We start from the raw sequence: 115,343 nt of genomic DNA on the forward strand, positions 1-115,343 counted from the left end.
GGCCGAATTCTTCTAAGTGCCACACTTCCATTGACTTAAGTCCTTGTGATAACCCCCCTTGGTTTCGCCGATGCGAAACACGTAGGGAAAGACTCGCAATTAAATTGTCAAAGATCAAAAAGGTGGCTCATTTATACAACATCATCTTGATGAAATCAAGCCCCTGAAGAGATGGACTAAGATGATGGGTGATCAGTAGGCCGAGTAATAGACAGGAGGCGGGTGGCCAGCTCGGCCAGTTCAGTGTCTGTTGTTAATCAGTAGGTGGACAAAAGTTCTGGGAGATTTTGGGGGACGGGACGTTTTGGCGTGCGGTGACGTGTCACCGCTTTCTGGCCAAAGCTGCGACACGTCGCAGCACTCCAAAAACGCCACGAACTTTTGTCACGTTACTATTGTTGGGCGCGAACGCTCCTGGGCAAGCGCTGAAGCCCGATGTAGGGCGGGTATCGGGTTGCAGCGTTACCAGCATGAAGGCCGAACGGCCTTGGTCCGCCTCTATCCGGTGAGCACAGAGCAGCGGTGAGCACGGCCTCACGCGCACGTCTGCCGTGCCTCGATTGGGACGAAGTCTCGTTTGGAATGACCGAGGTAAATCTGCCGAGGTCGGGCGATCTTTTGATCGCTATCCCTGAGCATTTCGTCCCATTGAGCAAGCCAACCCGCCGTGCGCGGGATAGCGAAGAGCACGGGGAACATGGTAGTTGGGAACCCCATTGCCTGATAGATGATGCCGGAATAGAAGTCAACGTTCGGATAGAGTTTGCGCGAGACGAAGTAGTCGTCTTCGAGCGCGATTCTTTCCAGTTCCAGCGCAATATCGAGCAGTGGGTTGCTGCCGGTGACATCAAGGACTTCGGTGGCAATTTGCTTGATGATGCGGGCACGTGGGTCGTAGTTTTTGTAGACGCGGTGACCGAATCCCATCAATCGGCCTTCGCCGGCCTTGACGCGTTTGATGAATTCGGGGACGTGCTCGCGCGATCCGATCTGTTGGAGCATCCGCAGGACGGCCTCATTGGCGCCGCCGTGCAAGGGGCCATAGAGCGCCGCTGCGGCTGCTGCTACGGCGCAGAATGGATCGGCATGTGAACTGCCGACGCTGCGCATGGTATTGGTGCTGCAATTCTGTTCATGATCAGCGTGCAGGATGAAGAGCACATCGAGCGCGCGCTCCAGCGTGGCATTGGGCGTGTATTTGAGTTCGGTGGCTTTGAAGAGCATGTTGAGGAAATTGCCTGTGTAGCTCAGGTCGTTATCCGGATAGGCATAAGGCAATCCTCGGCTGTGGCGGTAGGCGAAGGCAGCAATGGTAGGCATTTTGGCGACGAGGCGATAGGTCTGCAACTTTCGTGATTCTGGATCATGGATATTTTTTGAGTCGGCGTAAAACGTGGAGAGCGCCGCCACAGTGCTGATCAAGATAGCCATTGGATGGGCATCGTAGTGGAAGCCATCAATGAACTTCTTGGTGTTTTCGTGGAGCATAGTGTGATGCGTGATATTCCATGTCCAGTCAGCCAACTGCTCTTTGGTTGGCAGTTCGCCGTAGAGGATCAGATAAGCTGTCTCTAGGAATGTGCTTTTTTCGGCCAGTTGCTCAATCGGGTAGCCGCGATACCAGAGGATGCCGCGCTCGCCATCAATGAACGTGATCTGGCTCTTGCACGAGGCGGTGTTGGTGAATCCCGGGTCGTAGGTCATCAAACCAAAATCATCGGGCGAGGTTTTGATTTGACGTAGGTCCATGGCTCGAATCGTGCCATGTTGGATAGGAATTTCGTAGCTTTTGCCGGTTCGGTTATCAATCAAGGTTAGTGTCTCTTTTGTCATAAAATCCTCCTTTTGCACCCGAGGGTGCCGAAGAAAAGTGTTCGGTGCAGTGTTGGCCCAAGCCAATTCATTGAGGCAGTTCTTGGGTCACCTCCACCTTGGGCAGTTCGCCCGTCAGCGCTTCGAGGAACGCCGCCATGTATTTAATCTCTTCGTCGCTGAATCGTTTGGAAAGTTCGTAAACCACTTCGCCGCGTTTTTTCAGTTGCTCTCTGCTTTGGCCGTGAACGCGGAAGAAGGCCGCTTCAACCAGATTCGGCTCTGAACCATTATGAAAGTATGGGGCGGTGAGCGCCACGTTGCGCAGCGATGGTACACGGAACTTGCCGTAGTCGTACTGTTGCTTGGTCCAATTGTAGCGTCCCATGTCTGGCTGGACGTAAATTCCCGAAGGTGTGAATTCCTGATTGGTAAAGAGCTTTCCCTGGTGACAGGTGAAGCATTCGGCGCGAGTCAGAAACAGATTGAGGCCTTCTTTTTGTTCGCCTGTCATCGCGTTGAGATCGCCTTTGATGAATTTGTCGAAGGGCGATGGTCCTGTCACCAGCGTACGTTCAAAGCTGGCGATTGCCTGGGCAATGCGTTCGGCTGTGACCTGTGGATCGCCGAAGGCCGCTTGAAAGAGCGGTTTGTAGCCGTCAATGGCGCTGATGGTTTTGACGGCTGCTGCGGGAGAGCTTGCCATCTCATCGGGGTTCGCCAGGGCTTTGAGCACTTGGTCTTCCAGACTGGAGGCGCGGCCGTCCCAATACAATGTTTGATAATAGGCGACGTTCAGCAATGTTGGCGTATTGCGCATGGCTCGGCGATTTCCTACGCCGACAGCCCGTGCTCGCCCGTCAGCCCACGCTTTGTCCGGTTGATGGCAGGAAGCGCAACTGGTTTTCTTATCGCCGCCGAGTCGTGGGTCAAAGAATAAGGTTTTGCCCAGGGCGACTTTTTGTTCGGTCAGCGGGTTGTCAGGCGGGACGGGCACAGGGTCTAGCGAGCCGAGGCGGGCTTTGAGGAAACTGGTTCGTGCTGTTGGTCGGAGTTGTTCGAGCGGGGCTGGATCGCGGCGGGTTTCAGTCACCGGCTTTTGCGATTGACACCCCAGCAGAGCGACCAACCACACGCTGAGCATCGTCGCGATCATGAGGTTGTGACGAACGTGGGTTATCATAAACCGTCTCCTTTGACTTCCAGTTTTTTGTATGGTCGTCCTCCGAAGTTTTATGTAACCACCAAGTCAGAAGAGCAAACGGTGTGCCTTACCTGCGTCGGCTGGTGTCGCTTGCATGAGCGCGTTTATAGCCTACTGGTTTCAATCGAAAACGCTTGGACGTGCGTTTGAGCCATAGAGGCAGACGCTTCCGGATTGGGTGATTTGACCAGGGGTGGGGCAAAAGTGGACATCAGGGCATGCCGTCGGCAGGCGCCACTGGCCGTCGTTGCGGTGAGCAAGGCCGGTTGACACACGCGCAAAGGACGTCTGGCCAGCCGACGTTTCTGTTATGACCAAAAGACGAAAACTTGCCGGTTGACACACGCGCAAAGGACGTCTGGGCAGCCGTCGCGGGTCTTGCACGTCCAGCTCACTCGATGTATTCAAACCGCGCGGTGAAATGGCGCAGAAACGGCGCTTGATAGACGATGCGCATGCCGCGCAATGTTTCTCGGCGACGATAAACGTTAATGATCGCTTCAGCGACGTAATCTATGTGACTTTGCGTGTAAACGCGTCGCGGGATGGCCAGTCGCACCAGTTCCATCGGCGCGGGTATTTCCTGGCCGGTTTCCGGGTCTTGGCGAGCGAACATCACCGAGCCGACTTCCACACTGCGGATGCCGGCTTCCAGATAGAGCTCGGCAACGAGCGATTGTCCTGGATAATGAAGCGGCGGAATGTGCGGCAACATGGCCTTGGCATCAATATAGACAGCGTGTCCGCCCGGCGGCTCGATAATCGGCACGCCTTCAAAGGCGATTTGGTGGCCCAGATACTTGACCGAGGCGATGCGGTATTGCAGATAGTCCTCGTGCAGGACTTCTTCCAAGCCAATGGCAATGGCCTCCAAATCGCGCCCGGCCAGGCCCCCGTATGTCGGAAAGCCTTCGGTCAATATCAATAGATCGCGTTCTTGTTCAGCGAGCTTGTCGTCGTTGGTGCAGAGGAAGCCGCCGATGTTGGCCAAGCCATCTTTTTTCGCCGACATGGTGCAGCCATCGGCGTAAGAGAACATCTCGCGGGCAATCTCTAAGAGCGACCGCTCGGCGTAGCCTTCTTCGCGTTGCTTGATGAAATAGGCATTTTCGGCAAACCGACAAGCGTCCAGGTAAAGCGGGATGTTGTAGGGCGTGAGAATCTGTTTAACCTCACGGATGTTGCTCATCGAGACGGGCTGGCCGCCGCCGGAATTGTTAGTCACGGTGAGCATGACCAACGGAATGCGCTCAGGCCCGACCCGTTTGATCAATTGCTCAAGCGCGTGCGTGTCCATGTTCCCTTTGAATGGATGATGCACGGATGGGTGTAACGCTTCCGGGATAGGCAGATCAACAGCCTCCGCGCCGGCGAATTGGATATTGGCGCGAGTCGTATCAAAGTGCGTGTTGTTGGGCACAATATGGCCTTTGCGGCACATGATCGAAAACAGGATGCGTTCGGCGGCTCGACCTTGATGCGTTGGGATCACGTGCTTGAAGCCGAAAATGCTTTTGACCGTGTCGCGGAAGCGATAATAGCTTTGGCTACAGGCATACGCCTCGTCGCCACGCATCATGCCGGCCCATTGTTCGGCGCTCATGGCTGACGTGCCGCTGTCGGTCAGCAAGTCAATCAGCACGTTTTCGGCGCGAATCATGAAGGGATTGTAACCGGCTTCTTGCAGCCACTGGGCGCGTTGCTGGCGTGTGCTCATGCGGATCGGTTCAACCACTTTGATTTTGAACGGTTCGATGATGGTTTTCATAAAGTGTCCTCCACATTGTCAGCGAGGCAAATGTCATGCCAACCATGTTGGCGGACTTGACTGTGGTTTTCCACTTGATGGCGCTCTGGCGCGGCACGCGAGCGAGCTGAGCGCAGGGCAGGAAGGAGGACCGGCGTTCGCTCGCTGCTTCAGCGATCAGCTTACGTGCGCTTTCTTGACTTTGAAGCGTCGGCGCTCTCTGAGGAGTGATGGAGCCGGTTCTGGCTGAGTGTGGGACAGAAATCGAGCCACGATGTTGAGGAAGTCATGCTCCGTCACAATGCCGACCAGTCGCTCATCTTTGACGACGGGCAGGGAATCAACCCGTTCCCGCCGCATCAGCGCGATTGCGTCCACCATTGATGTTTCTGGCGTGACCGTGATTGGATTAGGTTGCATGATGGTGCTCACAGCGATCGGTTCATTGCCCACTCGATCCGGTTGCTGACGAAGGTATCGCATGATTTCAAAACACGAGACGAGTCCGACGAGCCGTCCTTGCTCATCTTCGACAGGCACGTGCCGGATGTGTCGCCAATCCATCAGATGGGCGACCAGCTCGATGGGTTCGTGTGGTTCGACGGTGAACAGATCAGTGGTCATAAATTCTTCGACGCGTAAATCGCTGGGTTTCATGGCTCGTCCTTCCTCCAACTGGGCCAGCGGCCATTGGTGAACAGCCGCTCCCTGCCATTGACGATTGACGGTGGCCGCCGTCAGAGCGGTGAGTACTTCATCGCGGGTCCCTTCTTTTTTCAGTTTGCAGAATGAATTGAGCAGCCACTGTGAGCCAGTCTGTCCTGAGATAATTCGCTCATGCAGAATGCCCAGATACCGGTCAATATCCGACGCGGCAATGCCGGCGGCGGCCAGGCCTTCGCGGGCTTGCGGGATCAATTGCTGCGCGATCAGTGTTTGCGCCGGAATCGTTCGGCCGCCGAGCCACGTCATGTGCGCATCAAGTCCCATTTCCGCGGCGGCCAGAAAATTCGCTTCGGCATGATGAAACTCAATGACCTTGGTGATGTCGGGGACTTCGTGATGCAGCGCGTTCAAGAGGCCATAAAAGAATGCTGCGTTCGCCACTTCGTCGGCCACCGTCGGCCCAGCCGGCAGCGCACGCATTTCGATACGCAGATGTGCTTTGCCATTGACGATTCCGTAGCAAGGCCGATTCCAGCGATAGACCGTGCCGTTGAATACACGAAAGGCTTTCAACTCCGGCGGCAGTCCTTGCTGTAGCACAGCAAACGGATCTTCGGCAATGTATGCCCCCAAAATCACTTTGAAGCGGGCAATGTCTTCGCGGAAAAATTCCAGCACCGACTGATCCATCCAGCGTTGACCGAAGCTGACGCGCGAGCATCGCTCCCGCAGATGATAACTGGCGCTGCGCGTATCAACGGCCTGCTGGAATAAAGGGATGCGCGTCTCACGCCATAGTTGACGACCAAAGAGCAGCGGCGAATTGGCTGCCGCGGCCAGCACAGGCGCGCTGATGACTTGAGCCACATTGTACAGACGGGCGAAATGCTCGGCATCGGTTTGGAAATGCGCCTGGAAACTGGTACAACAAGCCTCCAACATCATCGAGTCGTGCTTGACGATCAGCTCATCCGTTCCTTTGAGTCGAAATTCATAAGCTCCGCCTCGCAGCTTGCTCAGCGCGTGATTTAACGCCAGGTAGCGCGGCTTGGGCGTGAGGTTTCGTATGTCAAGGTCGGATTTGCGGATCGTGGGCAAAATACCAGTCAGCACAATCTCCGCGCCGAGTTTCTGCGCAACCGTTCTGACGCGGTTGAGCCGATCGGTCAGTTCTTGTTCCATGCGCGAGAAACAATCACCGGCGAATGCCAATGGATCAAGATTGATCTCCAGGTTGAACAGGCCGATTTCTGTCGTGTAGTGTGGGTCTGTCAGTGCTTCCAGTATCTCGAGCGCCAGCGGCGCCGGGCGCCATGCCTGATCCACGATGAACAGTTCCTGCTCTGCGCCAATCCGGCGCACATCTGATTCGATCATCCCATTGGCGATCATGTGCTCGAGCGCTTCCAGTTCGCGCAACAGAGACTTCATAAACGAACGAAGCTGCTCCGGCTCCAAATGACGATCAATATTATGTTCGCCCATCGCCTGTGCGCCTCCCCGCCTATGCTATGGCACGGCGTTCCGCTATGTGAAACCACCGTGCTCGAAACACTGGTGGTGCAAAGTAATGAGCATGCCAGCACGGCTGCCACCACGCAGTGATAAGAAATTGCCATCGCGCACAGCGGACCATCTTGGCCAGCCGATGAACCGGACGGGAGCCGCTGCCGTGAGGTTGTTAGTAGATGACGGGTTCAGATTCCGTTGGCTTCTCAGGCTGGCTGGCTTGCTCGCTTTTGAGTCGCTCAATGGTTTTGCGCAGCCAGTCTGCTACCACTGCTTCCAGCTTGTCACGCCGCCCTGCAGCCTCCAACGAGTGGACCGTGTCGCCCCGCTCATTCAATGGAATGAAATGACACGGCATCGCCTCGTTCTTGGCTGAATCGGGCACAAAATTCATGAGCACGCAATCTTGATGACACTCCGGCTCGTGATCGGGCACATTCCAGTGTTGGATACAAGCAATCGAGTTTTTGAACATCGGTCGTTCTTTCCACGGCTCATCATGCACCGACCGGCCGTAGCCGCCACCCTCGATGACATCTAGTTCGGCCTCTAATAACCTGATCAAGTCTGTTCGATCTACCATGTGACTTCCTCCCCACGCGATTGTGGTGAAGCGTGCATCCTCATCGGGAGCTGCATCGCTTCATCAACCAATGGAGCAAGTTCAATGCCACAGGCCTGAGCTGGCCGCGCTCTGGTTAACCATGTGATGAGCAAAAACCTAAATCAAGGCGAGAGCCGTCGGCTCACCGGCGCGGATCGTTGATTTGACACAGTTGCGGGTGTTTTCGCGCAGACCGAGTTTGCTTTTTTTGCGCCGGTGGACTTGAGTTCGTGACCCGATTTCGCATAATATACCTGCGACAAATTCAGTGGTTGTAAGCGACTGAATCAATAAGAACACGCGAGGTAAGCTCCACAGGAAGGGCTTCGTGGCGGACGGGCGCATGTCGCATGGGGCGGCATGCAAATTGCAACAACTTTCTTGAGAGACCGAAGTGAGGAGGCGATCATGAAGAATGTGAACCAACGAATCAAATGGCTTGTGGTTGGCATCGGTGTGATGTATGCCATGCAATCAGCAGTGCTGCTGGTCCTGCATTACGTCGCGCCGGCTTGGGCTCCTGAGGGGTTTCATAACATCTTGGCCACGGTTGGCACCATGCTCGCCGCCTTTCTCGTCGGCGGGTTTGTGATCGGATTGATGGCTGAGCGAATTCTGCTGATCGAACCAACGCTGGCTGCGCTCGGCGCGCTGCTCATTGACATGTTGTTGACCAAAACCGGCGTGCTGAAAGAAATCTTTCTGACGAGCATCGCGATGGAAGCCGGCCAGTATGGGACGGTGGCCAGTCTTGCCGCGATTGCCATTGTCGCTGCCATTGCAGGCAGTCTGGTCGGGGAACGGATGGTGACGCCGCAAGAGCAATGGATCAGTCAGGCAGTCGTTGTGGTCGGACTCGCCGGTTTATTGTTAGGCCCGTTTCTGGTGTTGAGCCGGTATCTGCCCATCACCTTCAGTGTGATTGTGGGGCTAGCTCTGCTGGGCGGCATTGCGCTTGCAGCTTATCGGTTCGAACATCCGCGGCATGAGCTGGAGGAAGTGTCAATCAATCCCGACCGCTATGTGGACAGCAAACAGGCGTCCTCACACTAGGCCGATGATTCTTTGACACGGCTCTGCAAGGCTCACGTTCCCCTGACGAGACGAGCGCCGAGCCAGCTTCGCAGAGCAGCGGGCGCGTGAGCGCCTCTGCCGAGCTGGTTGGCGGTAGGAGGTGACCTATGGTTGCGTCAGATCGGATTGGTCATGCTCTCACGGGACTGACGCTCACAGGCGTCGAAGAGGCCGTGCGGGCATTGAACGAGCGCCGTGTACAACGCCTGGTCGTATGCGGCAAACTGCACCCTCCTATCGGCTGGCAATGTCAGGGTTGCTTGGCTGTCTATTTCACCCGTCAGAAACAGTGTCAGTATTGTCGGTCCACCAATATCCGCCAGGGCGATTTGAAATCTGTCATCATTGCCCGCGCCTATCGCCTGGGCTGCGCCATCGAGATCAAGAGTCGCTGTCCTGAATTGGAACAGCTTGGTGGAGTTGGCGTGCTGCTTGATGAACGCTGCGCCAACCACGCATGAGGCTGAAGCGATGCTCATTGAGAATCGTTCGTGTGCTCCCTGAAAGCCCGTGGGGGGATAAGCATATTGGAGGCGGATGAGGCCAATTCGGGCGAGCAGCAGCGGATGCTCCATGAGCGCATCCGCGTTGTTCTCTCGAATTGGCATCATCCGCATTCTTGTTTCGGAGGAATCACCCACGTGTTTTGAGCACACCACGAGGGGAGTCAGGAGCCAGGAGTCAGGGGGCAGCAATCAGAAGGGACTCGCTCCCATCCAACGGCACGCCACGAATGATGAAAATGGTTATTTGCAGAGGAGCATGCGTTTTGGAGTGCGGCGGCAAGCCCGCAGGGCGCGACGCCGCTTTGGCGTGGTACGGAGTGTCAGGACAGAAAGCGCCGTCGCGCTTCGCTCTGCCGGCGCACTCCAAGATAAAGTCAGGAATCGGCCATGAGCTCCGCGCCTTCCACGAAGGATGAAAATGGTTGTTTTCAGAGTAGGGAGGGGTCAGCCACAGGTTGCACCGATTGTCACCGAGAGAACCATCGGTGTGAAGCTGTGAAATCTGTGGCTATTTTCAGAGGAGTTGTTCATGTCGTGCGGGACGACGCCCAGAAACGATGAAAAACGCCACAGGTGTGGACGCCTGTGCCACTTTTTCAGAGGAGTTGTTCATGTCGTCCGGGACGACGCGCAGAAACGATGAAAAACACAGGCGGGAACGCCTGTGCTTTTCAAGAGGAGTCAAACATGATTACACGACGAGCAAGCCACGAACGGGGACATACGCAGTTATCTTGGCTGGACAGCCGCCACACGTTTTCTTTTGATCGCTACTGGGACCCGCGCTACATGGGCTTTCGCGCGCTGCGGGTTCTCAACGAAGACTGGATACAACCCGGCCAGGGCTTTGGCATGCATCCGCACAGCGATATGGAGATCATTACCTATGTGCTCGATGGCGCATTGGAACATCGAGATAGTTTAGGCACCGGCTCGGTCATCTATCCGGGCGACGGGCAGCGAATGACGGCAGGCGCGGGGATTCGGCATAGTGAATACAACCACTCGCAGACGGAGCCAGTGCATCTGCTGCAGATTTGGATTCTGCCGCAACAACGAGGGCTGGAACCCGGTTATGAGCAAAAGCAATTTCCTATGGAGAGCAAGCGCCAGCGTTGGTGTTTGATGGCCTCCGAAGACGGCCGTGATGGCTCGGTGACTGTCCATCAGGATGTCCGTCTCTTTGTTACGATCCTGGAGCCGGGGCAGCAGTTGGATTACTCGCTCGATTCCAATCGGCACGCCTGGTTGCAAGTGGCGCGCGGCGCCGTGACGCTCAATGGCATGGCGCTCGATCAAGGTGATGGCGCCGCCATCAGCGACGAACGCTGGCTTGAACTGAAGGCAACCCAGCCAGCCGAGTTATTGTTGTTTGATTTGGCGTAAAGGCTGGCCGTGTTTGCTTCAACCATCCTGCCGATGCCTCTGTTCTAGCTTCTCTCTGTGCTGAGACCATTAGTATTTACACATCCTCTGACCGCCTTGCCAAAAGGTAAGCACAGATTCACTGAGGAACAGATTTTCAATTGGTCGGTGAATCTGTGCTTGTTTTTCATCGTGTCTCCCGCGTCGTCCCGGGCACCATAGTAACGTGATAAAAGTTCGTGTCGTTTTTGGAGTGCTGCGACGTTTCGCAGCTTTGGCCGGAAAGCGGTGACATGTCACCGCACTCCGAAACGTCCCGTACCACCAAAATGTCCCAGAGCTTTTGTCCACTGGCTATGAACAACTCCGCGCAATTGTTATTACTTGGACGGTAGCATGGGCGTGTTGTAAAATGCAGGCTCTGTGATTTGCCTTGTCCTTGAGGATTTGCTTTCGATGTTGTGCTTAACGTCAATCGGAGGTAGTGATGGTGGAACGTTGGTCAGATGGGGAGTTGCCTGGCAATAGACGGCGGGCACACCTGCCTTCACTACCGATCTCTACTTTGCGGAGGGAGGAATCATGATGACATCACGACGGAGAATAATGGTATTGACGCTCATGCTGGCGTTGATCGCGGGACTGCTCAATATCGTGACAACGGTGGACGCCAGGCGACAAAGGCCGGAATTGCAATTGAGTCGTCAAACCGTGCGCCAGGTTCAACAAGCATTGAAAGATCGAGGCTATTACGACGGCGCCGTTGACGGCATCATGGGAGTGCGGACGCGGCGCGCAATTCAAGCTTTTCAGCAGGAAAAAGGTCTGTCAGCGACCGGACGCATTGATGAGCAGACGTTGAAAAAGTTAGGTATCCCCCTGAAAGAAGAAACGACACGTTCAGGAGCAGGTGCCAGCATCGGCGGCGGTATCAAGAAAGGGGCTGTTACCGCGGCGACGTCCACCGCCAAAGCCTCTACCAAGGCCGCCAAGGCATCGGCTGACGCTGGAACTGTCGCCGCCACAACGACGGCTGATGCAGCAACGACAGCCGGACGAGCCACCGCAGAAGGCGGCAAAAAGGCCGGCATGGCAGTGAAACGCTTTTTCACCGGCGGCGACGGGAACAACAAGAAGAAACGAGCGTCCCGCAACTGATCTCATGACCTGCGTAAGAAGTTGCTTTGACCACGAATCACGATAGTGGCGTCCCTTTCCCTTGTTTGCAGATGATGAGCTTTTTGCGAGGCAGCAGCAGGTCGTTTGGCAATACCTTTGCCTTGTGTGTAGATGATGAGGTGTTGTGCGAGGCATCCCTTGTGGCTGATTGCGTGCGAGAATGGAGCACAAGCAGGAATGGCTGTGCCACCATTTCACAGGAATCGCTCCTATGCAACAGCACGCCACGAAGAATCAGAATAGACCACAGGCAGGAATGCCTGTGCCATATTCTCAAGGGAGCGGAGAGAGCCAGATTCACCAACGGATGATCGCCGTTGATCCACTGAGTCCGTGTCATTGGCGTCTCATTCGTAATTTCTGAAAAAGGAGTGTCCGATGTGTCGGTTCGTCGTGTATAAAGGTCCGCGCTTACTGATGGCCGATTTACTGACACGGCCCAATCACTCGCTGATTAAACAGAGCTATCAGGCTGTTGAGCGAACAGAGCCGCTCAATGGAGACGGCTTTGGAGTTGGCTGGTATTCGCCGGAGATTGATCCGATTCCCTGTGTGTGGACCAGCACAACGCCAGCATGGAACAATCGCAATCTGCGGCGTCTGGCTGAGAAAATCATGTCGCCGTGCATGTTCGCTCATGTGCGCGCGGCTTCGCCGGGCATGCTCGTGAGCGAGGTGAACTGCCATCCGTTCCAGCACGACCGGTTCCTGTGGATGCACAACGGCATGATCCCTGATTTCATCAAGATCAAACGTCGTCTCCGGCAGTCGTTGCGCGACGAGTTTTATCATTTGATTCAGGGGACGACCGACTCGGAGCATGCCTTTGCTGTGTTTCTCAATCAATTGGCCGATCGTCGCGCTGATGGAGGGCCTCAGCATTTACAGCAGGCCATGCTGGCAACGATTGAGCAATTGAATCTCTGGACACGCGAGGCCGGCATCCATCAACCCGCGTATTACAACTTCGCCGTGACTGATGGCGAGACGGTCATCGCGACGCGCTACGTGAGCGACCCTGCCGAGGAGCCGGCCTCGCTCTATTATTCGCACGGCGCTAAATTCATCTGCCACGATGGGTATTGCCACATGGTGGCGGCTGAGTCCCATGAGCATGCCGTCATCATTGCTTCGGAGCCGCTGACCAACGTGGGAGATGATTGGAAGCGAATTCCTAAAAATCATCTGATTATGGTGAAGCCTGACTTGGAAATTGAGCTCATCGCGATCTGACGCGCGCGCTGAGCAGCAAGACGCTCCTCTGAGCGATATGCTGAAAGATGATCCCGATGACGCCGTCAATCTTCTCATGATTGTTCAATCAGCCTCGGTGAGCTGACTAAACGCACGACGCGTGAGCACGGCGCTGTGACGGTCGAATGCTCGACCGCACGGCGACCCGTGAAGCGAATTCTTTTGCCAGGTGCTCTGTGTCTTGACCAATGCAACCGCATGCGGGAGAATCACGCTTACTCGATCAAGCACTCATCACGCTAAGGAGACGATATGCGATTTACAACCAAACAAATTCACGCTGGCGTCGAACCCGATCCGGTGACCGGAGCCATCCTCACGCCGATCTATCAATCAACAACCTTTGTGCAAGATTCGGTGGATGCATACATGGCGAAGGGGTATTCGTACTCACGCGCGGGTAATCCGACGGTGCGAGCGCTTGAAAAAAAGCTGGCTGCCTTAGAGGGCGGCGCCGATGCTGTCTGTTATGCCTCAGGCATGGCGGCCATTCAAGCTGTATTGCAGGCATTCGTTAACGCTGGCGATCATGTGATTGTATCCGACGTGGCGTATGGCGGCACCTATCGGTTATGCACGAGAATCTTTTCGCGCTTTGGCGTGGCGTTCACGTTTGCTGATACGTCGAATCCCGATGATGTGCGACGCAGTTTGCGCGACACGACGCGACTCATTCTGACGGAAACGCCTGCCAATCCGACGTTGAAGTTGACCGATATTGTAGCTATCTCGGACATCGCACAAGCGCGGGGCATTCTTCATGCGGTGGACAATACGTTTCTCACTCCCTACTACCAACGACCTATTGAGTTGGGCGCTGATTTGGTCATTCATAGCACGACCAAGTATCTCGATGGTCACAACGCAACTATCGGCGGGGCCGTCGTCGCTCGCACAGTTGAGCAGGCTGAGCAGTTGCGGTTCATCCAGAAAGCGACCGGCGTAATCATGTCGCCGCAGGTGGCGTGGTTGACCTTGCAAGGGTGCAAGACGCTCTCGGTGCGCATGGATCAACAGTCGGAAAATGCGATGAGGATCGCTGAGTTCCTGGAGTCGCATCCGAGCGTGCAACGGGTTTGCTATCCTGGTTTGGAGTCGTTTCCACAATACGAATTGGCGAAACGCCAGGCAGCCGGCTTCGGCGCGATGATCTGGTTTGAAGTGCATGGTGGCGTGGCCGCCGGAAAGAAACTGATGGATTCAGTCAGACTCTGGAGTTTGGCCGAGAACCTCGGTTCTGTCGAATCGTTGGTCACGCACCCCGTCACGATGACGCACGCCGACGTGGATGAAGCCGAACGAAAACGTGTGGGAATTACCGATGGGCTTGTGCGACTTTCTGTTGGCCTGGAAGATGTCCAGGACTTGATCGAAGACTTACGGCAAGCGTTGGAGCGTCTGTGATGACAAACCTGAACCCGCAACTTGATCCAAGACTTACGACCGAGCGCTAGAACATTTGTGATGACAAGCTAACCGCGCGAAGGACTCAAGCGATGGCACACTGGCGTGTCGCTATGCCCTCTCTGTCATCCATGACTTAGATCGGTGTGTGAATGAGTTTACCCTGGGAGCACACGCTCAGCGTGCATGAGCCCGCAAGATGTAGGGCCCCAGCTAAGAGCAACTCAAAATCGCTCTAATAATCCTCGTTGTGTGATGTGGCCGGTCCCTCTGCTGGCAGTTGAAAGCCGGGGCGTGTTTCTGGGTGTTGGATTTGCCCACCCAGATGAGCTGTCCAGGCCATCATTCCGCCGCCAATGAGCGAGAGAACCAGTGAGGCCATAACCACCCAACTCGGCACTATTGCGCCGCCGCGCGCGCGAATGACGCCGAACAACGCTACAACCCCGAGGATGGCCACCACAATTGCTGCCGGCAGGGCAGCCTCTTCGTGTCTTTCAATCAGGTCGTGGGAGATGCCGGGGAGCCGTTCGATAATTTCTTCTGCCGGCTCGCCAGTCAGATACGTGGGGATCATGATCAAGGCTACAATCACAAACAACATGAGACTGAGTTTTTTGATCTCTTCGCTCTTTTTGAGCAAGCCAATCGCCAGCACGATCACACTCAGCCAAAGCCCGATGACAGGAATGTGATTGAGAATCAGATGTGCATGCGCTGAATTCACGATGACCTCCTTACGCTGAGATATATCAGAACATCAGTCAAAACGCAGGTCACGACCTTTGGCCGTGTCCTAGTGAAAACACGCTCTCGCATGAGCGGAATGTCCAAACTCCAATCCGACTGCTTCAACCTCGATGATCGTCTCCAGCTCAGAACCGACTCGACTCATTTCAGCGACGAAATAAACCCGGTCCACTCGTGACTGAGCAGCGTTGGATATTGATCCGACCGGCATGAGCCACAAAACGACCAAAGCCGAAAAGAGTCGAACTGAAACACATCGAACCTCTTCGTAGTCGGGCTGCTGCTGCCGAGCCGGAGCGGTATTATGCCGTTCTGCGTAGAGCCGTTCAAGGGGTTCGGTGATTTTGGATAAAACAAGACAGGCATCTTCCTGATCGGTGGCGTGTGGAATTGGCCAGAAATGCGGTTGCATCTCAGGGCCAGTTTTTGTAAAGTACCCACCGCCGTTTCGCTCGGTAGAAAACCAAAACAGCATTCTCATGCCAAGGAGAAGAGAAATGAGGTGGAAAATACCTTTATCACGACATTGGTCTTTTCGATGGCTCGCCGTCGCGCTCGTGTGTGGGAACGCCTTGTATGTTCCATTGCTCGGCGTCTCTTCAGACGGGCCACTGGTATATGCCATCAAAGACGCGCGGATCGTCACTGTGACCGGCGGTACGTTAGCCAAGGGCACGGTTCTGATCCGCGATGGTCTCATCGAATCGGTTGGCGAGCGCGTGCAGATTCCCCCGGATGCGCGTGTACTTGAGGGTGCAGGCTTAACCGTCTATCCGGGATTGATTGATGCTCACGCTGAGATCGCTCTGGAACAGCCGCAGCAAGCGGGACAACGACAAACACGCCCCGGCAGCGGCCAGCCTTCACCGCCTCCTTCACTCGAAAACAAGATGAGCCCCGATAAACTGGCAGCCGACCAACTCAAAGTTGATGAGGCAACGTTTGAAAAGTATCGCAATGCCGGTATCACCACGGCCTTAACAATTCCGCGTCGCGGCATTTTCATTGGCCAAAGCGCGCTGATCAATCTGGCCGGAGAGAAAGCGGCGCAGCTGGTTGTGCAATCGCCGGTGGCATTGCACATTGGCTTAGAAAGCACCGGCGGATTCCGTGAGTACCCCAGTTCATTGATGGGCGTGATTTCATATATTCGTCAGACGCTCTACGATGCACAGCATTACCAGCTCGAGCGCCAACGCTATCAAGCCACCAGACGCGGCATGCGGCGCCCTGAAATGAACAATGCCCTCGAAGCGTTGCAACCGGTGATTGCCGGACGTCTGCCTGTTGTCATGGTGGCTCAGGAGGCGAAAGAGATTCACCGAGCCATTGAGTTGGCGGAGGAATTCAAGCTCAAATGCATCATCTCCGGCGCAACGGAGAGCGCGCAGGTGGCCGAATTGTTACGTGCCAAGCAAATTCCTGTGCTCCTGAGCTTGAACTTTCCGACTGAGCCGAGAGACGCTGACCCCGAAGCTGACACGCCGGTGCGCGTGCTCAGGCAACGGGCCGAAGCGCCGAAAGCCGCCGCTATGCTCCAACGCGCCGGCGTCAAATTTGCCTTCACTTCGGGGTTTATGAGTGATCCAAAAGATTTCATCAAGAATGCCGCCAAAGCGGTCAAAGCAGGATTGGCTGAAGCCGATGCACTGAAGGCGCTCACCATCAATGCGGCAGAAATTTTCGGCGTGGCCGAGCAACTGGGTAGCATTGAAGCCGGCAAAATTGCCAACCTGCTGGTGACCGACGGCGACCTGTTCAATGAGAAGGCAACCATCAAATACGTCTTCATTGACGGTCGTCAATTTGAGATCAAGAAAGAGCCGTCCAGAGCGACGCCTGCGGGCGAGCAGCCGCCGGTGGACGCCACTGGTATGTGGAACCTCACGGTTGAAACGCCACAGGGAGCCGTGCAAGTCACGGCCAACGTGCAGCAGTCCGGGACGACCCTTGGCGGCACGATTTCCAGCCTCTTTGGCGAAGCGAGCATTTCCAGTGGTTCGATCCGCGGCCGGACAGTTCAGTTCGCTGCTTCTATCAACATCGGTGGACAGCCCACCAAAGTCGAATTTGATGGCACCATTCAAGGTGATTCCATCAACGGGACGGTATCCGTATCAGGACAGGGATCGTTTCCTTTCTCAGGAACGCGACCCAAATAAGGAAGGTGACTATGAAGCAGATTCATCGTGTCGCATCAGTCTTTCTCATTCTGGTCATGACCACGTTGACGTCAGCTCAGCAAAGCAGCTCCAGCGATGTTGTGCTGATCCAAAATGCAACCGTGATGACCGTCACGAATGGCACGATTCAAAACGGTTCGATTCTGATTCGCGACGGGAAGATCGCGGCTGTGGGGAAAAATCTCCGAGCGCCGGCTCAAGCTCGCGTCATTGACGCCACCGGCAAATTTGTCACACCCGGGTTGATTGATTGCCACTCGCATATCGCCATAGATGGCGGCGTCAATGAAGGCACATTGTCGGTGACCTCGATGGTGCGTATCCAAGATGTGTTGGACCCGACCGACATCAATATCTATCGCGACTTGGCGGGTGGCGTGACGACAGCGAACATCCTGCACGGTAGCGCCAACGCCATCGGGGGACATAATGCTGTTATCAAGTTGCGCTGGGGGAAGTCGGCCAAGGAAATGATCTTCGAGGGCGCTCCGCCGGGCATCAAGTTCGCCCTGGGCGAGAATCCGAAGCGGTCCAACTTCAATCCAGCGCCCGGCACCTCGCCACGGTTCCCGGCCACCCGCATGGGCGTTGAATTCACCATTCGAGAAGCGTTGACCGAGGCGCGTGAGTACATGCGCCAGTGGGATGAGTATCGGCGGCAGATCGCTCAGAATCCCAAGAGCGATGTTCTACCGCCCAAGCGCGACCTGAAATTAGATGCCCTGGCCGAAGTGCTGCGAGGTGAGCGGCTCGTGCACGCACATTGCTATCGCGCTGACGAAATCCTCATGCTCATTCGACTGGCTGAGGAATTTGGATTCAAGATCGCCACGTTTCAGCACGTCCTGGAAGGGTACAAAGTGGCGAAGGAAATCGCCGCGCACGGCGCCGGCGCATCGTCGTTTTCCGATTGGTGGGCCTTCAAAATCGAGGCCTACGATGCCATTCCCTACAACGGCGCGCTCATGGCACGCAAGGGAGTGCTCGTCTCATTTAACTCGGATAGCGCCGAACTGGCGCGTCGAATGAACCTGGAAGCCGCCAAGGCCGTCAAATATGGCGGACTGAGCGACGATGAGGCACTCGCATTGGTGACAATCAATCCAGCTAAGCAACTTCGTATTGATAAACGTGTCGGTTCGATCGAAGTCGGCAAGGATGCTGATCTGGTCATCTTCAGTGGTCATCCGCTGAGCGTCTACTCGATTGTTGAGAAGGTGTTCATAGATGGACAGCTCTATTTCGACCGGCAAGCTGATATTGCGCGTCGCGCTGAGCTGGAGAAAGAAAAACAGACACTCAAACAACAACTGAAGCAGGAGCGACCCGGTCAGCGAGAAGGCCGCCCCGAGCCGGATAGGAGAGACGTGCCACCACCGCCAACTCCCACACCACAACCTGGAGGTGAACAATGAGAAGGTCGCAAACCTTGCTACTGATGGCTCTGTTGGTGTCATTTGGTTTGACTACAATGCGGTTCTCGTCGGCAGCGCAAGGGCCTGTCTACGCGATTAAAAATGCCCAGATTGTGACCATGGCCGGGCCTCCCATCGAGCGGGGAACCGTGGTCATCCGTAATGGCCGCATCGCCGCCGTTGGCGCCAATGTCAGCATTCCCGGCAATGCACAAGTGATCGAGGCAGCCGGACTGGCCGTGTACCCCGGCATGATAGACTCACATACCAGCATCGGTCTGACGGAAATCGGTCAGGTACGCGCCACCGTAGATACGACGGAATTGGGTGAGTTCAATCCGCACATGCGAGCGATCGTGGCTGTTCACCCGGCCAGTGAATTGATTCCGGTGACTCGCCTCAACGGTATCACGTCAGTCATCACGCGGCCGGCGGGCGGTACACTCTCCGGTCAAGCGGCGCTGATCAACCTGGATGGGTGGACGTGGGAAGAGATGGCGTTGAAACCATCTGTGGGCATCGTCTTCAACTATCCGAGCCTGCGCAGCGGACGCTTCTTCGATTTCAACACCTTCGAGTTTCAAGAGCGCAGCTTCGAGCGGGCCAAAAGAGAACGCGATGAGAAACTGGACAAAATTCGCAAACTGCTGGACGATACCCGCGCCTACATCAAAGCTAAAGAAGCTCGATCACGCAGCTTCAACCCGGATCACGTGCTGGAGGCGCTCATACCGGTCGTCAAGGGCGACATGCCATTGATTGTATCCGCTGAGCGTCAACGCGACATCACCAGCGCGATTGAGTTCACCTCTGAGCAAAAGGTCAAAATGATCCTCAGCGGTGGCGATGAAGCATGGAAAGTGGCCTCGTTGCTCAAGGAAAAGAATATCCCCGTCTTGCTCGGACCGATCCTGAGCCTGCCAAATGACGAGGATGAACCATACGATCAACCCTTCACCACCGCTAAGAAATTGCTAGACGCCGGCGTTAAATTCGCTTTTCAAACCGGCGACAGCTCGAATGCTAGGAATTTGCCATATCATGCTGCCATGTGTGTGGCCTTTGGACTGCCCCGCGAAGAAGCGCTGAAGGCACTGACGATCTATCCGGCGCAAATCTGGGGTGTCGCCGATCAAATCGGGAGCATCGAAGTCGGCAAGCTGGCTAATTTGGCTGTGTGGGATGGTGATCCATTGGAGATTCGCTCGCAGGTGAAGCATCTGTTCATTAAGGGCCGATCCATTCCGCTGAAGAGCAAACACACAGAGCTGTACGAGCGCTATCGCAACCGGCCTTAACCTATCCGACCATTTGCTTCACCGTGCAAGCAGTGAGCGTTGTGATGTCCCTGATACGCTAAGTAACGTGACAAAAGTTCGGGGCGTTGTTGGAGTGCTGCGACGTGTCGCAGCCTTGGCCGGAAAGCGGTGAGACGTCACTGCACCCCAAAACGTCCCGTCCCTCCAACCCGTCCCCAAAATGTCCCCGAACTTTTGTCCACCTACTTAGGCGCGCTTCAACGGTCGCTTTGCCAGCTTCAGTGTGTGCGTCATCGGTGGCGTAGGATCAGTCGCCAGTATTGTTGGCTTGCATCGCTTCAAACTGCAAGGCCAGTTCCTCCCATCGCTGATTGAGCTGCTCAATGGTAGCTTCAATCAGCGAAAACTGGCGAGTCAATTCGGCAACGTTAGCTCCATTTTTGTACGTGTCAGGCGACTGAAGTAAGTTGGAAAGTTCCTCGTGCCTGTGTTGCATCTTGGCAAGCTGTTGTTCGACCTCGGCCAGTTCGTCGCGGAGCTGCTTCTGACGCCGATACTGCTCGTTGCGCTGTTGGGCCTCGCGACGCTTTTGCTCTTGGCGAGCATGGCGGTTGGTCGCCGACTCGGCGGGTTCGGCTACTGTTGCTTGCGGGGACGATGTTTCCTGTGAGCGTCGCCATTGATAATAGTCGTAGTCCCCAGGATACACGGTCAGGCGACCCTGCTCCACGCGAATGATCTTTTCAGCAACGTGGCGAATGAAGAAAACGTCGTGACTGATCATGACGAGCGTGCCGGTGAATTGATTCAGCGCTTCGATCAATGCGTCAATTGAATCAAGATCGAGATGAATCGTCGGCTCATCCATCAGCAGCAAGTTAGGCGGGTCCAGCAAAATTTTCACCAGAGCAAGCCGGCTCTTTTCACCGCCACTCAATACGCTGACCGGTTTGAACACGTCATCGCCATGAAACAAAAATGCGCCCAGTACCGTGCGCACGTAAACCTCTGGGTGGTTGCGCGTCGTGGACATGGCCTCTTCCAGCACTGTCTTATTCAAATCCAGCATCTCATGCCGAAACTGTGTGTAATAGGCGCAGCGTACATCCCGTCCCAATCGTCGCTCACCCCGTTCAAATGGAACCACCCCGGCCATGAGTTTCAGCAGCGTTGATTTTCCTGCTCCGTTTGGCCCGACAAGCGCGATCTTCTCGCCGCGCTCCAATTGAAGTGTCAGGTCTTCGTAGACCCGCTTCGCCCCATACGATTTGTGCACATTCACTAACTCAACGACGATCTTGCCAGACTTTTCCGGCTGCGGAAAATGAAAATGAACGGTTGGTTCCAAATCAGGTAGCTCGATACGTTCGATCTTCTGCAGCATTTTGATGCGACTTTGCACCTGACGCGCCTTGGTGGCTTTGGCGCGGAACCGTTCAATGAATCGTTCAACTTGGGCGATCTTGCGTTGCTGGTTCTTCTGAGCAGACTCCAAAAGCTCCAGACGGGCGTCACGTTGGCGGACGTAGTCTTCGTAATTACCGGCATAGCGAGTCAGTTGACCATGCCGCAGCTCAACAATCGAGGTGACTGTCGAATTGAGGAACTCACGGTCGTGCGAAACAACCAGTAAACCCCCAGCATAGGACCGCAGATAATCCTGAAACCAACCGAGCGCCTCCAGATCGAGATGATTTGTCGGTTCATCAAGCAACAAGAAATCTGGACGAGAAACGAGCAGACGAGCTAAGACAGCCCGCATGACCCAACCACCACTGAATTGACTGAGCGGACGATCAAAATCGTTGGTGTGAAATCCCAAACCTGCAAGGATGGCCTTGGCTCGTGGTTCGAGGTCATCGGATGCAATCAAATCAAGCCGGTGCTGGATGTCGCCATATTGACGTAAAAGCTGCTTCTGTGCACGCTCGTCCGACCTGCTGAGGTCAGCCAGTTGCCCTTCGATGCGCCTGCGCTCAGCCAGCAGGTGATCGCGCTCAGCCGATACGAGCAAGGCTTCCTGTAGAACAGTTCGTTGCTCGACAGGGATCACTTCTTGAGGAAGATAACCGAAGGTGACGCCTTTGGCCACGTGCACCTGACCGCTATCAGCCACTTCCCGGCCCATTATCAACGCCAGCAACGTAGATTTGCCTGCTCCATTGGCGCCAACCAGACCAATGCGGTCGTTCTTGTCAATCATCAGTGTGGCATTTTTGAGGAGGACTCGCTCCCCAAAACTCTTGCCGACATTTTGAAGCCAGATCATGCCGCTTTGCAAAAAGAATCCAAATGCTACGGCAGCGGTTGTGATGTGTCAAACGCCGCGTGCCATGCCAAACTCGGCAGGTCAGTGGGATCGTGGGATGATCAACGGCGTGAATTGAGATATTCAGCCTTGAACCATTCGATGGTTTTCGCAAGCCCTTCTTCAAACCCAATGCGCGGACTCCAGCCCAGCTCTTGACGCGCGCGCGTGCAGTCGAACACCGCTTTGTTACTCAGGATATACACAGCGTAGCGCGAGATCGTCGGCGGCTCTTTTTGCTGGAGCAAACGGGCTGAAAATTCGCTGAGCCGCGCAATGTTAAGGGCAACAGTGAGCGGAATACTTCGGGTCACCGGCTTCAACCCAAGTCCTTGAGCCAGCGCGTTCAGGTATTGACGTTGTGTGACCTGGCAATCAGTGCTGATGTTGAAGATGCGACCAAGAGCGTTAGGCTTGCTCGCTGCCAGAAGACAAGCATCAGCCAGATTCTGCGCGTAAATGAGGGCCACAGGATTCTCGCCAGAGCCAATACAACATGCCATCCGTCCTTTCAAGAATTGAACAAGTCGCGGGAGACTGGCACGATCACGCGGCCCGTAAATCCAGCCCGGTCGAATCACGCAGGCTTCAACCCAATTCTTGTCGTGGTAGCTTAAGACCAGCTTTTCTGCGGCAATTTTTGCCGGCGCATAATGCTCCCACGCGAGGAAGTGGGATGCATACGGTGCCGATTCGTTCCAGATGCCCCCGCGATGAGCAACATACCCATAGACAGCCACCGAGCTCATGTAAACGATGCGGCGCACTCCACACGCCCGCATCGCTTCCAGAACGTGCCGAGTGCCGTCAATGATGTCGCGTTGAAATTCTGCCCATGAGCCCCAATCCGTAACTTTGGCTGCGACATGGAAGACAACATCGGCGCCCTTCATGCCTCGTTCAATAGAAGGCTGATCGTTCAAGTCTCCAATCGCCAGTTGTGCGCCGAGTTTCCTTAACAGACCTGTGTCACTGGTCGGGCGCACCAGAGCAACCACGTCATGCCCCAGTTCAACTAAGCGCTCGGCCAAGTGGCTGCCGGCAAGCCCTGTGGCTCCGGTCACAAACGCCTTCATGGCTAAAATGGCGCTGGGCGGGCGCTGTGCATGATCGCGCCGTCTCGACACTCATGCCCACCTGATGAGCGGCAGGATCGAGTCAGGAATCATGGACAACGCGCCACGTAGGATTACGCCTGTGCTTGTACTGGCTTCCTTGCCTGGGTCAGTTTGTTCACACGAGCCGACAGCTCGGCAACCCGCTTGCTGAGCTTCTCAACGTCGGCCTTCGAGGGAATATCAAGAGTGTTGAGCACCCTCCGAACCCCGGATTCAATTCGACTTTCCAATGTCGTCTCCACCTGCTTGACCCGACGTTCCATCTTCAGGAGTGACCGAATCTTCTGAACAACGTCCTTTTCGGAAGTTTCACCTTTCTTGATCGCCTTCTCAATGAACGTCTCGATGCCTTCTTTGGCAAGCATGGTAGCGCCGAGCCCAAAATAGAAAGTTTGACTGAGGGTTTCACTCACTTGTTCGATGACGCTCTCAATCCCCTTCTCAACTTCTTTCATGCCGCTTTCGATTCTGGGGACGAGCTTCAGTTCGACTGCTCTTTTTTGTGGTTTGACTGCCATATTATGCCTCCTTTGGCAGCGGGATCATCCATTGGGATAACCCGCTGAAAAATAGCGCCAGTTATTTTTTCCTGGCCTTGCTAATGGTCTTTTTAGGATGTCTGGCTGGCCCAGTTGATTTCTGTTTTTTCGACTTGTTCGCTGACTGACGGACCAGCCGCTCAACCTGCTGACTCAACACATTGATACTGGTTTCCAGCCGTTCCAGCTCCCGGCGCGATGGAATATCCATCGAAGCCAACAGGCCGGATAGGCTGTTTGAAACAGTCTCTTCGACTGCTTTCTGCACACGTGCCGTGACATCCTTCGCCATGAACTGGATAGATTCGATGATGGCGGCCACGGTGTCAGCTTGTTCACGCCCTTTTTCAAGCGCACCTTTGATTCGCTTTTCAACCTCTTTCTGTACGATCTCGGCTGCCTCAACGCCGGCGGCTACTGATTTTTTGAGTGTTTCCATGACGGCTTCACCTCGCTTTTGAATAAGTCCGATTAGCATTGTGTCTGGCACTACAGCCTCTTCTTTTTTGGCGCTTTCCAAGATAATGCTCGATAACACGACATTGGTGATGTCCTGCCCGTTGGTGTTATCAATGACCTGAATCGTTTCGCCTTGCTGTACCAATTGGGCGACATCCTCGAGCGTCATGTACTTCTTCGCCGTTGGATCGTACAACTTGCGGTTGGCATATTTCTTAATAATTCGAGTCATATCGGGCATCTTCCTCACATTGCGAGGCAGCAGTATAACGCACTGCGTCATAAATGTCAAGTCGTGCCGAACCTCGTCGCTGGCCGATGCATATTGGCCGGCATGCCTTGGGCGCTACTGATTTACAGCGGGTTTCGCATGCGTGTTCATCCCTGGCCGTCATCCTGCCCACTACGGACGGGCCTTTGATTCTGAACATGCGTCTGAAAACCGCTGTAAAGGCGCCCGGTTCGCGCCTGTCACCAAGTCCTATGGGGATGTTGCTCAACCACACCGAATCATTTAGAATCTCGGCGCGTTTATCTCTTATTCAGGAGGTAAGATAATGATTTACACGGGGGCGGTGGCTCTGTACGCGGCGCTACTGATCGTAGTAAGCATTACACGAAGTCGGCGGGTGAAGAACCAGGACGATTTTATGGTAGCCGGGCGCCAGGTCTCTACAGTCTTCTTGGTTGGCACACTGGTCTGCACCTGGATTGGATCGGGAAGTTTATTTGGCGGGGCCGGTCGGGCATTTCGTGAAGGATTTTCCGCCCTCTGGATGAGCGCTGGGGCGTGGGCTGGACTGATCGTCGTCTACTTCCTCGCGCCGCGTGTGCGGAGAATTGCTGAGTACACCGTATCGGATATTTTGGAACGGCGCTATAACCAGTGGGCGCGACTGTTCGGTTCCGTTGCCATTGTGATCGCCTATCTGACCATTGCCAGTTACCAGTTTAATGGAGGAGGTCGGTTGCTCAATCTGTTAACCGGCATGGATGTGTTGCACGGCAAGCTGATTACCTGCGCACTGGCGGTTGTGTTCACAATGACCGCCGGCATGATTTCAATTGTTGCGCTCGATATTCTCAACGGCACCTTCATCACGCTGGGCATCCTTGTCGCCCTTCCGTTGATCTACCATGAGGCCGGCGGATGGCAGCAAATTACTGCTCATCTGTCGCCGGAGCATTTTACGGTTTTTGGGCGACCTGGCGTGCTTCCCGCGATTGGGCTGTTTATGCCGACCTTCTTCTTGTTACTAGGCGAGAGCAGCATGTACCAGAAGTTTTTTTCGGCAAAGGATGAAAAAGCGGCACGCCGAGCCGTTGTCGGGATGGTCATCGGAGTGATCATTATCGAAGTCGCTTTGGCTACGGTTGCCATTTTTGGAGGGAGCCTTCATACCCAAGACCCGGCCTTTGTCCGGCCTGATGGGACGTTTATCAAAGCTGCTACAGAAACCATTATCCTTCAAGTCGCCAGAACTCATCTGCCCGTCGTTGCAGGGTTGATTCTTCTATGTGCTGCTGCGGCTATTATCTTCTCAACGGCTAATACGTTCTTGATGGTTCCTTCGACCAACATCGCCCGGGATATTTATCAGCGTTTCATTAACCCCAACGTGAGCCAAAAGCGAATTGTGACATTTCAGCGAGTGCTCATCCCAATCCTGGCCGCTGTCGCCTTTGTCGTATCTTCGTTCTTCCAGAGCATATTGGATATGGCGTTGTATGCTTACACCATGGTTGGTGCGGCTGTGACGCCGGCGTTATTGGCCGCGTTCCTTTGGAAGCGGGTAACGGTCGTAGGTGGGGTGACTTCGGTAGTGGCCGGTATGGTTACCACGATGATCTTTGGGGCGTTGAATTCGCTGGGCGTCATTAGTTGGGATTATGATTACATTATTTATCCCGCTGGGGGGGCTTCAATTCTGGCGCTAGTCTTGGTTAGCCTCCTTAGTGCTCCGTCTCCCGAAGAAAAGTGGCGGCCATTCTGGACCTCGACAGAACAAGAACGGGTTGGCATTCATGCCTCTGGTTAGTAAATCCCTGGGGCATGGTGTGCTTCAGTCGTTCTGATGACCTAGGATTGTCCTTAAATTCGGCGGCACTGGTCGAACCGGCAGCCGGGCCACTCATGGTTGGTAGAGTGAGAGAAAATAGGGTCCGGTTGATTGATGAGTTTGTACGGGTTCTGGAGTCAATCGTCAGTGTGGCAGGCCACGATAAAGAAAAACCGGGTGGGCCGTTTTGCCCACCCGTAAAACTAAGGAGGTATTCGTGGTGGTACGTGGTCACCCTCTTAGACTCAATTTGGAGGTAGTAAGTTGCCTAAATTTTTTTATGGCTCGGGGTATGATGGAGATTTGCAACCCACCTGAAAAAAGAAAAAAGCGGGTGAGCCGTTTTTCGAGCCCACCCGAAAGCTAAGGAGGTATTCGTGGTGGTACGTGGTCACTCTCTTAGACACGGAATGCCAGTTTCGGGTTGCCCAAAAGCTATGTGATTGTGTAGGTGTCGGAGGGATTCCTATTGCGCGTGATTTATTGGCTATCCAGAGCAGTAAACACCTCTGAGGTTCGTGTTAACTGGTTGACATCGTGACAGATTAGGCGGATAATAAAGCTGCATGCAACGAAAATTGGTTAGGTGACATTCAAAGCAAGTGCTAGACCATGTAGCGATGGCTCTAGTCAAGTCAACTGTCAATGGGTTAACGTATGGACGCAGCTGCTTAGCGAGTGCGAGATAGAAGGAGGTGGAACCTATGAAGGAACCGACTTTTGTTATGTTTGCTCCGCTTGAGGAGGAATCGCTCTTGACTCGTCTGGGTCATGAGTTGCGCGATAGTTCCCGTGACTTTCTGGCCGACCCTCGTGGGTATATCAGGAGCACGTTCTCTCAAGACGCCTATGGTAAAAGAAGAGCGAGAGTGATCTTCCTGGGTAGTGTTCTCACCCTGTTTCTCTTAGTGTTGAGTGTCGGCATTGGTGCTTTGCTTCGGTTCTTACATACGCCGGAAATTGTGAGTGTTTTGGAAACACAAGCGCAAAAGATTAGTTATGTGGAGCCGCCCCCGCTGACTCCTTTGCCCGCGGCCCCCAAGCAGAGCCAGAGAGCTGGTGGTGGCGGCGGCGGCGGCAATAATGAACCAAATCCTCCTTCGTTTGGGCGCCTGCCTCGAGCAGAGTTAACGGTTCCACTGATAAGTCCAACCGTTCATCAGCCGAAGATTAAGAACCCATCGTTGCCTGTTGAGCCGACGATTATGGCTCAACCGGAATTAATCCCCAAGATGGATCCTAATTTGCCATTAGGTGACCCCAGTAGTCGCTCATTGATTCCTTCTGACGGACCCGGTTCCGGTGGCGGTATTGGTACGGGTAAGGGAGGTGGTGTTGGTTCAGGGGATGGTCTAGGCGTCGGTCCAGGTAAAGGATTTAACATCGGTGGCGGTAATCCTTCAATAGGAGGAGGAGACAGGGATAGGGACCGTATTGTTCAGTCCCGACCGCAAATCCTCAATCGTCCCAAACCTGATTGGACTGAAGAAGCTCATCGCAATCGCATCCAGGGAGAAGTGGTTTTGAGCGCCACATTCGCTGCGGATGGAACCGTCCGCGATATTCGCGTCATTCGCGGGCTAGGCTATGGATTGGACGAAAAGGCGATTGAAGCTGCTAAGCTGATCAAGTTTATTCCAGCGCGTGATCAATATGGCCGGCCGATTGATGTTCGCCAGCGTATCACGGTTGACTTCCGGTTGTTGTAGCTGGCTCGGCTGTGCCGACACTGTCGCCGCACACTTGTCCAGATAAGGCTATGTGCGTGGACTCATGAAGCTGGCTCGGCTGTGATGATGTTCTCACTCCACGCCTTGGCTAACTCAGCCGCCACGTGAGCATTATTGAGCAGCAGGGCTACATTAGCATCCAAGCTGCGGCCTGCCGTCGCGTGTTCAATCTCCGATAACAAGAACGGGGTCAAGCGTGCGCCCATGATGTGGGCCTGCTTGGCCTTTTTTAACGCCTGAGTGAGAGCCTCTTCAATTTCTCTGAAGGGGATTTCAGACTCCGAGGGGATTGGAACAGCAACTACGATCGCACTACGATTCCCCATGCTCCAGTGAGCTCGGCTGAGCTGAATAACCTCTTGCGTCGTTGATACGTGCAGATCAAGGACGATGCCACTGGATCGGGAGAAGAATGCTGGCAACTCCTCCGTGCGGAAACCAATGATAGGCACGCCGGCAGTCTCCAAATATTCAACGGTTTTGGGCAAGTCGAGGATAGACTTTGCTCCTGAGCAAACAATGATCATCGGAGTCTCTGCCAAGATTGGTAGGTCTGCTGAAATGTCAAAAGAGGCCTGAACATCTCGATGCACGCCACCAATGCCGCCTGTTGCCAGTATTTTGATACCGACGCGGTCGGCTAATCTCACCGTTGCCGAGACGGTCGTTGCTCCCCACGCTTGGCGGGTGATGACCCAAGCAAGATTACTGATGCTGGTTTTCAGCACGCCTGTTCGATTAGCAAAGGCGTGAATTTCTTGTTCTGTTAATCCGATTTTAGGGCGTCCTGCCACAATGCCGATCGTTGCTGCGTAAGCGCCGGCCTGATGAATGACCTCTTGGCATTGCATTGCTACGCGGAAATTGGTTGGGTAGGGCAGCCCATGAGCGATCAGAGAGGTCTCCAAGGCAACGACCGGTTGGCCGGTTTGTAAGGCATGGGCGATGTTGGACGCAATTTCAATCAACGCGGTCTCCCAGTTGGTCTTCTTGTTGAATAAGTTTTCAGGTCAATTCCCAAACGAAGGGCCAGGCGGTACACGAGTCGTAAAGGAAGACCAACGACATTGAGATAGTCGCCTTCAATGCGCTCAATCAGCAGGCTCCCCAGTCCTTGAATCGCATAGGCGCCGGCCTTATCCAGAGGTTCTTCGCTGGACAGATACCAATCTAATTCATCGGGTTGCAATCGGGCAAATTTGACTCTTGTGGTTTGACAGCCCGACAGTTGTTGGTTGGTGTCTCGGCGAATGAGGCAGACTCCGGTGAGCACCTCATGCCATCGCCCGCTGAGCGTTGTTAGCATCTGCCGGGCAGCCTCAATGCTAGGGGGTTTTCCCATGATTTGCCCGTCAATGACCACAACAGTGTCAGCGCCGATGATCAGCCCATGATCGAATCGGTGTGTGAGTGCCTCGGCTTTCATCCGCGCCAACATCTTTACGTAGTTGGTTGCTGAGTCACCGTAACATTGTGGTTCTTCTATGCCGCTGGGCGCGACATGGGGAGAGATTTGTATGATATTGAGAATCTGCTCACGACGCGGCGATGCAGATGCCAGTATGATAGGACCTTGGTACATAGCTTGACAGTGTATCATGATGATGGACGCTCGCGGTACGGGTCTAACGCCGAGACGAAATTATGTTAGAATATCGCGCCTATGAAAGGGCCGATTTCGCTGCCGGTTTTGCCGACCGCCGGGTTGCCTGCCCAGGTTGACATTTGTGCCAATCAATGTCAGGCGCGATGTTGTAAGTACATCATCGTCAAAATTCCTGCTCCACGTACGCGGATGGATCATGAAGAGATTCGCTGGTGGGTTGCTCATGAAGGTGTCAGTGTACACATCGCTCAGCGAAAGTGGTATCTACAGGTGTTCACCCGATGTACTCACCTGACGCCCAATAATCTTTGCAGTGCCTACGACAAACGGCCTGATGTTTGCCGCGATTATGAGCCAGACAATTGTGAGTTCACCGCCGAGTTAGACATTCAACGCGAGTTCCGAACGATGCAGGAATACGATCAGTATTTGGAGGAAAAACGGCTTAAGCGACGCGGCATAAACGCGCAGCGTGGTCGCTTACAGACAAGCAATGGGCGTCGTCTTAACCGGTGAGCAACTACGGTGGTTATTTGGGTTCACACTGATAACACACTCTGCCGCAGCGCGGGCGGGAGTTTTTTGGTTGCTTCGCGGATGATGCTTCGGTGAGCTCTTGGTTTCCACCGTTTGAGGAAATCAGCCAATTGATCGGGCGCATGGGAGGCAAGGTCTCGGAGTGTGAATCCCAGTGCCTTTCTCACGATCCATTCAGTGTCTTGCATCAGGTATTGACAGACGCGAAACACAATATCAGCGTGACCCTGATTGTGATGACGAAGTCGCCGCAACGAGACGAGCGAGGCCCGTCGTCGCCACAGGTTGTCTGACTGTGCCCACTCAATCAGGTGTTCAACTTTAGATAGATCAGCCGCCACCATAGGTCCCACGACGCAGACGCACAAGGTGTCGCACAGCGACCAGTCATCAATTTGGTTGAGCCATGAGTTGGCCAGCTCCCAGATATGATCATCAAACTGTCTTTCAAATCGTCGCAGGATCAGCAGGCTCAGCAGCCGCGATTCAAGATGACCATCTTCCCAGAGTCGTTGGACGGTGGGCATGACTGAAGACAAACTGAGCGGTCGGCCCTGTGATTTTATGAATTCGCTGGCGACTTCTTTAATGTGAGCGACGGGCACGCCGAGCACGGGAAGGTGCGTTTTCAACACGGCGCGATGGTGCTGCGTGTGAGCCGGGTCAGCTTGTTGTTTGAGCCGTTCGATCAGAACCCTGGCCGGATCATCTGGCGGTGGCTCGGCTGTGTGTTTGGAGTGGGGCGCTGAAGATTTTGCTGATTTGATTAGACGTCTTTTTCGTTTTGGCATGATTGCGAAGGGAAAAGATACTTTGATTCCAAGCAGTGGGCAAGCCCTGCTCCTGTTCTAATCTGCGTAACTGTAGCAATCTGACTTTAGCCGTTGGTGTGGGCAATCGCTGGTCCAGATGAATCTTGTAACTGGGCCAAAGCTCCGCTAGCGCTGTGTCTGTCATGTTGAAGAGCTCGGAGCGATAATCGAGTATGAGCCAGATGCGCGGCAGCGAGCGGTGAACAGTCAGGTAGTTGGTGGCTGTATCTGCCGCATCGGTATTGATGACAGCGCGCCATATTGACTCGTCCTGCCGAAAATAGTATTGGAGCGTCCGATCCATGTAGGCCGGGTCAACCACAATGAGATCGCCCGTTTTGTATTCCCGTCGAATGAGATCAGCAATTGGGCGATAGTCGCCTTCGCGCGTCGGGTTTTGATAATAGGTGATCAGTGAAAGACTCATGGCGACGAACAACGCAGCAGTAATCAGCGCCTTGAGCCATCGGTTTCTCAGCGTGACGATGCCAGCAGCAGTCATCATGAAAAAGTAAGGGGAGATCATCATCAAATAGCGCGATAAGACCATCTCCCGTTGCCAGGTGAGCATCACCAGCATGACCAGCAGAAGCGGAATCCCGAACAATCCGAGCAGCTCACGACCGTTTCGTCGAATCTGCCAGAGTCCTTTCAAGGTCACGGCTATCATCAATGACATGCCCAAGCCGGCCGTCATGAGCCGGTGTTGAAAATAGCAGCGTGCTTCGGCGGAGTCTGGGTATTGGCGGTAATTGGCCAGTGCATGGGCTAGTTCGTGTGGATAGATTGCATATCCCATGGTCATCTGGAATAACAGGTTCCACACTTGACGCAATCCATCTTCGATGGTCGTTGCCACCCGCCAGTCACTGCTGACGCGGCCAGTCGGTGGATAAGAAATGATGAATGCCAGCCACGGCAGGCAAGCCAGTGCAATGATAGCGTTGAGGCGTAACCAACGACGAAGCGTCGTCGCCGGCTCGTCGGCGCGTTGCTTGGCTCTCAGGTAATGACGCAGGAAGTCTATGTTCACAGCCGCCAAGATGAAGCTGGTGAAATAGTGGGTGTATAAAGCAGCGATGAAAAAAAGGCAGAAGCCAGTTTGGGAGACGCAGCTTGCCGAAGCCTGCTGTCGAAGTCGGAGGTAGCAGAGAACAGCTCCAAGCGTCAGTGCTGTCGCCATCGTGTACATGCGCACTTCTTGAGCAAAGTAGACCTGATATGGTGAGAGGGCTAACAACATGGCCGTCAGCAGGGCTGTTCCTGCGGAGAACCAGCGACGGGCGAGCGCAAATGAACCGAGAATGATCAACAGGCTAAATAGCACGAAGGGTAACCGCAGAACAAACGGGCTTGATCCAAACACGCTCGTCCACGCCTTGAGTAAGAGAAAACTGCCAGGAGGATGCACGTTGAGCGCGGCGCGGCGCAGCAGCCAATAGGTTGGCAGTTGCGAGTCAGACCAAGTGAGCGTTTCATCTAGCCAGAGATTTTGATAGTCGAGGTGGTACAAACGCAGGCACAGCGCCAAGCCAAGGATCGTCGCCAACAACCATGTAGCGCGTCCCGGATGACGCACGGCAGGGAATATGCTCAACTGCTTGATGGATGTTGCCAATGCAGCCCGATGCTCCAAGCATGTGACGTTAATGCTTGGAGCCAATAAGTAGCACGTCGAGCGCGGCCATGTCAATTAAGACCGGGTCGCTGCCACACTTGCCACGTGATGAGGGACGATGAGGAGCCTCCGGTTCTCGGCCACCATGCAGGCTGGCGATCTACCTTATTTTGAGAGTTGTTCGAGTTTCAGTTGACGCGCGTCAAACGCGCGAGGCCCACTGTAGGTGAGAATCCAGCTAATGCCGTATCGTCGCGCTTCATCCGTGTTCACGTCATCGCGTGTGATGCGCGCTTGCTCCAGCTCGCGGCGGTGCATGTAAACTTTTCTTGGGTAGAGATAGCTGTTGAAGAAGGCCGCATAACTGATCGTGCCGGGTTGTTCAAGGATCAAGAGAACAGAAGCGTCTTCGGGAATCTGCTGTCGAAGCTGTTGCAGTTGTGGCATGAGGTCGTGATGCCAGGGCACGAGCTTGATTTCTTCCTGCCACTGAGCTTCGGTGGCGCTGATCCAGTAAACACCATAAAATACCCAGAACGCGATTGTTGGAATAAAGAGCGCAAAATGCAATTGCAGCAGCCTTCGCGTCCACTTCGATGCGGAGTTAAAATGCGGTAGAAAGCAGCCCAACCATTTATGTTGAATGAACCACAGACCGCAGAGGACGCCGGCCAAGATCGTCGCATAGAGGCGAAACTGAGGCAGCGTCGCCGGCAAGCGTTCGGCGGGTAAAGCCATTCCAAGAGCGGATAGCCATGTGAGGTAGGTCGCATCGGGAACAAATCTCAGGAGAAGCATGCATCCTGCAAGCATGAGCAGGATGTGAGCAAAGCAAAATCGTATCAACCGGCGTGGTCTGGTTGTGGTCATGGTTGTTGCGTTATTCCTCCAGGAGCTGGGCATAGATGGTGGCTAGCTGCGCGGCGGCTTTTTCCCAGCTAAAGAGTCGGGCCCGCGCGAGGCCTTTCTCGATGAGCGACTGGCGGAGGCGGCTGTCGGTCAAAACGCGCGACATCTGGCGATGAATGTCGTCAACGTCTTCAGGATTGCAATAAAGCGCGGCGTCACCGGCCACTTCAGGCAGCGAATAGACGTTGGAAGTAATCACCGGGCAGCCAGAGGCGAAAGCTTCCACGACCGGTAGGCCGAATCCTTCGTGCAGTGAAGGGAAGACTAGCATCGTCGCGCCGGCATAGAATTTTGGTATTTCGTCAGCAGGCACAAATCCTGTTTGGATGACATACGGCTGCAACCGCTGTTCGCGGATGATTTCATCAACGGCGCTATATCCAGGTGGCTGGTGACCAACGAGCACAAGCTGATGTGGCCATCCCTCTTGCTTGAGTCGCGCAAATGCCCGGAGTGTGGCCGTGACGTTCTTCTTCGGTTTAATCGTGGAGACGCTGAGAATATATGGGCCGGTCACCCCGTAAGTGGCCAGCGTTGATTGCCAGTCTACACTGGGGTGGAATTGTTTTCCCACGCCATTGTAGACCACGTGAACCTTTTCCGGCGGTACGTCATAGTGAGCAATGATGTCACGCTTTGACGCGTGTGAAACGGTGATGATGGCATCGAACGCTTGGAGCGCCTGACGGTGACGCAGCAGTTTTAGTGGATTGAACCGATTGACCACCTGCTTGTTCATGCTAGCGCGAGATGTTCCATGTATTGTTACCACACGTTTGATGTTGACTCCCCACCAGTCGTAGGGTGTAAACAGGAACGGATAATGCACCAGATGGGCGCCCTGCCGTTTCAGGTAGAGTGCGATCGTCGTTGAGTACACGTAATGGTTCTGCATCCACCTTGGCAAGAGCAACTCATGAGCTGTGGCTGCTGTAATCAGGTCGGCGCGTTGCGGATGGCGAAGGAGTGTGAGGTTCTTGACGTGTTGGCTGAGATGTTCAATCAGGGACGTCAGTAGCAGGCCAAAGGTGTGGGTTCGTCCATTGAGCCGATCCAGGGCTAGTACAACCAATTTATCGGCGAGGTTACTCAAGGTATCCCAGTTCTTTCAATCGCTCTCGGATGAGTTTTTCTTCTTCATCGGTATTCCAACCGTATGGTTGGCCACTCATCGCAGGCGCACGCGCCGACTGGATGTGGACCCGATAGGCTTGAAGATAGTCCGGGTCAATGGCCTGCTCGATAACATGACCATCCATGTCCTCCAGGAGAGGAACGCCGGCCAGATAGAGAATGGTAGCGGTCACGTCTTCAAGCTTAGGCAGAGGGCCTGATAAGCCATTCGGCGAGATTTGAGCGCCAGGTCGAATAGCGTTTCCATTCATGATGAGGATGCCTTCGGCGCGGTGTGTTCCTTGATTCTTCTGTCGTGTTTGGCAAATCAGCTCAGCCGATTTTGTGTCCGTGTCAATTCCGTACTGGTCGTCGAGGTTGAAAATGATGTCTGGCGCGTTTGCTGCATGATGGCCACGGTAGACGCCTTCGCGCACCATGATTTCGGAAATCAGCCGTCGGCCTGAATGGGGGTCACGCATGGCTGTCAGTTTCTCAATCAGCTCAGCGCGAAACGCATCGTAGGCTGTGCCCGGTTCAATCACGCCGGTGTGATGATCAGCGGTATTGATCCAGATGCCGCCGATGTAGTCATGCAACTTGACCAGCTTGGCCTTGATGGTGCGTCGTGCCGCATCGCGCAGGCGTGCTTCAGTGCGTTCCAGCAAGCCTGCCGGTGTGATCGGACCGAGGTATTTGTAGATTCGACGTTTGGTCGGCAACAGCCTTTGCAGAGCGCGTACCATTGCGCTGTTGAGGCCATTAGAGGCTATTTGGAGTTGAAGCTCTCGGGCCAGTGCTGAGAAATTGAGTCGTTGCTGCGCAGCGGGACCGAACCCATGATCCGACAAGATGATGATGTCGTAATCGGCGCCGGCGAGCCTCACGAACTCGTTCAGGTAATGATCCAGTTCCTGATAGATGGTAATCAGCCGGTGCTGCAGCTCTGGAGCGTGATCGCTTTGGCAGGAAGGGTCCAGATGATGCCAGTAGCGATGTTGAAGTCGGTCGGTCTCAGTGAAAACGACGATGAAACAATCCCACGGCTCACGCTGAAACAGCTCCAGCGCGGTGCGCGCGCGTTTGCGCAAAATATCTTGCATGCGTTGCAGGAAGTGATCATCAGGCGAAGAGAAGTCTTTTTCCTGCGGGTGCAGATCAATTTCGTAATGGGTTAGTTCCGCTGCCAATTCCGGTGGGTGAGTGAAGTGGCGGGAACCGGGCGGCGTCAGCATGCCGGTGATCATCACTCCATTGATTGGTTCGGGTGGATAGGAAATTGGTAAGTTGATGCAGGCGACCCGACGTCCTGCCGCGCCGAGCAGGTCCCACAACTTTGGTTCGGTGATGGAGCGGGCGTTGACGACGACGCCGGGGACGGCCAGATAGGTTGGCTGACCGCGCCCCAGCGAGTGAGCAGACCAGGGATTAACGTCATAGAATTGGAATACGCCATGTTTGCCAGGGTTCTTGCCTGTGATGAACGTAGACCAGGCTGGAGCTGAGACAGGTGGCAGCGTTGAGAGTAAAATGCTGGAAAATCCTTCGGCTCGTAGCCGCGCCAGCGTCGGCATGGCGCCGCGTTGCATGAGCGGGTCCAGCGCAACGAATGACGCGCCGTCCAATCCGATGATCAGAAGTTTCCTGCCCATAGGTTTTTGTTACGGTCAAAGCGACCGACTGACGGCAATCGTGCTGACTGGTCAATCGCCAGTGCGCATAGATGCCGCTACAAATCTGTATCCTCGTTCTGACGTCTCTTGCGCTTGGATTGGCCTTCCAGGCTGACGATCAACCAACGGTCGCCGATTTTTCTGACTCGCACGCTGCGTTCTTTGTTTCTCTTTTTGTTCTTCCATTTAACGATGGCTTCCGTCTCGCTCACTTTCTCGAAGCCGGGAATGATTTCCAGCGATTCTTCGGCAATTTTCTGACTGAATCGCTGAAATCGCTTCTGGCTGAGGATTTCCGGTGGAACCGCATCCGAGTAGGCGCTGCGATAAAGCTCATAGTTTTTTGCTTTGGCAGCTTGAAACACCACCTGCAATGGGCCTTCGGGCGTAGACAGGTCTGCGGTCACTGATGCTGCCGGTGTCGGCGTTGTGGGTGATGTTGGCGAGGGTGACGGCGTCTGACTCGGCGCCGATGACTGTGGCTGGCCACCGCAGGCAAGGCCGCCGCTGATCAGAGCCGTCATCAGCACTGTGCTCGTCCACAAGCGTTGCATCTCTGTCACGGAATGTTACCTCCTTTACATGTATCCCAAATCTTTCAATCGCGCTTCAAGGCTCATCTGCTCCTGGTCTGAGTACTCAAAGGTAGCCTGAGCGACGCTTTCCAACGGGGTCGTTTCATAAGCGATTGGAGCTTGCTCAATGTACTGTTGGGTCAGCGCCGATGTCAACACCTTGCCGTCCATGTACTCTTGGACGGGCAATCCCATCAGATGCAGAATGGTGGGAGCAATATCAATGATCTCCGCTCCTTGGATTTCTATGCCTGGCTGCACGTGTTGGCCATAAAGCATGAGGATGCCATCTAGGTGATGATTGCCTGAACGTTCGATGTTGCCTTTGGCGGCGTAGGTGACGATCTCTTCGCCCAGTCCTTCATTGATGAAGTAGCCTGGCCTGGGCAGCATGACGATGTCCGGGGCGTCATCCAGGTATGGTCCGGCGTAGACCTCTTCTCGCTTGTACACGGCCTGGATGACCGGCTGGCCGGTCTCGCTATCGGTCAATTGACGCAGTCCGTCAATCAGCTCATCGCGCAACGCCTCGTACTCCGCGCCGGGCCGGACAATGCCTAATGGTTCGCGACCTTTGACGTTCAGATACAAAGCCAATCCGCCAGCCGAAGGAAAATAGGCGCGCGTCCGACTCCAATCCACGTTATCTTCGATATTTTTGTAGGACGGCCGACTGCGCGGCACCTGGTTTTTCCAGGCTTCGGGAAAGAGTTTCGGCAACCAGGACAGGCGCAGAGACTCCAGGCGCTTGACCAATCGCTCGCGTTGAAATCCGATTTTAAACAGCGCGCGCTTGATGGCTAGGTTTTTGCGTCGGTACAACACCAGGTAGCCGTGTCGAATGAGCCAGTTGGTGATGAAGACGTTCTTCTCGGTCATCATGAAGCCGTGATCAGAAAGGATCACGAGATGGGTTGCTTGGTCTAATCGTTGCAGAATCTGCCCAAGCAGCGCGTCCAGTTCGCGGTAGCAGTCGAGGATGCAGTGTTCAAACCGGTTGGGGCCAGGATAGTAGCGATGCCTCGGATCCATGAATTTCCAGAACATGTGCTTGATGAGATCAGGGGTGTGAAACATGACAAAGAACAAGTCCCACGGTTTATGATCCATCAAGTAAAGCGTCTCTTGTCCGTGAATCCGCGTCACCTGCATAGACTCTTCAAACGCTTCGGCCAGGTGACCTGAACGGTTGTAGTAGGTGTCGGCGTTAACACGGTAATTTTCGATCACGCTGTGAAGCTCATCGCGCAGGTCTGGCGGGTGCGTGTAGTCGGTTGCTTCTGCCGGCGTCATCATGCCGGCGACCATCAGGCCATTGAACCGGTCCACGGGATAAGTGAGCGGCAGGTGCAGGATGATGGATCGCCGCCCGTAGGCCTGGAGGATTTCCCAAAGCTTTGGTGCTTTGATGTCTCGGCTGCTGTAGACGAGTCGCCGGTAATTCTTTCGCATGGGCTTAAAGAAGCCGTAGATATTATGCTTGCCGGGGTTGACGCCGGTGATGGACGAAGTCCAGCCGGGCGGCGTCAGCGGCGGCAACGTGCTTTTGAGAATGCCATGCGCGCCGGCATTGAGGACTCGTTTGAAGTTGGGCAGCTTGCCTTCTGCCGCCCACGGCTTGAGCAGTGTGAAGGTGGAACCATCCAGTCCAAGAACGAACACGCGCTGGCGATCTGATTTGATGGTCATTGCTTCGTTCGATGGTGTAGATGGCGTTTAGTGGAGATTGGGATTGTCGGCCTGTAAGCCTTCGCTTCGGGCCGCTGGAACGAGCCGGTCGTCGGCAGAAAGAAAAAGAACGGCCTGGCCTGAGGATCGTAGCGCGGCCTGCCGCGACAGAGCCGTAGCCCGTTCGAGAGCAGCATACGCGCGCGACGGGCGGCGCTGGGTCAAATCAACAGCCGACTGAACACTCGAATCGCTGATTTGTTCTAACCACTCGGCGCGAAGCACCGCTTCGCGGAAACTCCTGAGCATATTTTTCAGCTTGGGCTGGGCGATCTTGCCTTCTCTCCACTTTCTGTAGAAGGCCGATGTGACTTCGACCATGACAAGTTGAGAGAGTGGGCGCAACTCAGTTTGCGGATCACTGAAAAGCGACTCCATCCAGAATGATTCTATCTCTCGTCGAGCATGTTGCTTCGTAATGGAGCTTCTGTCAAACGAATCGCTCATGAGCTTACGCTCGCCACCAAGAATGAAGATGGAGCACAGTAGGGACGACCGTGCCACATTCTCGAGTGGGAATACAGCCGGTGGCTCAATGACGCCGTTTCGATAGCGGGCTTCAACTGTTTGTCTCATGTTGATCGCTCCAAAGAAGCAGGGATTCTATCACGCTCATGACAAATATCCCAAATCCCGTAGCCGTTCGCGTAGGGCTTCTTCCTCCGTTTCATCATACTGCCATTCGGGCACACTCGATTCCGTCTTTCCGCTTGAAAACGTTGGTGGCGTGCGGCTGAGGAAATCAGCCGTGAAGATGTCCGTCAACGGCTTGCCGTCCATCTCGGTTGGAATTGGCAGACCCAAGCCATAGAGCACCGTGGGAGCAATGTCCACGATCTGGGCGCCGTCGAGCACAAAGCCTCGCTTCAGATGGCGGCCAATGCCGAGCAGAATGCCATCGGGCGCATGTTCGCCTGATGGTCCGTCGCTCACGAACAATTGGCCTCGTTCCTGCACTCTCATGCGCCGACCGAGCGAGAAATTTCGCCGGGCATCAAGGTGGCTCAGAGATGGAACCAGGATAATATCAGGCGCCAGGTCCGAGTGCGGGCCGGCGTAGACTTCTTCCTTTCGCCAGATGGTGTCGAACACCGGCGCGCTGCGTTCATTCCGAACTGCCTTCAATTGCTCGATGAGAGCTTCCCGCAATGATTCGAACTGCGCCGGCTCCACCACGCCGAACGGTTCGCGGCCCTTGAGATTGATTCGGATGCCGGGTGGAAAGTAGTAGGCTTTCGTCGCCGACCAATCAATCTTGTCGCTGAGCGACCGGCTGATGACGCGCTCGCGCACGGCCAGATGTTTAAGACCTGGCCAGGCGCTCTTGACCTTCCTGGCCAGCTCGTACAGTCGTGGGCTTCGCTTCACCGCGCGCAGCACGCGCGACCAAGAGGACATGCGCGGGCGTTGCACGGGGCGAAGCCAGCCTTTTTGCCAGAGCCACTGATTGACCAGAAACCGCTCGACCGACCCACAGAAGCCGTGATCGGAAAGCACCAACAGCGTCGTTTCCTCGTCCATGCGCTCCAGGATGAGCGCCAACGCCCGATCAATCTGCTCATACATGTCGGCCATGATGGTTTCTTCTTCCGCTGGATGATGTTTGGGGTGGGTGGCATCCATGCAGTGCCAGAAATGGTGCTGAATGCGATCGGTGCAGGTGAAGACGCCGACAAACAGTTGGGGATCGGTCTTCTCCAGCAGATAGAGCATCGCGTCTTTCCGCGCGTCAATCAATTCGGACAACTGTTGCCGGAGTTTTGCCTGAAAGGTCTTGTGCTGAACGAACGGGAAGTCAATCTGATAGTTTGGAAAGCGTTCGAGCAGCTCATCTCCGAACTCAGCCGGATAGGTGAAATTCTTCAGAAACGAAGCGTCCATGCCGCTGACCAGGATGCCATTGACCGGACGCGGGGGATAGGTCATCGGCACATTGAGGACGGCTACGCGGCGCTGGGCGGCGCTGGCGAGTTCCCAGAGCGTCTTGGCCTTGACATGCGCGCCGTTCGTGAGAACGACTCGGTCTCGTTCAGGCGCGAGCGCCAAGAATCCAAACACGCCGTGCTTACCAGGATTCAATCCGGTCATGAACGAAGACCAAGCGACGGCGCTGTTGGGTGGCAGCGTCGAGCGCAGCACGCCGCGCACGCCATTCTCGATGATGTATTTGAACGTCGGCAGTTTCCCTTGAACGATGAGCGGATCAATGAGGCGAAACGTCGCGCCGTCAATCCCGATGATGTGAACTTTCTGTCTCGCCATGAAGTTTCATCAAGCCACTGAATTCTTCACACTGCCGCCCGACGTGGTGCGTTCGCCGGAGCAGTGGTGCGCTGCACATGCGTCACAGCAGAGAGCGATGGTGATGAATCGCGCTCGTTCGCCAGTCCTTCTGAGTCTTTCTGCCCCGCCTTTCACAAGCCGAGAGAGACTTTCCCGGAGCAGGAGATTCATCTCTTCGTTGAGTGAGCGGTGATGCGCCTTTGCCGACTCCGCTAACCTCTATGACGTCCCGGATCCAGATGCGGCAGGAGGCGCCCACAGTATCGTTTGTGGACTTCAATCTGCTGGAACGCAGCCAGAGCCAACACCCCCTCGGCGCAATGGTCGCACACCTCCACGTCCAGGGTTGGAATGACGAGCCGCTTGCCCTGTTTACTGACCGGTTCATAGGCGACGTGTTCCATCCTCGTGTCGCCCGACACCGCAGGACGGGCATTTGTAGGTTTTCCGTTTTGTTTGGTTCATAAGCCTGATCTCTCAATCAGCCCTGTGAAAGGTGATGATAAAATACCCCTTGTTCTTCACGGACTCTCACCTTGCCGAATAAATCCGTTGGCCACTGATCGCTGGCCAATGACCGTGTATTTAAAGTTGGCCACGCCTCTTTCGTCGCGCTCTTTCCTGATGACTTCACCAACGAGTATAGGGTGAGCGAGGTCTTGAAACTCGAATGGTCGCCAGAAGAGCTGGTAAATGGCTTTAGCGGAGAAACTGATTCGACCTGCCACGACCAACCGCTTAACCTTTTCTGGAACCGGTTTCGGCATTAGTAACCTTGTGATGCTAGCGGTTCTGTACGATGATCGCAAGTGATCCCTATGCTCTAACACCAATAGCTCCGAGGAAGACCCTGCTTTATGAAGCGAAAGGGGGTGAAGGATGCGAGCGACCAAGCAGTAAGCCGCGATCTTCAATCCACATTGAGTATCAGTAAAGCCGCGCGGGTGGCGTCTGAATTGGGCTTGATCTTTCAAGGCTAGGAACTGATGTCTTCCACATTGGCTACCTCGCGTGAGCGACGAGTGAACTCATCCTGCATGTGGGTTGCGGATTGACAAAACGCAGAATGAGGCACAGTCACTGGCAACTGCTCATCGCGTGTTCAGAGGCAAGCGGTATTAGGCTTCAGACATCGAACCACAGACCGATTAGGGTCCGACGCCTGAGACGTTGATCGAAGAATCCATCAGCCCGGAAGGACTAGCCTCACCAGACTGTTTGAATGGAGCCGCTATTAACCAGTTCAGGGTCACATGTCAGACAGGGGAGGCCGAGTCGCTGCGCGACGCCGGCAATTATCCGATCGTGCATTTCCGAGATTGTTGTGAGTGTGTCAAATCCCAAGACATCTTCCGCGCGAAAGTCAACAAATCGAATATGTGCCGCTGCCGCGAGCTGTTGGTAAACGGGCGCAAACAGATGCGCTCGCCCTTGTTTGGCCATCAGATAGTAAATCTCCGCCACCGCGATACTGGGAATATAAATTGTGCCCCTGCCCTGCTCGGCCTCTCGAAAGGCATAAAGGGCATTGGCTCACAGCTTCACATCGGCTGTCAGATACCAGTACAGCCCGTGCGTATCAGCGACGTAATCGCTCACAGGTCCATCTCCTGGAGATCTTGTAGCCACTGGCTACGGATTTCTTTTAAGGCTGTCTCCGCATCGAAATCTTCGGCGAGCTGTCCCTTTAAAATTCCGTAGAGCGATTGTGGTTGGCGCATTTCAGCTTGGCGCATCCGGCGCGCCAGTTCTTCAATCACCCGCAACTGCTCCTCGCGGGTGAGTTGGCCAAGCAATGACTCAACTTGGTGGAAAACCGTCGTGCTCATTTACACACCTCTTTAACTCTCATGACGGCCTAATCATAACTGGCAACATCTGCTGCAGCAAGCGCCTGCCCAGTGCTCATGTTCAACAGCGTGATGCCGGATGGGAAGCTGCTTTGGAGTTTGGCGTTTTTTCGGAGGTTGGCGGTTGTCATCGTTGGTGTGGTCACTCATTGGAAAGAATTGAGTAGCTGTGCGCCAAGCCCATCAGCCGCGAATAGAATGTTGCACCACGTTGTCCTGACGTCCTCTGGCAAAGCGACACAAATTAGCCGGCATCGTCACGATGGTAGGTCACGCTCCAGAGGCCACGCATGCAGCTCGCGCAAAGGTAACCGGACGTGCAACGTCCGCAGCAGCCGAGCCAGTAGTGTGGCGCGTTCATGAAGCGCCCGCGCGGCGCATTCGCAGTGAAGGATTGAACAGCATCAACGAGCCGATGGGAGAACGGGTGGCGCGGCTGAAGACGCGAGGGATTGGGGATGATGCCCATCCAGACGTTGCACGTCTGGCTACCCTCTGCTGCGCGGCTGCCGCCGCCCAAGTAAATGCTGACCGAGGATCGCAGATTCCCGCTCAGTCAGCTTAGAGTGGTTTGCACATGGATTGGGACTGCCCAAATAGTCGGCATCGAAATTGGCAGTAGAAAAAACGGCTTCACATCAATGTCCATTGCTCTGTTTAGTCAATGTAACTGCAAGTCGCTATGGAGCAATTTTCAATTGCCTTTGGCCTGGGAGCCCCGCATCCTGTCGGTTCATGCACGTTACGGGCGCCCCCATGATAAGCTCACTCGCAAACCGCTCTAAGTAACGTGACAAAAGTTCGGGGTGTTTTTGGAGTGTTGCGACGTGTCGCAGCTTTGGTCAGAAAGTGGTGACACGTCACCGCACTCCAAAACGTCCCGTCCCTCCGAAATGTCCCAGAACTTTTGTCCACCTCCGTAGTGGCGGCAGCCGCGTTGCGGACTGCTCGCCCTATGACGAGTAGAATGAGACTCGTCTACTCAATGTAGCCTAGTGCCCGCAGCCGCTCCATGATTTGATCGTCCATCGGCGATTCAATCGGTGTACTATCAGCCTGCACGTTGATGTCATAGGTCGTGATGTAGCGAATCGGGTGCTCGGCGAGAAACTCCTTGCGCAACGCCCGCCGAATCACGCGACCATCCATGTCTGCGCCCACCGGCAATCCCATTAGCGCCAGCAGCGTCGGCGTCACATCTAACACCGACGGAGCACCCAGAGGGTTTCCCGGTTCAATGTGCTTGCCGGTCATGATGATGATGCCGTCTTCGTCCGTGTGCGCGGCGGAGCCAGCGCCGCCGGACAAATCGAATGCCCGTTGGCTGGCCGACATCCCATGATCCGAAACCACCACCACGCAGGTCTCTTCATCCAGCCCGCTCAGGTATTGGCCGATCATCTCATCAACGAAAACGTAGTAATGGCGCAGCACATCTTTGTATTGCTTGATCTGGCGCGGCTCGACGACGGCGTTGAATTTCTCCGGCTCCATATAGAGCCAGAACCGATGCCCGACCACATCAATGCCGGCAAAATAAACGGCCAGAAAATCAGGCCGCAGCCTGCTCCACAAATATCGTCCAATCGCCCCGTATGTGCGATCATCGTTATGAATCTGCACCAGCAGCGAAAGCGACACTCTTTCCGCTTCCGTCAGCGGTTCGGTTGCGGCCCGGACATGGCGAATGAATTCCGGCGCATCATCAATCTGGTTGTGCGGTCGGATGAGTGGCCGAATCTCATTGAACAGTTCTTCTGGATAAGTCTGCCGATTCGCGGCCTCTGATAGCAGGGCGGACTTGCGCGGATACTCCAGCAATCTTGCCGACGGTTCATCTGAAGCCTGTTCTTCAGCCAGCTCGCCGAGCGGGGCAAAATCTTTCAACTTGTATCGCGTCACGCCTGACACCATCGCGCCGTTAACTGGTGTGGCCGGCCATGTGTTCCACCAACCAACGACGCCGACGCGCTTGCCATAGTCCGAGAGAATGTCCCACACCGTTTTGCACCGGCGCATATTGGACGTGTAGGGCATGCGCTTGCCGGTCTGTGGATGACGAACGACGAAACCGAGAATGCCGTGCTTTTTCGGGCGCTTGCCAGTGGCGATGCTGTTCCAGATGCGCGGCGACTGAGCCGGAATCAGCGTTTTCAATCGGCCGTGGCTGCCCGATTCAATCAAAGCTTGCAGGTGCGGCAGCTTCTTTTCTTTGAGCAGTGGCGTGATGATCCGCCAATCCGCTGCGTCAAGACCAATCAGAAGAATCTTTGTGTCTGTCAGCCACTGTGAATCTATGGCCGTTACTTTCTGTCCCGGCCACAGTGGCCATCGCCGTATTTGCCGTTGGTTGTGAAGCAGCCGCTTGAGGCGCCAGCGGAGTTTCTTCTTTTTCATATCGTCTCTGCTGCTCGCCGCGCGATGCGTCGGGCGCTGTACCATTGCGTGGGGTCTTGCTGGACGCGCTCGATGAGCGGGGCTAGCAACGCTTCCATTTGCTCATTCAGCGGCAAGTGCTCAGGCACGTCAACCTGCATGAAGCGGAGACCAATCCGCGCCCGCGAGATGGAATATGTGATCCATCCGATCAGCGGCGCGCGCATCTGACGGGCAAACACGATGAAGGATGGAGAAAACTGCGCCGCCTGTCCAAGAAAGTTCACTGTCACCGGCTTGCGTCCGGCATTACCATCGGCCATCGTCATCAGCAGCTCGTTGCGCTGTAGGACCTCATAGACTTCCTGCTTGTTGAAATCGTCAACGTTAATCATCCGGCCAGTGATGGCGCGGTTAGTATGGTGCGCGGCCGCCAAGCCGCGCGTCCGGGCGATGTAGCTGAGCGTGTACCCTTTTTTGCACGGATAAATCGGCCCGCCCCAAAACCGTCCATAGTGAATCCCGTAGAGCATCACGCCTCGCCCCTGCTCTAGCGCGCGATCAACCAACTCCAGTCCTTCCACCTCGAACACCGCATCAATGTCCGCTTCCGACAGGACCGGCAACACAAGCGAGTCAATGTAGGCCCAATTGTAGTGCATGATGATTTGGCACAGCGTCTGGTCAATCCACGCCTCGTCCTTGTCGGCAAAGATCAGGCGCAGGCTCTCCCGCATCTTCTGGCGATCTGCGCGCGCGTCATCAGCCGAGATAAGCGCGTCCATGATCCGAAACGCCGTCGAAAGATTGCTCACTTTCGGAAGGTAACCAAGCGGTCGGTGCAGGTGCCGTTTGAGGTCAGCCAACCACATCACTCATCAAGGTCCATCATCTTCCATTGGTCTATTGTTGTGATCGGTATCGGCTTGCCGCACGTTAGCCTATTTCTCAAGCCATCCAGGCCGGTTCCGAGATTCAGGATTGTCATCGCTTGTTGGTTAACGTCTCCCGCACAACGCTGGGGAGAAGGTACTTCCGCGTCACCTGAATACGACCAAATCCGCGCTCTCCCAGTCTTAGTGGGATGATCTTTACTTGCTCGATCGTGTCCCGTTCTTCGTTGAAAATGCGGATGAACTCTTCTGTGCTCACTACCTCTGAGTACAGATCCTTGATATCAATGATCCCTGGTGTGTTCATGTGATCAATATCTCAAATCAGGCGCGTTAAGAGTCAATGGAGGTCTCACACACCCGCCTGCTCCGTCTGCGCCTGCAAGATTCGCTCATCGGCAGTGTATGTATCAATCCGCAGGTTCTCGCTGGCCGGGCCTGTGCCGCCGGCTTTGCGGCTCTTTTGTTGTTGCCGCACGACTCGCCGGAACTTCATCAGGCCGTATTGCCGCAGCGCCCACAGCTCGATCGGCGCGCGGAAGAAGTAATACTTCCAGCGCAAGTCGGTCATCAGCGCGATGAGCTTGTAGAGTAACAGCAGGAGCGGGTTCTTTGTTTTGGACAATTTGCGATGCTCTAGCAGTTCCAACAATTGGACGAAGTAAGTGACGAAGTTCTTTTGATTCTGCGTTACCCATGGCGGGGACACTTCGCTCCGATGGTGGAACGTTGCCCATTCTTCCAGGCTCTTGGGTTCGTTCAGACCGAGTTTGAGGCTGTGTTGATAGAGCAGCGTGCCGGGATATGGTGAATAGATGTAGAAGTTGAAACTGTGAAATCCGTTCGATTGCAATGCCACGCGGCGCACTTGGTCTACGCTTTCGCGGAATTCCGCTTCGTAAGTCAAACGCCCCTTGTAATCAGGTGGCAGCGGCATGCCGGTGATGAACGAGCAGGCCAGCCGGATGCCATGCTTTTGTGCTCGCTCTTGCACGGTCAGATACTGCTCGACGGTCGTATCTTTGTAGATCAAATCCAGCATCTCCTGATCGCCCGATTCGACGCCGACCAGGATTTGATAGCATCCACTCTCCCTGAGTAACTGCCAGAAATCGTCGTCCAGATGAATCAACCGATCCACTCGTCCGGGCACGCGCCCCCATTTGACGTTGAGCTTCCGCTCCAAAAATCCTTCGCAAATCTTCTTCACCCGTCGCAGATCGGTGAAAAAATTGTTGTCCTCAATCAGAATGACGTTGGCTCCGTACTGGCGCACGAGCACTTCGATTTCATCCAGCGTGCGCTCTGGGCTTTTGGCCTTCCATAGCCGTTGCGACGTGAGCGGCTCGGAACAGAAGCCGCAGCGCGAAGGGCACCCAATGCTGGAGATGTAGTTGACGACTCGATTGCCTTTCTTGGTAATTTCCAGATGCTTTCTCACGTCCACCAGATGAAACGGCCACGGGGGCAGCTCGTTCAACCCGACAAACCGTCGCTCTGGGTTGTCAATGACCTGACCATCCTGCTTGAATGTCACCCCTGCCAGCCCATCCAGCGGCTGAGCTGATTGCAGCCGATGCACCAACTCAGCAAAGGTCACCTCGCCTTGTCCGCCTTTGACGACAATATCCACGGTCGGATGTTCGCAGGTCTGTCGTGGCAAGATGCTTGGATGCACGCCGCCCCAGACAATCGGAATCTGCGGGTATCGTTCCTTCACCAATCGAGCCATGGCAATCCCCATCTCGATCTGTGTACCCGTCAGCGAGCTAATGCCGAGGCAGATGGCGTCCTTGACCTCTTCCAGGACGTGTTGACGAAAGTCAGGGTCTACGTCTTGGCTGATGATCTTGATCTGGTAGCCTTCCTGCGCCAGCACCGATGAAGTGGCGATCAGCCCCAAGGGTAACCGGTAGTAGGGCACGTTCCGACGCGCCGCCGGGTTGAACAGAACGATTTTCCCTTCCATGTGCGTTTCTCCTTAGCTCACACGTTTTGTAGTTCCGGCACAGTCGTTCGGTGAGGTCTGGACTTAAGCACCGGCGGTTTCTTCTTGAGCTTGCCCGCCGCGCGCAGCAGCATGTACTCGACAGGAAATCGGAAAAAGCGATGCTTCCAGCGCCAGACCGTAGACCAATAAATCAACCGATAGACGGCGGCTTTCAGTGGATTCTTGTGGTTCAGCTTTTGTCCGCTGTAAATATCGCGGAGCAACACAAAATACTTGTCAAAATTCTTTTGGTTCTTGGTCAGCCAGGGTACCAGCGTCTTGCGATGATAGAATTCAATCCAGCCTTCCAGCCGGTCCGGCACTGTCAATCCCCATTCGAGGCTCTCCTTGAACTTCTCACTGCCCGGATAGGGCGTGTAGGTGTAAAGGTGAATCGGGAACTTTCGGTAACGATCCAGGCAGGCGCGAATCATGTCCACCGTCTGGACGAACTCGTCCTCGTAGGTGACGCCGTCCTTTTCTTGCGTGAACGGCATGCCGGTGATCACACTGGCGCTCAAGCGGACGCCGTGCTCTTTGCAGCGATCAATCAGTTTGAAGGCGTCTTCATTCGTTTGACGCCCTTTCATTTTGCGCAGCGCCACGTCCGAGCCAGAGTCCAGGCCGAAATAGACGTGATAGAATCCGCTCCGTCGCATCAGTTGCCATAGCTCATCCGGGTAGCGGCCGAGCGTGTCGCACCGTCCGGGCACGCGCCCCCATTTGATCTGGATTTTCCGGTCAATGAGTTCCTGGCAGATTGCCGCCACGCGCCGCTTATCAACGAAGAAGTTATCGTCGCAGATTTTCAGACAATCAATTTTGTATTCACGCCAGAGCCGCTCCACTTCATCCACCACGCGCTGCGGACTTTTGCCTTTCCACCGCCGCTGCGACGTCAGCGGCTCAGAGCAGAACGTGCAATCCAACGGGCAGCCGTAGCTGGTGATGTAGTTGATCATCCGCTCGCCGCTCTTGGTCTGCTCGATGTACTCTTCCATATCCACCAAGTGAAACGGGATGGGAGGAATCTTATCGAAGTCGAACATCGGCCGGTCCGGCGTCTCGATGATCTGGCCGTCTTGTTTGAAGCAGATGCCCAAACATTGCTCCAGCGGCTCGTCAGCTTCCAATCGGTGCACCAATTCCCACAGCGTCATTTCGCCGTAGCCTTTGACGACAATATCAACGTAAGGATTTTGGCAAGTTTCTTTCGGCAAGATTGATGGATGCACGCCGCCCCACACGGTGCGAATCTGCGGATAGGCTTCTTTCACTGCCTTGGAAGCTTCCAACCCACCGCGAATTTGCGGCCCGGTCATCGAGCTGACACCTAAGAGAACGGCGTCCTTGGCATAGTAGAGGATTTCATCCAGGTAATTAGGATTGCCATCCTCCGAGATGATGTGAACACGATAGCCTTCGGCATCCAGCAAGGCAGAGGCGCACAGCAGTCCCAGCGGCAGATTCGAGAACATGCGCACGCGCCCGGTTTTCGGGTAAGGTGAGGGATTGAACAGAACGATGTTTTTCTTCTGCTCGCGCCTTCGGTTCCTGATGCTGATACCCACTTGCGCTTGAACGTGCATTCACACCTCCTATTGAGAAACGCCTCGACAGAAACCTACTTCGTATTTCTTTTCAACGCCAGGCGGCGGCAATTATACCGAAGGGTTTCCTCTCTGTCCACAAACCAAATCATGCATTGATTGTGGCGCACTTCCCCAATTGCCGGCATCCGAGGAATCAGGCGGTAGGTATTTGCTTGAGGAAGCTTGGCATTCTCAGGTGAGTTTTTCATTGCCGACATCCGAGAAATTGTGATAAGCCGGAGCAGGCGGCCCCTGCAAGCCGTCTACACGTGCCCAAGCCGCGCACAGATGCTATGATCGCGGTTCCGTAATGACCAGCTTCTGATTGGCCTGCACGTTGGTCAATCGCTGTACGGCGCCGCGCGGCCAGCGCACTTCAACGTCGGCCTGCGTGTGGTTCCCCAGTCCGAAGACCTGTTCCAGGCTATTCAGTGAAAGTTGCATATCAGCACCGGGCACTTCGCGCATTTGTCGACCTGAGCCGGTGGTCACAAAAATCTTGGCCCCGAAGGCATCCCGATTGCTGAGTGTGCCGACGAGCCGAATACTCAGCCAGTTATGGCCTGTGGATAGGTCATTGCGAAGCAAGACACCTTCCTCGCCTATATTCGCCAGGTAGATGTCCAAATCACCGTCATTATCAATATCTCCGAAGGTAGCGCCTCGTGTGTACCCTGGGTAATCCACGCCGTACAGGTGACCAACTACGGTGAAGGTTCCGTCTTGACGGTTGTGAAAAAGCAGATTGTGTTGAGTGAGCGCAATCTTGAAATTGCCCGAATCGCCCACTACACCCGCGGTGACGTAATAATCCACCCACCCATCCAGATCAAAATCCCAGGCGTTAATTCCCCAGGTGCAGATCAACCAATCCGTTCCGGCAAATGGGCCTATCGGCGGCACCGCCGTGTCCAACCCAGCTTCGTATGTGGCTTCCGTAAACGTTCCATCGCCATTGTTCTTGTGAAAGGCGCCAGTACCACAATTGGAGATGAAATAATCCAGGTCGCCATCATTGTCCACGTCCCCGGCACCGACCCCCATGCCGTAGAGTCGGGAATTGAATCCCACAGTTGGTCCCACTTCTGTGAATTTCCATCCGCCGCGGCCATCCGGGCCATCATTGCGGTAAAGTGTGTTAGGAAAGTCGTTGAACTGGCCAAAATCATTAATGACGGCTAAATCTACATCGCCATCGTTATCATAGTCAGTCCAAAGCGCCGCAAACGTCCGCCCCCAGTTATTGACACCATAGGCTCGGCCCACCTCGGTGAAGGTCCCGTTGCCGTTGTTCCGATAGAGATAGTTGGGCTGTCCGGGCGCGCCAACAAATCCGGGCGCGGCTGGACCGCCTGCATCGTTTCCGACATACAGATCAATAAATCCGTCATTGTTGTAATCGCCCCACGCAGCGCAGCTACTATCATCACCGACAGACCCGCCAACGCCTGCCAGCGTGGTTACATTGGTGAACGTGCCATCACCGTTATTGCGATAGAGAATATCAGGGCCAGGTTTGGTGGTGACGAACAGGTCCCTGAAGCCATCATTGTCATAGTCACCCCACGCAGCGGCGCGATACAGCACATCTTGTCGGCCAACCACGCCCGCGCTCCGCGCCACATCCGTAAACGTGCCATTGCCATTGTTCCGGTAAAGGAAGTTGCGCCCTCGGTCGGTAACAAAGAGATCGAGCCAGCCATCGTTGTTATAATCAGCGAAGGCTGCGCCCGCTGCAAGGCCGCCCCGGGCCACCAGTTGGTGAGTGATGCCAGCCGCCTTGGAGATATCAATGAATGGAAAATCATCCGGACGGTAGGTTTCAACATAAAACTCATCCTGACTGAGCACATCTCCGTTGCTGTTTTTGACCACGCCAAGAATGCGGCAGTACCCTGGCTCGGCGGTGTACTCGCTCAGCCTGATCACCTCCAATCGGGTCTCCTGTCGGCCAGCAGGCAGGTTGAAAGGCGCTCCCAGGATCGGCATGACCATGTCCCCGGTGGGTAATTGCATCGAGAGGTCATAGGTGCCCTGTATGGGATTGAAACTGTTGTTTCTCAATAGGCAGCGGACCTGCACCGTTTCTCCAATGGGTTGACGTCTCTTGTTCGGGATCAATTCAATCTCAACCTCCGGCGGGCGATCCAGCGCCTGGTAAAGTTCGGCCTCCACCTCAGTGACGTGCTGTCTTCCGTTGCCATCAATGCCGGTCACACGAATCGTATTCACGCCTTCGGCTAGGAAGCTCACACTTGCGGTGAACCGCCCGTTGATGACCGGAAAGGGCACCCCAGGCAGCTCATCACGTCTTCGTCCCAGAATGACCACCGGCGCTCCAACGCGAATGACATACACCACGCTTATAGATGGGTCCGTCACGACCCCTTCAATCGTGAGCGGGTTGCGTCCAATGATCAATTCTTCGGGAGGTGTCACAATCGTGATCACATTCTGAAGAGGCGACCTCAGCGCGACAGCTCCACTCATCGAGCTGGTGGTTGGTAGATTGCCGCTGAGCATCAGGAAGGTGCTCAGCGCTACGATCAAGCTGATGAAAAAGCTGCGACACTTCAACATACCGTAACCTCCTCAGCTCTTTTTCGTCCCGAGCTAGACAGGACTTCCAAAAGATGTCACCAGTTAACAACTCAAGGGCGGATGGAGTGTATCAACCCAGGATGGGGAAGTCAACGAGCGGGAGCGCCGGCTCTAACCGAGAGCGTTCATCAAATTCATTCCGAGGTTTTCGCCGGTCATGAAGACAATCCAGCCGGCGGCGTTGTTGGGCGGTGGCGTCGAGCGCGGCACATGACGACTGCCTCGCGCCAGGATTGGAGACAACATCGGTCATCACCCTGCTGCCACCAGCGTGCCAAACAGGTGGAACATGGCCTCATCCATGGCGATGACGACCACCATCACAGTAACAATTCGATATGGATGCGCGTTGCTTGCGTCACAATGTCGAAAGACTCGATCACGTCTCCGGTGGAGTCGAGAATCTCCAATTTCCCCACGCCTCGGTAGTCATCCAATGACAAACTCGGCTCCAGTGACTCGCTCACTCTTATGAGCCCGGTGAAATTGCCTCGCTCGTCGGACAAAAGTTTCACATAGGTTAATGCAAAACTGCGCATTCCCGTTTTAGTCCACTCTCCATGTCCAGCCGTTGAAGCCCGTGCCCGCGAGGGCGGCAGAAGCGATGTCTCCACGACATTGCCATCTTGAGTAAACGTGATCAAAGCATTATAAGATTGAAATGACGAGCCTGAGGGAGTTTGCACGGGAGTTACGGTCACGACCCATGAGCCTTGGAGATTACTTCCATGCAGGGTTGCGCGTGACTCATTCCCTAGTCCCCAAAGAGCAACCGAACCCAAGATCACCCCAACGGCAAGCAAATTCGTTGTCAATCTTTTCGTCATCATACTCGATCTCCTCGGGCTTCGCGGTTAGTTCTTCCTCATCCACCTCATTGTTGCCCGCACACGAGCATACCCGATTTACCATCTCTGTCAAGCAAGCGCCAGAATGCCGGCTCTGATTTCAGCTTGACTTAGAACCCGGGCTCGTTTTATGCTGCCGGCTCCTGGCCATAAAGATTCATTTGGGGAGGGCTACATGAAGACGCCTGAGATTCGGCATCTCGTCAAATTCGTTTTCGCGGCGGCTATTGTCATTTTGGTTTTAATACCAAGCCCTACTGGTCCTACTAGTGGGACAAGCGCAGCCCAGAATACGGTGACGCTGGATCAGCTTCGCCAGAACATCTTCATTCCCACCTGTTCAACCACCTCATGTCATAGTTCATTGCGGGCGGCCGGCGGGCTTGTGCTTGACGAGTTCAATGCCTACGCCAATCTCGTTGACGTGCTCGCGGAGAATCCGGCGGCCCGCGCTGCCGGCAAACGCCGCGTCGTCCCGGGAAAACCGCAAGAGAGCTTCCTCTATCAGAAGATCACCGGCCAGCTTGGCCCAGGTGAAGGCGAGCGGATGCCTCAAGCAGGCACAATCCTACCGCCAGCGCAGGTTGAGATGATCCGTCAATGGATCCTCAACGGGGCGCTGCCCAGCAGCACGAGAGACATCCAACTGCCGGTGCCTGAGCCAGGCGCTCAAGTCGTGGTGCCACCGTTCCATGTGGAAAGAGAGGTTCAGAGGAACTATTACTTCACGCTCCCGAACACCGAAGAGATGCGGGTCACGCGCTTCGAAATGCTCTATCCGCCCGGCAGCCACCATTTGAACTTCTTTGCCTATCAAGGCGGTCTGCCTAATGGACCTCCACCGGATGGCACGTTCGAGGAAGGGTTCAACCCTGTTCCTTTTGCCAACTGGGCGCTGCGCGCCGGCAACCAACGTATCCACATGATCTGGGACCTCCCGCCGGGTGTGGCTTTCAAGTTTGATCCGCTGCAAAAGGTGCTGGCGCAGATTCATTTCGTGAACACCGGACCGCAAACGGCGCCTATCGGCGGCATGGCTGTGATCAATCTTCACGCCGCCTACGATCCTTCCACTGCTCCCATTACGATGGGCACGATGTTCGGCCAGAATAATCGTCTGGTTCTGCCGCCGCGTTCCACCACCATGTGGGACTTCGGCGTCACCTTCGACTTTTTCGGCATTGAAGAGCCGGTCAAAATCGCCGCTGCCACTGGTCACTTTCACTGGCGAGGCAAGACATTCGAAATCCGTTTGTGGGATGGTCGCAATAAAGATGCAGTCGGCGCTCCTGTTGGATGTAATGGGTGCGTCCAAGGACAAAACACCTCTTCGACTGAGTTTGACCGGATGGGTATCCAGAACCGCATCTACTACAGCGACAACTGGGACGATCCGCCGTTTGTGACCTATAACGACCGCGAAATTGTCGTTCCGCCTGGCTGGGGGATTGTCTACCGCGCGACCTATGTGAACAATACCAACCGAACGATCTTTTTCGGTCCGCAAGTAGAAACTCAGGAACACGGAAACGTCTTCATCTACTTTTATCCAGGGCCAGATGATGGGCGCACATTGTGGTTCCCTCTACCTTCCCAGAGCGGAAAACGGTAGCGATCTTTGAAACGAGGAATCTCTTAGAGCAGTTTGCGAATGAGACTCTGCTGGGCGTACGCCCCAGGATAAGCTCACTCGCAAACCGCTCTATTGGTATTATGCCGCTGGCTCCTGCCTCACATAGGGCCTTTCTTCGGACGATTAGTATTATGCCCCTGGCTTCTGGCTCCTGAATCCTGACTCCTGGCTCCTGCCTCACATAGGGCCTTTCTCCAGACCTCTTGGTATCACTCACACGTTTTCAACGGCTGGGCTATTGACGGCTCACGTCCATATCGGGCGTTGAAGTGACAGGCTGCCTGTGAGCGAGTGCTTTGAGCCGAAGCTGTGACTGGCGGGCCAGCTCTTTATCTTCCTCGTCCAGCCCTAGCAACCAGAGCATTCCGCCATACGCAACAAGGTAGCCCAACCCCAGCGCCAGCAGCGCGAGATATTTGTTCGCCGGCAAAAATGGATGCAGCGCCAGAGCCACACCGATAGCGAGCGCGCCGGCGGCCAGCACTTTCAAGTACCCTCGCTGCACCGGGTGCAGGTTCATGTCGAAATAGGCAATGGAGGCGGCCAGGATGTTCGACACAAAAACGGAACCGGTAAATCCCCATGCGGCGCCGATCAGACCAAACTGTGGCACAAGCCAGATGTTCAATCCCAGCGTGACCAACCCACCTATAATGCGAATGACCAAAGAAACCTTGGGGCGCCCGGCCATGATCAGCGCCGTTTCTGACGGCCCGACAGCATAACTGAAACAGACAGCCGCAGCCACCACACTCAACGCCGTAGCCGCCGGCATGAATTGTTCGCCTAACACAGGAATGACCACGCCGGGGAAGACAATCAACAGGGCGAAAATCGGAATGGAGAGCAGCATCGTCCATTTGGTGATCGTCTGAAATGCGTGTCGCAGTTCATCCAATCTGCCTTCGGCGTGAAGCCGAGGCACATGCGGCGAGTAGGCTTTCTCAAACGCATCGGCAATCAGCGTATTGAGCGTGGCCATGCGTAGCGTGAACATGTACAGCGTGATCTCCAGCGGATTGCGGAACATGCCGAGTAACAATACATCGGCGCGCCGAGTCGCCTTGCTGATGAAGTTGCGTAGCACCAGCGGCCAACAGTAGTTGATGAACTCGCGAAACTGGAATATGGGCTTGACACCTTTCAGTCGGCTGCGCAGCGTGGCTGTGTAGTAGTAGTAAGCAGCGACGGTTGCTGCAACCGTCGAGATGACATAGGCCAGGATCAAGCCTTCCAGTTTGAAGCCAGCCAGAAATAGCAGTAGCGCCATCCCGACTTTCGTTCCCGGCTCGATGACGCTGCGCACGTAGGTTTGTGCCTTGAAGTGTTTGAGTCCCACCAGTGTACGTACCCAGATGCCCGACAGGGCCGAGAGCGGCACGGTCAGCGCCAACCACTGAAGGACCACCACAAGGCGTGCCTTGTTAGCGAAGAAGCGCTCAACCAGCGGCTGGGCGGCCAGAAACAGACCGAGGCCCAACAGCACGCCGAGCGAGACACTCAACACGCCGGCCGTCCAGATGATGCCTTTCAATTTCGGCGTCTCTTTTTTGTAGAGCGCAACATAGCGAATCAGGCCGTTGCCGAATCCCAAATTGAATATCAAGGAACCAAGCTGGCAGATGGTCAGTCCCAGGAGAAACAGACCGAAGACGCGCAGACCATACAGTTTGGCAATCCCGACGGTGAAGGCGAAGCCAAACAGCTTATCGAGAATGTTACCAAGAAAAACAATGCCGCTATCTCGTCCGATTCGAGCGAGCCGGCTTCGATTGGTTTTTGCTTCAGCGTCTGTGACCACGGCCAGGGCAATGCTCACGCTTGAGGTTGGCGTTCGGCTGCCAGCGGGCGATTATAGTTGAGGCTGTTGCGTCCTGTACAGGCTCAGTGGTGTCATGCTCACTCGAAGTATCCGAGTTCCCGCAGTCGCTGCTCGATCAGCTCGTCGTCATGCTGAGCAAACGTGATGGCGTCGGCTTCGCCCGCCGGTTCTCCATACGTGATCGGATGCTGTGTGATGAATGCCGGCTCAAACATGTCGGTCAGCACTTGTCCATCCATATCTTGTGGGACCGGCAAGCCCATCGCATACAGGATGGTTGGCGCCATATCAATGAGTCGTGCGCCGCTGAGCCACGCGCCGCGTCGCACGCCTGGCCCAACGGCCAATAAGATGCCCTTGCTGTCGTGATCGCCGGGCAATCGTTTGACCGCATAAAGCTCGTTCAATCGGTGCGGATGTAGCGCGCTGCTAGTGGAAAAATTCAATCGCGGATCAGCATTCAATGTGGCTTCCTCCAGGATGATGTCTGCCGCCTGAGGCAGGTAAGGCCCGTGATAGACGTCTTCACGTCGGTGCACGCCCGTGTAAATCGGCGCGCCCGTGAGCGGGTCGCGCACGGCGAGCAGCTTGCGAATGATCTGTTCGCGCAGTGATTCATACTCACTGGGGTTGACAATGCCGGCAGGTTCGCGTCCGCGTAGATTGAGGCGAATTCCTAGTCCATTCAGATAGAATGCCCGCGTCCGCGCCCAGTCAATGATTTTCAAGCGCCAACTGAGGCCTTTGATTTTGCGGGTGGTCTGGTCTGTAGGAGTCAATGAGAGCGCGCTGCTGAACCAACGAGCTAACCCGTACACACGTGACTGCCGTCGCACATAGCGAATGACCTGTTGAATCGGCGACAACTTAGCGCCGCGCACCAGCGCTAACCAATCTTGCTGCCACAGCCAGTGGTTGATCAGAAACCGGCGATAGAATCCATTGGCGCCGTGATCGGAGACGATGAACAACATTGTTTGGTCATCCAGCAGTTCCAGTTGCGCCCGCAGGATGTCATCCAGGTGTGTGTACATGTCGCCGAGCAAGTGACCGAACTGTCGCGCCGAGGCCTCATCACGCAACGGATGATTGGGCATGACATCATCCATCACCCAGTGATGAACGCGGTCAGGCGCCGTGAACACACCGACCATCAGGTCCGGCCTGACCTTCTGTTGAACGTAGCGAATTGCTTGCCAGCGCATCTCGATGTATTCGGCGAGGTGCTCGACGAACCACTGCTTTTTCACCTCCCGATGACGGCGCACCGGGGGCATCTCGATTTCGTACCCGGGGCAGGCTGTGAGCAGTTCGGCAGCGAACGCTGGAGGAAACGTAGCCCCGCGCAGGCTCGGCGCATCCATGCCGGCGACCAGCACGCCGTTGACGGGGCGCGGTGGGTAGGTATAAGGCATATTGACGACGGCAACGCGCTTGCCGGCCTCGCTGACCAGTTCCCATAAGGTGCGCGCGCGAACAGAACCGCCATTATTGAGCGTGACTTTATAATCGCCTGGCACGAGTGAAAAGAATCCGAAGACGCCTGTCTTGCCGGGATTCTTGCCAGTCATGAAAGCGCTCCAGCCAGCAGCACTGTTGGGCGGCAACGTCGAGTGCAACGTACCGCGCGCGCCCCGCCGCATGAGAGCAGCCAGTGTCGGTAATCGTCCTTGTGCAACCAGCGGGTCAATGAGACGAAATGTCGCGCCGTCCAGACCGATGACAATGACTTTCACTGTGACCTTGAGCGAGCGTGATCGAGATTCGCCTGTTAATCGAAGCCAGATTAAACTGTGGCCGTTTGAATCTGTCAAGCTTGGTTGACAGCGGCCAATGAGCTGACAATAATAACGCCGCCAAGAGAGCGAGAAATTGAACGTGGTAGTGGCAACATAAGGAAGGTAGCAGTATGAGTGACGTATTGACGCGATTCAGCCGAATGGTCGCCGAGCTGAAGGGAATTGATCCGAGTTCGATCAGCGCCGAATCGCGGTTGGTCGAAGATTTGGGGGCGGATTCGATTGATTTGGTGGAATTGATGCTTGATGCCGAACGCGAGTTTGGCATTGACATTGGCAAGCAGCAGGCACAATCGCTGCACACGATCGGCGCCATTGTCGAGTACATCGAAGCTGCCTTGGCGAAACAGGCCGGTTCACCAAGCACATAGGAATTTGTATGAAGCTATTGACGGTCGGCATTACGGGTCTTGGCGCGTGCGTGCCCGACAGGGTATTGACCAATGCTGACCTTGAGGCAATGGTTGACACGACGGACGAATGGATTCGCACGCGCACCGGCATCCGTGAGCGGCGGATTTGCACGGAAGCTGAAGCCACCTCTGATCTGGCGCTGAAAGCGGCGCAGCAAGCCTTGGCCTCAGCCGGCGTCAAGCCGGAAGAACTCGACCTGATCGTTCATGCAACGATGACACCGGATCGGTTGTGGCCTTCAACTGGCTCAACCGTGCAAGGCCGATTGGGCGCCGTGAACGCCGGCGCGTTTGATGTGAATGCGGCCTGTTCCGGTTTCATTTATGCACTGGCCGTTGGCGCGCAGATGGTGCGGACAGGACTCTATCGCAAAGTGCTCGTCATTGGCGCCGATGTCGTCACCAAATTCCTAGACTACACCGACCGGCAGATTTGTGTGCTGTTTGGCGATGGCGCCGGCGCTGTGTTGCTGGAGCCTGTGCCTGAACAAGACGAAGGCCTCATCTCATTCTTTCTGGGCAGCGACGGCACGCGCAGCCAGGTGATGTACATCCCGGCTGGCGGCAGCCGGATTCCACCGAGTCATCATGCGCTGGATGAAAAACTCAACTTTCCAGTGATGGACGGCTTCGAGACGTTTCAGTTTGCCACGTGGGCGATGATGGACTCCATTCAAAAAGCGTTGGCTCACTCGCCCTACCAGATTCAGGACGTGAATCTGATCGTGCCGCATCAAGCCAACATTCGGATCATCCAAACGGCAGCGCGATGGCTCAGCGTGCCGATGGAGAAATTTTCGGTGACGATTGATCGTTATGGCAATACGGTGGCTGCATCCATTCCGCTCAGTTTGTATGATGAGGTCCGGGCAGGACGGCTGCAGCGGGGGGATTTGGTGGCGTTAACGTCGTTTGGCGCAGGCCTGACCTGGGCCAGTGCGCTGCTGCGCTGGACGATATAGCATGGACGATATAGCATGAACTTATCATGCTTGGGGAGATTAGATGGAAGTGCGAACAGTGGGCATTACAGGTATTGGAGCTTATGTCCCGGAGAAGGTCGTCACTAATGCCGATCTAGAGCCGCTCCTCCAGACAACGGATGCGTGGATTCGCCAGCGCATGGGGGTGATGGAGCGACGGGTATGCACCGAAGAGCAAGCCACGTCTGACTTGGCCGTGCCTGCCGCGCAAATGGCTTTGGAGGCGGCTGGCTTGAAACCAGTAGACGTGGAGATGATCATTAATGCCACTATGACCCCAGATCGTTTATGGCCCTCGGCGGGATCAACGATTCAAGGGAGATTGGGAGCTGTCAACGCGGCGGCCTGTGATATCAATGCAGCCTGCTCCGGCTTTGTTTATGCGCTGGCAGTGGGAACGCAAATGGTGCGCGCAGGGCTCTATCGCAAGGTGTTGGTCATCGGGGCTGATGCTATCTCCAAGTTTCTCAGAGGCAAGAACCCGAATGGCGCGCTATTTGGGGATGGAGCCGGCGCCGTCGTATTGGAGCCGATCCGGGCCGAGGAAGAAGGAATTATTGATTTTGTCTTGCACAGCGATGGCAGCCGAGGTGACATTCTCCAGTTACCGGCTGGTGGCAGCCGGCTACCCTCCAGCCACCGCACGTTGGATGAGGGCTTGAACAGCCCAGTGATGGATGGCTATGACACCTTCGAATTCGCTGCGACTGCTGTCATGGACTCAATTGAAAAAGTGCTGGCCAAAACGTCATACACAATCAATGATGTGGACCTGATCGTTCCTCACCAAGCCAACCAGCGATTGTTTCGTCCCGTGGCCAAGTGGCTGGGCGTGCCAGTAGAGAAGTTCTTTGTCAACATTGAGCGGTATGGTAATACTGTGGCGGGGTCCGTGCCCATCGCGTTATATGAAGCGGTTCAGCAAGGGCGATTGAAACGAGGTGATTTGGTGGTATTGTCGGCCTTCGGCGCTGGTCTGACGTGGGCGGGTGCAGCGGTGCGGTGGACTATGTGATTGCCAATGGCGAAGTGTTGGCTCAGTGGCTCAGTTCAGTGGTGGGAACCCCTTGACGCTGCGAGTTCAAATCTTCAACTCATGAGATCATGAAACAGTTCATTCACAAAACAGCGCGTTTGGGCGTCAGTCCCACACTTGGTTGTGGCGTGGTCATTGAAGAGAACGTAGAAATTGGCGATCACGTTACCATCGGCCATAACGCGGTCATTCAAGCTGGGACGCACATCGGCGCAGGCACCATCATCGAGGCTGGGGCGATCATTGGTCGTCAGCCTCGACCGAGTGCCATGACCAGTCGCCCGGTCTCTTTGCAGCCTGGCGCTGTCATCGGCCAGAACTGTCGCATCGGGGCCAACGCCGTAGTGTACGCCGGGGTTCAAATGGAAGAAGGGGTACTCATAGGCGATCTAGCCTACGTGCGTGAACACACGCGCTTGGGCCGCTATGTCACAATGGGAGCGTTTACCTGGTGCGGTTACATCACAGTCGGCGATTATACGAAGATTCAAGGAGCGTGTGGTTTGGTGGGCGTTTACGAGGATCGTGTCTTCCTCGGTCCTCTGGTGGTGGCATTGGATGATCCAACGATGGACCGACACCCGCCAACGGAATTCGTCGGGCCTCATGTCAAGCGCGGGGCGCGCATTGGTGGCGGGGCAGTATTGTTTCCAGGCATCACGGTGGGTGTGAACGCGGTGGTAGCTGCTGGCGCAGTGGTGATGCGAGATGTGCCAGACCGGAAACTGGTCGCCGGCAATCCGGCCAAGGTGATTATGGATGTGCCGGAAGATCAGCATATCCCAGAGGCATCAGAGACGGTGGAATGAAAATGGAGATTCAGGCTCATCGTATTCTGGCCATCTCGGCGGTGCGGGACGAAGAGAAAAGCATTGGTCGCGTGATTGAGCAGTTGAAGCAGATTGGCCTGTCTGACATTGCCATCGTTGATGACGGTTCGACCGATGGCACCAGTGAGATTCTTCAGGCACATGGTATCACCGTGTTGCGCAGCGGAGCCCGCGAAGGCTTAGGCATGGCCGCGCGCAGCTTGTTCCAGTATGCTCGTCATCATCAGTTTGAAGTCGTCGTCACGTTGGCCGGCAACGGTAAAGACGATCCGATGCAAATTCCGCGCCTGTTGCAGCCACTGTTGGAGGAAGGGTATGACTTGGTCCAGGGTTCGCGGTATCTGCCCGGCGGCAGCTACACGAACATGCCGTTTTATCGGTGGCTGGGCACGCGGCTGATTTATCCGCTCTTGTTTTTTCTTGTTACGGGTCGCTGGATGACTGATGCAACCAACGGCTTCCGCGCCTTTCGCATGAGCTTGTTCGATGATCCACGCATCAACCTTCATCAGGACTGGCTATCACAATATGAGATGGAACCGTACATTCTCTACAAAGCGGTGACTCTTGGGTACAAGGTCAAAGAGGTGCCTGTCAGTAAAACCTATCCAAAGCGTGGCGAAGAGTACACCAAGATGAAACCGATCACCGGCTGGTGGAGCATCCTACGACCACTCGTCTTGCTGGGCCTGAGAATCAAGCGTTAGAAGGCCACAGGGCCGGATAGACCCAATAGGCGGGCCGTCTTCGGTAGGAGGCAGAAGCCGCATGATACCACGTGCGGAAGATCGCGTTGAGGGAACCAAAAAGCATGGTGGAGCCTGACTGACTGGCAACGTGCGATCTTCACGCGGCATTTGGGAGCGGCGGCAGTGGCACACCAGAAGGTAGCCACTGCCGTGCAACGTCCAGGAGGGCGTCATCCCAATCCATCGCGAATTCAGTAAGCGCCACCCGTTCCCCTCGTCGGCTCGCTGATGCTTTGCAATCGCTGGTCATGAATGCGCTGCTCTGGCGTGTCTGCATTGCGCCACACTCGTGTTCGCCCTGTTGCTGGAGGCATTGCCCCTCTGGGAGCGTTGTCACAAGCCGCTTGCGCGGCTCAGCGGAAACGAGCGCAGCATGAATGATCCGGAGGCGCATAGAACATCGTCGGCTGCCGCTTGCGAAAGTCGGCTGCCGCTTGCGAAATTTTGATCCCGCTCTTCATTTCGCTTCATCAAACATAGCCCTTCCCCGGATTATTGGTATGAGGCCTCCGGCAACTGTAAGGAGAAAGCATTACGTGGTGTTGTTGGGTAAATTTCGTTGACAACCAGAGAACGAAGAAGGAAAATAATGCCGCTCCTGGTGAATTGTTGAGGAGGTAGTAATACCAATTGCATAGGAAAAGGTCGCGTTTATGAAGCCAAAAAGCAGAGTAGGACCTAAACTGATAAGGAGCAATCTGGAGTCCTCACTCGGCGTTGGGTATGAGGTCATGGTGAGGAGGTGCAATCATGTATTGGCGCAAGCAAAGCCTATTTGTCGTGTTGCTGTTGGTGGGGGGATTGTTGATCGGGTCGGCGATGCCGCCGTCTCAGTTGATTCACGCGCAAGCAGAGGCAATTCGATTAGACGTTCCACCGGATGGAATCACCATTCGGCGTAATCCGCTCATTCTGAGCGGAACCGTGCATGATCCGGCGGTCCAGGTTGTTTACATCAACAAGGTGAATGCTCCGGTGATGGTGTTGGGGCGGCGACGGACGGATATGCCGGGGGTTCCGTTTCCCGTTGTCAACGGCCGATTCATCGGCTACGCGGCGTTTCTCGGAGTCGGTCCGAACACTGTGCGTGTTAGTTATTATGATAAGAACAACGTGCTGCGAAGCGTGGACGTGCGGGTTGTCTATAACTCATCGGAATTTGAGGCATTCGATATTGTGCCAGACCTGCGTGCTGAGTCGTTGCGCCAGCCGGTGGGGCAGCCTGTCGAGTTGTTCATTCGCCTGCGCAATCGGACTTCTCAGAGGGCGATAGGCGTAGCTCGCCTGGAGCTGAAGAAACCGGACGGAAGCGTTTTGCCGCTCACTCCCATCAACTATACAATCGAGGCAGGCTGGCGACAGGAATTCGCGCCTACGCTCACAGCGGAGCTGGACCAACTTGGCGTGTACGAAGTGATCCTGACGGTGATGAATCAGCAGGCTCAGGTCGTGTCAAGTGACAATGTTCACTTCGAGGTTTATCGCCCGCAGGACTTTCCTTTCGTGGATGTATCAGCCCAAGCGGGCATCCGGTTTCTCCACCAACTGGGCGTGCCAGAGGGCGGCGGCGCATCATGGGCCGACTATGACAATGATGGGGACGTGGATCTATTTGTCTCCAATTTGGGTGGCCCTGCTCGACTTTATCGCAACAACGGCAACGGCACGTTCACCGATGTGACACAGGCAGCAGGCTTTCGCGATCAAACGTTTCTGCGAGCGACGCGCGCCGGTGCGTGGGGCGATTACGACAATGACGGCGACCGCGATCTGTTTGTGACAAGTCCGACGTTGGTTAATCGCCTGTATCGGAATAATGGTAATGGGACATTCACCGACGTATCGGCGGCCGCCGGCATTCGTCCCATTATTGTGAATTCGTTCTCGGCTGCCTGGGGTGATTACAATGGTGACGGGTATCTGGATTTGTATGTCTCAGGCAATCTCGCGGGAGGATTGCCGCCCGACTTCCAGGTGACGTCTTATCCCAACCAGCTCTATCGGAACAATGGCAATGGGACGTTCACCGAGGTCGGTTTACAACTGGGCGTCGCCAATCTGGGGCCAACACTCGCCTGTCAGTGGGTAGACTATGATTATGATGGCGACGTGGACTTGTTCGTCATCAACGATTTCAGCGCGTTCACGGAGTTTCCCGGTACGATCTATCGCAACGATGGGCCTGATCCGCAGCGCGGCTGGAGATTCACCGACATCGGACGCGAAACCGGATTTCATGACGTGCCACTATTCGGGATGGGCTTCACGATGGGTGATTACGATGACGATGGTGATCAAGACTACTTCGTGTCCAATCTGGGGATTCCCTGTCTGTTCCGCAATGACGGAGGCTTTTTCTCCGACGCAACCTTGGATGCCGGAATTACGGCTTATCTTGTGTCAAGTGGTCCGTTCAGTCAGCCACTACCCGGGGCGTTTCCGCATGTCGGCTGGATTGCCAATACATGGGGTGTGCAGTTCTGGGACTATGACCTGGACGGCTGGCTAGACCTCTACATTGCTTCCAGTGGAATGAACATGGAAAATTTCCCGATTGCCCCGTTCAATCCAAATTGGATTTATCGCAACAACCGCGACGGAACGTTCACCGACGTTTCACAGGTCCTCGGCTTGGATCATCCGGGCCGGACGCGCGGCGTTGCTATGGCCGATTACGACAATGACGGTGACCTGGATGTTTATCTAGCCAACAACGATCAATATGGCGTTTTGTTGAGAAATGATCTGCGCACTGGCAATAACTGGATCAAGGTGGAGCTGCGTGGCACCGTCAGCAACCGCGATGCCATCGGTTCGCGCATCGTGCTGGAAGCAGGCGGCCGCCGGCAGATTCGTCTCTATCCAGATTCTGACCCACAAACTTCACAAACGCCGCTTGAGCAGGTCTTCGGGTTGGGTCAGGCAACGAAGGTAGATCGCATCACTATTTACTGGCCCAGCGGCATTGTTCAAACGCTCACGGATATTGATCCAAGCGCGTATGGGCCGGCTCACAAGCTGATTGTGACTGAACCGACTCGCTGAAAACTGTGCATGTGTCTCGGGCGCAGCCAATACGGCTTGCGCCCGTCATGAAAAAGGCATAGAGGTGGTTTCACGGATGTTGTGCCTTACCTAGGAAGGAGGTTAGAGGATGAACCGGCAAGTCAAAACTATCAAGCTTATCGCTTTGACGTGTGTGGCCTCGACGTTCGCGCTGCTGGCGTTGGATATGCGCTCTGTCTCATCTGATTTTGAGCGACGGTCGCTCGTGCCTGTGCAATCGTTTGCGCGTGTCTCGCAACCGGGCGACATGGATGGAGGCAACTTCAAAAAGCTGGATAGCTTTCTCTCAAAATACTACGACCCAGCCAATGGGCTGGGCGCTCCGGGCGTGGATGCTGTCGGTCAGCCATTGCGCAATCATCCGCACGGGCTGGCGCTAACGCCTGACGGACGCAAGCTCTATGTCACGTTTGAAGGCAATGACTCAGAGCCACGCAACATTGTGGCCGTGATTGACACTGCCACCAACACCAAGCAGAAAGAAATCGTTGTTGGATTGAGACCGCTTGGCGTTGAAATTGACCCGAGCGGTCGTTGGGCTGTTGTGGCTAATCAATACTCGAATTGGCTTTCGATCATTGACACGACAACCGATGAGGTAGCTCGCGAGATTCAGACATTTTTCTATGCGCAAGACATCGCGTTCAATGCGCGCGGCGATCGCATGTTTGTCAGCAACAAGGCACTGGATAACGTGCACGTTTACAGCTTCGATGCTCGTAGTGGTCAGGCCACATTGCTCAGTGAGATTCCTATTCATATTTCCAATCAACCGTTCGACCTTGGCGATGATCCGCGGGATGGCCCTTATGGCACGGGCGGCACAAAGCAGAATTTGGCCAGCTTGGGCTTGCCTCCCGACGTGGTTGATCCGGAGTTTACTCGCCTGTTAACAAACTGCAATCCGCGCGACATGGCGATTGTCGGTCGGTACCTTTACGTGGCTACGATCAATGGTCTTGGCGTCGCGATCATTGACATTGAGCAAGGAAAACAAGTCGACTCGATAGACCTGAATTCACCGGCTTGGGGTATTAGTGCGGCGGGGCCGTTCGTGTTTATCGGCACGGGCGGTCGGTTTGCACAAGTGGTGACCAGCGAACGGTCGTTGAATGAGAAGAACAAACGTGATCCCATGCAGAATGAGATCGCCGTTGTGGATGTGCGACGCGACCCGTTCAATCTGATCATGCGATATACGAGCCTGCCTAGTCCACCGAATGGACCGCCTGGCGGGCCGCCGCTCACACTGGAGCAAGCCCGCGCCTTGCTTGTGCCGGCTACTGGCGAAGCGCCGTACCTATCGGCGTTCGGCGATGCCAGCGTCCCCACCACGGATTCCAATCGCGATAACCTGCCCACGTTGGTTGACGGCGCGATTCCCAATCAAATGACGACGTTTGGCAACCTGCTGTTTGTCACGATGGAAGCGTCCGATCAACTGGAAGTCTACCGCATCAATCCCGACGCTACCGATGCCCGGAACATCCTGGCTCGCTTGCCGGCGTCGTCGGCGTTCACCAATTCCGGTCAGCTTGCATTTCCCAGCGCGATCAATCGTCAGGCCAATTACGACAATGGGTTTACCGATCGCCGACCGATTGATACGGCCAACTTCATTACCGGCGATGCCAACCCTGAGTTCTTCAATGGCCGACGACCGCAAGAAGTCGTTGTCAGCTCCGATGGCCGACGTGCGTATGTCGCCAATATGTTGGGCGAATCGGTCGCTGTCTTCGATGTGACGGCGGATGGACTGCGCTATGCCGCCCACATTGACCTGACGATTGCTGAGTATCCGCGTTTCCCGGCCACCCTGGCTGAGATGGGCGAAGACTTCTTCACCTCGTCGCGCATTGTGCTGGATCGCAACTTCACCTGCTTGACCTGTCATCCAGCCATCGGCACTGATTCAAAGCCGTGGAAAGCGGGCAGCGCGCCGGGCAATACCATGCGCGATGTGCTCTCGGCGCGCAATCAGCGTGACGCCTTCCCCTTTTACAACAGTGGCACACGCGTCCATGCAGAGACATTCCGTGCTGCGTTGCGTGATTTCAGTCCTGACTCGGTTTTCGGCGGTGATCTGGATACGTCTCCGCTGGATACTGACGGCGATGGCGTTTTAGAAGTGCTCGATCGAGGCTACGCGCGAGCGTTCCTCTACCGGAATAACTTCATGACGCTGGAGCGGTGCGGTGTGGGTACGGAGTACGTCAATGCTGCGATAGGCGCTTTCTTGGAAGCAGAGCCGCGCTTGTTGGCGAATCCGTTCAAGGAGCCGGATGGGTCATACTCGTCGCGGGTCATCATCGGTTATGATGCGCAAGACCGTCCGATCATCGGCGATGCGCGAGCAGGCGAGGCCATCTTTCGCGCGCGCGGCTGCGCCGTCTGCCACACGCCGCCGACGTTCACCAACAACGCATTGATGACACTGGATGCCCTCGATCCATTGCTGACCTTGTGGGATATGGACGGTGACGGGATCCCTGACGGCGTCGTGCCCAGCTTGGAGATGGATATTGATTTCATATACACCACGACATTCGACGTTAACGAATCGCTCCTTTACAGCGTGCCCGTTGAACGCGGCTCAACGAACGGCGGTGATCGCGATCTCCGGTTGTTTGTGGCTGACATTGACCGTGTTGATCCCAGGAGCCCGCTCAGTGGTCGCCCGTTTGTCAATAATACGGCCGATGCCCGTAATGTGCGGGTCAAGCCGTTGCGTGGTATATGGGATACACCGCCTTATCTCCATCATGGTCGAGCAGCGACGCTGCTGGATGTCTTGACCACGTTTGCCACTGCAGAACATCGAATGGTGGGCTTGACGCCGACTGAGGCAATACACCTAGCGGCGTTCCTACACTCCATCGAGTAGGCAAGAGCAATCAACAAGGCGACCCAAGGCAGGGGTCGCCTTGTTGATCCAGCCAGACGACCGGTAATTCTCTCTCGTTTGTTATTGGGTAATCCCGCCCCGCCTCGAAACGACGACAAGAGTCCGCCGCGCGAATACCACAGTGTGACGAGCGTTGAACAACGCCTTCGATTAGTCTTGATCTGTCACGCGGCACGCTGCGCACGCAGCGAGCAACATGCTCGTCTCACCCTGCGTTTCATTTTCCTCGAATCGAAGGCGCCAGGTGCTCTTGCTGGTTGCTTTCCATCATCGGTGTACAGCATGAATCACGACGGCGGATTGTTGATTGCCTCTGATTGATCGAGTTGGCGAATTTTCAGGTAGAGCATCGCGCAGACAAAGAGAATCACGCCGAGCGAAACGGCCAATCCTTTGCGTCGAAATTGAAGCTCATTGAGCGCGGCATAACCGGCCTGTGTCGCATTTATGGCAATGTTCATGCCTGCTTCTATTGTTTTATCAATCTCTGGGCTTGTGACGTTGTGAATGAGCACGCGTGCATGCGTCAGACTGTCGCGGGCGGCGTTCAATTCAAATTTGGGGCGGCTCACTTCCATGCCAGCCCGTTCAGCGCGAGCGAGGATGGCTTGAGCTGTCTCAATTTGCTGACGAAGTTGATCCAGACGTTGCGCTAACTGGCTGGCCACCACATATCCTTTGTCGCCCTCAGCGTGGCACATGATGCAGGTCGAGTTTTCGCTTGTGCCCAGCATGGCATCGGTGGGGCGAACGATGTCGTGATTGTTATGGCAGGTAACGCACGCCGCCTGTTTCATCTCAGCAAACGGCGCTTGATGAGGGCTGGCGTCGAACAACTCAGCCTGACGAACATGACATTGGCCACATACATTGGCGACCGACGAGACGCCCGGCGGCGTGGCTCCATGATTGCCGTGACAATCATTGCAGGAAGGGGCCGCCAGGTCTTGCTGCGCCATGAGGGCCTGACCGTGCACGCTGCGTTGATAGAGGTCGAACTGATCAGTCCGAATTTTGTACTGGCTCATGTACGCTCGATCAGCATGACAATGAGCGCAGGTGTTCGCTACATTCGTGGCGTAGACGGGCGAAGTCGGATCATTGACGGCCTTGATGTCGTGAACGCTGTGACAACTGACGCAGGTGGCCACTTTGGTGTCGCCCTTTCGATTGAGTTGACCGTGCACGCTGGTTTGATATTCGCTCCACTGGTCGGTGCGAGCCTGCGGATTGAATCGCCTCATGTAGTTGAGATCAGCATGACACTTGGCGCAAAATTTGCCCACGTCGGCTGGCTTGGGTTTGCCGATGAAGCCTTTTGCAGGGTCCATCGCCGCGTGCATGTTTCCATCGGTTCCCAATGTGGGATCACCGCCGTGACAATCGGCGCAGGAGAGTCCTCGCTGGGTGTGAATGTCATTAGCGATGAGTTGGGATGGTTTGTCTGACAGCTCCGTGTGACATTGCACGCACGAATCCACTTGCGCTCGGCTCGCCGCTGACGTCAATGTCATGATGAATGCGACAGCCGTGAGAACTAACACGCCGCATTTGAGCATGCTGCCTTTTGCCTTCCTCATTCTCTTTTCCGCTTTGTCGGGTGTCATGGTTCCGACCTCCAGGGAGCCAGCGCCAGAAGCGTCATCACGGCCATGTAGGCGATGACAATGATCCCGATGGCTGTGAAAAGCGGACTGCGTTTCTCTTGCGCGGATTTTCGGTCCAGGAATGGAACAAACAGCCAGAAAATAGCCCCCAGCATGAATGCCACCACGCCGACTGTCTCGCCTTCCATGAATAGGACATGACTGGGAATATACTTGAGCGTTTGAAACATGAAGAGGTAATACCATTCAGGGCGAATCCCGGCGGGGGCCGGGGCAAACGGATCGGCCTTTTCGCCTAGTTCCCATGGATAGATGGCCGCCAAAGCCGCCAGCACGGCCACTGCGATTAACCATCCCAAGAGATCGCGCAACAGGAAATGGGGAACGAACTTCATCTTCCGCTGGGGCGGCGGCATTCCCACCGGCACACTCATGCCGAGCACCTGGACCAGCAATAAATGAAGGCCCAATATGATGGTGGTGAGGGCTGGCAGGATCGCTACGTGGAAACCAAAGAAGCGCGTCAGTGTGGCACCTGTCACATCATCTCCGCCACGCAAAAAACGGAGAAGAAAACCGCCAATGAGCGGCACGTCACCAGCAATGTCGCTGCCAACTTTGGTGGCGAAATACGCCAGTTCGTTCCAGGGCAGTAAATAACCGCTGAAGCCAAACGCCAGCGCCAGAAAGAGCAGCAGCACACCCGTCATCCATGTCAACTCGCGCGGCGGGCGATAGGCTTTGAGCAGAAAGACACTGAACATGTGGATGAACAGTGTGGCAATCATCAGGTTGGCCGACCAACTATGAATGGAGCGGATAAGCCAGCCAAATCGCACTTCCGTCATGATGAACTGCACGCTCTCGAACGCCTGTTCGGGGCTGGGGCGATAGTACAGCAGCAACAGCATGCCCGTTCCCACCTGCACGAAAAACAGGAAGAGGGTCATTCCGCCAAAGTAATACCAGATCGTGTGCCGATGGATAGGAATTTCCTTCTTGCGGATGAACTCTTGCCAGCTTTGTAGTGGCAACCGCTCCTGCAACCATCCGCGAATTCCTCTTCCGGATTCAGCCTTCACGTATTCCATTTGGAGGCTCCTTGCGGTTGAACGTTCAGGCTTTCGAGACAACGATGTCCTCGCCGCGCAGGTTGACTTTATAAACATCCAGTGGACGTGGAGGCGGCCCGCCGGTGTTGCGGCCTGTCAGGTCGTATTGTCCATTGTGGCAGGCGCACCAGATTTGTTTCCTGTCAGGGCGATACTGAACGATGCAATCCAGGTGTGTGCAGGTGGCCGCAAAGGCGCGATACTCGCCGCTGGCCGTGTAGATAAGAATGCCGGGCGCGCTACCGAATTTGAAAATTTTCGCCGAATTGGGTTTTAACTCGCCAACTTTTCCGGCGACGACGCTGTTTTGCTCGGCTTCAGCGACCTTCGGTGGAATGAGAAATTCAATGACAGGATAGATCACCGAGATGAGCGTCGCCACCAGTCCACTGCCCAAAAGGATGTCAATGAACCGTCGCCGTTCAACATCAAGACCTGTCTTCTCCATACGGAGTATCTCCCTGAAAGTGACATGTCATCTGTACCGCAGCAGCAGTGAGTGGGAAGGGCAAAATGCGTGCCAAGCTGTGGGATTTTCACTGCACTGATCGGCAAGTGATTTAAGCGGACAGTCGTGAGATTGAATCGAAAGAGTCGAAAGAAAGCCACTTAGCCGAGGTCAACATGCTTTTCAGGCAGGTCGCGTCCGGGCGTTTCGGTTAGCCGGCGGCTCTCGCGGGAAAGCGCGAGTGGGTATCTATTCGTAGGGAATCTCACCCAGGGCGGGTGATATGACGTGGGAATCGCTCATGACCCAGGCTCACCACGACTGATGCAAGATAAATTCTTTTGCGTCGTTCGGGAGTTTCGCGGCCTCATTTTTCGTGGGAATCGCCCATGAGCGCCACGCTCGCCACGAAGCATGAAAATGGTTATTTGCAGAGGAGTCGGGCGGCCACGGCGAGCCGCCCGTACAGGGTGGCTGTGGGCTCGCGTTTTTGCCAGGAAAGCGGGCAGGCAGCGAGGCCTGTATGGGGGCCTCGCTGTGGGCCCCCGCGTCGAATGCGTCTGAGCGGATAGAACCGAATTCTTCAACCCGCAATTGGTACTGTCCATCTGTGTTCAGCAGTGGTGTTTCCGAGGAATCGCTCAAATGTTATTTTCAAAGGAATCGCCCATGAGCTCCGCGCTGGCCACGAACCATGAAAATACAATTCTTTCGTGAGATTCTGTGTTTCGTGGGGCTCAGTTTTCGTGCGAGAGACCAGCCGAAAGGATTTGATTGCTCATGGTCCAGAGCGGGTTGTGAATGAGTTTGCCCTGCGCACGCTTCCGGCGTGCATGAGCCCGCAAGATGGGAAGCCCCAGCTAAGGGCGATTGAAAACTGCTCTAATGGTGCGGGTGACTCGATTGGCGAGCCGGACCAAACAGGATCTGGCCTGCACGCGCGCCGGTATGCTGACCTTGCTGGATGACGAGCTGTCCGTTGACCAGCACATGGTCAATGCCAACAGGATATTGATGTGGGTCGTCGAAGGTCGCTTTATCGGCGACCGTCTGATCATCGAAGACGACGAGATCGGCGGCGAATCCTTCACGAATGATGCCGCGGTCCCAGAACCCGAACGTCTGAGCCGGAAGGGACGTCATCTTGCGAATCGCATCTTCGAGCGAAATCACTTTTCGTTCGCGCACGTACTTGGCCAGCACACGCGGATTGTTCCCATTGCCGCGCGGGTGAGGCCGACCACGTCCCGGTTCGCGCACGCCGGCATCCGACGCAATCATTGTGAACGGCTGTTGCAGGATAATCTCAATGTCTTGCTCGCTCATTTTGTGATACACCATGCTAGCGCCGCCGGCGATGACCATATCCATGATTTGCTCGGCTTCTTCTTGAACACCGGCTTTGCCGCGAATTTGTTTGGTGATTTGCGAGATATTTTTGCCGTTCAGTGAAGGATCAGGCCGATAATTGGCCACGTAGGCATAGGAAAAATCTTTGAAGCCGCTTTGTTTGATCTGGGCGATGGTTTCTTGTTTGATTTTCGCTCGCGTCTGCGGGTCTTTGAGCCGTTCCACTGCTTTTTCGTTTCCGCCATCAAAAACCCAATCTGGCAGAATGGATGCCAGCGAGGTGCTCGAAGCCGGATAGACGTATTGATCAACCGTGACCTGCTGGCCGCGACGTCGAGCATCAGCCACCAGGCGCGTGGTCACGCGGCTATCACCCCACCGTTTCTTGCTGGAGATTTTGAAATGTGAAATGTTGACCGGACAGCCAGCCTGCTCGCCGATGAGTAAAGCCTCCTTGATCGCTTCGTCCACCTGGTTAGCTTCATTGCGCATGTGCGTGGCATAAAGGCCACCGTGTTGGCAGGCGACGCGCGCCAGTTCAATAATCTCATCGGTTTTAGCAAAGCTGCCGGGCACGTAAATCAGGCCTGTGCTGAACCCGACGGCTCCGTCTTTCATAGCTTGTTCGACGCGCTGCTGCATCTGGGTTAGCTCTTCGGGCGTCGGCTCGCGCTTCTCTGATTTCATGACGCTCTGGCGTATGGAATTATGTCCGACGAGCGTCGCCACGTTCAGCGATACGCCTTGTTGTTGGAGCTGACTCAAGTATTCGGCGATGTTGGTGCGTGAGAAGCCACAGTTGCCGGTGACGATGGTCGTGACGCCCATGCGGACGAAGTTGTCGGCTGTAGGAATTTGCTCAAGGTCCCCTTCCACGTGTGTATGCACATCAATGAAGCCGGGCGCGACAATTTTTCCGCCAACGTCAATGACAACGTCTGCTTCAGTAGCGTTTATGCGACCCACGTGAGCGATCTTCCCGTCTTTGATGGCTACGTCGGCATAGAACCACGGATTGCCCGTGCCGTCAATCACACGACCATTTTTGATAATCGTGTCATACGGTTTTTGTCTAGGAAGCGGCAGCGGAAAGAGAAACAGAAATAGCAACAACCAGGTTGTGACGTGCATAACGTTCGATCAAGCAGTAGGCTACTGCGCCCGGACGTGACAAACGCGCCTCATGCGATAGTGTCCGGGCGCAGTCAGTTGATTAGAAGTTATATTTCAGCGCCAGTTGCATTCGGCGCGCGCCGGTAGAGACGGAACCGCGCATGCGGCCAAACACAGCACTGGTGATGATCGCGCTATTGGGCAGTGCACTGAAGAAGACAGTATTGGGCACATTTTGCATCTCCAGGCGAAAATCAACGCTGTGATTTTCGGTGATGCGCGTCCGTTTACCGATGGTCATATCGAACGAGAAGTCGGGCGGGAGCGTGAAGAAGTTTCTCGTTGTATTGCCCAATTGACCGGCTGCCGGCGTGGAGAAGAGCGCCCGTTCTTGTGCGTTGAAGTAGAACTCGGTGCCGACAGACGGATCAAAGAACAAGCCGCCCGTGTTGCGCGTGCAGCCGTTGCAATTGGCCGGCGATTGAACCACATTGCTCACCGTGTTGGAACCGGAGTAGACGGTAAACGGCCGGCCACTGCTCAGGACCAGGATGCCATAGAGCTGCCAGCCGCCGATCAAGCGGTCAACCACGCCGGGCCAATCGTTGCCCCAGCGTTGTCCTCGGCCAAAGGGAAGCTCGTAGCCCCAATTGTTCGCCCACACATGGGTGCGGTCAAAATCCGAGCGGGCATAATTGAGCTTGCGGTTGCGTAGATCAAACGGCGTGCTCGACGCCGATTGAACAGCGCCGCGCGAGACCCGCGTGAAGGCCGGATCGAATGAGCGCGTATCCAGTGATTTGGCGAACGTGTAATTGGATTGGAAGTTGAGGCCGTGGCTGAATCGTTTCTCAACGATCAATTCCAGCCCGTGATAGGTTGAAAAGTCGTTACTGTCAAGCACGTTCATCTGGCCGGCAAACTGCGTGTAAGGCCGGAAGAAGAACGGACTGAAGCCAGAGCGCACAATCATCTGGACTCCGCCTTCCGTGCGGTTGGCAATCAGATCAGCCAGCGCGCCGACGGAGTTCAGGTTGAGCTGTGTGGCGAACAAGCGGCGCACCATTTGTGAGCCTGTCTCGCCCGAGCGTCGGCGCGAATCGGCTGTCAGCAGCGCATTCATCAACTCGCTTTCGCCGCCAGCTTTGACGATGTTGAACGCATCGAGGAAGCCGTTGCGGAAAATTTCCGCTTGGTTCACATCGTAACCGCCGAACAGGCCGATCCCTTTTCGTCCGATGTAATTGACCGTGACGACCGTATTCCAACCGAGTTCTCGTTGAATACTCAAGCCCCAGCCATGGGTTTTCGGCGAGCGAAAATCGGGGTCAACCACGTGGATACCGGCGGTCGAGAAAATGGCCGGTTGAGCCAGTTGCTGTGGCGTCACGCCGGCCGGCGGCGAGAGCGTGGGAATGCCATCACGCACGCGTCCGCCACGTTGCCCGAATTCCTGATTGATGACCGACAAGATTTGGCCAGGAATGCTCTGATAAATCACCGAGGAGAGCAAAAACGTGTTGATGCGGTCGTAGGCCAGACGATAGTTGACGCGAATCGAGGTCTTGCCGGTTTTGAATGGGTCCCAGGCAAATCCGATGCTTGGTCCCAGGTTGTTCCAATCATCGTCGTAGAGCGGCCCCGGCTCCCAGCGCAGCGTATTGGATGCTGGAGCGCCGAGCGTGACCAATTGATTGGGTCGGGCAATTCGATTGCGCGGATTGGTCGGCGCCAACTTCACTTCCCAGCGCAGCCCTAGATCAAAGGTGAGATTGGGTCGCACTTTCCACGTGTCTTGCCAGTAAAAATCATACTCGCCGTACCGGGCGTCGAAGTCGAAGATCGAGCCGGGCGGCGCAAACTGGTTACCGGCAGCGACGAACCCTTGCGAAATCCGACCGACGCGGCCCAGCAAGTTGTTGATGGTCGCTTGCAGCAGAGGACGGTCAAATGTCGTGTTGATGTCCGCCGGCAAGCGGAACGTCGCCGGATCAACGGTGTTGATAGCCGGGTCGAAATTAACCGACACCCGCGCGTTTTGATCGCCAATGGAACCGCGCTTGTCAATGTGTTGTTGATAGCGGAAGTTGATACCCGCTTTGAATGTGTGCGCCCCGCGCACGTAGGTGAGATTGTCCACCAGTTGATAGGTGTTGATCGTGCGCAGATTGCCGATGTAGTTGAATAACACATCGGTCACTGTATTGAGCACGAACGGCGGATTGTTGGCCGCGTTAGGGTCGGGATTGGCAAAATCGAATGTGAACCGATTGAATCCGATCACCACTTCGTTGGTCACATTAGAGCTGGGAATCCAGCGCCAATTCAGCGCGAGGTTGCGTGGTCGGCGTCGGGTATCAACCACACGTGGCAGTCCAGGGAACCGCGCTTGTCCGTCGTTGACGAAATCGCCGATGGTGTCCTGCCGACCATGCGAGTAACGCCCGAAGATCGTATTGCGCTCGCTGAACGCGTGGTCAATTCTGACCATGAAGTCTTCCTGTTTTTCGTTTTCAATCGGCCTCCAGGTGAAACCGGCCGTGTTCAGACCATCCCCGACGAAGAAGTTGTTGGGCAACGGCGTTCGGTTGATCAGGTCGAGAATTTGTCGTTCCAGCCCGAACATTTGCGGATCATTGGCGGCAATATCGTACGTGCCGATGTTCAGACCGGGCAACACATTTCCATTGGCATCAACTGAAGCCCCCGGGGCACCAGCGGGTTGATTCCGTCCACCTCGAACGTAACGAAAGATACCGCGTCGTGCCTGCTCCGTGTACACGGTGCTCGTGATCGTGCGCGTGCTGCGCAAGCGTAGCACCTGCAAGTTGGTGAAGAAGAATGTACGATTCTTGATAATTGGGCCGCCCACGCTATAGCCGGGGATGTGCTGAACGAACTGCGGCCGTTGAATGCCGTCCAATTTGTTGCCGAAGGAATTGGCGTGAAGGCTCGGTGTTTGGTAAAACCAGAAGACCGAACCGTGAAATTCGTTCGTCCCGGATTTGGAGACAAGCGCCACCTGTCCGCCGCTGTTACGTCCATATTCAGCGGTGAAGTTGCTGGTGATGACGCGGAACTCGGCGAGCATATCTGGATTGGTGCGCAACGGTGTGAAATTGGAACCGCCGGCGCTCGTCTCGTTTATATCAACGCCGTCGAGTGTGAAGTTGAATGCGCGGTCACGTGCGCCGTGAACATGCACGCCCCCTCCAGTGTTCGCCCCCACCGTCACACCCGGTTGAAAGTTGATGAAGTTCAGTACATTTCGGCCACGAGCGCCGACAATTGGCAAGTTCAACACCTGTCGCTGATCAACCAGCGTTCCGAAGTTGCCTGATGTGCTGGTCTGGACCAACTCGGCAGACCCGACCACTTCAATCACCTCGGCAATGTCGCCAACTTCGAGTGTGACGTTCACAGTCATCGGCAGGCCGATGGTCAGTTGATTTCCCTTCGATACGAATTTGCGAAAGCCTTGCTTCTCGACCGTCACCGTGTACGTCCCGACTTGCACGGAGTCGAACACGTAGGTTCCAGCCGAGGTTGTTTCGGTGGTGAAAGATACTTGTGTCGCCTCGTTCGTCAGCGTGACCTGAGCTTGGGCGACAACCGCGCCTTGCGGGTCGAGCACCGTCCCGACAACGCGCGAGGTCGTCCCCTGTGCCCAAGCCGTTGCCGCCATCAGCAACACAGCGCCGACTCCGACGCAACGAGAAAGCAAACTTCGCTTGAGCATAATAGTCCCCTCCTAAACGGTGAATTTCATTTCATCCTCTAAATCGTTCGTTTGATACTCCAGATGACATTTCTGGGCTGATTCTGACACTGGTTGATTACGGTGTCAACTGCTTTTTTTACTGATCAGTTTGGTGGCGAACCATCCCGATGAAAATGTCACCAGCGAACCGAGCAGCACATGCCATGGCCATGCGATAGACGTGCCCAGCTTAACCCACAGCATGACACCGAGCCCTGTAATCATGCCGATCAACGCGCCCGTTTCAGTGACGCGCGTTGTCAACGTGCCGAGCAAGAAGACGCCCAGCAAGCTGCCGTTGGTTAACGCAGCAATGGAAAGGCCGGCTTCCAACAACGACTTTGATTCCCGCGCCATGATGGCCACGCCGATTTGCACCAGCCCCCAGAAGATCGTCAGCGTGTGAGACAGGCGCAGGTCGCGAGCTTCGTCATCAGGCGCCGGGTTCGATCTCTTGCGCAGTGGATGAATCAAATCACTCAACGTGGTCGCCGCCGAAGAATTGAGCGATGATGATAAGGCAGCGGCAAAAATGGCGGCCACCACCAGACCCGATAGCCCCGCTGGCATGTGATGGATGATGAAATAGGGAAACGCATCATCTTGACGAGCAAATGTCGTCATCGGCGGGAATCGTTGGTAGAACGTAAACAGCATGATGCCGATTAACAGAAAACCGACAAACTGCGCGAAAATGATCACCCAACTGCTCAACAACGCAGCCGTGGCCTGTCGTGAGCTGGCGGTGCACAGGTAGCGTTGCACCAGAAATTGATCGGTTCCGTGCGTGCTGGTGGTGAAAAAAGCGCCGCCAATGACGCCAGCCCAGAAGGTGTATGTTTGGCTGACGTCCCAGGTGAAATCGAATACCTGAAATTTGTTGAAGATTGTTCCGACAGCCTGCACTTCCTGCCAGCCACCGGGAATCTCACTGAGCAGGATGTAGGCTGCCAATGCCGCGCCACCGATGTAAACGAACAACTGCACAACCTCTGTCCAGATAACGGCTGCCATGCCGCCGAGGTACGTGAAGATGATCATGACCACGCCCATCACGACAATCGAGGTAATGTCGTCAATCCCCGTCAACGCCATCAACACAACAGCGGTTGCCAGCAGTCTCACACCGTCAGCCAAATTCCTCATGACCAGAAAAATCGAAGCGGCCAGCATCTTGACCCGATCACCAAAACGATGCTCCAGCAGTTGGTAAACCGTCAGCAGTTGTCCACGAAAGTACGAGGGGATGAACAACACCGAAATGATGATCCGGCCCACAAGATAACCCATCACGAGCTGCAGAAACGTCATGTTGCCGTTGGCCGCATACGACAAGCCGGGAACACCGATGAACGTGAGCGTGCTCGTCTCCGTTGCAACGATGGAGAGCGAAATGGCCCACCAGGGGACTTGTTGCCCACCGAGAAAGTAATCTTTGAGGTTTTTTTGATGGCGCTTAAACGAGGCGCCAAAGAGAACGATGGCCACCAGGTAGCCGACGATAATTACAAGATCAAGAGATCGGACGGTCATAACGGTGCGAAGCGCCGCTTGGCAAGCATGATCGCACCAATGCTTGGCGGAAACAGCGGCGCCGTCATGATGGCATGCGGGGCTGCGACTGAGACCACGTCCCAGAGTGGCCGGAGAATATAATCGCCCGCTTCAAACACGCTGCCCACATAGGCAACGCGGAACGCGCTCGATTGCATGTTCAAACGATAGATCACCGCATTAACCGCTCGGCCCAACTCAGTGCCGGCCTCGTGTAAAATCTCATCGGCAATTTCATCAGACTCCTGCGCGGCTTTGACGACCAATTGAGCCAGTGGAGCAATTTGTGGGCTATCGGCAGGATGTTCGTGGGTATAAATGATGTTGAGCAGTTCCATTGGATTGGGCACCTGAAAATAATCGCAGATGGCCTGCCTCAGCTTCGTCGGTTTGCCTCGTCCATCATAATCGGCGACCGCCGCCATCAACGCGCGGCGGGCAATATCGTAGCCGCTGCCTTCATCGCCAAACGCCGGTCCCCAACCGCCTGAGTACGCGATTTCGCCATGAGCATTCATGCCGCAAGCGACCGATCCGGTGCCAGCAATGATCACCACGCCAGGCTCTCCGCCGGTGGCCCCCAGCAAGGCGATTTCAGCGTCCGGCACAAGCGCCACCCGCTGACTGCCGAGCGCCTGTTGCAGCGCCTCGCTCGTCGCTTGATGATGGCTAGCATGCCGAACGCCGCCCAAGCCGATGCCGAACGCTGTGATCTGCGTGAGATTCAACCCCGCTTCCTCGCTGGCGTGCGTGAGTGCCTGAAGCACCTGCTGGACACTCTTGGCGACGCCCACCCGCAACGGATTGGACGGGCCGGCCAACCCCTGGCCAAGCACGCGGCATGAGTCGTCGGTAATGACGCCACGTGTTTTCGTTCCACCACCATCAACACCAGCCCAATAGTACATGGCGTTGCTCTCCTTGTTCTGATCCGGTGGTGATTCTAAACTACTGCCGGAGGCATTTCAATGAAGGTTTTATCAGGCTTGGATATGCTCATGCACGCGGAGTTGGCGGCGGTTCGCGGTTGCGCTGTCGGGCTTGTATGCAATCAGGCGTCCGTTTCCCATGATCTTCAACATGTCACCGATGTGTTCGCTCAAGCTCACCGACAGGGCGTTTTGCGCCTGCGCGCTCTGTTTGGCCCGCAACATGGCCTGTGGGGACATACGCAGGACAATATGATCGAATGGGAAGGCTATGTTGATCCGCGTCTGGGCGTGCCTGTCTATTCGTTATATGGACGGCATCGCAAACCAACCGCCGAGATGCTCAACGGGATTGACAAGCTGGTCATTGATCTTCAGGACGTCGGCGCGCGCTATTACACCTTTGTTTGGACCGTCGCCCTTTGCCTCGAAGCCTGCGCGGAGCAGGGGATCGAAGTGGTGATCCTGGACCGACCCAATCCGATTTCAGGGCAGGCGGTCGAAGGGTGCTTGCTCGAACCGGCTTATCGTAGTTTTGTCGGGCTTCACCCCCTGCCTGTGCGTCACGGCATGACACTGGGCGAGCTGGGTCGCTACCTTCAAGCAAATTTCTATCCGCGCTGCTCGGTGACGGTGATTCGCATGGAGGGCTGGCAACGCGCGATGTATTACGATGAGACGGGTCGGCACTGGGTGATGCCATCGCCCAACATGCCGAGTGTGGAGACGGCCATCGTCTATCCCGGCATGTGCGTGCTTGAAGCAACCAATTTATCCGAAGGGCGTGGCACAACCCGACCATTTGAAATGTTCGGCGCGCCGTGGCTCGATGGCTGGCAGTTGGCTGAGAGGTTGAATCACGCGGGCTTGCCGGGTGTTTGGTTTCGCCCGCTGGAGTTTCAGCCAACGTTCAATAAGTTCGCCGGTGAGAAATGTGGCGGCGTTTTCATTCACGTTCTGCAAAGAGAGCACTACGAGCCGTTCCTTTCAGCACTGTTCATCCTGAGCGAGATGTTCAAGATGTATCCCGATCAATGTCAGTGGAAGCTGCCGCCCTATGAGTATGAGTATGAAAAAATGCCGTTTGATATTTTGGTGGGCAACGGATGGCTTCGGCAGGAGATCGAAACGGGCGCTTCGATCAGCCGACTGAAAGAAAAGTGGCAAGATGAATTGGCCGAATTTCTCGCGGTGCGCCAGCAATTCTTGCTGTATTGAGCAGATGACGTCGAACATTACGCGCAGGCGATCTTGATGCTATACTGTCGGCCTTAAGCAGGCACACGCCGGAATCAGTATGAACAATCGCGAGAAATACGAGGCGGTCATTGGTCTGGAAGTTCACGCCCAACTGAAAACGGCCAGCAAGTTGTTCTGTGGGTGTTCAACCCGATTTGGCGACGAGCCCAACGCCAATACCTGTCCGGTGTGCCTCGGATTGCCGGGAGCATTGCCGGTGCTCAATCGCAACGCTGTGCTGATGGCTGCCAAAGCGGCGCTGGCGCTCGGTTGTCAGATCAATCCTGTCTCGCTGTTTGCGCGAAAAAATTATTTTTATCCCGATTTGCCCAAAGGCTACCAGATTTCTCAATATGATCGTCCGTTTGCTGAGCATGGTGTTGTGCAGATTGACACGGCTGAGCGTGACGCGCATGGCCGGCCTCTCCAGTGGCAGCAAAAAACCATTCGGTTGACTCGTTTGCATCTAGAGGAGGATGCCGGCAAGTCCATTCATGATGGCAGCGGCGGCTTGAGCGAAGGCGCTTCCTATGTGGATTTGAATCGAGCCGGCACGCCATTGATAGAGATTGTCTCGGAGCCTGATTTTCGCTCCAGTTGGCAAGCCTACGATTACGTTCAGTATTTGCGGCAGACGCTGCAATACGTGGATGTATGTGATGGCAACATGGAGCAAGGCGATTTGCGATGCGATGCCAACGTCTCAGTTCGGTTGAAAGGCTCGGATCAATTGGGAACGAAAGTTGAAATCAAGAATCTCAATTCATTCCGGTTTCTGCAACGGGCGTTGGACTACGAGATTGAACGCCAGATCGCTGTGTTGGAATCGGGCGGGCAACTCAGTCAGGAGACGCGACTGTGGAACGAGCGGGAGAACAAAACGGTGTCCATGCGCAGCAAAGAATATGCGCACGATTATCGTTATTTCCCCGAACCTGATCTTCCGCCGTTGGTGGTTCATCCTGAATGGGTCGCGCGCCTCAAAGCTGAATTACCCGAACTGCCCGGCGCGCGACGGCGCCGGTTTGTCCGGGCCTATGGGCTCTCATTTGACGATGCCACAACACTGACGGCGACTCGTCCATTGGCCGATTATTATGAGGCCGTTGTCAAACAGGGCATTCAACCGCAAACGGCGGCCAATTGGATCATCAGTGAGCTTACCTTTTTGCTTAAGAGCGCTGAGCAAGAGATCACCCAGTGCCGCATCAAGCCGGAAGAGTTGGCCGCGCTGATCAAGCTGATTGAACGCGGCGCAATTAGCGGCAAGATGGGCAAGACGGTGCTACAACAGATGTTCAACACAGGCCAACCGGCTGAGCAGATCATTGAAGCGCAGGGATTGAAACAAGTTTCGGACCCCGATCGTTTGCAGCCGATCATCGAATCTGTCCTCGCTGCTCATGCTCGGGAAGTCGAAGCGTTCCGCGCTGGCAAAGAGCAATTATTCGGGTTCTTTGTTGGTCAGGTGATGAAGGCCACCAAAGGACAAGCCAATCCGCAGTTGGTCAATGAATTGTTACGCCGGTTGCTGCATGGAGATGGAGAATGAGATGGAGATAATACCTTGATCTAATAAAGGAGCTATCGTATGAGTCGAAAGAAAATATCTGTTATTGGCGCAGGCAATGTGGGCGCAACGACGGCGCATCGAATCGCCGATCTGGAATTAGGCGACGTCGTGCTGGTGGACATTATCGAAGGGTTGCCGCAGGGCAAAGCATTGGATTTGGCTGAAGCCACGCCGGTCGTCGGCAAGGACCTGCGGATCATCGGCTCCAACGGCTACATGGAGACGACCAATTCCGACATCGTCGTCATCACCGCCGGCATCGCGCGCAAACCCGGCATGAGTCGCGATGATCTGCTCAATACCAATACGCAGATCGTCAGCGAGGTCACGCGGGAAGTTTGCAAGTACTCACCTGACGCGATTCTCATCGTGGTCTCCAACCCACTGGATGCGATGACGTATGTGGCCTACAAACTTTCTGGGTTCCCCAAGCATCGCGTGATGGGCATGGCCGGCATTTTGGATACAGCTCGCATGCGCTATTTCATCGCTGAGGCGCTCAATGTCTCTGTTGAGAATGTCGTGGCGATGGTCTTGGGCGGGCATGGCGATCAAATGGTACCGCTCTCACGCTACACCAGTGTCGCCGGCATTCCGCTCAGTGACCTGATGCCGCAAGAGCAGATTGACGCAATTGTGCAGCGCACACGCGACGGCGGCGCCGAGATCGTCAAATATCTGAAGACAGGCTCAGCTTACTATGCCCCATCGGCAGCCGTCGTCGAGATGGTGGAAGCGATTATCAAAGATAAGCACAAAATCGTTCCGTGTGCGGCCTATCTGGAAGGGGAATACGGCGTCAATGGTGTCTACCTCGGTGTGCCCGTGAAACTAGGCGCGCGTGGCATCGAGCAGATTATTGAAATCAGCCTGACGTTGGAAGAGCGCGCGGCCTTGCACAAATCGGCTGAAGCGGTCAGGGAGCTGATTGATCTGATCAAGCTATGATGGCAACGATGGCGACCGACATCTTACTGCGTCATGATGAGGTCATGGAGTTGTTGCGACAGACGGGCGCCTTGCGCGAGGGCCATTTTGCCCTGCCCATCGGCATGCATACCAACCACTTCATTCAAATGCCGCTGGCCTTACGCTACTATCGCGTTGCCAAAATCCTATGTGTTGGCTTAAGTCGGTTGCTGCGCGGCTGTCGCGAAGTGGCCACTGCGCTACCGCATGTTTGCGTGATTGCTCCGCCCAGCGGTGGCATCCCGGTGGCCTTCGGCGTCGGCGAGGTGTTGCAGGCCGAGCAAATTTTGTGGGCTGAACAAGCTGAAGGACGGCGTTATCAGTTTCACCAATACATGGGTATCGCTGCCGGCGATAAATGTATTCTGGTGGACGACATCGTGCACACCGGCGATACGTTGCGTGCCATGGTCGAACTGATTCATGAGTCAGGCGGCGAGGTGATTGCCGTCGGCGTGCTGGTTAGTCAACGGCTGGCCGACGTGAATCTCGGCGATATTCCATTTTTCTCTGTCGTGCAAATCCAGACCGACCATTATCCGGCCGACGCTTGCCAGCTTTGCCGGATGAACGTGCCACTGGCCGAGGTACATGATTGGGTGTGACGACGAGGCTGAGCGCCGTCGGAGGATGCCAGCCTGAGAGCGACCTAGCCGGCAGGGGTGAGGGATTGCCTGGGCGGATCAACACGTGGAGTCAGACGATGCCAGCCTGAGAGCGACCTAGGCGGCAGGCGAGGCGGCGCTCGCACGCGTCCGTCCGTGGACCAACGAGGCGCGAGGTTGCCAACAATTCAGCACGAACCGTTGATCTATTGGCGGCGTCGCAGCGGCCATAAGCCGGCGGCGCGCCGTAGTCGGGTTTTATGTGCGCTTCTTGACAAGATCGCTGACACAATTGTATTACTCCCACTCAAAAAAACATGAATGGAATCGTACACCTCATCAGCTCATCGGTTGGCCGCAAGATCATCATGGGCATCACAGGCTTGTTCCTGTGCTTGTTTCTCGTGGTTCATCTTGGTGGCAATCTCTTATTGTTGAAGAATGATGGCGGCGTAGCGTTCAACGCTTATGCCGAGTTCATGGCGACGACGCCGTTGATACGGCTGGCCGAGATCATCTTATTTTTGGGATTTCTCATTCACATTGTGGATGGGATTTCGTTGGCGCTGAAGAATCGCGCCTCTCGCCCAGAGCGATATCGAATGAACGAGGCTCCGGCTAGTAGCAGTTGGTTCTCGCGCCACATGCCGTTGACGGGGATCGTGGTGTTTGTCTTTTTGGTGATCCACCTGAATTCCTTTTTTGTCAAGCATCGGTTTCTGGATCCGGGAAATGAGACCATGTATGAAACCGTGGTGAACTCATTTCAGTCTGGCTGGGGCGGGTTCTACTGGGCATTTTACGTTGTCTGTATGGTGTTCATCGGGTTCCATCTCCGGCACGGCTTCCGCACAGCATTTCTTTCACTTGGTTTGAGTCACCGGCGATTTAGCGCATTGTTGGACACGTTGGCCGTGCTGTTTTCCATTATCGTGCCCGCTGGATTTGCCATGATCCCGATCTATTTCTACTTTGTGAAGCCATGATTTTAGACGCAAAAATTCCTGACGGTCCGATACAGGACAAGTGGTCGAACCACAAGTTCCGCTTGAAGCTGGTCAATCCTGCTAACAAGCGAAAATTTAACATCATTGTTGTGGGCACGGGATTGGCCGGCGCCTCGGCGGCAGCCTCACTGGCTGAGCTCGGTTACAATGTGCAGGCATTCTGTTTTCATGATAGTCCGCGTCGCGCCCACAGCATTGCTGCCCAAGGCGGCATCAACGCGGCCAAGAACTATCAAAACGACGGCGACAGCGTATGGCGGCTGTTTTACGACACGGTCAAGGGGGGCGATTATCGCGCGCGTGAAGCGAATGTCTATCGCCTGGCCGAGCTGAGCGTGAATATCATTGACCAGTGTGTCGCGCAAGGAGTGCCATTTGCCCGCGAGTACGGCGGGTTGTTAGAGAATCGCTCGTTTGGCGGAGCGCAGGTTTCTCGCACTTTTTATGCGCGTGGGCAGACCGGTCAGCAACTCTTGCTCGGCGCCTATCAAGCGATGCTGCGTCAGGTCGAACTGGGACGAGTCACCCTCTTTCCGTTCCACGAAATGCTCGACCTGGTCGTCATAGATGGGGCAGCCAAAGGGATTGTCACGCGCAATTTGATTACCGGCGAGATTCGCTCGCATGCCGCCCATGCTGTGCTGCTGGCCACGGGTGGATACGGCAATGTGTATTATCTGTCAACCAACGCCAAAGGCTCCAACGCTACGGCGATCTGGCGTGCGTATAAGCGCGGCGCGTTTTTTGCCAATCCTTGCTTCACACAGATTCATCCGACGTGCATCCCTGTTTCCGGCCATTATCAATCGAAGCTGACGTTGATGAGCGAAGGGCTGCGCAATGACGGGCGTGTCTGGGTGCCCAAGCAGGTCGGAGATAAGCGCCCGCCTGATCAAATTCCCGAAGATGAGCGGGACTATTTCCTTGAACGCAAATATCCAGCGTTTGGCAATCTGGTTCCACGAGACGTGGCCGCGCGCAGCATCAAGGAAGTATGCGATGAAGGGCGCGGCGTCGGGCCGACCGGCATGGCCGTCTATCTGGATTTCGCCGACGCCATCAAGCGATTAGGGCGACACGTCATCGAGGAACGTTATGGGAATTTGTTTGAGATGTACGAGCGCATCACTAATGAAAATCCTTACCACACGCCGATGCGCATCTACCCGGCCGTGCATTACACGATGGGCGGCTTGTGGGTTGATTACAACTTGATGACAACGATCCCCGGCTTGTATGCGCTCGGTGAATGTAACTTCTCCGATCATGGTGCTAATCGGCTTGGCGCGAGCGCGTTGATGCAAGGGCTGGCTGATGGCTACTTCATCATTCCGTATACGATTGGTGATTATCTGGCCGGACTGGGATTCGAGAAAGTCACCACCGATCATCCAGCGTTCCGCCAAGCGGAACAAGAGGTCCACGAACGAACCAAGAAATTCCTCGCTATTCCGGGAAAGCGCTCTGTGGATGAAATCCATCGGGAGTTGGGCCGCGTGATGTGGGATTACGTTGGCATGGCTCGCAGCGCCGAAGGATTAAGGAATGCCATTGATCGCATCCGCGAGATACGTGAAGAATTTTGGCGCAACGTGCGAGTGCTCGGCCGCGACGATCACCTGAACGAATCACTGGAAAAGGCCGGTCGTGTGGCTGATTTCTTGGAATTGGCCGAGCTGATAGCAGTAGATGCGCTGCTGCGAAACGAATCTTGCGGCGGTCATTTCCGCGTTGAGTACCAGACGCCTGATGGCGAGGCGCTACGCGATGATGAACATTATGCGTATGTAGCGGCCTGGCAGTATCAAGGCGATGATCAACCGCCGCAATTGCACAAGGAGCCGCTCCATTTTGAGTACGTCAAGCTCTCGCAACGCAGTTACAAGTAGGAATTGGTATGAACCTGACATTGAAGATTTGGCGACAACCCAATGCGCATACCCGTGGTCAATTGGTGACCTATTCAATCAGCGGCGTTTCGCCGGATATGTCATTTCTGGAAATGCTGGATGTGCTCAACCAGCAGTTGATTCATAAGGGCGAAGAGCCGGTCGCGTTTTTGAGTGACTGCCGTGAGGGAATTTGCGGCTCGTGCGGCTTGTTCATTAACGGTCGGGCGCATGGGCCATTGAGCGGTACAGCGACGTGTCAGTTGCACATGCGCGCGTTCAAAGATGGCGATACGATTGTCATTGAACCGTGGCGCGCTAAAGGTTTCCCGGTGATCCGTGATCTGGTGGTTGACCGTTCAGCCTTTGATCGCATCATCCAAGCGGGTGGTTATATTTCGGTCAACACCGGATCAGCTCCTGATGCCAATGCTATCCTGATTCCCAAATCAGCCGCCGACGCTGCTTTTGACGCAGCCGCCTGTATCGGCTGCGGCGCTTGTGTGGCTACGTGCAAGAATGCCTCAGCGATGCTCTTTGTCGCGGCCAAGGTCTCCCATCTGGCCTACTTGCCGCAGGGACAACCCGAACGCCGCCGCCGCGTGCTCAATATGGTGGCTGCAATGGATCGAGAAGGCTTCGGCAGTTGCACGCTGACCGGCGCGTGTGAGGTCGAGTGTCCTAAGAAAATTTCTATCTCGCACATCGTCCGGCTCAATCGCGAGTATCTGTCCGCTGTGGTCTCTGACGAGGCCGATTGAGCGAACTAAATACCGATTGTCTTTAGAAACGCTGCTTGCCTTCCTCTGTTGAACCTTCTCATTGCGAGTGAGCGGACCGAACACCGATTGTCTTTGAAAACGCGATGTGCAGTCGCCTGTGACTGCTTTTCAATCTGCGTATTGTTAATCCGCAATCCACATAGAGTAAGGATACCACTTGCGGAGGGAGGGACCACGTTCATGGAAAAGCATGGCGGAAGCTCAACTGCCTGAGCGCACATCTGTGAGCGTCATTCGGCAGTTGGTATAACACCAAATGCACATGGACGACCGTAGAGTGCCGCTTGGCGAGTCCTGCTTGTCTTCTTCGATTCGCTTCATTAGAGCGGTTTGCGACTCAATCTACCCTGGGGGGCGCACTTGCAGCGTGCATGAGCCCGCAGACGGGCGCTGCCCGGGTAAAGGCAATGGAAAATCGCTATTAATAAGAAGCTCATGGAACGCGGATGACACGGATTGGGCTGATCAACGCGGATCAATCGGCGAAAATCCGCCGCATCCGCCTCATCCGCGTTCTATCCAACTCCATGAGCTTAGAGCGGTCTGTGAATGAGTTTACCCTGGGAATGCACGGTTCCAGCGTGCATTAGTCCGCAAGATGTGGGGCACCAGCTAAACGCAACTGAAAATCGCTCTAAACATGACCCTTCTCCGGACTATTGGTATTAATAAGTTGACACAGTGCCGGGGTATGAACATATTCTGTAGCGGAGGTGGATCATGATGAAAAAGGCAATTTCGATGGCTTTGCTAAGCTGTTTGTTGCTGAACGGGTCCGTTTTGGCTGGCTTAAATAGCAAGAAAGCTGCCTATCATGGTGGAACTACTAAAGACAAGGACTTCCCCGGCGCGGAAAAGCCAGTGGAGGGGATCCTGCATACAAATAACGAGCAGAACTTAATCTTTGAGTACGAGCTCAATAAGGTGAAGAGAACATATTCGATTCCGTACAAGCGGATAATTGACATTGAGTATGGCCAAAAGGCTGGCCGAAGAGTAGGTGCAGCGATAGCGACGGCGATTTTAATCAGTCCAGTCGGATTATTCCTACTCTTCTCAAAGAAAAGAAAACATTTTATAACGATTGGGTACAGAGACGCTGAAGGGAAGGAGCAGGTGACAGTATTTGAGCTTGGAAAAGATATCGTGCGGACCACGCTCCCTATACTTGAGGTAAGGTCGGGTAAAAAGATTATTTACCAAGACGAAGAGGCGAAGAAATCTGCTAAAGGTAGCTGAGCTGCTCAATAGGCGTGTTATGAGCACTTGCCGCGCCTAATCCACGCAGCACCAATGCTGCCAGTTCGACTGAATCGGCAACTGACCAAGCTCTCGTGTCCGTTGATAAGGCTTTGGAGTCGAAGTGAGAGTGAGAGAGATCACGGTACGCGAGATAACGGTGGAAGAGAGATGGGTTCGAGAGAAGTAAGTAAGGATGGTACTTCGTGAAAGTCAGGGAGATCATTAAGAGGCTTGAGAAAGATGGGTGGTATCTTGTCGGAACCAAGGTGATTGTGGAAAAGGGAGAAAAAAGTTACGGGGCGTATGTTCCAGATTTGCCGGGTTGTGTGGCAGTGGCTGAGACCAAAGAAGAAGTTCTAAAGCTGATTCGTGAAGCTATCGAATTACATGTTGAAAGCATGAAAGAGGAGGGACTTTCCATTCCTCAGCCGAGGACGATCAGCCAATATGTGGAAGTGTAGAAGCAGCTAGTGAGAGTTTGCCTAACGCCGGGATGGAGCCGACTCGTTACGCTCGCGGCTCATCCCCATCGTTAGCTCGCCCGCCGATGTCGCGTCGCTGCGGCTGGAGCCGAACTTCGTGTATCCGCCGCGCCTGGCCACCTGGATTCGGTTCGTGCTGGCCACGCCGTCGGAATCATCAAGATGAGACTCGTCCAGAAACCACACTTCATGTGTACCAATTCGGGACTAATCTCTTCTTCAGCGATTACCACTCTCGGTTCCAGAACCATCCCGCAGATCGGACAGGAGCCCGGCTCCGATCGCTCGATCTCTGGATGCATCGGACACACATATTCCGTTTTGGTGACGCCAGCTAAGCCCTCAATGGCTCCAATGCCATGCCACAGGCGGGACACGACGCCGTCCTTGCTGGCGAACCTCCGGCGGATGCACGGGGTATGTATATTCGACACTTGTGTCCGCGCGCTGCGGCTGGATGGTATCAGAAGCGACGCCAGACAGATGTTGCCGTGGAGATGCGAGGTACTTATCCGGCTCGGCGCGAAACTTCTCAAGACAGTGGGTACAGCAAAAGAAATACGTTCCTCCCCGATAATCGTAGGATGCGGCGGCGGTGGCCGGGTCCACACTCATGCCGCAGACCGGATCTATGACCCTCTGGCCACTCGTGTTGTGGTGAGGCTCGCTGCTGCCCAAAGCAACCACTTTTTTCTTTGTGGTTCATATCGAACTAAGCTTGCCAGAGCAGGTAAAAGCCCAAGCCAATGAGGATCACACCGCTGAGCCGGTGAACCACTGACCACCAGCGAGTCAGAAATCGCAGTGATAAAAGAAGGTCAGCGCCTGTACCGACAGATACAAGTGGAAGGCCGATTCCCACACCGTAGGTAAAGAGCAATCCTGAGCCATAAAGCACGCTCCCACGACTGGCCGTATGCGAAAGAATCGAAGCCAAAATAGGAGTTGCGCAAGGAAGGATCGCCAGAGAAAAGAACAAACAGGTGAGAAACGCACCGACTGTGCCGGTGCGGATGGGCCGCCAGTGGCGAATCCCTGGTACTTGGATAGTGATGATCCCCAACAAGTGCAAACCCATTACAATCGGTATCACAGCGAGAAGATAACGCACCGCTGGATGCACACCGCCGAATATTCCACCAGCAAGCACCGCGATCAATCCCAAGATCGCCGTGGCCGTCGCAAGCTCGATAGCAAACCACCCCGATAGCCACGCGCACCGCTTCATCGTGGGTTCACAGTATCCACCCAAGTAGCCAACGAGCGCCGGGACCATCGTGTAGCAGCAGGGATTGAAGCCGGTCACCAGTCCGCCCATAAACGTCAGCACAAAGGCGGTCAGGGAGCCGAGTTCGATGTTCTGTGGGTTCATTGTAACGTTCCTTTCAAACGCTCCAGCGCCTGCTCAATACGCGCGGCCGTTTGACTGTCCTCACCTTCAAAGCGTTCCTCGACCACGCCCGTTGGCGATACAAGCAAGATCGTCGGCAGCACCCGGACCTGATATTGCTCCATGATACTTTTCTCGCGCTCAACATCTGGCCGCCGCACCTCCACTTTCCCAGCCATCTCTCTCTCAGCTCGATCCGCATAGGCGTAGATGCGGCGGCAACCTTCATCTTGATCTGAGGGGTCATGGAACAGATAAAAAACGGGTTTGCCTTGCGTGCTTTTCGAGAGTGTCGTAGTCGTAGCTGACGGCGGTTGAGGCTGTTGCCTTCTGCTTGTCAGCTTTACAGCAATAACGGCAACCACGGCCACAATGATCAGAATCAGAATAACTCGCTTCATGGCTCAATGCTCCTTTCCACTCGCCGTGAGGCGACGGCGCCACCTTCATAAACATTTCCCGTTGCCCCATCCTGGACGTATTTGAATCCGTGCTTCATGCTCAGTTCCGCCCGCTCCAACTCTTTTCCCAAATAGGCGGCATGAGAGAGCTGCGTGACCCAGCCGTTTTTGATGATCGTCCAGTAGAGGCTCCTGGCCGTGTCGCCTTCGATGATCCTTAAGAGCCGGTTATCGTAGGAGTAATGCTCCACAAGGATCACCTTTCTTTCCGGTTGCGGAAGGATGACGAAATAACCGGCTTCGTCCATCTCAACGTGGGTCGGCTCTTCCGCTTGAATGAGCGGCGCGGCGGAAATCCGAATGGGCTTGGCTTCTTCAATGTACTTGCCGCGTCCACAGGATGAACTGAGCCCCTTCGAGAGTTCTTTGAGTTTTTCGATGATGAGCTTCACATCTTCGCATCCGATCAGGTCTACAACCCGCACTTGTTCTCTGAAGGCTTCCACTTCATCGCGAGTGACGTTCTTCAAAATGGGACGCTTCCCCGGAGAACCTATTACCCTCATGCTCTCATCAACACCGTTTTTCCACAACGCCAGAAATGTGCTGCCGGTCCGGTGCCCTTGAGGTTCTTTGCCAACCAGAAGAAGGAAGCGAATGGTCGGATTGGTGATCGTGTTCTTGATGACCTTATCAATGCCAATGTTTTCTGTCTCCGTCTTTCCAACGATGCAAAGTTCTCTCGGCCTCAGGCGGGCCAGCGCCTCGGCCAATTCCACACTGGCCAGAGTCGAGACCGCGACTGAACAACTTGGACCATCACAAAAAGCAAAATACTCTCCTGGCACCGGCGGCCATATCTGCTCTCTCACGTTAAAGGCGCAACTTAACGATTGAGCTTCGGCGGCTTCAGGAACAGCTTGATGAAAAACGTTCATCGCTACGGCCGGGAAGCAGTACTCGCACCCCAGGCACGCATACTTGATCGGTTCCATCTGTTTCAGCCAGGATCCGATCTGTTTCAGCAAATCCGAAGCAGCTTCGCTTTTGAGTGTGGGAAGAGCGGACTCGATCTTTTCCAACGTCTCCTTCATGCAGCCACACTGCCGGCATTTGGCCAAGCCCATGCCCGCTTGTAATTCGGCTCGGATTTTCTCACTCGGCTCTTGACCAGTCATAGCATTTGCTCATCGGCTCACCAATGCCATTTCGCGTTTCGTCTTCTACCGCACTCTCTTGGCCGTCCTACCTGGCAGCAACCTCTCCTTTTGTATCCCGATAAGGCATTTCCCGCCGACGCGAAGGCGCAGGCGCTTCTTCAGCTCTCGCTCGTCCCTCGCTACCAGAGTTCTTGGGATTAACGCGAGGGTGTCAAAGAGGGCTTGCATGAATGGCTCATCAGCATCAGGTAACAAGTAATAGACCCAACGGCCCTCCTTCCGCTCGGTGATGAGTCCCGCCTGCTTCAACACCTTCAAATGCTTGGAAACGTTGTACTGGGGCACTTCCAGCGAATCAACCAGTTCGCAGACACACAGCCCATTCTCAGCGGCCATCAGTAGGTGCATGATGCGCAGCCGCGTTTCATCGCCCAGGGCCTTAAAAATTTCGATATACTCGTTCATTGCTCGAATGCTTATATGCGCTATGAAGCATATTTCTACTCTCCGACTTGTCAAGGGCATTCTCAACCATCCATTGATGTGTCGAACTAAGTAGGTGGACAAACGTCCTGGGACATTTTGGGAGGGACAGGACGTTTCGGAGTGCGGTGACATGTCACCGCTTTCCGACCAAAGCTGCGACACGTCGCAGCACTCTAAAAACGCCACGAACTTTTGCCACGTTGCTTAGAAGCGGCCTCATAAATACCTCGGTTCGCTATAATCACGAATTATGGCAAGACGAGAAGAATTATAGCGATTTTTAATTGCCTTTACTCGGGGAGCGCCCGCCTTGCGGGCTCATGCACGCTGGAGTGTGCGCTCCCAGGGTAGATTGATTCACAAACCGCTCTAAAGCAGTGCAATTAACGATGGATATTGCCTGGGCGCCAAGCAATTCAGCGCAAGCCATTAGGCTTCACACCGGCCGCCATCCGGCATGTAGATAGGCCGGGCAAACAGGCGCACGCAGTCTGTTCCGGCGATGGCTCAATGTGACTGCCCTCACCGCGCTTCTTCAATGATCTGAAGCACGATGCTTTCTACCTCCGACGCCAAACCTTCAATCCCGGCGTGAGGGAAGAACTGTGCAATCGAAGTCGGCAGCAACGTGCTGATGTGCGTCCGACCGCCGGCGACATACACACTGATGGGGCAGGGCAACATCAGCGAAATCTTCACGTCCTTGTCGAGCACCTGGCTCGCGTACTTGGCATTGCAGATTTCGATGATCTTCAGCGGCTCGCGTGGGAATCCCTTTTCTGCCAATGTCGCCGCCACATCGTGTGTGGTCAGCACGCGGAATCCCTTCTCGGCTGCCTTCTGCTCGATGGCCGTGACGGCCTCATCAAACGATTTCTCAGTTGTGACTGTCTTCTCAAATGCGTTCATCGTTGTCCTCCTGGAAAATGACTGGGAGCGCACGCCTCTGGCGTGCCGGTTGAGCCCGCTGGAAGCGGGCGCTCCCAGGTTTCTTCGTTCGGGATGTGCGCGACCACATGAGCATTCCTCTGAATTGATTGTTGCGTGCTACGTAAAAGCCCTCTCGCTTTCGTCTAGATCGCTCCTTCCCCTCGCTCGCCGGTTCGGACTTAATCACGTCATCCACTGTCGAGATGAAGATTTTTCCTGTCGCCCGGAGTGCCGATGTGGTGTGCGCTCGAATGGTGCGAACAACCGCTTCGGCAATCTGCTCGAGCATGACAAGTTTAAATTAACTTTCTTACCATATCCACACATCCAACGGCTTCAACCCTGACGGGGTCGCACCGCTGCATGAGTTGAACCCTTTCAAGGTTGTTCGAGGCGAAGCTGCCTCACCACTTGGCTTCAGCCGCACCGCTGCATGACTTGAACCCTTTCGAGGTTGCACTGGAGGGAACTGCCAATCCAGCAGCGTTGCGACCGGCTATTGAATCAGTCCCCTTCGGGGACTTCTTCTACCAAATGCACTGCACAGAACATCGGAGACAGATGCTTGGGACGTTCTGCTCCTGTGCTCCATCGCGTTTCATCAAACATGACCGTTCTCCGACTCTTGGTATTATGACCCCTAGCTTCTGGCTTCTGGCTCAAACATGGCCTTTCTCCGGATCGTTGGCATCGTCATTTCAGTTCGGATTTCTACCCGACCTGCTTCTTCTCAAACCAACGATAAATTGTGGGGAGAACCAGCAGCGTGAGCAAGGTGGAGGTGATGAGGCCGCCGATGACGACCGTGGCCAGTGGACGTTGCACTTCGGCCCCGGCGCTGGTAGAAAGCGCCATCGGAGCAAATCCGAGACTCGCCACGAGCGCCGTCATGAGCACAGGGCGCAAACGAGCGAGAGCGCCTTGCACAATGGCGTCATCAAGCGACAGACCCTGCTCGCGGAGTTGACTGATGAACGTCACCATGACGATGCCGTTGAGCACAGCCACGCCAAACAGAGCAATGAAACCGATGCCTGCCGAGATGCTAAAAGGCATGCCTCGCACCATAAGAGCAAAGATGCCGCCCGTCAGTGCCATCGGCACATTCAGATAAATGAGCAGAGCCAGACGGACAGAGCCAAAAGCCATGTAGAGAATGACGAAGATCACCAAGAGCGTGAGCGGCACTATCACGGCCAGCCGCTGCGTCGCCCGTTGGAGATTCTCAAACTGGCCGCCCCACTCCAGATAGTATCCGGCAGGCAGGCTCACCTGATTGCCGATGCGCTGCTGCGCCTCGGCGATGAAACTGCCCAGGTCTCGGCCTCGCACATTGCACTCGACCACGATGCGGCGTTGAATGTCTTCACGGCTCACCTGAGCTGGGCCGCTATTGAGTCGGATGTCGGCCAGTTGCGCCAAGGGGATCAATCGCCCCTGTGAATCAGCCACCGGAATGTTGGCCAGCGCCTGCGTATCTGCGGCCACCGCCTCCGGCAGCCGCACGATCAGATCAAAGCGTCGCTGCCCTTCAAAAATAGTGCTCACCACTTTGCCCACGCGAGCCGCTTGAATCACATCCAACACATCCGCCGCATTGATCCCATACCGCGCAATCCGCTCGCGATCCACCACGATGCGGATCATTGGCAATCCAGCAATCTGTTCTGCCTTCACATCGGCCGCGCCAGGCACGCGGCTCAGGACGCGGACAATCTCATCGGCTTTCGCTTTGAGCACGTCGAGGTCTTCGCCGAAGACTTTCACAGCGATGTCGGAACGCACGCCCGCGATCAATTCATTGAAGCGCATTTCAATCGGCTGCGTGAAGCCGAAGCCGGAGCCGGGCACCTGGCGCGCCAGCGCCTCGTTCATCTTTTCGATGAGTTCCTCTTTGGTCCCGGCTGTCGTCCACTGGCTGCGGGGCTTCAGGATGACGAAGACGTCCGACAGCTCGATGCCCATCACGTCTGTGGCTACTTCTGGGCTCCCTGTGCGGGAGACGACTTTGATCACTTCGGGGAACTGGCTGAGCACCCGCTCGATGCGCATCGTCGAAGCGACCGATTCACTCAAAGCCACGCTCGGCAACCGCCAAGCATGCAACGTAATGTCTCCCTCATCCAGCCGGGGAATGAACTCCCGGCCAAGCCACGGAACGAGCGCAAGACTTGTCAGAAAAGTCGCGACGGCCACGGCCACGGTGATCCTCGGATGTGAGATGACCCGCTGTAGTGTCGGCGCGTACACATGGCGCATCGCCCGCATCAAAAAGGTCTCTTTTTCACTCACCTGCCTGGTCATGAAAAACGAGACGAGCACCGGCATCAGCGTCATGGCGAGAATGAGCGCCCCGATCAGCGCGAATACCACCGTATAGGCCATCGGCTTGAACATCTTGCCTTCGATGCCCACCAACGACAGGATCGGAATATAAGCGGCAATGATGATCATCTCCCCGAACTGACTAGCACGGCGCACTTCCACGCAGGCGTTGCGAATGACTTCGATCCGCTCCGTTGGCGTCAGCATCCGTCCGAGTGCTTGGGCCCGTTCGGCCAATCGTCGCATGCAGTTTTCCACAACGATGACTGCTGCATCTACGATCAACCCGAAGTCAATGGCACCGAGGCTCATCAGATTTGCCGAGACGTGAGCTGTGCGCATGCCGGTGAAGGCCATGAGCATCGAGAGAGGGATGACGGAGGCCACAATCAGCCCGGCGCGGACATTCCCCAGAAAAAGAAAGAGCACAGCAATGACCAGCAATGCGCCTTCAACCAGGTTGTTGCGGACGGTGCGAATGACGCGGCTGACGAAATCCGCCCGGTCATAGAACGGCACAATGCGCACCCCTGGGGGCAGCGACGGTTTGATCTGCTCAATCTTCTGCTTGACGCGCTCGACCACCTGGTTGGCATTCTCGCCGGCGAGCATTTGGACCATGCCGATGACGGTCTCCCCTGTCCCGTGAGCCGTCGCCGCGCCGATGCGGAGCATCGCGCCTTCGCGCACCTGGCCAAGCTGGCGCACGTAAACAGGTGTCCCATCGGCGCCGACGTCCACCACGACGTTTTCCACATCGTGCATGTTACGAACGAGCGCTTCGCCGCGAATGATATACTGCTCTTGGTTGTGCTCGATGTAACCACTGCCGGCGTTGGCGTTGTTGCGTTCCAGGGCTTCAAAGACCTTACTGAGAGGGATGCGGTAGGCGACGAGTTTCTGTGGGTCAATGACCACATGATACTGCTTGGCCAGTCCGCCCCATGCGTTGACTTCAACCACACCCGGCACGGAGCGGAGGCGGAACGCAATCTGCCAGTCCAGGATCGTGCGCAGCTCCATCGGGCTGTAGCCGTCGCCTTCGACGGTGAAGTGGTAGACTTCTCCCAACCCCGTTGTGAGCGGACCCATTTCCGGTCGCCCGTATTGTGGCGGGATTTGCTCGACAGCTTGTTGGAGGCGCTCGTTGACCAACTGCCGCGCAAAGTACCGGTTGACGCTCTCCTCGAAGATCACCGTGACGGCGGACAGGCCATAGCGCGAAACCGAGCGAATCTCTTGCAGGTCAGGCAATCCGCTCATGGCCGCCTCAATGGGATAGGTGATGAACTGTTCCACCTCCACCGGTCCCAGCGCGGGCGCTTTGGTGAGTATCTGCACCTGCACAGGCGTGATGTCAGGGACCGCGTCAATGGTCAGCCGTTGCAAGTTGTGGACGCCGACGCCGATGACCAGCAGTGTGAGCACAACGATCAGGAAGCGATACGTCAGTGAGAGTTCGATGATGCGATGCATCGTCAGTGCCCCTCCTCTCCGCCGATCTGCTCGCGCAGCAGCGCGGACTTCACGTAAAAGCTTCCTTGCGTCACCACAGCCTCGCCGGCTTTCACGCCGCTTTTGACCTCAACCCAGCCATCGCTTTGAGCTCCCAGTTGGACCTCGCGCCGTTGAAATTGTGTGTCATTGAGTCTGACGAAGACCACCGACTGGTTATCAATCTGTTGTACCGCTGACGTGGGAATCATCACGGCCTCCCGGCCTATCGGTGTGGGAATGTGGATCGTGGCGAACATGTCCAGTTTCAGGCGAGCTTGTAGGTTGCGAACCTCGCAGCGGACCTTGGCCGTGCGTGTCTTCGGATCGAGAACGTCGCTCACATAGGTGATCGTCCCGATGAACGTTTCGCCGGGATAGGCGTCCATGACAATCTTCACGTCCTGACCCTTGTGAACAGAAGCGATGTCTTTCTCATAGACATCGGCTTGCACCCAGACGGTTGAAAGGTCAGCGATGGTGAGCAGTTCGCGATCAGTGTTCACCACCTCGCCTTCAGCGACATCGTACTTAATCACGACGCCGTCGAACGGCGCGCGCAAAACACTGTGCGACGCTTCGCGGTGATAGTCTGCGTGGCGCAGGTTGGCCACGTGCGCTACATCTGCATCGGTCAGCCCGAAGCGATGCAGCTTCTCCTCAACCTGAGCGATAGTTGCTTTCTGGCTGTTGATCGCAGCTAGCGCGTTCTTGTACTCAGCGTTTCGCCGCTCGTATTCAGCTCTGGCAACGGCTCCAAGCTCGACCAGATTTTGCGCTCGTTCGAGCGCCTGTTTTGCGACTTCAGCCTCCGTACTCTTCTGCTCGAGCACAGCCAACGCCTTCAAGAAGTCGCCGATCAATTCGCCTAATTCGATATTGTCGTAGGCCAGGAGCGGCTGCCCGGCGCGCACGCGGTCTCCGAGCCGCACATAGACTTTCTCAATCCGACCGCGAGCGAGCGGGCGAATATGTCCGACGCGCGTCTCGTTCGGGCCGACGACGCCGGTGGTTTGAATCGTTTGCACGAGCGTTTTGGTCTGCGCCGTTTCGATCTTCAAGCCGATATTACGCTGGGCGGCAACATCGAGCGTCACGATATGAGTATCAGCCGCTTCGACATGTTCCTCACCGCCTGCCTCTTCAGGGGGCAGGCTGGCGCGCAACCAGAGCACGGTCGAAACCATCAGCACGATCAGGACGAGAACAGCCAACGCCCACTGTTGATTCCTTCGGTCTTTCCATTGCCGAAAAAATGGTCTCTTTTGCTGACTCATACGGAACCTCCTTCACCTGATCGGTGCGCCGACGGCGCGTTCCAGTTCGACCAGCGCCAGGTAGTACTCCTTGAGCGCCTCAGTGTAGGCCTTTTGCGTGTCAATCAGTCGTCGCTGCTCGTTGATGACATCTAGCAGGCGCAGTTCACCAAGATTGTACCCGGCGCGGATGATGCTCACATTCTCCTGTGACTGCTTGAGGATTCTCTGATTGAAGACGTCCAACGCTTGACGCGCTGTCTCGCAGCGGCTATAGGCCGCACGGACTTCGCGCCGCACGACCTGCTCGATAAACTGTCGGCGCAACGCGGCGGCTTGGCGTCGCGCCACAGCGGCTTGAATGCTGCCTTGATTGCGATTGCGCATGGGCAGCGTGATGGACACGCCAGCGGTGAACACATTATCGGCATCACGAATTTGAGCGAGTGTCCCAGCTCCGCTCAATCCAAACTGATCGAAGCGCGAGTTCACACGGGTGTAGCGAGCAAAGCCGATCAGATTGGGGATGGCTTCCGCGCGTGCCAGTCGGAGTTCGGCGTCAGCACGTTGCTCTTCCACTCGCGCTGCTTTCAACTCAGGTCGTTCTGCAAGTGCCCGCTCTGTCGCTTCGGCAAGCGAAATCCTGACCGGCGGCATGCTCAGATCGCCGCTGAGCCGGAGCGCTTCATCCAGATTCATTCCGGCGAGCGTCTTGAGTTCCAGAATGGCGCGAGCGACGTGATTTTCAAGAACCAGCCGATCGGCATCGAGACGCCCGACCTCCACCTGAAGCAATCCTTGTTCAAACGGCGCAGCTTCACCTTCGCGCACACGGGCAACAGTGATCTGATAGCCGTGCTGATTCAGTGCTAAGAGTCGTTCGGCGATTTCCAGATTCCGCGCGGCTGCCAGCGCTTCGCCGTACCGCGCTTTGATCTCCGCCGTCAGTTGGCGCTCACGCTCGGCGATCTCCAGTTGAGCGAGTTCGATCCCAAGCTGCGCCACTTCCATCCGCCGCTCTCGTTTCCCACCAAGCTCAAATGTATGGGCGTAGCCAAGCGTCAGTTCGCGCTCGCCCGGGCTGCCCAAGATGGACCCATTGCTCACACTTATTTCAATGCCGGGATTAGGGCGGAATTTGGCCTGGACAAGGAGTCCTTGAGCTTCCGTCACCCGTTGACGGGCAGCCAACAACTCAGCGTTGTGCGCGAGCGCCTTTTGTGCAATTTCCTCCACACTCATGCCTCCCACCGGATCAACATACTTTGTGAAGGAAACCGCCATGTTCAAGTTCACTGTTGGATCAAAACCTCCTTGATCAGATCGCACGTTCACCGATGGAGATTGTGCCTGGATATGAGGCACAGTCAGTAGGATTGCTGAATAGCAAACCAAGACGATGTGAACAGACTTCTTGAGCCACTTCGGTTTCATACTCACCTCGTACTCCATGTAAACCGAGCCGTTCGCTCGGCCATCAATCGGAGGCCACTCAACGCTTCCTTCATTCGAGAGGTGAAGGACACCACGCTCGGCGTCTGCCTCCGTTAAATTGGACTCATACGCCGCTGCCTATCGCAGCGAGATGATCGTCGAGTTTTAAGCGGTGAGATTAGGAGAATCGCGGAGGATGATACGGTGGGTCGCCCGTGGGTGACATCGCGTCGTCACTTCTTTCGACGGGTACTTTCACAGAACCTTCCTCGTCAGGAAAAACAAATATCAACTGTGGGACTACATGATGGCAGCAACAAAAACATTCATCTTTCAACGGTGTCTCCGGCCAAGGAGGCCGCTGGTGCTCATCAGCAAGCATGGTTGAAGGGAGATTCTGGCTTGCGCAGCTTTTGGTGACCATCGCCAGCATCGGCATCCCTTGCAGTTCCTCCGGGCAAAGTCCCGGCGTCAATAAATCAGTTGCCGGAATTAAGAGCAAGATTATGACCACTACCAATCGGATCATATATTGGCGGCCTAAACTAACACACCTGGCCGGCGGGGTCAAGAACGTGCGGGCCTTTCGGCGTTTTCAGGCTCACCGCGTGGAGAAACGCGGGGTTGACAAAAAGGGCAGCCTGTCACACACTCAGGCATTCATCTGCTAGACATCTGATCGCAGCCGGCTATGCCTCTGGGCGGTGTATGAGCTTCATGGCTACTAAGGACGTGCGGACGACAATGAGCTATAAGCACGTGTTGAACCGTGGTGGAAAAGGCATTCGGAGTCCGGTTGACAGTTCTAAGAAGAGGGCAGAGGTTGTACGGCAACCATAGATGTCGAAGTAATCAGAGAAATCAGGTTGAGTTCATTGGCAAAGAGAACTTAACAACTCACAGACCTGGTGTCTTAGGCCGACAGAATGTAGCCTAAGAGTGTTATGTGAAAACCAACTAATCAATAATTAGCTAACGCAACGTGATTGCGACGTCGGTTCTTAAGGAGATAGTCCGATGTTGAAGCGAATTGATGTAAAAGAAGCGCAAGCGCGGTTCCAAGAGCTGCTTGCCCAGATGGCCTCAGGCGTTGAATGGATCCTCACTGATGGGATGACACCTGTTGCCCGTCTTGCACCCATCTCTGCTCGTGTAGCAGGCTTACACGCGGGAGCAGTTTGGATAAGCCCTGATTTCGATGAACCTTTACCTGATGAATTCTGGCCAGGCAACGCATGAAGTTATTGCTGGACACACACACGTTCATCTGGTGGGATAGTGAACCTGCCAAACTTTCGCCGCGCGTTTTGGCACTGTGTCAAGATCGCCAGAATGTTCTGCTACTCAGTGTAGTCAGTATTTGGGAGATGCAAATCAAGTCTGAACTGGGGAAGTTACGGCTGGCTTTGTCCCTGAAAGAGATTGTTGAAAGTCAACAGCAAACGAACAATATCGAAATACTGCCGATTACCTTGGAGCATGTGCTGGCGTTGGAGAAGTTGCCTGCGTCTCACAAAGACCCCTTTGACCGTTTGTTGGTAGCACAAGCAATGGTAGAGGGGTTGGTGTTGCTCAGTGCAGACCCCAACATTACCAAATATTCCATTCAAGTTGTATGGTGAGCAAAATGGCGCGCTGGCGAACAAGCGTTTCCAGCAGACGCCTTGTTGCACTTGGTACGGCTGAAACGCGAACCGTTCACTCAACCGCGTGCCGTCGGGTGAACATGGCGCCGGATGAGCCGTGCTGGCGCAGGCGCCTGCGGCTGTAACCAACGCTTAGGCGGCTACGGAGGAGTGAAATGGAATACGTGAAGTTTGAAAAGGTTTCGCTCAAGAACCACCCCCAACTCAACGAGCGTTGGGTGCAGGAGCGTATCGCAGAGGACCCGACAATATTAGGGCTTGGAGATGTTGTTCTATAAGGATAAAGAACGAATCCAGCCACGCGCAGGGCGGCTTGACCTACTCTTGCAAGACGCAGAATCAAGCAGACGTTACGAAGTCGAGATTCAACTCGGAAGCGTAGATGAAAGCCACATCATTCGAACCATCGAGTACTGGGATATTGAGCGCAAACGTTACCCACAATATGACCACACTGCGGTCATCGTCGCTGAAGATATCACAAGCCGCTTTCTAAACGTGATTAGTTTGTTCAACGGTGTGATCCCTCTTATAGCAATACAAATGAGTGCTCTCAAGCGTGGTGATGAAGTGGGTCTAGTATTCACAACTGTTGTTGACCAAATGTCTCTTGGGCTCGTAGGCGAAGATGAAGAAGTGCGAGAGACAACTGACCGTGCCTATTGGGAAAATCGCGGGTCAAGGAAAACTGTGGCAATGGCGGATCAATTGCTGGAAATTGCAAAGCAATTTGACGCGTCGCTTGAACTCAAATACAACTAATTCTATATCGGGTTAGCGAAACACGGGCAGCCCAGCAACTTTAGATATTCAGACCCAAGAAGGGGTTCATCAGGTTTGAGCCTAGACTGAAGAATTCACCTGAGATTCAAGAGAGCCTCGAAAACGCAGGACTTGATGTTATGGACTATGACACGCGCTGGGGACGTTACCGAATCAGACTACAACCAGGTGAGATTGAAAAGAATAAGCAAGTGCTGACTGAAGTTATCAAGAAGGCGTATGAAACTTCGAGCGAAGAATAAACGCCGCATAACAACGGCGTTTTCAGGCTGCTTGTCTTGACAGGGAAATGAGGCCGTCCGTATACTAACGCCTTTTTCAAAACAGAGGAAAAACGCATGGCACATCATAAGTCAGCAATCAAAGCAATAGCTCAGAATGAAAAACGGCGTGAAATCAATCGCCGGAACCTGAGTCGCATGAGAACAGCGATCAAGAAACTGCGGGCGGCAATTGCTTCCGGCGACGCAAACGCCGCTCAACGCCTACTGGGTGAAACAGTCTCCGTCATTGACAAATCCATCCATAAGGGCGTTGTCCATCGCAACGCCGCTGCGCGCTACAAATCAAGGTTAACCATGCAGGTCAACAAACTGGTCGCCCAGAAAGCGTCCTGATTAAACGTCCATGTCGTCGCCCGAACCGGCAAGAATGCCGAGAGTCGTTGCAAAGCTAAGTGGGTGGACAAACGTTCTGGGACATTTTGGGAGACGGGACGTTTTGCAGTGCGGTGACGTGTCACCGCTTTCCGGCCAAAGCTGCGATACGTTGCAGCACTCCAACAACGCCACGAACTTTTGTCACGTTACTTAGAAAGCATCTTGATCCCACGTCCGTTTGTTGTTTGCTGAGCATGGCCTAAACCGGCGTGTGCAAGCTCAATGAGCCGCTGATGAACAACCCGCTGCATTCAGTCCACTCATACACATTGCCGTTTGAAAAGCCCGCCTTCATGGCGGATAGAAGCCAGAATCACTACTGTCAATCGCATCAATAAAGCGTTACCGCTTGAAAACGGTCGCAGCCCAAACGAGAACCCATCAGGGATTGACTGTCAATCGCATCAATAAGCGTTACCATTTGAAAAACCCTCCTTCGTCGCAGATAGAGAGCTACGGAATCCGAAGCCGTAAATCCGCAATCCGCATTCCCCAGTCCGCAATTCGTCTCGGTCACGCTGCTTGCCTCACGCCGGCGTTCACCTGCCGTGTTGGTGGGTTGCCAACCTGAACGGCTCTCCTGGAACTCCTCGCCGTCAGGCAATCGCCGGCTTGCCTTCTGCCGGAGCGATTGGTTAGCGTTGCTGCATGAGCCATGATGCAACCGTGCAAGAGCCGCAGGTGTCAGTTGTCATTCCCACATTTAACGAAGAGCGTCACATTCGAAGTTGCCTGCGTTCCATCCTGAGTCAGCATACGCGCGTCAGTTTTGAAGTCATCGTCGTAGACAGCTCTACGGATGCGACGCCACAGATCGTTCAAGCGGAATTTCCTCATGTTCGGCTCATTCGGCGCGATCAGCGCACGTTTCCTGCCGAGGCACGCAATCTGGGCGTTGAGCGGAGTCGTGGTCAGGTGGTGGCGTTTGTGGATGCTGATTGCCGGGCTGACGCCTCATGGATTGAGGCGATTGTTGCCGCTCACCAACAACCTTATCTTGCCGTTGGCGGGTCTGTCTCATTGGCGCGTCCCTATACGGTCGCCGGCGCTGCGTTGTTTGCCATCGAGTTCTCGGAGTACCTGCCCAGTGGATCGCCGCGAGAGGCCCGCTGGTTGCCCTCGTGCAATTTGTCTGTCAAGCGTGAGGCGTTCAACCGATATGGTGGATTTCCCGTCACGATGGAGGCTTCGGAGGACATCATCTTCACACGGCATCTGGCCGTCTGCTCCGGCGTGCCATTATGGTTTGATCCGCGCATCCGCGTCGCTCACATGAATCTAAATTCGATGGAAGACATGCGGCGCCGATTGCGAAAACTTGGCTACTGGTCGGGTCGGTCTCGTCATTCAGGACTTGTCGCGGGCAAATTCCTATCGCGCCTTCCATTTCTGACACCGCTGCTCGTGCCATATCGGCTGACGGTGATCATCGGACGGTTGCTCCGCCGCTTGGTCGCTGATTGGCGATTGGTGCTGTGGAGCGTCGTATGTTGGCCGCTGCTGACCTATGCGCTGTGCGTGTGGGCGAGCGGATTTCGTCGTGGTGTGAGCGAGCCGCTCGAGGAAAACCGGCGCAGCGACACGCCCGATCATTTTTAATTCGTCAGAGAGATTGGCTGGCACGCGCTTGTCTTCGACCTGTATGAGCTGCTCGCAAAGCATGCGAAAAACTGCTACACTCGGATGCCGGCTCTTATGCCCATCTTTAGCCGTCACAATCCGCTGGTCAAGCGATATCGCCAAGTGCGGGTCGGCGTGGATCGCCACAGCTTCTTCCTTGAAGGAATTCGCCTGATTGAAGACGCGCTGCGCTCCCGGATCACCCTGGACTCGGTTATGGTCGCCAGAGATTTGCTAACCAATCCGGCAGTGGCCAAACTGGTTGGTGAATTGACACGGCAGGGCATTCGTTGCGAGGTGACCTCGTGGGAGATTCAGGAGTATCTCAGTGATGTGCAAACGCCCCAAGGGATCGTGGCCATTGCCCCGCGCCGACAATGGAGTATCGAAGAATTATTCGAGCGCATGTGTGGCCCCGCGTTGCTGATGGTGGTGGAAGGATGGCGTGATCCGGGAAACCTGGGGACGATGTTGCGCGCAGGAGAAGCGCTGGGATTGCACGGCGTCATCACCACGCCGCACACGGTTGATCCTTTTTCACCGAAAGTCATGCGCGCCTCGATGGGATCAGCCTTACGTGTGCCGGTGATTGATCGTATACGGCTGCATGCGGTGTTACCGTCGCTTGAGCAACGTGGGCTGCAGATTTTGGCTGCCACTGTGCAACGCGGAGAGACGATCACGACCGTTGATCTGACCAAGCCAACGGCCGTGTTAGTGGGCAATGAGGCCACTGGCCTATCACAGGAGGCGGTGGCATTGTCACATCAAATCATTAGCATTCCGATGAAGGCGTCGGTGGCGTCGTTAAATGCTGCGATGTCGGCAACCATTATCCTCTATGAGGCCGCGCGGCAACGAGGGTTCGCCGTTTCCGAGTAGTTGCGATGGGCGGGTTGGTATGCACGGCGTCAGTCAGTTTCGCCACGACGCGCGGCGCAATCTCACTTTACGACTATGGAACAGTTCTTACGCCGATGGGTTGAAAAGCTCGGAACACGCGCCGATGCATTGCTGGGGCGCAGTGGCAGTGGGGCCACGTTCGACTCGCTAGTTCCGGCTCTCTATCAAGCGATTGAGTCGCACCTGACAGCCGATCAACATGGCGTCAAACGGGTGTTTGCCGGGCGATTGCAGGTGGCTTTCAGTGAGCCGCTCTTCTCCCAACTGGATGAGGAGATGATCGAATCGCTTCGTCAAGAGTTGATCGAAACCGCCCGCTGTTATGTGCGCGATCATCGTTATCAATTGGGGACTAAGTTGGTCATAGAGATCGTGGGTGATCCATCGTTACGCGAGCCGTTTGCGCTGCGTGTGGCTGCGCCGCCATCCATCCAGCCGGCTCAGCAATGGTGGCTCCAACGAGAAGACGGTCGAAAGAGTTTGCTTTCGTTAGGCCAGGCTGATGCGCCACGCCGGGTGACGCTTGGTCGAGCCGGCGATAATGATATTGTCGTAGCTGACCCAACAGTCTCTCGGTTCCATGCCGCATTATCACTCAACCCGCGAGGGGAGATTCTCGTATCCGACCTTGGCAGCGCGAATGGGACATTTGTCAACGGGCAGCGGGTTGTAGAGACGCAGGCGCTGCATCTTGGCGACGAGCTGACGCTGGGCAGTGTCTCGTTTATCTTGATTCAGGAATAAGGGAGTGTGCTGGAAACCAGGTTCTTGACGATCATGTTTCTCATCAGCCTGACGGTCTGTGTCGGGTTGTTGCTCGCTCTGAGCTGGCAGGAGCGAGCTCGGTGGCGCAGCCGCTTGACAGCGGCGACGACGCTGCCGCGTGAGCCGGCTGCGTGGCTGCGTTGGATCGGCGTGATGGCCTGTGTGCTCTATGTCGGGTTGATGAGCATGCATGGTTACTGGTCGTTCTTCGCAGCCGGCCCACTGAGTGAGGATGCAGTCTTTGTTCAGCAACAACAGCGTCGGGACGTGCGGCATCGCCGGATTGAAGAGATTGGGCTGCGCGGATGGATTTTTGATCGGGCTCACAGTGTAGCCAGCGGCTTGGCTGGGTATCGCTGGGACGGAGGCAGCATGAAGCGCGTCTATATGCTCGGCCAGAAGGCGGTGCATGTGGTCGGTTATTCCAGCATGTTGCGCAGTCGGAGTGGAATTGAGTTGGCTTATGAGGATCGCCTAGGCAGCAGTTTGAGCCGTTGGCAGTTGTTGCCACGGCGCACCCTTGTTGGCGAGGATGTCGTGTTGACGTTGGATCAGGAGTTGCAATCGCTGGCTGCCGATCAATTAGCGCACGCCAACAAACCCGGCGCTGTGGTGATCGTTCAGGTCCACACCGGCGATGTGTTGGCGATGGCTAGTTTTCCCACCTTTGATCCACACATGATTGATCAGGACGATGTATGGAATCAGCTTCGCCGTGACCCGAAAAAACCGTTTTTGAATCGCGCGCTGCATGAGTACTATTTGCCGGGCTCAACCTTCAAAGTGATTGTCGCCGCAACGGCGTTAGCGCATGGTTGGTCCAATCCGAAATTTGTTTGTACGGCTCAAGGGTATCGTCCGCCTGGAGCCAGCAAGTTGATCTATGATGATCGAGGCCCAGCGCAAGCGCATGGTCAAATTGATCTCGGCGCAGCCATGCGCGTTTCATGCAACCAGTACTTCGCGCAACTGGGCGTCAAGTTAGGGTATCAGCAGTTGGCTGCCACGACCGAGCAGTTCGGATTTCGGCGAGACGCAACGCCCGAACAGGCACGGGAGCGTCAGTTTGATGCGCGTCTGTGGAACGATTCGCAGGCAGCGTTTTCACGTGTGTTCCGTCCCAATGTGAGCCGGCTGGTGCTTTCGGATCAAACAACGGCCGGCGACTTGGCCTTTCAAGCCTATGGTCAGGGATTTGTGCAGGTAACGCCTCTGCACATGGCGCTGGTCGCGGCAGCCATTGCTCATGATGGCCAGATGATGACCGCGCGATTGGATATGCAGCGTGATCCTCAATTGCTGCGGCGCGTCTTGTCGGCACAAGATGCCAGGACGCTTCAAGCCATGATGGTGCGGGTCACGGAACCGGGTGGGACGGCGGCTGGCCCGTTTGCGGCATTGCGAGCTAAGGGGATTCGCGCGGCGGGAAAGACGGGCACAGCCCAATTTATGGAAGGATCGCAGACGCGATTAGACTCATGGTTCATTGGGTTTGCGCCGGCAGATCAACCGCAGATTGCCTATGCCATCGTTGTTGAAGGTGGAGGATATGGTTCTGAGACGGCGGCGCCGATAGCAGCGGCGTTGGTAGAAGCAGCAGCGCGGAAGCGCTGGCTCAAACCATGAGCCGAGGCATCGGGGTTCAGCCTTCCTTTTGGAGGGGCTGCTGATGTCGTCAGGGACAACACGCGAGAAACGATGAAAATCGAGCACCGATTCACTGATTGGCTGATTGAAAATCTGTTCATCAGTGAATCTGTGCCTACATTTAGCGGAATGCCGATTGAAAAAACATTGAAAGAGCAGGCACGCGCAACGGAGTATGGCGTTTTCAAAGGCGCTGGATAGACGATGTGAGGCCATGAAATCCCAAGCTTGAAATCTCAAGACCGGAATTCACGTCTACGATGCAAGGTTAAATGAAAAACCGGCCGACAACTCACCTGTTCATTCAGTGCGTAGTTTGGGTATCAGCCCTCGTTGCTTATTGGGCAATCATTTCAGCAGCGCGCCTGCGTGGATATTCACCGAGTTGGACGATGGCCACCCGCGACCTTCTATCACTGGCTTTGCTGATTCTCGTTTTTGTGGTTCTGGTCAAAGTGTGGCGCTATCGAGGCAATTTGACGTTGTACACGTGCATTGTCATTCTCTTTGCCATTGGGCAGCTTGCTCAGTATCGCTTGTTCAGTGACCCTGAATACACAGGGCGCGGCGCGCAGAAATCCGCTGCGCGATTATCGAAAGCGCAAGCTATCCGGTCACGCGCGGTCGCCCAAGAGTATGACCGCGCCAAAATCGCTTATGTGTTCGGCGATGCTGCGATCAGCCTCGAGTCAGAGAATCCCGAGAGCGGCAGCGACGGCAATAAACGCAGCGAGGCGTTGAAAGAGGTCGCCCGCGTCATGCAACTGCCTCAGCCCGCCCGTGAGCCTTCTGTGGCAGTTGGTTTGACCCAGGTGCTGCTCTCTGCGCGGACCTGGGCGCCGATCTTGAGCGTGCTGGCATTGATGGTGGCATGTTGGTTTGTGTGTCGAGAAACGATGTTGCTGAGAGTGCAGCGGCACGGCTTGATGATCGCTGTGGCTACATTGTTGCCGTTGATGATCATCGTTGTGTTTTTCACGCGAGATGGCAAATTCATCGGTGGCATGACGCCATGGGAGCCGGCCAAGGTGCTGTTTCTGCTGAGCCTCAGCAGTATCTTGGTTGATTCTTATCGTCCGTTGAGCAAAACGCGCTGGGGTGTGCCACCGATGCGATTCCTGCTGCCGTTGATCGTGACGGCTGGTTGCGGGTTAGTTCCATTTTTTGTGCTTGGTGATTTTGGTCAGCTCTGGGTGTTTAGCATAGTCTACGCTGTGTTGTATCTGGTGGCGGTCAAGCGGCCTGGCCAATTGATCCCAGGGCTGCTCATTCTGGTCGCGGTGTTCGTGTTGTTGTCATCGGTCGGCGGCATACCTGAGCGCGTCATCTATCGCTATTATCTGTGGAGACAAACATGGCAGCCGCCGCCAGAAACAGCCCAGTGGTGGACGCCTTACCTTGAGGATATCCGCAAGCAGTACGGCGCTGCCGCATCGGTGACGAACGAAGATGCCTGGTTCGATAAAGGGTCGCAACTGATCCAGGCCATCTTTGGCATCAGTCGCGGACAGCTTGTCGGCGCTGGTTTCGGGCTGGGGCTGCCAGAGATCGTGCCGGTGGCCGATTCCGATTTCATCTACTCAACCATTGCTGAAGAGTTGGGCTGGATTGGCGGGGCGAGCCTGTTATTCGTGTTCTTGCTGCTTGGCGCGGCTGGCTGGCGCGAGGCGATGTTGGCCACAGACATGTACACGAAATTGCTGGCAGCCGGGGCAACGGCGTTTCTGCTCGCGCAAGCTTGGGTCAACGTCGCTGGCGTCGTCAAGCTTGTGCCGATGACGGGCATTACGCTGCCGTTTGTCAGTCATGGTGGCTGGTCGTTGTTGACATCGTTCACGATGGTAGGAATTTTGTTGGGCATCTCACAACGAAATGCGCTACAATTGAACCCACCGAGTCAGCCATGAAAGTAGAGCCAGGAAAACCGGTTCAATCGAGACCGTTCAAATATGGTCACTACGGGTTTGTGAGTGATCGCGGCCTCAATCCCAAGCGTGTCACGAACGAGGATAGCTATGTGACGTTGCAGGACGTTCCCCTCTTTGCCGTGGCTGATGGCGTGGGCGGACAAAATGCCGGCGACGTGGCGAGCCAGGTTGTGATGCAAATCCTCAAAAATCAGTTCATGAATAAACGCCTGCCGGCGCAAACGAGTCAGTTCCTCGATCAGGTCATCGCCTATGCCAACCGCTATTTGTATGACATGGCCGTTGACGATGAATTGCTGAGTGGCATGGCGACGACGCTGGCGCTGATTTTGCTCGAACGCAAACAAGCGACGCTCAGCCATGTTGGTGATAGCCGCATCTACCGGTATACCGATGGCGTGCTCTACCGAGAGACGAAAGACCATTCCTTGGTCGAAGAGTTGGAAGACGTGGATCGCACGCTGATGGGAACAATCAACCGGAATATCATCACCCGCGCGCTTGGCATTGAACCAGAAGTGACGCCTGAAACGAAAGTCATCCCGATTCCTCCCAATACAACTTTTTTATTGTGCACTGATGGCATCACGCGTCATATCAGCGATGAGGAATTGGCCGAGATATTAGCTCAGGAACCTGACCCACAGAGCGTTTGCGAAATGCTCAAGGCGTTGTGTTACGAGCGAGGCGCCAAAGACAATCTGACGGCCATCGTAGTCAAGATGGAAAACGCGCCGTGGATCAGCGGGAGCTTGAGCCGTGACTCAGCAGAATCTGTCACTGCGACAGAAGACGTCAGCAAGCGTCGGCTGGCGCGCGTTCAGGTTGATTTATCCAAGCCTGCTGCCGGAACGACGCCGACGCCCACGCCGGTTGCCGACGACGAGCCGGCGACGACTCAGGCGCAGACGTTGACAGGTCATCTGCCGCAACAGAACGTGGTGATGCCTGCGGCACACGGATGGGGGCGTCGTGTCCTCATGCCGTTGTTTCTGGCGCTGGCTGTCGTGGTCGCCTTTTTCGTCGGCGTTTATGTTCGACCGGTCTTCTCTCCAACTTCTCCGTCAGAGCACGCCGCGCTTCCTGCGTTGACGCCAACTCAGCAGGCGCTCGAACAAGGGCGTCAGGCGTTTGAAGCAGGCGAATACACACGAGCTTTGAATGTATTTCGACAAGTGACGATCAACGAGCCAGGGCTGGCTGAGGCTCATCACTGGTTGGGGAGAACGCACATGGCCATGAAGAGCTATTTGTTGGCAGCCGAATCATTCTCAAAGGCTGCCGCGCTCGGCGGGCATGCAGACGATTATTGGCGCGCCGCCGCCGCTTTTCATGCAGCAGGCGACAATGAGAAAGCCATCGCCGCCTTGGCAGCATCGCTCAAGGCGAAACGCTAGCCCGGCGCGCAAGTGAGTTTACCCTGGGAGTGCCAGCCGGCAAGCATGAGCCCGCAAGAGCGGGCGCTCCCCGGTAGAGGCAATTGAAAATCGCTATGGCAGGCACACACGTGAACCTTTCGGGCAACAAGCCACACCGATGGCCGTTGCTGCTGCAACGCCGTTGCATCAACGGTCAGCTCAGCCGCTGGGCTGTCAGGTGGAGACGCGCCACCTCGTTGTGGCTGACCATAGCGTGAGTACGCAGCAATGTACGAACTCGATCTTCATGGTTTGACCATCAAGGGCCGATACCTCATTCAGCGTCACGTCCGCTGCGGCAGTTATACGGAGTTATTCAGGGGATATGATCGGCAGACCAAGCAGTTGATCATCCTCAAGGCGTTGAATGTGGCGCTGAAAGGGATGCCGGACCCCGAATTAGAACAGAAGTTAATCGCCTATTTCCACCGAGAAGCCGAGGTGCTCGGTCGGTTGCAACATCCTCATATCATCACGTGCCTCGACCACGATCAAGCCATTGATCGGAATCGTCGAACATTTCCTTATCTGGTGATTGAGTACATGGCCGGCGGTGACCTGATGCACTTGTGCCGGCAGCAGCCGCTCTCGTTGGATCGAGCGTTGCATTATGTTGAGCAGGTCTGTCAAGGGCTCTCGTACGCGCACCGGTGCGGCATCATCCATCGCGACATCAAACCGCAAAATCTCTTGCTTGATGCGCAGCAGCGCGTGGTCAAGATCAGCGACTTTGGCATCGCCAAAGTGTTGCAGGATGATCAGGCCGAGGTCACGCGCGGTATCGGCACAGAAACCTATGCTCCGCCTGAGTGCTTTGGTTTTGAGGGCCCGACGGGCGAATTGACGCCTGCCGCCGATGTCTACGGCTTAGCCAAGACGCTTTACGTCATGCTGAGTGGGGAAGCGCCCCGACAGTTTTTCCAGCAGCCGATCACCTCACTGCCGTCAAGCCTCTCGGCTCAGCCGTGGGCAGAGCCATTGTTACACATCTTGAATCAGGCCACACAACATGAGCCAGCCAAACGGTACGCCACGATCACTGCATTTCAGGAGGCATTGAACAGCTTGAGATCGGTCGTTGCCCAACCGGCGCCTCAACCTCAAGATGACGCAACGGTCGTTCGTGGAGCTCGTAAGCCGGCTCGCGCGCTTGATCCTTCAATCCGCATTGCTCTCACGCGGCCTGACCGAGTTGAAGTGAGTCTTGGGTCTGACGCGCCGCTCACCACAGGTGAGGCCTTGGAGGATGCGCGGCCTGATCGAGTCGAAGTGACTCTTAGACCTGAGAGCGCGCCGCCTGGTCAAAGCGAGCAACTCGGGTCAACTGGCGCCGGTTCGGCTTCGTCGCCTGGTGCTGTATCAGCACGGCGCAGTCAGCCAGCCGGGTGGGATCGGCACGTATTTATGTTCGGCGTCATGGCCGGATTTCTGGGTATCATGTTCTGGGTTCATGATCGGGTTGGATTGGGCAGCCGCCGAGGGACCCAGCAAACTGCTGTGGTCATGGCTGAGAATTTGAATCTCCGTGAACGGCCAACGACCTCTTCCGCCGTGCGGTGTACGATTCCGGGTGGAGCGCGAGTCGAAATTTTGCGAGAGAGTTCTGATGGGGTGTGGTTGGAGGTTGAAACCCTCACATGTTGGGACGTTCAACGGCAGGGCTGGCGGCGCGCTCGCGGATGGGTCTCAAGCCGTTACGTGAAACGCAGTGGAGGATAGCGGTCATGGCTCCGCGATGGTTGAAAAGAATCAAAGATATGATCAGCTCGCTCGATGAAGATTATGAGCAAATGGAATCGGCCTCGCCGCCGCAACGCTGGAATGAGCTCTTTGATCGCATCGCGCGTGAAATCGAGCGGGTCATGCGAATGGAGATGTTTCAGCCGCCCGGCGAGCCAATCTATATTCCTTCGGAGTATTTGGTCTTCATGAGCATGGCTGATCATGATCGGTTGCAGGGGGCTAAGCGGCAGGGGTTTGTGCGCGGCTTGGGGAATCGAGCGGCCGAATCGGCGCGGCAACTGGCCGGCACAGCTCGATTGCACGCGGATAGGTTTTGGGTTGAGCTTCGCGTGGACAGCGGCTTGGCCGAAGGTCAGTTTTATGTCAAACCGTCCTGGGATGTGGAGCCTGAGCCAACGGTGGTTCAGCTAGCGCCGCCGCGCCAGCAAAGGACGCCGCCGGCTGCGGAGTCGGACGATGAGTTGACGACCATTCGGCGGCAGCCGCGCTTTTACATCGAAGTCCAACGTCACGGCGTCCCGCAGCCGACAGTCTATCCTGTCTATCAAGCCGAAGCGCGCGTCGGACGCGGCAGCAAAGACATACCGGTGGATGTGCCGTTGCCCGAAGATCGAGAGATCAGCCGCTTGCACATGATCGTCAAACAGACGCCACGCGGATATGAGGTGACGATGAAGGGGCAAAATCCTATATCTATTGCCGGCATTGAGCTGGAGCGCGATCAAACTCGATCGCTTCGACCGAACGAGCCGGTTCATGTTGGCATCTACACGATATGCATCAAAACCGATCTCGTGGCCAGCGCCCGTCAGCGTGACAGCGATGAATCCAGCGGAACCAGAAGTGAACCGCGTCTGGGTATTGAATCAGAACGAAACGTCTGAAGTGACAGCGATGAATCCAGTGAAACCAGAGCGTCAACCCCATCAGCTTATTGACGATTTGTTGCGTCAAGCGCAGGACGTGCAGGCTCGCCTCAACGAGTTCGTCGAACCATTGCAACAATGGCGTGACGCTTGCGAAACTCGACCGGCCGCGCTTCGCCTCTGCGAATCGGTCAACTTGAAACTGAGCCAGGCGCAGCAGCTCCTCACAGAGATGATCGCGCATCTTCGCCAGATGCAAATGTTGTCGCCGCCTGCTTCTACCCAGAGGACTGAACAGCCAGACCATTCGCGTGCGACCCCACCAGCCGCGCCGGCCAAACGCATCCTGGTCGTGGACGATGAGCAACATGTGCTGGAGCTCGTCAGCCGTGTGTTAAAAGCGCGTGGTTATCACGTTGAGACGGTCAGTAATGGTCATGAAG

The 115,343-nt window shown here is 55.3% G+C and carries 92 protein-coding genes and 2 pseudogenes (1 of these 94 running past the window's edge); 43 read left to right on the forward strand and 51 right to left on the reverse strand.

All coding sequences use genetic code 11. The annotated features are described in order from the left end of the window. Positions 1 to 534: 534 nt before the first annotated feature. The 5 genes from NZ823_06475 to NZ823_06495 form a co-directional block, all read right to left on the reverse strand. Positions 535 to 1,833, reverse strand: coding sequence for a citrate synthase (locus NZ823_06475; GenBank protein MCS6804775.1), 1,299 nt, complete (start codon positions 1,831 to 1,833; stop codon positions 535 to 537). A gap of 67 nt (positions 1,834 to 1,900) precedes the next feature. Beyond that, a complete protein-coding gene (locus NZ823_06480; GenBank protein MCS6804776.1) occupies positions 1,901 to 2,995 on the reverse strand; it encodes a c-type cytochrome in 1,095 nt (364 codons plus the stop codon). Between the two features lie 412 nt (positions 2,996 to 3,407). After that, entirely contained in the window at positions 3,408 to 4,784 is a 1,377-nt protein-coding gene (locus NZ823_06485) for a tryptophanase (protein ID MCS6804777.1), read from the reverse strand. Between the two features lie 156 nt (positions 4,785 to 4,940). Further along, complete coding sequence (locus NZ823_06490; GenBank protein MCS6804778.1) at positions 4,941 to 6,914, reverse strand: glutamate-cysteine ligase family protein; 1,974 nt, start codon at positions 6,912 to 6,914, stop codon at positions 4,941 to 4,943. A 196-nt stretch (positions 6,915 to 7,110) separates the two neighbouring features. After that, a complete protein-coding gene (locus tag NZ823_06495) occupies positions 7,111 to 7,521 on the reverse strand; it encodes a hypothetical protein (GenBank protein ID MCS6804779.1) in 411 nt (136 codons plus the stop codon). A gap of 429 nt (positions 7,522 to 7,950) precedes the next feature. Here NZ823_06495 and NZ823_06500 point away from each other — a divergent pair, with 429 nt between their 5' ends. The 6 genes from NZ823_06500 to NZ823_06525 all read left to right on the forward strand — a co-directional run bounded on the left by NZ823_06500 (position 7,951) and on the right by NZ823_06525 (position 14,324). Then, positions 7,951 to 8,595: a hypothetical protein gene (locus NZ823_06500; protein MCS6804780.1), complete on the forward strand. Its 645-nt coding sequence runs from the start codon at positions 7,951 to 7,953 to the stop codon at positions 8,593 to 8,595. Between the two features lie 128 nt (positions 8,596 to 8,723). Beyond that, entirely contained in the window at positions 8,724 to 9,077 is a 354-nt protein-coding gene (locus NZ823_06505) for a hypothetical protein (protein MCS6804781.1), read from the forward strand. Between the two features lie 732 nt (positions 9,078 to 9,809). Then, the gene (locus NZ823_06510) at positions 9,810 to 10,508 is read left to right on the forward strand and encodes a pirin family protein (GenBank protein MCS6804782.1); all 699 of its coding nucleotides are present in this window, start codon (positions 9,810 to 9,812) and stop codon (positions 10,506 to 10,508) included. Between the two features lie 561 nt (positions 10,509 to 11,069). Further along, positions 11,070 to 11,645, forward strand: coding sequence for a peptidoglycan-binding protein (locus tag NZ823_06515; protein ID MCS6804783.1), 576 nt, complete (start codon positions 11,070 to 11,072; stop codon positions 11,643 to 11,645). 399 nt (positions 11,646 to 12,044) lie between these two features. Continuing rightward, positions 12,045 to 12,899, forward strand: a complete 855-nt coding sequence (locus NZ823_06520; GenBank protein ID MCS6804784.1) for a class II glutamine amidotransferase — start codon at positions 12,045 to 12,047, stop codon at positions 12,897 to 12,899. Between the two features lie 273 nt (positions 12,900 to 13,172). Beyond that, positions 13,173 to 14,324 carry a PLP-dependent aspartate aminotransferase family protein gene (locus NZ823_06525; protein ID MCS6804785.1) on the forward strand — a complete coding sequence of 384 codons (1,152 nt, stop codon included), beginning with the start codon at positions 13,173 to 13,175 and terminating at the stop codon, positions 14,322 to 14,324. Between the two features lie 235 nt (positions 14,325 to 14,559). Here the strand turns inward: NZ823_06525 and NZ823_06530 are convergent, their stop codons facing one another. Both NZ823_06530 and NZ823_06535 read right to left on the reverse strand, forming a co-directional pair. Next, the gene (locus NZ823_06530; GenBank protein MCS6804786.1) at positions 14,560 to 15,051 is read right to left on the reverse strand and encodes a hypothetical protein; all 492 of its coding nucleotides are present in this window, start codon (positions 15,049 to 15,051) and stop codon (positions 14,560 to 14,562) included. Between the two features lie 69 nt (positions 15,052 to 15,120). After that, positions 15,121 to 15,549, reverse strand: coding sequence for a hypothetical protein (locus NZ823_06535; protein ID MCS6804787.1), 429 nt, complete (start codon positions 15,547 to 15,549; stop codon positions 15,121 to 15,123). Positions 15,550 to 15,571: 22 nt separating this feature from the next. Between NZ823_06535 and NZ823_06540 the strand changes: the two genes are divergently transcribed. The 3 genes from NZ823_06540 to NZ823_06550 are packed head-to-tail and all read left to right on the forward strand — an operon-like array spanning position 15,572 to position 19,970. Continuing rightward, positions 15,572 to 17,236, forward strand: coding sequence for an amidohydrolase family protein (locus NZ823_06540; protein MCS6804788.1), 1,665 nt, complete (start codon positions 15,572 to 15,574; stop codon positions 17,234 to 17,236). An 11-nt stretch (positions 17,237 to 17,247) separates the two neighbouring features. Next, positions 17,248 to 18,672 carry an amidohydrolase gene (locus NZ823_06545; GenBank protein ID MCS6804789.1) on the forward strand — a complete coding sequence of 475 codons (1,425 nt, stop codon included), beginning with the start codon at positions 17,248 to 17,250 and terminating at the stop codon, positions 18,670 to 18,672. Then, a complete protein-coding gene (locus NZ823_06550; protein ID MCS6804790.1) occupies positions 18,669 to 19,970 on the forward strand; it encodes an amidohydrolase family protein in 1,302 nt (433 codons plus the stop codon). Before NZ823_06545 ends, NZ823_06550 begins: the two co-directional genes overlap by 4 nt. A gap of 268 nt (positions 19,971 to 20,238) precedes the next feature. Here the strand turns inward: NZ823_06550 and NZ823_06555 are convergent, their stop codons facing one another. The 4 genes from NZ823_06555 to NZ823_06570 all read right to left on the reverse strand — a co-directional run bounded on the left by NZ823_06555 (position 20,239) and on the right by NZ823_06570 (position 24,587). Beyond that, on the reverse strand, positions 20,239 to 22,200 hold the full coding sequence (locus tag NZ823_06555) for an ABC-F family ATP-binding cassette domain-containing protein (GenBank protein ID MCS6804791.1): 1,962 nt from the start codon (positions 22,198 to 22,200) through the stop codon (positions 20,239 to 20,241). A 101-nt stretch (positions 22,201 to 22,301) separates the two neighbouring features. Beyond that, positions 22,302 to 23,366: an NAD-dependent epimerase/dehydratase family protein gene (locus NZ823_06560; protein MCS6804792.1), complete on the reverse strand. Its 1,065-nt coding sequence runs from the start codon at positions 23,364 to 23,366 to the stop codon at positions 22,302 to 22,304. Positions 23,367 to 23,428: 62 nt separating this feature from the next. Further along, positions 23,429 to 23,875 carry a phasin family protein gene (locus NZ823_06565; protein MCS6804793.1) on the reverse strand — a complete coding sequence of 149 codons (447 nt, stop codon included), beginning with the start codon at positions 23,873 to 23,875 and terminating at the stop codon, positions 23,429 to 23,431. A gap of 61 nt (positions 23,876 to 23,936) precedes the next feature. Beyond that, the gene (locus NZ823_06570) at positions 23,937 to 24,587 is read right to left on the reverse strand and encodes a phasin family protein (GenBank protein ID MCS6804794.1); all 651 of its coding nucleotides are present in this window, start codon (positions 24,585 to 24,587) and stop codon (positions 23,937 to 23,939) included. Between the two features lie 325 nt (positions 24,588 to 24,912). Between NZ823_06570 and NZ823_06575 the strand changes: the two genes are divergently transcribed. After that, positions 24,913 to 26,394, forward strand: coding sequence for a sodium:solute symporter family protein (locus tag NZ823_06575; protein ID MCS6804795.1), 1,482 nt, complete (start codon positions 24,913 to 24,915; stop codon positions 26,392 to 26,394). 725 nt (positions 26,395 to 27,119) lie between these two features. Further along, the gene (locus NZ823_06580; GenBank protein MCS6804796.1) at positions 27,120 to 28,124 is read left to right on the forward strand and encodes an energy transducer TonB; all 1,005 of its coding nucleotides are present in this window, start codon (positions 27,120 to 27,122) and stop codon (positions 28,122 to 28,124) included. Positions 28,125 to 28,186: 62 nt separating this feature from the next. Here the strand turns inward: NZ823_06580 and NZ823_06585 are convergent, their stop codons facing one another. Beyond that, the gene (locus NZ823_06585) at positions 28,187 to 29,113 is read right to left on the reverse strand and encodes a pseudouridine-5'-phosphate glycosidase (GenBank protein ID MCS6804797.1); all 927 of its coding nucleotides are present in this window, start codon (positions 29,111 to 29,113) and stop codon (positions 28,187 to 28,189) included. Next, positions 29,110 to 29,745 carry a Maf family protein gene (locus NZ823_06590; GenBank protein ID MCS6804798.1) on the reverse strand — a complete coding sequence of 212 codons (636 nt, stop codon included), beginning with the start codon at positions 29,743 to 29,745 and terminating at the stop codon, positions 29,110 to 29,112. The genes NZ823_06585 and NZ823_06590 overlap by 4 nt, the downstream gene beginning before the upstream one ends. Positions 29,746 to 29,808: 63 nt before the next feature. Here NZ823_06590 and NZ823_06595 point away from each other — a divergent pair, with 63 nt between their 5' ends. Next, positions 29,809 to 30,267 carry a YkgJ family cysteine cluster protein gene (locus tag NZ823_06595; GenBank protein ID MCS6804799.1) on the forward strand — a complete coding sequence of 153 codons (459 nt, stop codon included), beginning with the start codon at positions 29,809 to 29,811 and terminating at the stop codon, positions 30,265 to 30,267. A gap of 23 nt (positions 30,268 to 30,290) precedes the next feature. On the opposite strand, the gene NZ823_06600 is transcribed toward NZ823_06595, so the two are convergent. The 20 genes and pseudogenes from NZ823_06600 to NZ823_06695 all read right to left on the reverse strand — a co-directional run bounded on the left by NZ823_06600 (position 30,291) and on the right by NZ823_06695 (position 53,131). Further along, positions 30,291 to 31,079 (reverse strand): DNA alkylation repair protein, encoded by a 789-nt coding sequence (locus tag NZ823_06600; GenBank protein ID MCS6804800.1) that lies wholly within the window; start codon positions 31,077 to 31,079, stop codon positions 30,291 to 30,293. Continuing rightward, positions 30,994 to 32,718, reverse strand: coding sequence for a glycosyltransferase family 39 protein (locus tag NZ823_06605; GenBank protein ID MCS6804801.1), 1,725 nt, complete (start codon positions 32,716 to 32,718; stop codon positions 30,994 to 30,996). Before NZ823_06605 ends, NZ823_06600 begins: the two co-directional genes overlap by 86 nt. A 165-nt stretch (positions 32,719 to 32,883) precedes the next feature. Continuing rightward, positions 32,884 to 33,516 carry a hypothetical protein gene (locus NZ823_06610; GenBank protein MCS6804802.1) on the reverse strand — a complete coding sequence of 211 codons (633 nt, stop codon included), beginning with the start codon at positions 33,514 to 33,516 and terminating at the stop codon, positions 32,884 to 32,886. Positions 33,517 to 33,598: 82 nt separating this feature from the next. Beyond that, positions 33,599 to 34,720, reverse strand: a complete 1,122-nt coding sequence (locus NZ823_06615) for a glycosyltransferase family 4 protein (GenBank protein MCS6804803.1) — start codon at positions 34,718 to 34,720, stop codon at positions 33,599 to 33,601. Further along, complete coding sequence (locus NZ823_06620) at positions 34,713 to 36,392, reverse strand: alkaline phosphatase family protein (GenBank protein MCS6804804.1); 1,680 nt, start codon at positions 36,390 to 36,392, stop codon at positions 34,713 to 34,715. The genes NZ823_06615 and NZ823_06620 overlap by 8 nt, the downstream gene beginning before the upstream one ends. A gap of 77 nt (positions 36,393 to 36,469) precedes the next feature. Beyond that, positions 36,470 to 36,976 carry a hypothetical protein gene (locus NZ823_06625; protein ID MCS6804805.1) on the reverse strand — a complete coding sequence of 169 codons (507 nt, stop codon included), beginning with the start codon at positions 36,974 to 36,976 and terminating at the stop codon, positions 36,470 to 36,472. A 15-nt stretch (positions 36,977 to 36,991) separates the two neighbouring features. Next, a complete protein-coding gene (locus NZ823_06630; protein MCS6804806.1) occupies positions 36,992 to 38,677 on the reverse strand; it encodes an alkaline phosphatase family protein in 1,686 nt (561 codons plus the stop codon). Between the two features lie 27 nt (positions 38,678 to 38,704). Beyond that, positions 38,705 to 39,292, reverse strand: a complete 588-nt coding sequence (locus tag NZ823_06635) for a type II toxin-antitoxin system VapC family toxin (protein MCS6804807.1) — start codon at positions 39,290 to 39,292, stop codon at positions 38,705 to 38,707. 36 nt (positions 39,293 to 39,328) lie between these two features. Next, complete coding sequence (locus NZ823_06640) at positions 39,329 to 40,978, reverse strand: alkaline phosphatase family protein (protein ID MCS6804808.1); 1,650 nt, start codon at positions 40,976 to 40,978, stop codon at positions 39,329 to 39,331. Positions 40,979 to 41,520: 542 nt separating this feature from the next. Beyond that, on the reverse strand, positions 41,521 to 41,766 hold the full coding sequence (locus NZ823_06645) for a hypothetical protein (protein MCS6804809.1): 246 nt from the start codon (positions 41,764 to 41,766) through the stop codon (positions 41,521 to 41,523). 439 nt (positions 41,767 to 42,205) lie between these two features. Beyond that, positions 42,206 to 42,502 (reverse strand): annotated as a pseudogene (locus NZ823_06650) (PIN domain-containing protein). Between the two features lie 92 nt (positions 42,503 to 42,594). Then, entirely contained in the window at positions 42,595 to 42,828 is a 234-nt protein-coding gene (locus tag NZ823_06655; protein ID MCS6804810.1) for a hypothetical protein, read from the reverse strand. A gap of 999 nt (positions 42,829 to 43,827) precedes the next feature. Next, positions 43,828 to 45,246 carry an alkaline phosphatase family protein gene (locus tag NZ823_06660; protein ID MCS6804811.1) on the reverse strand — a complete coding sequence of 473 codons (1,419 nt, stop codon included), beginning with the start codon at positions 45,244 to 45,246 and terminating at the stop codon, positions 43,828 to 43,830. Further along, positions 45,243 to 46,091 (reverse strand): hypothetical protein, encoded by an 849-nt coding sequence (locus NZ823_06665; GenBank protein MCS6804812.1) that lies wholly within the window; start codon positions 46,089 to 46,091, stop codon positions 45,243 to 45,245. Before NZ823_06665 ends, NZ823_06660 begins: the two co-directional genes overlap by 4 nt. A gap of 118 nt (positions 46,092 to 46,209) precedes the next feature. Further along, positions 46,210 to 46,425 (reverse strand): hypothetical protein, encoded by a 216-nt coding sequence (locus NZ823_06670; GenBank protein MCS6804813.1) that lies wholly within the window; start codon positions 46,423 to 46,425, stop codon positions 46,210 to 46,212. Between the two features lie 45 nt (positions 46,426 to 46,470). Further along, positions 46,471 to 48,087, reverse strand: coding sequence for a B12-binding domain-containing radical SAM protein (locus NZ823_06675; GenBank protein ID MCS6804814.1), 1,617 nt, complete (start codon positions 48,085 to 48,087; stop codon positions 46,471 to 46,473). A 17-nt stretch (positions 48,088 to 48,104) separates the two neighbouring features. After that, positions 48,105 to 49,697: a B12-binding domain-containing radical SAM protein gene (locus tag NZ823_06680; protein ID MCS6804815.1), complete on the reverse strand. Its 1,593-nt coding sequence runs from the start codon at positions 49,695 to 49,697 to the stop codon at positions 48,105 to 48,107. Between the two features lie 294 nt (positions 49,698 to 49,991). Further along, on the reverse strand, positions 49,992 to 52,280 hold the full coding sequence (locus NZ823_06685) for a CRTAC1 family protein (protein MCS6804816.1): 2,289 nt from the start codon (positions 52,278 to 52,280) through the stop codon (positions 49,992 to 49,994). 132 nt (positions 52,281 to 52,412) lie between these two features. Further along, positions 52,413 to 52,547 (reverse strand): hypothetical protein, encoded by a 135-nt coding sequence (locus NZ823_06690; protein ID MCS6804817.1) that lies wholly within the window; start codon positions 52,545 to 52,547, stop codon positions 52,413 to 52,415. A gap of 74 nt (positions 52,548 to 52,621) precedes the next feature. Continuing rightward, positions 52,622 to 53,131, reverse strand: coding sequence for a hypothetical protein (locus tag NZ823_06695; GenBank protein ID MCS6804818.1), 510 nt, complete (start codon positions 53,129 to 53,131; stop codon positions 52,622 to 52,624). A gap of 193 nt (positions 53,132 to 53,324) precedes the next feature. Between NZ823_06695 and NZ823_06700 the strand changes: the two genes are divergently transcribed. Next, entirely contained in the window at positions 53,325 to 54,761 is a 1,437-nt protein-coding gene (locus NZ823_06700) for a hypothetical protein (GenBank protein ID MCS6804819.1), read from the forward strand. Between the two features lie 256 nt (positions 54,762 to 55,017). On the opposite strand, the gene NZ823_06705 is transcribed toward NZ823_06700, so the two are convergent. Continuing rightward, positions 55,018 to 56,601: a flippase gene (locus NZ823_06705; protein MCS6804820.1), complete on the reverse strand. Its 1,584-nt coding sequence runs from the start codon at positions 56,599 to 56,601 to the stop codon at positions 55,018 to 55,020. Between the two features lie 80 nt (positions 56,602 to 56,681). Then, positions 56,682 to 58,340 (reverse strand): alkaline phosphatase family protein, encoded by a 1,659-nt coding sequence (locus NZ823_06710; protein MCS6804821.1) that lies wholly within the window; start codon positions 58,338 to 58,340, stop codon positions 56,682 to 56,684. A 173-nt stretch (positions 58,341 to 58,513) separates the two neighbouring features. Here NZ823_06710 and acpP point away from each other — a divergent pair, with 173 nt between their 5' ends. The 7 genes from acpP (at position 58,514) to NZ823_06745 (ending at position 68,364) form a co-directional block, all read left to right on the forward strand. Beyond that, a complete protein-coding gene (acpP, locus tag NZ823_06715) occupies positions 58,514 to 58,774 on the forward strand; it encodes an acyl carrier protein (GenBank protein ID MCS6804822.1) in 261 nt (86 codons plus the stop codon). Between the two features lie 8 nt (positions 58,775 to 58,782). Next, a complete protein-coding gene (locus NZ823_06720) occupies positions 58,783 to 59,778 on the forward strand; it encodes a ketoacyl-ACP synthase III (protein MCS6804823.1) in 996 nt (331 codons plus the stop codon). A gap of 43 nt (positions 59,779 to 59,821) precedes the next feature. Further along, the gene (locus NZ823_06725; protein ID MCS6804824.1) at positions 59,822 to 60,814 is read left to right on the forward strand and encodes a ketoacyl-ACP synthase III; all 993 of its coding nucleotides are present in this window, start codon (positions 59,822 to 59,824) and stop codon (positions 60,812 to 60,814) included. A gap of 89 nt (positions 60,815 to 60,903) precedes the next feature. Beyond that, on the forward strand, positions 60,904 to 61,644 hold the full coding sequence (locus NZ823_06730) for an N-acetyltransferase (protein ID MCS6804825.1): 741 nt from the start codon (positions 60,904 to 60,906) through the stop codon (positions 61,642 to 61,644). After that, positions 61,641 to 62,372, forward strand: coding sequence for a glycosyltransferase family 2 protein (locus tag NZ823_06735; protein ID MCS6804826.1), 732 nt, complete (start codon positions 61,641 to 61,643; stop codon positions 62,370 to 62,372). The genes NZ823_06730 and NZ823_06735 overlap by 4 nt, the downstream gene beginning before the upstream one ends. 792 nt (positions 62,373 to 63,164) lie before the next feature. After that, positions 63,165 to 65,459: a CRTAC1 family protein gene (locus tag NZ823_06740; protein MCS6804827.1), complete on the forward strand. Its 2,295-nt coding sequence runs from the start codon at positions 63,165 to 63,167 to the stop codon at positions 65,457 to 65,459. Positions 65,460 to 65,568: 109 nt separating this feature from the next. Further along, positions 65,569 to 68,364 (forward strand): hypothetical protein, encoded by a 2,796-nt coding sequence (locus tag NZ823_06745; protein ID MCS6804828.1) that lies wholly within the window; start codon positions 65,569 to 65,571, stop codon positions 68,362 to 68,364. A 308-nt stretch (positions 68,365 to 68,672) separates the two neighbouring features. Here the strand turns inward: NZ823_06745 and NZ823_06750 are convergent, their stop codons facing one another. The 7 genes from NZ823_06750 to NZ823_06780 form a co-directional block, all read right to left on the reverse strand. After that, the gene (locus NZ823_06750) at positions 68,673 to 69,965 is read right to left on the reverse strand and encodes a cytochrome c3 family protein (GenBank protein MCS6804829.1); all 1,293 of its coding nucleotides are present in this window, start codon (positions 69,963 to 69,965) and stop codon (positions 68,673 to 68,675) included. A 23-nt stretch (positions 69,966 to 69,988) separates the two neighbouring features. Continuing rightward, positions 69,989 to 71,083, reverse strand: a complete 1,095-nt coding sequence (locus NZ823_06755; protein MCS6804830.1) for a cytochrome bc complex cytochrome b subunit — start codon at positions 71,081 to 71,083, stop codon at positions 69,989 to 69,991. A 25-nt stretch (positions 71,084 to 71,108) separates the two neighbouring features. After that, positions 71,109 to 71,552, reverse strand: coding sequence for a Rieske 2Fe-2S domain-containing protein (locus NZ823_06760; GenBank protein MCS6804831.1), 444 nt, complete (start codon positions 71,550 to 71,552; stop codon positions 71,109 to 71,111). A gap of 882 nt (positions 71,553 to 72,434) precedes the next feature. Beyond that, positions 72,435 to 74,033 carry a D-aminoacylase gene (locus NZ823_06765; GenBank protein ID MCS6804832.1) on the reverse strand — a complete coding sequence of 533 codons (1,599 nt, stop codon included), beginning with the start codon at positions 74,031 to 74,033 and terminating at the stop codon, positions 72,435 to 72,437. 82 nt (positions 74,034 to 74,115) lie between these two features. Further along, the gene (locus tag NZ823_06770; protein ID MCS6804833.1) at positions 74,116 to 77,754 is read right to left on the reverse strand and encodes a TonB-dependent receptor; all 3,639 of its coding nucleotides are present in this window, start codon (positions 77,752 to 77,754) and stop codon (positions 74,116 to 74,118) included. Between the two features lie 105 nt (positions 77,755 to 77,859). After that, positions 77,860 to 79,308 carry a sodium:solute symporter gene (locus NZ823_06775; GenBank protein ID MCS6804834.1) on the reverse strand — a complete coding sequence of 483 codons (1,449 nt, stop codon included), beginning with the start codon at positions 79,306 to 79,308 and terminating at the stop codon, positions 77,860 to 77,862. Beyond that, the gene (locus NZ823_06780) at positions 79,305 to 80,237 is read right to left on the reverse strand and encodes a hypothetical protein (GenBank protein ID MCS6804835.1); all 933 of its coding nucleotides are present in this window, start codon (positions 80,235 to 80,237) and stop codon (positions 79,305 to 79,307) included. The genes NZ823_06775 and NZ823_06780 overlap by 4 nt, the downstream gene beginning before the upstream one ends. A gap of 60 nt (positions 80,238 to 80,297) precedes the next feature. On the opposite strand from NZ823_06780, the gene NZ823_06785 reads away from it, so the two are divergent. The 9 genes from NZ823_06785 to NZ823_06825 all read left to right on the forward strand — a co-directional run bounded on the left by NZ823_06785 (position 80,298) and on the right by NZ823_06825 (position 90,025). Beyond that, entirely contained in the window at positions 80,298 to 81,476 is a 1,179-nt protein-coding gene (locus NZ823_06785; protein ID MCS6804836.1) for a DUF1343 domain-containing protein, read from the forward strand. Between the two features lie 79 nt (positions 81,477 to 81,555). Continuing rightward, positions 81,556 to 83,049: an Asp-tRNA(Asn)/Glu-tRNA(Gln) amidotransferase subunit GatB gene (gene gatB, locus NZ823_06790; GenBank protein ID MCS6804837.1), complete on the forward strand. Its 1,494-nt coding sequence runs from the start codon at positions 81,556 to 81,558 to the stop codon at positions 83,047 to 83,049. A 39-nt stretch (positions 83,050 to 83,088) separates the two neighbouring features. Next, positions 83,089 to 84,018, forward strand: a complete 930-nt coding sequence (gene mdh / locus NZ823_06795; GenBank protein ID MCS6804838.1) for a malate dehydrogenase — start codon at positions 83,089 to 83,091, stop codon at positions 84,016 to 84,018. Between the two features lie 8 nt (positions 84,019 to 84,026). Further along, complete coding sequence (locus NZ823_06800) at positions 84,027 to 84,644, forward strand: phosphoribosyltransferase family protein (protein MCS6804839.1); 618 nt, start codon at positions 84,027 to 84,029, stop codon at positions 84,642 to 84,644. A 317-nt stretch (positions 84,645 to 84,961) separates the two neighbouring features. Beyond that, a complete protein-coding gene (locus NZ823_06805; protein ID MCS6804840.1) occupies positions 84,962 to 85,630 on the forward strand; it encodes a succinate dehydrogenase cytochrome b subunit in 669 nt (222 codons plus the stop codon). Continuing rightward, the gene (locus NZ823_06810; protein MCS6804841.1) at positions 85,627 to 87,540 is read left to right on the forward strand and encodes a fumarate reductase/succinate dehydrogenase flavoprotein subunit; all 1,914 of its coding nucleotides are present in this window, start codon (positions 85,627 to 85,629) and stop codon (positions 87,538 to 87,540) included. The genes NZ823_06805 and NZ823_06810 overlap by 4 nt, the downstream gene beginning before the upstream one ends. Positions 87,541 to 87,548: 8 nt before the next feature. Beyond that, the gene (locus tag NZ823_06815) at positions 87,549 to 88,301 is read left to right on the forward strand and encodes a succinate dehydrogenase/fumarate reductase iron-sulfur subunit (GenBank protein ID MCS6804842.1); all 753 of its coding nucleotides are present in this window, start codon (positions 87,549 to 87,551) and stop codon (positions 88,299 to 88,301) included. A 741-nt stretch (positions 88,302 to 89,042) separates the two neighbouring features. Next, positions 89,043 to 89,561 carry a hypothetical protein gene (locus tag NZ823_06820; GenBank protein MCS6804843.1) on the forward strand — a complete coding sequence of 173 codons (519 nt, stop codon included), beginning with the start codon at positions 89,043 to 89,045 and terminating at the stop codon, positions 89,559 to 89,561. Between the two features lie 206 nt (positions 89,562 to 89,767). Next, entirely contained in the window at positions 89,768 to 90,025 is a 258-nt protein-coding gene (locus NZ823_06825) for a type II toxin-antitoxin system HicB family antitoxin (GenBank protein MCS6804844.1), read from the forward strand. A 363-nt stretch (positions 90,026 to 90,388) separates the two neighbouring features. Here NZ823_06825 and NZ823_06830 read toward each other — a convergent pair whose 3' ends face one another. From NZ823_06830 to NZ823_06870, 9 genes are all read right to left on the reverse strand, one after another. Then, positions 90,389 to 90,733 (reverse strand): YHS domain-containing protein, encoded by a 345-nt coding sequence (locus NZ823_06830; protein MCS6804845.1) that lies wholly within the window; start codon positions 90,731 to 90,733, stop codon positions 90,389 to 90,391. A 25-nt stretch (positions 90,734 to 90,758) separates the two neighbouring features. Beyond that, positions 90,759 to 91,418, reverse strand: coding sequence for a cytochrome c biogenesis protein CcdA (locus NZ823_06835; GenBank protein ID MCS6804846.1), 660 nt, complete (start codon positions 91,416 to 91,418; stop codon positions 90,759 to 90,761). Beyond that, positions 91,415 to 91,837, reverse strand: coding sequence for a thioredoxin domain-containing protein (locus NZ823_06840; GenBank protein MCS6804847.1), 423 nt, complete (start codon positions 91,835 to 91,837; stop codon positions 91,415 to 91,417). Before NZ823_06840 ends, NZ823_06835 begins: the two co-directional genes overlap by 4 nt. Next, entirely contained in the window at positions 91,834 to 93,015 is a 1,182-nt protein-coding gene (locus NZ823_06845) for a DUF4346 domain-containing protein (GenBank protein ID MCS6804848.1), read from the reverse strand. Before NZ823_06845 ends, NZ823_06840 begins: the two co-directional genes overlap by 4 nt. A gap of 45 nt (positions 93,016 to 93,060) precedes the next feature. After that, positions 93,061 to 93,462: a metalloregulator ArsR/SmtB family transcription factor gene (locus tag NZ823_06850; protein ID MCS6804849.1), complete on the reverse strand. Its 402-nt coding sequence runs from the start codon at positions 93,460 to 93,462 to the stop codon at positions 93,061 to 93,063. A 543-nt stretch (positions 93,463 to 94,005) separates the two neighbouring features. Next, positions 94,006 to 94,392 (reverse strand): DUF302 domain-containing protein, encoded by a 387-nt coding sequence (locus NZ823_06855; protein MCS6804850.1) that lies wholly within the window; start codon positions 94,390 to 94,392, stop codon positions 94,006 to 94,008. 732 nt (positions 94,393 to 95,124) lie between these two features. Next, the gene (locus tag NZ823_06860) at positions 95,125 to 98,214 is read right to left on the reverse strand and encodes a CusA/CzcA family heavy metal efflux RND transporter (GenBank protein ID MCS6804851.1); all 3,090 of its coding nucleotides are present in this window, start codon (positions 98,212 to 98,214) and stop codon (positions 95,125 to 95,127) included. A gap of 2 nt (positions 98,215 to 98,216) precedes the next feature. Next, positions 98,217 to 99,509, reverse strand: coding sequence for an efflux RND transporter periplasmic adaptor subunit (locus tag NZ823_06865; protein MCS6804852.1), 1,293 nt, complete (start codon positions 99,507 to 99,509; stop codon positions 98,217 to 98,219). Between the two features lie 12 nt (positions 99,510 to 99,521). Beyond that, complete coding sequence (locus NZ823_06870) at positions 99,522 to 100,922, reverse strand: TolC family protein (protein ID MCS6804853.1); 1,401 nt, start codon at positions 100,920 to 100,922, stop codon at positions 99,522 to 99,524. A 1,017-nt stretch (positions 100,923 to 101,939) separates the two neighbouring features. Here NZ823_06870 and NZ823_06875 point away from each other — a divergent pair. The 14 genes and pseudogenes from NZ823_06875 to NZ823_06940 form a co-directional block, all read left to right on the forward strand. Continuing rightward, positions 101,940 to 102,161, forward strand: a complete 222-nt coding sequence (locus NZ823_06875; protein MCS6804854.1) for a toxin-antitoxin (TA) system antitoxin — start codon at positions 101,940 to 101,942, stop codon at positions 102,159 to 102,161. Beyond that, complete coding sequence (locus tag NZ823_06880) at positions 102,158 to 102,544, forward strand: type II toxin-antitoxin system VapC family toxin (GenBank protein MCS6804855.1); 387 nt, start codon at positions 102,158 to 102,160, stop codon at positions 102,542 to 102,544. Before NZ823_06875 ends, NZ823_06880 begins: the two co-directional genes overlap by 4 nt. A 179-nt stretch (positions 102,545 to 102,723) precedes the next feature. After that, positions 102,724 to 103,593, forward strand: a pseudogene (locus tag NZ823_06885) (hypothetical protein). 96 nt (positions 103,594 to 103,689) lie between these two features. Beyond that, positions 103,690 to 103,968, forward strand: coding sequence for a 30S ribosomal protein S20 (gene rpsT, locus NZ823_06890; GenBank protein ID MCS6804856.1), 279 nt, complete (start codon positions 103,690 to 103,692; stop codon positions 103,966 to 103,968). Positions 103,969 to 104,658: 690 nt separating this feature from the next. After that, entirely contained in the window at positions 104,659 to 105,609 is a 951-nt protein-coding gene (locus NZ823_06895) for a glycosyltransferase (GenBank protein MCS6804857.1), read from the forward strand. Positions 105,610 to 105,705: 96 nt separating this feature from the next. Then, positions 105,706 to 106,512, forward strand: coding sequence for an RNA methyltransferase (locus NZ823_06900; protein ID MCS6804858.1), 807 nt, complete (start codon positions 105,706 to 105,708; stop codon positions 106,510 to 106,512). 75 nt (positions 106,513 to 106,587) lie between these two features. Then, on the forward strand, positions 106,588 to 107,277 hold the full coding sequence (locus NZ823_06905) for an FHA domain-containing protein (GenBank protein ID MCS6804859.1): 690 nt from the start codon (positions 106,588 to 106,590) through the stop codon (positions 107,275 to 107,277). Positions 107,278 to 107,283: 6 nt separating this feature from the next. After that, positions 107,284 to 108,924, forward strand: coding sequence for a penicillin-binding protein 2 (locus NZ823_06910; GenBank protein MCS6804860.1), 1,641 nt, complete (start codon positions 107,284 to 107,286; stop codon positions 108,922 to 108,924). Positions 108,925 to 108,996: 72 nt separating this feature from the next. Beyond that, positions 108,997 to 109,146: a hypothetical protein gene (locus tag NZ823_06915; protein MCS6804861.1), complete on the forward strand. Its 150-nt coding sequence runs from the start codon at positions 108,997 to 108,999 to the stop codon at positions 109,144 to 109,146. A 191-nt stretch (positions 109,147 to 109,337) separates the two neighbouring features. Beyond that, complete coding sequence (locus NZ823_06920) at positions 109,338 to 110,852, forward strand: FtsW/RodA/SpoVE family cell cycle protein (GenBank protein MCS6804862.1); 1,515 nt, start codon at positions 109,338 to 109,340, stop codon at positions 110,850 to 110,852. Further along, entirely contained in the window at positions 110,849 to 112,270 is a 1,422-nt protein-coding gene (locus tag NZ823_06925; protein ID MCS6804863.1) for a protein phosphatase 2C domain-containing protein, read from the forward strand. The genes NZ823_06920 and NZ823_06925 overlap by 4 nt, the downstream gene beginning before the upstream one ends. Before the next feature lie 249 nt (positions 112,271 to 112,519). After that, positions 112,520 to 114,010: a serine/threonine protein kinase gene (locus NZ823_06930; protein ID MCS6804864.1), complete on the forward strand. Its 1,491-nt coding sequence runs from the start codon at positions 112,520 to 112,522 to the stop codon at positions 114,008 to 114,010. Positions 114,011 to 114,015: 5 nt separating this feature from the next. Continuing rightward, positions 114,016 to 114,918, forward strand: a complete 903-nt coding sequence (locus tag NZ823_06935) for a DUF3662 domain-containing protein (GenBank protein MCS6804865.1) — start codon at positions 114,016 to 114,018, stop codon at positions 114,916 to 114,918. A 10-nt stretch (positions 114,919 to 114,928) separates the two neighbouring features. Continuing rightward, positions 114,929 to 115,343: the 5' portion of a response regulator gene (locus NZ823_06940; GenBank protein MCS6804866.1), read on the forward strand. The gene runs 260 nt beyond the window's last position; only the first 415 of its 675 coding nucleotides appear in the window; its start codon is at positions 114,929 to 114,931; its stop codon lies beyond the right edge, outside the window.

The sequence above is a fragment of the Blastocatellia bacterium genome (genome assembly GCA_025054955.1).
Lineage (GTDB): Bacteria > Acidobacteriota > Blastocatellia > HR10 > J050 > JANWZE01.

Bases quoted from the DNA above. Each gene is read 5' to 3' on its own strand.
- NZ823_06865 (MCS6804852.1), bottom strand. From the start codon at position 99,509: ATGAGTCAGCAAAAGAGACCATTTTTTCGGCAATGGAAAGACCGAAGG.
- NZ823_06800 (MCS6804839.1), top strand. From the start codon at position 84,027: ATGGCGACCGACATCTTACTGCGTCATGATGAGGTCATGGAGTTGTTG.
- NZ823_06810 (MCS6804841.1), top strand. From the start codon at position 85,627: ATGATTTTAGACGCAAAAATTCCTGACGGTCCGATACAGGACAAGTGG.
- NZ823_06880 (MCS6804855.1), top strand. From the start codon at position 102,158: ATGAAGTTATTGCTGGACACACACACGTTCATCTGGTGGGATAGTGAA.
- NZ823_06610 (MCS6804802.1), bottom strand. From the start codon at position 33,516: ATGCTTCTCCTGAGATTTGTTCCCGATGCGACCTACCTCACATGGCTA.
- NZ823_06850 (MCS6804849.1), bottom strand. From the start codon at position 93,462: ATGAACGAGTATATCGAAATTTTTAAGGCCCTGGGCGATGAAACGCGG.
- NZ823_06725 (MCS6804824.1), top strand. From the start codon at position 59,822: ATGGAAGTGCGAACAGTGGGCATTACAGGTATTGGAGCTTATGTCCCG.
- NZ823_06515 (MCS6804783.1), top strand. From the start codon at position 11,070: ATGATGACATCACGACGGAGAATAATGGTATTGACGCTCATGCTGGCG.
- NZ823_06485 (MCS6804777.1), bottom strand. From the start codon at position 4,784: ATGAAAACCATCATCGAACCGTTCAAAATCAAAGTGGTTGAACCGATC.
- NZ823_06645 (MCS6804809.1), bottom strand. From the start codon at position 41,766: ATGCCGAAACCGGTTCCAGAAAAGGTTAAGCGGTTGGTCGTGGCAGGT.
- NZ823_06735 (MCS6804826.1), top strand. From the start codon at position 61,641: ATGAAAATGGAGATTCAGGCTCATCGTATTCTGGCCATCTCGGCGGTG.
- NZ823_06535 (MCS6804787.1), bottom strand. From the start codon at position 15,549: ATGCTGTTTTGGTTTTCTACCGAGCGAAACGGCGGTGGGTACTTTACA.
- NZ823_06635 (MCS6804807.1), bottom strand. From the start codon at position 39,292: ATGAGACAAACAGTTGAAGCCCGCTATCGAAACGGCGTCATTGAGCCA.
- NZ823_06855 (MCS6804850.1), bottom strand. From the start codon at position 94,392: ATGAACGCATTTGAGAAGACAGTCACAACTGAGAAATCGTTTGATGAG.
- NZ823_06595 (MCS6804799.1), top strand. From the start codon at position 29,809: ATGAAAGGGCCGATTTCGCTGCCGGTTTTGCCGACCGCCGGGTTGCCT.
- NZ823_06840 (MCS6804847.1), bottom strand. From the start codon at position 91,837: ATGAAGCGAGTTATTCTGATTCTGATCATTGTGGCCGTGGTTGCCGTT.
- NZ823_06930 (MCS6804864.1), top strand. From the start codon at position 112,520: ATGTACGAACTCGATCTTCATGGTTTGACCATCAAGGGCCGATACCTC.
- NZ823_06580 (MCS6804796.1), top strand. From the start codon at position 27,120: ATGAAGGAACCGACTTTTGTTATGTTTGCTCCGCTTGAGGAGGAATCG.
- NZ823_06770 (MCS6804833.1), bottom strand. From the start codon at position 77,754: ATGCTCAAGCGAAGTTTGCTTTCTCGTTGCGTCGGAGTCGGCGCTGTG.
- NZ823_06505 (MCS6804781.1), top strand. From the start codon at position 8,724: ATGGTTGCGTCAGATCGGATTGGTCATGCTCTCACGGGACTGACGCTC.
- NZ823_06870 (MCS6804853.1), bottom strand. From the start codon at position 100,922: ATGAAACCGAAGTGGCTCAAGAAGTCTGTTCACATCGTCTTGGTTTGC.
- NZ823_06760 (MCS6804831.1), bottom strand. From the start codon at position 71,552: ATGGAGAAGACAGGTCTTGATGTTGAACGGCGACGGTTCATTGACATC.
- NZ823_06510 (MCS6804782.1), top strand. From the start codon at position 9,810: ATGATTACACGACGAGCAAGCCACGAACGGGGACATACGCAGTTATCT.
- NZ823_06765 (MCS6804832.1), bottom strand. From the start codon at position 74,033: ATGCACGTCACAACCTGGTTGTTGCTATTTCTGTTTCTCTTTCCGCTG.
- NZ823_06590 (MCS6804798.1), bottom strand. From the start codon at position 29,745: ATGATACACTGTCAAGCTATGTACCAAGGTCCTATCATACTGGCATCT.
- NZ823_06475 (MCS6804775.1), bottom strand. From the start codon at position 1,833: ATGACAAAAGAGACACTAACCTTGATTGATAACCGAACCGGCAAAAGC.
- NZ823_06740 (MCS6804827.1), top strand. From the start codon at position 63,165: ATGTATTGGCGCAAGCAAAGCCTATTTGTCGTGTTGCTGTTGGTGGGG.
- NZ823_06845 (MCS6804848.1), bottom strand. From the start codon at position 93,015: ATGACTGGTCAAGAGCCGAGTGAGAAAATCCGAGCCGAATTACAAGCG.
- NZ823_06570 (MCS6804794.1), bottom strand. From the start codon at position 24,587: ATGACTCGAATTATTAAGAAATATGCCAACCGCAAGTTGTACGATCCA.
- NZ823_06660 (MCS6804811.1), bottom strand. From the start codon at position 45,246: ATGAAAAAGAAGAAACTCCGCTGGCGCCTCAAGCGGCTGCTTCACAAC.
- NZ823_06545 (MCS6804789.1), top strand. From the start codon at position 17,248: ATGAAGCAGATTCATCGTGTCGCATCAGTCTTTCTCATTCTGGTCATG.
- NZ823_06480 (MCS6804776.1), bottom strand. From the start codon at position 2,995: ATGATAACCCACGTTCGTCACAACCTCATGATCGCGACGATGCTCAGC.
- NZ823_06495 (MCS6804779.1), bottom strand. From the start codon at position 7,521: ATGGTAGATCGAACAGACTTGATCAGGTTATTAGAGGCCGAACTAGAT.
- NZ823_06630 (MCS6804806.1), bottom strand. From the start codon at position 38,677: ATGACCATCAAATCAGATCGCCAGCGCGTGTTCGTTCTTGGACTGGAT.
- NZ823_06860 (MCS6804851.1), bottom strand. From the start codon at position 98,214: ATGCATCGCATCATCGAACTCTCACTGACGTATCGCTTCCTGATCGTT.
- NZ823_06620 (MCS6804804.1), bottom strand. From the start codon at position 36,392: ATGGGCAGGAAACTTCTGATCATCGGATTGGACGGCGCGTCATTCGTT.
- NZ823_06755 (MCS6804830.1), bottom strand. From the start codon at position 71,083: ATGGAATACGTGAAGGCTGAATCCGGAAGAGGAATTCGCGGATGGTTG.
- NZ823_06730 (MCS6804825.1), top strand. From the start codon at position 60,904: ATGAAACAGTTCATTCACAAAACAGCGCGTTTGGGCGTCAGTCCCACA.
- NZ823_06565 (MCS6804793.1), bottom strand. From the start codon at position 23,875: ATGGCAGTCAAACCACAAAAAAGAGCAGTCGAACTGAAGCTCGTCCCC.
- NZ823_06900 (MCS6804858.1), top strand. From the start codon at position 105,706: ATGCCCATCTTTAGCCGTCACAATCCGCTGGTCAAGCGATATCGCCAA.
- mdh (MCS6804838.1), top strand. From the start codon at position 83,089: ATGAGTCGAAAGAAAATATCTGTTATTGGCGCAGGCAATGTGGGCGCA.
- NZ823_06780 (MCS6804835.1), bottom strand. From the start codon at position 80,237: ATGTACTATTGGGCTGGTGTTGATGGTGGTGGAACGAAAACACGTGGC.
- NZ823_06500 (MCS6804780.1), top strand. From the start codon at position 7,951: ATGAAGAATGTGAACCAACGAATCAAATGGCTTGTGGTTGGCATCGGT.
- NZ823_06920 (MCS6804862.1), top strand. From the start codon at position 109,338: ATGGCCACCCGCGACCTTCTATCACTGGCTTTGCTGATTCTCGTTTTT.
- NZ823_06835 (MCS6804846.1), bottom strand. From the start codon at position 91,418: ATGAACCCACAGAACATCGAACTCGGCTCCCTGACCGCCTTTGTGCTG.
- acpP (MCS6804822.1), top strand. From the start codon at position 58,514: ATGAGTGACGTATTGACGCGATTCAGCCGAATGGTCGCCGAGCTGAAG.
- NZ823_06775 (MCS6804834.1), bottom strand. From the start codon at position 79,308: ATGACCGTCCGATCTCTTGATCTTGTAATTATCGTCGGCTACCTGGTG.
- NZ823_06690 (MCS6804817.1), bottom strand. From the start codon at position 52,547: ATGTTGTCTCCAATCCTGGCGCGAGGCAGTCGTCATGTGCCGCGCTCG.
- NZ823_06655 (MCS6804810.1), bottom strand. From the start codon at position 42,828: ATGAGCACGACGGTTTTCCACCAAGTTGAGTCATTGCTTGGCCAACTC.
- NZ823_06745 (MCS6804828.1), top strand. From the start codon at position 65,569: ATGAACCGGCAAGTCAAAACTATCAAGCTTATCGCTTTGACGTGTGTG.
- NZ823_06925 (MCS6804863.1), top strand. From the start codon at position 110,849: ATGAAAGTAGAGCCAGGAAAACCGGTTCAATCGAGACCGTTCAAATAT.
- gatB (MCS6804837.1), top strand. From the start codon at position 81,556: ATGAACAATCGCGAGAAATACGAGGCGGTCATTGGTCTGGAAGTTCAC.
- NZ823_06785 (MCS6804836.1), top strand. From the start codon at position 80,298: ATGAAGGTTTTATCAGGCTTGGATATGCTCATGCACGCGGAGTTGGCG.
- NZ823_06815 (MCS6804842.1), top strand. From the start codon at position 87,549: ATGAACCTGACATTGAAGATTTGGCGACAACCCAATGCGCATACCCGT.
- NZ823_06490 (MCS6804778.1), bottom strand. From the start codon at position 6,914: ATGGGCGAACATAATATTGATCGTCATTTGGAGCCGGAGCAGCTTCGT.
- NZ823_06805 (MCS6804840.1), top strand. From the start codon at position 84,962: ATGAATGGAATCGTACACCTCATCAGCTCATCGGTTGGCCGCAAGATC.
- NZ823_06875 (MCS6804854.1), top strand. From the start codon at position 101,940: ATGTTGAAGCGAATTGATGTAAAAGAAGCGCAAGCGCGGTTCCAAGAG.
- NZ823_06550 (MCS6804790.1), top strand. From the start codon at position 18,669: ATGAGAAGGTCGCAAACCTTGCTACTGATGGCTCTGTTGGTGTCATTT.
- NZ823_06750 (MCS6804829.1), bottom strand. From the start codon at position 69,965: ATGAGGAAGGCAAAAGGCAGCATGCTCAAATGCGGCGTGTTAGTTCTC.
- NZ823_06915 (MCS6804861.1), top strand. From the start codon at position 108,997: ATGAAAATCGAGCACCGATTCACTGATTGGCTGATTGAAAATCTGTTC.
- NZ823_06675 (MCS6804814.1), bottom strand. From the start codon at position 48,087: ATGGAAGGGAAAATCGTTCTGTTCAACCCGGCGGCGCGTCGGAACGTG.
- NZ823_06820 (MCS6804843.1), top strand. From the start codon at position 89,043: ATGATGAAAAAGGCAATTTCGATGGCTTTGCTAAGCTGTTTGTTGCTG.
- rpsT (MCS6804856.1), top strand. From the start codon at position 103,690: ATGGCACATCATAAGTCAGCAATCAAAGCAATAGCTCAGAATGAAAAA.
- NZ823_06935 (MCS6804865.1), top strand. From the start codon at position 114,016: ATGGCTCCGCGATGGTTGAAAAGAATCAAAGATATGATCAGCTCGCTC.
- NZ823_06670 (MCS6804813.1), bottom strand. From the start codon at position 46,425: ATGAACACACCAGGGATCATTGATATCAAGGATCTGTACTCAGAGGTA.
- NZ823_06575 (MCS6804795.1), top strand. From the start codon at position 24,913: ATGATTTACACGGGGGCGGTGGCTCTGTACGCGGCGCTACTGATCGTA.
- NZ823_06695 (MCS6804818.1), bottom strand. From the start codon at position 53,131: ATGATGACGAAAAGATTGACAACGAATTTGCTTGCCGTTGGGGTGATC.
- NZ823_06600 (MCS6804800.1), bottom strand. From the start codon at position 31,079: ATGCCAAAACGAAAAAGACGTCTAATCAAATCAGCAAAATCTTCAGCG.
- NZ823_06700 (MCS6804819.1), top strand. From the start codon at position 53,325: ATGAAGACGCCTGAGATTCGGCATCTCGTCAAATTCGTTTTCGCGGCG.
- NZ823_06720 (MCS6804823.1), top strand. From the start codon at position 58,783: ATGAAGCTATTGACGGTCGGCATTACGGGTCTTGGCGCGTGCGTGCCC.
- NZ823_06905 (MCS6804859.1), top strand. From the start codon at position 106,588: ATGGAACAGTTCTTACGCCGATGGGTTGAAAAGCTCGGAACACGCGCC.
- NZ823_06540 (MCS6804788.1), top strand. From the start codon at position 15,572: ATGAGGTGGAAAATACCTTTATCACGACATTGGTCTTTTCGATGGCTC.
- NZ823_06640 (MCS6804808.1), bottom strand. From the start codon at position 40,978: ATGGCGAGACAGAAAGTTCACATCATCGGGATTGACGGCGCGACGTTT.
- NZ823_06685 (MCS6804816.1), bottom strand. From the start codon at position 52,280: ATGTTGAAGTGTCGCAGCTTTTTCATCAGCTTGATCGTAGCGCTGAGC.
- NZ823_06895 (MCS6804857.1), top strand. From the start codon at position 104,659: ATGAGCCATGATGCAACCGTGCAAGAGCCGCAGGTGTCAGTTGTCATT.
- NZ823_06555 (MCS6804791.1), bottom strand. From the start codon at position 22,200: ATGATCTGGCTTCAAAATGTCGGCAAGAGTTTTGGGGAGCGAGTCCTC.
- NZ823_06525 (MCS6804785.1), top strand. From the start codon at position 13,173: ATGCGATTTACAACCAAACAAATTCACGCTGGCGTCGAACCCGATCCG.
- NZ823_06680 (MCS6804815.1), bottom strand. From the start codon at position 49,697: ATGCACGTTCAAGCGCAAGTGGGTATCAGCATCAGGAACCGAAGGCGC.
- NZ823_06520 (MCS6804784.1), top strand. From the start codon at position 12,045: ATGTGTCGGTTCGTCGTGTATAAAGGTCCGCGCTTACTGATGGCCGAT.